Consider the following 115343-nt stretch of genomic DNA (forward strand, 5'->3'; position numbering starts at 1 on the left):
CGTGACCGCCGGGTACACCTTCACCTGCGCGACCCGCACCGACGGCACCCTGTGGTGCTTCGGCGAGAACGGGTACGGCCAGCTCGGCGTCACCGGCACGTACCAGGCGTCGCCGGTGCAGGTCGGCAGCGTGGCGACGTGGACCGGCGTCGCGGCCGGCTTCGACACGGCGTGCGCGTCCCGCGCCGACGGCAGCCTGTGGTGCTGGGGCAACAACGCGGCCGGGCAGATCGGCGACGGCACCACGACGCACCGCTACGCCCCGACCCGGGTCGGCACCGCGACCACCTGGACGGCCGCCCTCGCGGCCGGCTACCACAACTGCGGCTTCCGGACCGACGGCAGCCTGTGGTGCTGGGGCAGCAACGCCAACGGGGAGCTCGGCGACGGCACCACCACCGCGCGCCCGGCCCCGCAGCAGGTGAGCCTGCCGGCCTGAGCCGCCGCGCCGCTACGCCACCGGGCCGTGACCTCGCACGAGGTCACGGCCCGGTGGCGTAGGCCGGTCAGGCCGTCACGCAGGACCGGCCGTTGAGCGTGTACGCCGCCGGCGGCGCGTCGCTGGTCCGCCAGGAGCCCAGCACCCCGACCGTGGCGCTCGCTCCGGCGCCGAGCCGGCGGTTCCATGCCGCCCCGGTCACCGTGACGTCCGCGCCGGACTGGGTGACGTCGCCGTTCCACGACGCGCTCACCCGCTGATCGCCGCCGTAGGCGAAGGTGAGCGTCCAGCCGTCGATCGGTTCCGTCCCGATGTTGGTGACGGTCACCTCGGCCACGAAGCCCCCGGCCCACGTCGAGGTGGCGCGGTAGCCGACCCGGCAGACCGGCTCGGGCGGCGGGGGAGTGCTCGGCGACGGGGTGGTGATCACCGTGCTGACCGTGTCCGAGGCGATCGACACGTTGCCCGCCGCGTCGCGGGCCCGTACGTAGTACACGTTCCGGCCGCCGCCGGTCGGCACGGCGTACGTCGTGGCGGTGGTGGTGGTGAGCAGGGTGGAGGTGTACCACCCGTCGAACCGGTAGACGTCGTAGCCGGTGACGCCGACGTCGTCGGTGGACGGCGCCCAGGTCAGTACCGCGCGGGACGCGGTGACCTCGGTGGCGGCCAGGCCGGTGGGCGCGCTCGGCGGGCTGGTGTCCGGCGCGGTGTCGGACACCGGGGTGACCACGGTGACCACGGTGGACGGCGCCGACCGGTGGTTGACGCCGTCGACCGCGGTGACCTGGAACGAGTACTGCCGGGCGGGCGCCAGGCCGGTGATCGTGGTGGAGGTGACGTTGCCGGCGTCGACCAGCGCGACGACGTCGTTGAACGCCAGGCGGTACTGGACCTCGTAGTGGTCCACGACGCAGCAGCCCGGCCGCGACGCGGTCCAGGTCAGCGTCACCGAGGTGGCGTGCACCGCGGCGGCGGTCAGGCCGGCCGGCGCGGTCGGCGGGAACGGCGACGGGTTCGGTGGTGTCGGGGTGGAGGTGGCCGGTCGGTCGCCGGCGTGCGCGACCGGGCCGGTGACGGCTCCGGCCACGGCGAGCGCGGCGGTGAGGACGAGAGCGGTGACGATCCTGCGCGGGCGGTGCGGCATGCCTTGACACCTCTCGGGCTATCGATGTACATCCATGTCCATTGGGCCATCCCGGCCGCATCCGTTCAAGACGGTCCCAGGCCGGCCGGCGACCGCGCCGCCGAGCCCCGTGGCGGCCGTGCCGGCGGGGGCGGGAAGGGCCGGCGGCGGGGCGCGCCCCGGGTCCGCGTGTGCCTGGTCACGCTCGGTGCCGCGGCCTGGCCGGCGCCCCTCGGTGACGGGGCCCGGGGCGGACCCGGCGGACGCCCGACCCGCCCGGCCGGGGCCGGTCCCGGGCCCCGGTGCCGTCCGGCCCGAGTGGGCGCTGGGTGAAGCGCGAGGGTTTTCCCTATTTCGCAAATAGACCGTCATATATAGCGTGCATTCATGTTTCGCCGCCGGCGGCCACCCCGCCGCCGACGGAGACCGAGCCCGCCCACCACCCCCGTGGGCGGGAAAGGAGTACGCACGATGGTTCGAACCCCCCTGGCCGTCGCCCTGGCGGCCGGCACCGTGGCCGCCTCGGCCCTGGTCGCGGTGTCCGGTCCGGCAGCCGCGCAGGCGCCCGCCCCGTCCGTCGACGCGGTCGCGCAGGCCGACGCCGTGGTCGCCGCCCGCCCGGCCGTACTGCAGGCCGGCAAGCACGACGACTTCCACCGGCGGCAGGTCTACAAGTCGCAGGGCCTGACCTACGCGTCCTACGACCGTACCTACAAGGGCTTCCCGGTCAAGGGCGGCGACTTCGTCGTGGTCACCGACAACGCCGGTCAGACCCGGTACACGTCGGTCGCGCAGAGCAGCCCGATCGGTGAGCTCTCGACCGAGCCGACGGTCTCCGAGAGCGCGGCGATCGCCACCGCCAAGAAGCAGCTCAAGAGCGTCACCAGCGTCGAGGCCACCCGGCTGGTGGTCGTCGCGGCCGAGGGCCGCGCGGCGAAGCTGGCGTACGAGACCACGGTCAACGGCACCGGCGCGGAGGGCGTCAGCCGCCTCACCGTCGACGTGGACGCGACCACCGGCGCGGTGCTGGCCACCGAGGAGCACGTCACCGAGGCCACCGGCACGGGCACCGGCTGGATCGTCGGCTCGGTGTCGCTGAACACCACGCAGTCCGGCTCGACGTACTCCCTCAAGGACCCGACGGTCACCAACCTGAGCTGCCAGGACGCCTCCACCCGGACCACGTTCAGCGGCTCGGACAACGTGTGGGGCAACGGCACCGGCACCAGCAAGGAGACCGGCTGCGTCGACGCGCTGTACGCGGCGCAGAAGCAGACCGCGATGCTGTCGGCGTGGCTGGGCCGCAACGGGCAGAACGGCTCCGGCGGCGCGTGGCCGATCCGGGTCGGGCTGAACCAGCAGAACGCGTACTACGACGGCACCCAGATCCAGATCGGCAAGAACACCGCCGGCAAGTGGATCTCGTCGCTCGACGTGGTCGGCCACGAGCTGGGTCACGGCATCGACGACAAGACCCCGGGCGGCATCTCGAAGGGCGGCACCCAGGAGTTCGTCGCCGACACCATCGGCGCGGCCACCGAGGCGTACGCCGCGAACCCCAACGACCCGTTCGACTACCAGGTCGGCGAGGAGGTCAACCTGGTCGGCAGCGGCCCGATCCGGTACATGTACAACCCGTCGCTGGCCGGTGACGACAACTGCTACTCCAGCAGCACCCCGACCGACGAGGTGCACGCCGCCGCCGGCCCCGGCAACCACTGGTTCTACCTGCTGGCCCAGGGCAGCGGCGGCAACGGCCAGCCGGCCAGCTCCACCTGCAACGGCTCCACGGTGACCGGTGTCGGCATCCAGACCGCCATCAAGATCATGTACAACGCGATGCTGCTGAAGACCTCCAGCTCCTCCTACGCCAAGTACCGCGTGTGGACGCTGCAGGCCGCGAAGAACCTGTACCCGGGCAGCTGCACCCAGTTCAACGCGGTCAAGGCCGCGTGGAACGCGGTCAGCCTGCCGGCCCAGTCCGGCGAGCCCACCTGCTGAATCCGGCCGTCCGGCGAACCGGGCCGGCGCGTCCTCGCGGACGTGCCGGCCCGTTCCGCGTTCCGGCCCCGCCTCGACCGCCCGAGCGGTCGCTGGCGCGACCGGGCCGGCTTCCCGCCCGCCTCAGCTGGTGCGTCAGGCCGGCTTCCCGCCCGCCTCGGTCGAGGTGACCTCCGGTCCGACGAGCAGGAAACGGGCCTCGCCGGCCGCCTCCGGGCGGTGCTCCACCCCGCGCGGGATGACCAGCAGGTCACCCGGGGTCAGCTCGACCGAGCCGTCCCGCAGGTGCACGGTCAGCGTTCCGGCCAGCATCAGGAACGTCTCGTCCTGATCGTCATGCGCGTGCCATCGCGTGGAACCGAGGCCCTTGGCCACCTTGAACAGGTTGCCGTTCGCGGCCGTCAGGACCCGCTGGGACCAGTACTCGTCGAGCGACGCCGCTTCGGCCGCCGGGGTGATCTTCGTCAGCATGCCGACGATTCTCACCGGCCGCACGTCGCGGCCGGCAGTGCGAGGAATCGCAACTGTCGCAAGGATCCTGGCGCGGGCTCACCGCGCGCCGTCGGCGGCGAAGCGCCGGCGGTACTCCGACGGGCTCAGGCCCACGTGCTTACGCAGCAGGGCGCGCAGGTTGGCGGCGGTGCCCAGACCGGACTGCCGGGCCACGGCGTCCACGCCCGCGGCGCCCTGCTCGATCAGGCGGCACGCCAGCGCGACGCGCTGCGCGGTCAGCCACGCCAGCGGGGTGCTGCCCACCTCGTTGCGGAAGCGCCGGTGCAGCGTGGCGGTGCTCATCCGGCCGTGCCGGGCCAGGTCGTCGACCGACAGCCGCAGGTGCAGGCGCTCCTGCGCCCACTGCAGGACCGGCGCGAGCGGGCTCGTCGCCGGCGCCGGCAGCGGGCGTTCGACGAACTGCCGCTGGCCGCCGTCGCGGAACGCGGCGAACACCAGCTGCCGGCCGACCCGGTTGGCCACCTCGGTGCCGTGGTCGCGGCGGACGATGTGCAGGCCGAGGTCGAGCGCCGCCGCGCTGCCCGCCGAGGTCAGGATGTCGCCGTCATCGACGAACAGCACGTCCGGCTCCAGCCGTACGGCCGGGAAGCGCCGGTGGAAGTCCGGAGCCAGCTGCCAGTGCACCGCCGCGCGGCGGCCGTCGAGCACCCCCGCCTCGGCGAGCGTGAAGGCGCCGGTGCAGAGGCCGACCAGGCGGGCGCCCCGCGCGTGGGCCCGCCGGATCGCCGCCAGGACCGCGCCGCGGGACGGGACGTCGACATCCGGCCGGTTCGGCACGATGATCATGTCGGCCCGGTCCAGGTCGCTCAGCCGCCCGGGCGCGCTGACGCGGAACAGCCGGTCCCGCATCGGTACCGATCTGGTCGGGCTGACGACGGTGAGTTCGTACAGCTCGTAGCCGATCTGTGGGCGCCGGCGGCCGCCGAAGATCTCGCAGGCACAGCCCACCTCGAACGGGTTGGAATGTTCGTCGACTATCAGCGCGACCCGCCGCGGCACCATCCGTCCTTCCTACCACCGCCCCGGCGGCCCTCTGAGCTGGCGGCTCACCGGTCCGGTGCCCGGCACCGTCCCTCCTCCCTGCCGCCGGATCCCGGCGGCCCCGTGATCTGGCGGCTCACGGGTCCGGCGGCCCGGCACCGTCCGTCCTTCCCCGCACCGGACGCGGCGGCTCATGGGTCCGGCGCCCCGGCGCCCGGGCCCGGAGCGGGTCTCATCCGCCCCCGCTGGCCCGCCACCGGGGGCGGCGCGGTGCCGTGCCGATGACCGCGCCGGTGACCTCGGATCGCCGGGCCGGGCCGGCGGTCACTCCGGCTGGTCGATGCGCTCCAGCCACCGGTCGAGCAGCACGGTCTCGGCCGGTTCCAGCCGGTCGGTGCCGCTGAGCGAGAGCTGCGAGCGCAGCTGGCGGGCGGCGTCGCGGAGCGGGTCCGGCCCGCTCGGCGTGGCGGGGTGGGTGAGCACGGTGGCGAAGGCGGCGTCGCGGGCGCGGTGCGACAGCGCCGGGTCGTCGAAGAGCTCCGGCGCGGCGATGCGGCCGAGAGCGACGCCGATGTTGGCGCTCAGGATCAGCTGGGCGGCTGCCCGGGGCGTCGTGGTGAGCGCGCCGGCGGCGGCGCAGCGCAGGAGGGTGGCCTCGAGCAGTGTCAGGATGCGGCGGTAGGTGGTCGCGCCCGAACGCGGCCGGGGCGCGAACATCAGCTGGTAGAGGGCCGGGTTCTCGGTGGCGAACGCCATGTGGTCGTCCCATCCCGCGTACAGGTCGCCGACCGGGTTGTCGGTGACCTCCAGTTCGCTCTTGCGCCGGGCGTAGCGGTCGAATCCGGCGTCGGCGACGGCGTCCAGCAGGCCGCGTTTGTCACCGAACAGCCGGTACAGCACCGGCTGGGTGACGCCGGCCTCCTCGCTGACGGCGCGGGTGGCGATGTCGCCGTCCGGGGAGGCGGTCAGCTGCCGCTCGGCGGCCTGGATCAGGGCGGCGCGGACGGTGGCGTCGTCGACGGGCCCCGCACCGCCACGCCGCCGGGAGGACGTGCCGGGCTCCTGCGTAGCACTCATGAATCAATGCTACGCGGCACCGCTAGCAGTGATTCGAGGACCGTGCTACGGTTCTGATATCAGCGATAGCCTCAGCTGCTATCGCCACTATCGAACTGGGGAGTGAGACTCATGGGTGATCACCGAGTCGCCGTCGTCACCGGGGCTTCGCGTGGCATCGGCCGTGCCGTCGCCACCGCGCTGGCCGGCGCCGGGCACGCCGTCGTCGTCGGCTACGCCGGCAATGAGGCGGCCGCGAAGGAGGTCGTCGACCGGATCGCCGCCACCGGTGGCCGGGCCGTCGCCGCCCGGGCCGACGTCGCCGACGAGAACGCGGTCGCCGCTCTGTTCGACACCGCCACCGAGGCCTTCGGCGGGGTCGACGTCGTGGTCAACTCGGCCGGCCGGATGGCCCTGTCCCCGATCGCCGACCTCGATCTGGCCGACCTGGACGCCCTGCACCGCACCAACATCCGCGGCACGTTCGTCGTCGCCCGCGAGGCCGCCCGCCGGGTCCGCCCGGGCGGCGCGATCGTGCTGGTGTCCACCTCGATCCTCGGCCTGCAGTTCCCCGGCTACGGCGCGTACGCCGCCAGCAAGGGGGCCGTCGAGGCGATGACGCTGATCCTGGCGCGGGAGATGCGCGGCCGGGACATCACGGTCAACACCGTCGCGCCCGGCCCCACCGCCACCGAGCTGTTCCTGGAGGGCAAGGACGAGGCGACCGTCGAGCACCTGGCCAAGCAGCCGCCGCTGGAGCGGCTCGGCACCCCGGCCGACATCGCCGGGGTCGTCGCCTTCCTCGCCGGGCCGGGCGGGCGCTGGGTCAACGGCCAGGTGCTCCGGGCCAACGGCGGCATCGTCTGACCGTGGCCCGATCCCGGGCGCGGTCGAGGTGGCCGCCGACCCGGGCGGCGCGGTCTTCCTCGACCGGCGCATCCGGCATGCCCGCTCGAACAACTACTCACAGATCGCCGCGGAAGTGCACCCACCGGTGGGTGTACACCGCGACACCGCGCCCGCGGACCTGATGGTCTCGTGCCGGTGCAGCGGCGGCTCCTGGTCCTCCCGGACGGCGCCGGCGACCACGCCTGGGGCCACTGCGCGAGCGAGGCTCCGCCGCGCGGCCTGCCGAGGGAGCACGATCTGCTCGGCCCGGCCCACCGGCCGCTGAAGCCCTAACCGGCTGACCCAGCCTCGGCGTTGCTGCCTTCAGGTAACGTTCCTGCTGGTGCTGACCGACACTCGTCGTCGGCTGGGCAGGCGCGCGCCGCCACCCGCGCCCGCGACCGGCGCTGTCCCTCGATCTCTCGGACCCGGCGTCCCCGGTGCCGTCCACATATCGTCGGCATATGCAAAAATTGATACGTGGTGGCAACATCACACTTCTTTGACTGAGGGCGTGAGACACAGCGGACCCGTCCCCGTCACCCTTCAGCTCCTCAGTGTCCTGCCGCTCACCCTTAGCCCGGCCGGGTCGCTGTCGCCGCGTTTCGGCGGTCCGGCCGCCGTTCGGGCATGATCCCGCTCAGCCTCGAGGCGATCGCCGCTGTTGTCGGGGGGACGGTCGAGGGAGACCACACGGTGACGGTCACCGCGCCGGCCGTGCTCGACGGTCGGCAGGCCGAGCCGGGCGGCCTCTTCGTCGCCTTCGCCGGCGAGCACGTCGACGGCCACGACTACGCCGGCCAGGCCGGCCAGGCGGGCGCGGTCGCCGTGCTCGGCTCGCGGCCCACGGCGCTTCCCACCGTCGTCGTCGAAGACGCCCGGACCGCGCTGCAGGCCCTCGCCGCCGACGTCGTGGCGCGGCTGCGTGAACGGTTGACGCTCGTCGGGGTGACCGGCTCCCAGGGCAAGACGAGCACCAAGGACCTGCTGGCCGCCGTGCTGTCGAGCGCCGCGCCGACGATCGCCACCAAGGGCAACCTCAACAACGAGCTCGGCGTGCCCCTCACCATGCTGCGCGCCGGTGCGGCCACCCGGTTCCTCGTCGTCGAGATGGGCGCCCGCCGCATCGGTGACCTCGCCAAGCTCACCGACCTGGTTCCGCTCGACGTCGCCGTCGTCCTCAACGTCGGCGAGGCCCACCTCGGCGTGTTCGGATCGCGTGCGGCCATCGCCGAGGGCAAGGGGGAGCTGGTACGAGGGCTGGTGCCCGGGGGTACCGCGATCCTCAACGCGGACGACCCCAGGGTGGTCGCGATGCGCTCGCTCACCGATGGCCCGGTGTTGACGTTCGGGCACGCGGAAGACGCGGATGTGCGGGTGCGCGACCTGACCCTGGACCGGCTCGGCCGACCGTCCTTCACGCTGCGCACCGCGGACGCCACGGCCCGGGTCAAGTTGCCGATCGTGGGCGCCCACCAGGCACTCAACGCCGCAGCCGCGGTGGCGGCGGCGCTTTCCGCCGGCCTGACGCTCGACGCGGCCGCGGCGCCACTGGCCACCGCCTCACTGACGAGGTGGCGCTTGGAGCTACGTGACATCGCCGGCGGCGTGACACTGCTCAACGACTCCTACAACGCCAGCCCCGGGTCGACGCGAGCCGCGCTGGACGCCCTGGCCGCGATCGAGGGTGGCCGCCGCGTCGCCGTCCTCGGCCAGATGCTGGAGCTGGGGGACGAGAGCGAGGCCGAGCACCGCGCCGTCGGGGAGTACGCCGCCGCCCGGGCCGACGTGGTGGTCACCGTCGGCGAGGCGGTTCGTCCGCTTGCCGTCGGCGCGGGGGAGCGGGCGGTGGCAGTGGCGGACAACGGCGCGGCCGTCGATTGGCTTCGTGGCCACCTCGCCCCCGGCGATGTGGTGCTCGTCAAGGCATCCCGTGGGGCGCGCCTCGATGAAGTCGCCGCCGCGCTGTCCTAGCCGTGGCCGCCGCGGCGATTCATGTGGCGCCGGGGCAGCGCGGACGCCATCCGTCCCGTAACGTGGATTTCCACTACGCGTGGTGCGGGCTTCCTTGACAATCAGTTGACATATCGCGCCGCGGGCCCCTCCGACGTATCGTCGGCATATCCAAAACCGCATACGTGCTCGCAACACCACCTTCCCTTGACTGGGCGCATGGGTTACAGCGAACCAGTACGAGCAGCGGCCCCCCGCACCCGATCGCTGGCCTCGTCGTCCTCCCCGGTCGTTCCGGCAACGGGGATCACGATCTATGGATGCGGCCCGGATGAGGCCGCCCTGTTCCGTGAGCTGGCGCCTCGCTTCGGCGTACTGCCGATCATCACGGAAGCGGCGGTATCCGAGGCCAATGTGAATCTGGCATCCGGAAATCGATGCATCAGCGTCGGGCATAAGACTCAGATCACGAATGGCACGCTTCTCGCGCTGAGCCGATCCGGTGTGAAATACATCTCTACGCGGAGCATAGGCTACAACCACATCGATGTGGCGTATGCGCAGAGCGTGGGTATCTCCGTCGGCAACGTCGCCTACTCGCCGGACAGCGTGGCCGATTACACGCTGATGCTGATGCTGATGGCCGTACGCCATATGAAAGCCATGATCCGCCGCGCGGACGTTCACGATTATCGATTGAACGACGTGCGCGGGAAGGAACTGCGCGATCTGACCGTCGGGGTGGTCGGGACGGGGCGTATCGGTTCGGCCGTCATGGACCGGCTGTGGGGTTTCGGCTGCCGTGTGCTCGCCTACGACAATCGACGTTCGGATTCCGCTCATTATGTTCCGCTCGATGATTTGGTGCGGCAGAGCGACATCGTCACACTTCACACCCCGCTCACCGCGGCCACGCACCATCTTCTCAACCAGGACCGTATCGCGCAGATGAGGAACGGTGCGTTCGTCATCAACACCGGGCGCGGTTCGCTTATCGACACCGAGGCCCTCGTCGCAGCGCTGGAAAGCGACAAACTGGGTGGCGCGGCGCTCGATGTCCTGGAAGGGGAGGAGGGGGTATTCTATGCCGACTGCCGTAACAAGCTCATTGAGAGCAAGGCGCTGTTACGGCTACAGGAAATGCCCAATGTGATCATCAGCCCGCACATGGCCTACTACACGGACCATGCGCTCAGCGACACTGTCGAGAACAGTCTCGTCAACTGCATGAACTTCGAGAGGGAACAACAGCATGGGTAAGTTGAAGATCGGCATCATCTTCGGCGGCGTCTCCGAAGAGCACCCCGTCTCGATCAAGTCCGCGCAGGAGGTCGCCAAGAGCCTGGACGCCGAGAAGTACGAGCCGTACTGGATCGGCATCACGAAGGACGGCGCCTGGCGGCTGTGCGACGGCCCGGGCGCGGACTGGGAGATCAGCAGCGCCCGGCCGGCCATGCTGTCGCCGGACCGCAACGTCCACGGGCTGCTGGTCCAGGAGGACGGCCGGTACCGGGAGATCCGCCTGGACGTCGTGCTGCCGGTTCTGCACGGCAAGCTGGGCGAGGACGGCGCGATGCAGGGCCTGTTCGAGCTGTCCGGCATCCCCTACGTCGGCTGTGACGTGCAGAGCTCCGCGGTCTGCATGGACAAGTCGCTGACCTACGCCGTGGTCAGCAGCGCGGGCATCGCGACGCCGCGGTTCTGGGTCGTCACGCCGGACGAGGCGCCGGACCCCGCGCAGCTCACCTACCCGGTCTTCGTGAAGCCGGCCCGCTCGGGCTCCTCCTTCGGCGTCACCAAGGTGTCGACCGAGCAGGAGCTGAAGGCCGCGCTGGAGACCGCGCGGGAGTTCGACTCGAAGGTGCTGATCGAAGAGGCCGTGGTCGGCAGCGAGATCGGTTGCGCCATCATGGGCAACGACCCGGACCTGGTCGCCGGCGAGGTGGACCGGGTCGCCCTGTCCCACGGCTTCTTCCGGATCCACCAGGAGAGCGAGCCGGAGCGCGGTTCCGAGAACTCGACCTTCATCTGTCCCGCCGACATCCCGGCCGAGGCGCGCTCGCTGGTCCAGGAGACGGCGAAGGCCATCTACCGTGCTCTGGGATGCCGCGGGATCGCCCGGGTGGACATGTTCCTCAAGGAGGACGGAACAGTTGTCCTCAACGAGGTCAACACCCTGCCCGGCCTGACCTCGTACAGCCGTTACCCGCGCATGATGGCGGCTGCCGGGATTCCGCTCTCCGCGGTGATCGACCAGATCGTGTCGCTGGCCCTGCCGGGGGACATCTGATGAAAGACGACTTCGCGTTCGTGGACGAGCTCGTGCCAGGCATACGCTGGGATGCCAAGTACGCCACCTGGGACAATTTCACCGGCAAGCCGGTGGACGGTTACGTTGCGAATCGGATCGTCGGAACGAAGGCGTTGTGCGCTGCCCTGGCGCGCGCCCAGGAAGAGGCCGAGACGCTTGGCTTCGGTCTGCTTCTCTGGGATGGGTATCGGCCGCAACGCGCCGTGGACTGCTTCATGCGCTGGGCGGAGCAGCCGGAGGACGGCCGCAAGAAGCTGCGGCACTACCCGAACATCGGCAGGCCCGAGATGTTCGAGAAGGGGTATGTCGCCACCAAGTCCGGTCACAGCCGCGGCAGCACCGTCGACTTGACGCTCTACAACCTTGCCACCGGCGAACTGGCGTCGATGGGCGGCGACCACGACCTGATGGATCCGATCTCCCACCACGGGGCCAGCGGAATCACGCCGATCGAAGCGAAGAACCGTGAATACCTCTGCTCGATCATGGAGGGCTGCGGATTCGCCAGGTACGACTACGAGTGGTGGCACTACACCCTGAAGAACGAACCCTATCCCGACACATATTTTGATTTTCCGATCGTGTAGTTGATGCCCGGGCAGGAAGGGGAGTCGCGCCGGAGATCCGTCTTCGTCCGGCGTCCGCGGTGTGGGGAAAGACCATCGTGACCCGGGGCGTGACGCTCCTTTCCGCCGGCGGCGGCTGCTGCCGGATCTTCTCCCGTCCCGGCCGCTGCCGTGCACACCGACCCGGGACCTGCTGCGAACGCCCGGCCGGCGTGACTCGGTGCGGGCGGGCCGGGGTCCTCGGCCGCGGTCCGCGGCAGCCGGGCGATTCCTGGCCGGTGTCGCTGTTGTGACGCTGGTCATGAGGGTGGGCGGGATCTGACGGTGCCCGGCACCGGCGGCTTGTCCCTGGCAGCGGCGCGCTCGCCGGAGGTGACCGGCTCGACACCGCGCCGGTCACCGGCCGGGTGGCAGAGCCCGTGCGTGTGCGGCGGCTACCTGACCAGGAGGGCAGGCAACCGCTGAGGCTCACCAGGGGAGGGACCGGCTCGGCGATCCGGATGTGTCGGACGATGCTCGTGCTCGGCCCGGCCGGCGGGAACCCTGCCTCACCCGGTGAGGCCTGCCCGAACTCGCTGCCGCTCTCCGCGCACACGGGCATCAAGACCCGGGGCCTGGACGGCCTGGAACAACGACGCGAACGCGCCCGGATGCGCTCCGAACTCCAACACCGATGGGGTCAGACCCCGGCACGGGCGGCGGCCCGACCAACACCGTCGAGGTTTCCGGTCAGAGCACCAGACGTCAGGGTGTCCGCTGCGCGCCGGCGCGGAGGGCTGCGCCTACTTTCGCACGCGGAAGCGCAGCATCGTGACGGCGCCGGACCGGGTGTTGCTGAGAGGTTCCAGGTCGATCCTGTCGAGGCTTGGGGGCGAGAAGCGGACACCGTCGCCGAGCAGCACCGGTACGACATACACCAGGATCTCGTCGACGAGCCCGCGCCGCAGGCACTGGGCGGCCACGTCAGCACCGAGGATTTCCAAGTTCTTGCCGCCCGCGGCGCTGCGTGCCGTGGCAACGGCTTCCTCGATGTCACAGCTGAGGAACGTGACGGCAGGGTCCGGCTCGTGGGGAGGCTCGTGCGTGAGGACGAACTGTGCTCCCCCGTCGTAGGGGGTGCCCTGGCCGGCCATACGCTTGGCGACCTCGTACGTGCCTCGGCCGATGAGCATGGCGCCCGTGGACGCCATAACCTCCGGGAACATGTCCCCAGTCAGGTATTCGAAGATCCAGTCCATCGCGTGGCCGGGACCGGCGATGAACCCGTCCAGCGACATCGCCCTGTTCACGACCACTTTGCCGGCGCCGCTCACATCGCTCATGCGTCTTCTCCAAGGATTTGGGAGCCGAGGGCCGGATGACAGTGCGGTTGCTGGGGAACGGATGCCGCCCGGCCCGGGACTCGGAACCCGACCGGGAGCCGCGGTGGGCGGTTCAGTTTCTCGGAGGCGTTGTCGCGGCTGGCAGCTGCACCGTGACGTGCAGGCCGCCTCCAGCGCGCGGGGCGGTGGTGAGTGTTCCGTCGTGCGCGTGGGCGATGCTCTTGACGATCGCCAGGCCGAGGCCGACACCTGCATGATCGTGGTGTATGCGCTCGGTGCCGCGCTGGAACGGTTCGGTGAGTGTCGAGACCAGCTGTGCGGAGAGCTGCTCGCCGGTGTTTTCCACGGTGAGGGTCACACTCTTGGGATGGACGCTGGTCGTGACCCACACGATGCGCTCTTCCGCCACGTTATGCACGATCGCGTTGTGCAAGAGGTTGATCGTCATTTGTAACAGCAGGGCACGTGAGCCGACGGTCGGGGTGATGTCGCCGGAGGCTTCGATGGTGACGCCGTGCTTCTCCGCCAGCGGTAGGAGCGTCTCGATGGCTTCTTCGACGTTCAGCGACAGGTCGACATACTCGCGCTTGAACGATCGCCGGTCGGCGCGGCTCAGCAGAAGCAGTGCCTCGGTGAGGTCGATTGCCCGGGTGTTGACGGTGTGAAGGCGACCGATGAGCTCGTGGGTGCTTCGTGCCGGGTCGGTGCGGGCGACGTCGAGAAGCGTTTTCGTGATCGCCAGCGGCGTACGCAGCTCGTGAGAGGCGTTGGCTGCGAATCTCTGGTGCTCGGCGATGTGTGCTTCGAGTCGCGTCAGCATGATGTCGAAGGCGTCGGCGAGCTCGCGGAACTCATCCTTGCGGCCATCCAACTCGATGCGGTGCGAGAGCGAACCGTTCGCGGCCATGCGGGTGGCCTCTGTGATGCGGGTCAGAGGAGCGAGCATCCGACCGGCCAGAAGCCACCCGCCGAGCAGGCCGAACACCAGTAGGAACAGCAGGACTCCGGCCGTCGCCGGGGCGAAGGCGTGCAAGACGATGGTCTTGATGGGCACGAGACCACGACTGCTCATCGCGGTGTCCGGTAGGCCGCGCAGGAGGTACACCCACACGGTGGCGAGCAACGAGGCGCCGGCGAGCATGAGGAAGCCGGCGTAGCTCAACGTGAGTTTGAGGCGCACGCTCAAGCCGGGGGCTCGGTCCACGGTCTCTTCACGCACGCCCGCTGCCTGGTTGCGTGGTTATGCGATACCCGACGCCGGGCACGGTGGCGATGATCTGGGGCTCGCCGAGCCGTTTGCGCAGGGCCGAAACGGTGATGCGGACGGCGTTGGTGAACGGGTCCGCGTTCTCGTCCCAAGCCCGTTCCAGCAGTTCCTCGGCGCTGACGACGCCGCCTTCGGCGGCTACGAGGACGGCGAGCACGGCGAACTGCTTCCGGGTCAGCGCGACGTAGCGGTCGTCGCGGTAGACCTCGCGGCGGAACGGGTCCAGTCGCAGGCCCGCGATCTCCCGTACAGGTGGCCTGCTGTAGGCGCGCCTGCGGTCGAGTGCCCTGAGCCTGAGCACGAGCTCCCGCAGTTCGAACGGCTTGGTGAGGTAGTCGTCGGCGCCGAGCTCGAACCCGGATGCTTTGTCGTCGAGCCGATCGGCAGCGGTGAGCATGAGGATGGGCATACCGCTCCGGGAGGCGACGATGCGTTCGGCGATCTGATCACCCGAGGTGCCGGGGATGTCGCGGTCGAGGATGACGATGTCGTAGGCGTTCACGCTCAGCATTTCCAGAGCGGTGTCACCGTCACCGGCGATGTCTGCCGCGATCGCTTCCAAACGGAGGCCATCCCGGATAGCCTCCGCCATGTAGGGTTCGTCCTCGACGATCAATACGCGCATGCGCTGATGTTACGAGCCGGCGCGTATTGTCGGCATACCGAAAATCGCATGCCTTGTAACGAGTCACGCTGCTGTGACTGAGGACGTGGGCGACACTGGACCAGCACGGGCGACCAGTCTACCGCATCCGGGCCCCGCCCCCGCCGCGGGCCCCGCCGGTCCGCCGGCCGTCATCATCCGATCCACCGGGGCCCCGAGCTGTCCGGGTGCCGCCGTCACCCCGGCGCGGGCGCCCGCCGATGGCGTCGCCCACGCTTCCTCCGCCCGAACGTGCTGCGGCACACCCCGATGCCGGTGGGGCGCCGGGTGAGACAGCGGCGGGCCGGGATCGCCGCCACGCCGACCCGTGAGCAGGGCTCCGGGACGATGCGGCCACGGCGCTGGTCACCACGGCCCGCCGTCGGCTCGTCCAACCGCCCGATCGAGCGGCTGGACATCACCGCACACCGCGATCTCACCGGCGCATGTATTTCCGAGGTGGCTCGGCGCCGCCTGGCCTGCGTCCGCGAGGCGACCATCCCCTCGCCGCGGCCACCGACCGTCAGCGGACGGCCATGACGAGCATTCGCCTGCTGGTTCCCCGGCGGCGCCGGCGATACCGATCAACCGCGTCCACCGTCGAAGGTGGCGGCGTTCTGTACGCCTTGCCTGATTGTGGGTAAGAATGGCGGCGGCCGCTGAAGCCCGCGACGCGACGCCGTGTTTGACGACCGGTCGGGCGATGGAGGATGCCGACTTCCCGCGTATTTCAGATGCGAATTCCTCGCCGCAGTACCCGCTTCGTTCAAAAGTTCGGCGGAGCCGTGTCGGCCGATACCTAGCAGGGAGCTGAAAGGCTCCGTGGAAAAGGATGTGAAAATGCGCGTGCTGTTTTCGTCCTACGGGACACGCGGAGATGTCGAGCCCCTGGTGGCATTGGCCGTGCGACTGCGGGAACTCGGTGCGGAGGTCCGGATGTGCGCGTCGCCGGACTACGTGGAGCGGCTGGCCGAGGTCGAAGTGCCGATGGTGCCGATCGGCCAGCCGGTGCGCGCGGGGGCCCGCAAGGGTGCAGCGCCTCCGGGGGCGCCCGAGGCCGTGGCCGAGGTGATCGCCGAGCAGTTCGACAGGGTCCCGCCGTTCGCCGAAGGGTGTGACGCGGTGGTGGCCAGCGGTCTGGTGTCCACCGCCGTCGCCGTGCGGTCGGTCGCCGAGAAGCTGGGCATCCACCACTACGCCTACGCCGTGCTCTCGCCGTCCTTTCTGCGCGCGCCCGGCGTGACCGACAGCCGGGACCTGCGGGCCCGGGCCAACCAGGGCGCCTATCGACAGTTCGGTGGCCCGCTCAACAGCCATCGGGCCGCGGTCGGCCTGCCGCCGGTGGAGAAGGTCATCGACTACGCCTTCACCGAGCGCCCCTGGTTGGCGGCGGACCCGGTCCTGGACCCGCTGCGGCCGACGGACCCGGACGTGGTGCAGACCGGCGCGTGGATCCTGCCCGACCAGCGGCCGTTGTCGGCGGAGTTGGAGGGGTTCTTGAGGGCTGGCTCGCCTCCGGTGTACGTGGGTTTCGGCAGTGGGCCGGCGCCTGCCGAGGCCGCGCGGGTGGCCATCGAGGCGGTTCGGGCTCAGGGCCGCCGGGTGGTGCTGTCCAGTGGTTGGGCCGGGTTGGGCCGGATCGACGAGGGGGATGACTGTCTGGTGGTGGGCGAGGTGAACCATCAGGTGCTGTTCGGCCGGGTGGCCGCCGTCGTCCACCACGGCGGGGCGGGCACGACGACCGCGGTGACCCGGGCGGGCGCTCCGCAGGTCGTGGTGCCCCAGAAGGCGGATCAGCCCTACTATGCCGGTCGGGTGGCTGACCTGGGTGTCGGCGTGGCGCATGACGGTCCGACCCCGACCGTCGAGTCCCTGTCCGCGGCGCTGGCCACGGCGTTGACCCCGGGGATCCGGGCGCGAGCGGCGGCGGTGGCCGGCACGATCCGCACCGACGGGACGACGGTGGCCGCGAAACTGCTCCTCGAGGCGATCAGCCGGCAGAGATCGTCGGTTCCCGCGTGAATCGCGCCGGGCCCGCCGAGCCGGCGTGTCGCTTGCCGGGCAGATCTCGCCAGGACCGGTCACCGCATAGGCGCTGACGGATGCGTCCGTCCAAGTGTCGACAACGTTCGCTTGGACGTCCTCGTGGACATCGGCTCTGTTCAGCATGATTGGGACCGCCGACCTCATGTGTCGGGTGAGAGGGGATGCCCCGTGGTCGTGATGCCGTCCGTCCGGAGGGTGACAAGGGTCGGCGTCGACCCCGATTCCGGGTCGTTCAGCATCCATCCCGGGACGTCACGCGGAGTGTTTTTCTTTCTCCGCCGGTACATCGGAAAGGTGGCGCTGTTTCCTTTTGTCGCCTTCCCGATATTGCTGATCGCGGTCGGAGCTGAATTGGTGCCGAAACAGGTCATCGACGGCGGCGTCCGCAGGACCGGTCGCGGCGGTGACGGGACCGCTCCGGGTCCGGACCGCCGGCCGGTGCGCCGGGTGGCTCTTGAAGGGGGACGATGAATTCCGCAGCGCAGGCCACATCGACGGTGCCGGAGCTGCTCGCCCGGCAGGTGACCCGGGCCCCCGATGCGGTGGCCGTGGTGGACCGGGACCGGGTTCTGACGTACCGGGAACTCGATGAGCTCGCGGGCCGGTTGTCCGGACGTCTGATCGGCCGGGGCGTCCGCCGCGGGGACCGCGTGGCGGTCCTGCTGGACCGTTCGGCGGACCTGGTGGTGACGCTGCTCGCGATCTGGAAGGCCGGGGCGGCGTATGTGCCGGTCGATGCCGGCTATCCCGCGCCGCGTGTGGCGTTCATGGTGGCGGACTCGGGAGCCTCCCGCATGGTGTGCTCGGCCGCGACGCGTGACGGCGTACCGGAGGGGATCGAGGCGATCGTCGTCACGGATGAGGAGGCGTTCGAGGCCTCGGCGGCCGGGGCGCGACCGGGAGATCTGGCGTACGTGATGTACACCTCCGGCTCGACCGGCATCCCGAAGGGCGTGGCGGTTCCGCATCGCAGCGTCGCGGAGCTGGCCGGGAATCCCGGCTGGGCGGTGGAGCCGGGCGACGCGGTCCTGATGCACGCGCCGTACGCCTTCGACGCGTCGCTGTTCGAGATCTGGGTGCCGCTGGTTTCCGGGGGCCGGGTGGTGATCGCCGAGCCGGGGCCGGTGGACGCCCGGCGCCTGCGGGAGGCGATCAGCTCCGGGGTGACCAGGGCGCATCTGACCGCCGGCAGCTTCCGCGCGGTGGCGGAGGAGTCGCCGGAGTCCTTCGCCGGGCTGCGCGAGGTGCTGACCGGCGGTGACGTGGTGCCGGCACACGCCGTGGCGCGGGTCCGCTCGGCCTGTCCCCGGGTGCGGATCCGGCACCTGTACGGCCCGACGGAGACGACGCTGTGCGCCACATGGCATCTTCTGGAGCCGGGGGACGAGATCGGCCCGGTGTTGCCGATCGGCCGTCCGCTCCCGGGCCGGCGCGCTCAGGTGCTCGACGCGTCGCTGCGGGCCGTGGCGCCGGGCGTGATCGGTGACCTGTACCTGTCCGGCGCCGGTCTGGCTGACGGCTACCTGCGCCGGGCAGGGCTGACAGCGGAGCGATTCGTGGCCGACCCGTCCGCGCCCGGGGCGAGGATGTACCGCACCGGCGACCTCGCGCAGTGGACCGCCGACGGTGCGTTGCTGTTCGCGGGCCGGGCCGACGACCAGGTGAAGGTTCGCGGCTTCCGGATCGAGCCGGCCGAGGTCGAGGCCGCGTTGACCGCGCAGCCGGGCGTCCACGAGGCCGTGGTCCGAGCGGTCGACGGGCGCCTGGTCGGCTATGTGGTGGCGGAGGGGGACGCGGAACCGGCTGTCCTGCGCGAGCGTGTCGGTGCGGTGCTGCCGGAGTACATGGTCCCGGCCGCGGTGATCACACTGGACGCGCTGCCGCTGACCGGCAACGGCAAGGTGGACCGGGCGGCTCTGCCGGCTCCGGTCTTCGCGGCGGACGCTCCGGGGCGCGAACCCGGCACCGAGGCGGAGCGCGTGCTGTGCGGGCTGCTGTCCGAGGTGCTCGGCCTGAACCGGGTCGGAGTCGACGAGAGCTTCTTCGAGCTGGGCGGAGACTCCATCGCGGCGATCCGGCTGGCGGCGCGTGCGTCCCGGGCGGGCCTGCTCGTGACGCCCGCCCAGATCTTCAAGGAGAGGACTGTCGCACGGCTGGCGGCCGTGGCGGGCGCTGTACCGGCCGGGCCACCCGTCGACCGCCCCCTCATCGCGCTGACCGCGGAGGAGGAGGTCGAGCTGGCGGCCGCCGTCCCGGGCGCGGTGGAGGTCTGGCCGCTGGCACCGCTGCAGGAGGGGTTGCTCTTCCAGTCGACCATCGACACCGAGGGCCTCGACATCTACCAGGCGCAGTGGATTCTCCAGCTGAACGCGCCGCTGGACGTGCGCCGGCTACGGGTCGCGTGGGAAGCGGTCTTCGCGCGGCACGCCGAGCTTCGAGTGAGCTTCGTCCGGCTGGCGTCCGGGAAGACGGTGCAGGCCGCCGCCGGGCACGTCGTCCTGCCGTGGCGGGAGGTGGATCTGACCGATGCGGGCGATGTCGACGCGGCCCTGCAGGAGCTGGCCGGGCGGGAGCAGGAACAGCGCTTCGACCTTGCCCGCGCGCCGTTGTTCCGGTTGGTGCTGGTCCGGTACGGCGAGGACCGGCACCGGCTGCTGGTCGTCCATCACCACATCCTGACCGACGGTTGGTCGGTGGCGGTCATCCTCAACGAGGTGGCCGAGGCCTATGCGGCCGGTGGGCGGCTGCCCGACCGGACGGGTCCGGTGTCCTATCGGAACTACCTGGCCTGGCTGGACCGGCAGGACAGGGAGGCGGCGCGCGCGGCCTGGCGGGCCGAGCTGTCCGGCCTCGACGAGCCCGTGCCGATCGCCAGGGCGGCCGCCGGGACCGGGTACGAATACCGTGTCGCGTTCCTGCCGGCGGATGTCTGCACGAGGCTGACGGCGTCGGTCCGTGACCACGGGCTGACGCTGAACACGGTGGTGCAGGGCGCGTGGGCGATGGTGCTGTCGCGACTTGTCCGGCGTACCGATGTGGTATTCGGCACCACGGTGGCCGTCCGTCCCGCGGAGCTCCCGGGCGTGGAGTCGATACCGGGCCTGATGATGAACACGGTGCCGGTCCGGGTGACGCTGGACGGTGGGCAATCGCTCCTCGACCTGCTCACCGGCCTGCAGCGGCGGCAGGCGGCCCTGATGCCGCACCAGCATCTGGGGCTGCCGGAGATCCAGAGGACGGCCGGGCCGGGCGCGACGTTCGACACGCTGCTGGTGTTCGAGAACTACCCGCGGGATTTCGCCGGCCAGTTCACCTACCTGGGCACGATCGAGGGGACGCACTATCCGCTCACCCTCGGCATCATCCCGGGAGAGCGTCTCAGGATCCAGCTCGCCTACCGGCACGGGCAGATCGAGGAGACCCTCGCCGCGTCGGTCCTGGACGGGTTCGTCGCAGCTCTCCGCGCGGTGGCCGCCGACCCGTCCGGGTTGGTGGGCCGGACCGGTGTGGGCCGCGGCCCGGTGCACGGCTTAGCCCCGGCACTGGTGGCGGCGGAGTCGCTGCCCGTGCTGGTGGGGCGGGTGGTGGAGCAGCGGTCGCACGAGGTGGCCGTGGTGGACGGCGACGGCGAACTGTCCTTCGGGCAGTTGTGGGACCAGGCGGTGGGCTTGGCGGACCTGCTGACGGCACGTGGAGTGGGACCCGAGTGCCGGGTGGGTGTGCTGGTGGGGCGGTCGGCGTGGTGGGTGGTCGGGATGCTGGGCGTCTCGCTGGCGGGTGGCGCCTTCGTCCCGGTGGATCCGGCGTACCCGGCCGAACGCATCCGGCTGATCCTGGCCGACGCCGATCCCGCGCTCGTGGTGTGTGCGGGGAAGACCCGCGAGGCGGTGCCCGCGGCGTTCGCGGATCGGCTGCTGGTGGTCGACGAGATGGATCTGACCGGGGGATCGGCGGCTCGATTGCCGCGGGTACGTCCGGGTGACGCGGCATATGTGATCTATACGTCGGGGTCGACGGGCAGGCCGAAGGGGGTCGTCGTCCCGCACGCGGGACTGGGGAACCTGGCGCTGGCGCAGATCGACCGGTTCGGTGTGTCGCCGTCGTCCCGGGTCCTGCAGTTCGCGGCGCTGGGCTTCGACGCGATGGTGTCGGAAGTGTTGATGGCGTTGCTGTCCGGGGCGCGGCTGGTGATGGCGCCGGAACACCAGCTGCCGCCGCGCGTGTCGCTGGCCGAGGCGCTGCAGCGGTGGGATGTCACGCACGTGACCGTTCCGCCGTCGGTGCTGGCCACGGCGGAGGCGTTGCCGGCCCGGCTGGAGACCGTGGTGGTGGCCGGGGAGGCATGTCCGCCAAGCCTGGCGGACCGCTGGTCGGCGGGTCTGCGGCTGGTCAATGCGTACGGGCCCACCGAGGCCACGGTGTGCGCGGCGATGAGCATGCCGCTGGTGGCGAGCCGGCCCGTGGTCCCGATCGGGACGCCGATCGCCGGGGGACGCTGCTATGTGCTGGACGCGTTCCTGCGGCCGCTGCCGCCGGGCCTCACCGGTGAGCTGTACGTGGCCGGGATCGGGCTGGCTCGCGGGTATCTGGGACGGGCCGCGTTGACGGCCGAGCGGTTCGTCGCCGACCCGTTCGTCCCGGGTGAGCGGATGTACCGGACCGGAGATCTGGCGTACCGGACCGGCGAGGGTGAGCTGGTGTTCGCCGGGCGTGCCGACGACCAGGTGAAGGTTCGTGGATTCCGGATCGAGCCCGGTGAGGTCGAGTCGGCCCTGTCCGGTCACCCCGGGGTTGCCCAAGCCGCGGTGATCGTGCGCGGTGACCGCCTACTGGCCTATGTGTCGCCGGCTGGCGTCGATCCGCAGGCGGTGCGCGAAGACCTCGCATCGCGGTTGCCGCCGTACATGGTGCCCGCGGTGGTGGTGCCGCTGGAGGCGTTGCCCACCACCCCGAACGGGAAGATCGACCGGGGCGCGCTGCCTGATCCCGACTTCGCGGCCGGGGCAGATGTCCGGGAGCCGCGCACCGAGGTCGAGCGGGCGTTGTGCGATCTCTTCGCCGAGGTGCTCGGTCTGGACCGGGTCGGCGTCACCGACAGCTTCTTCGAGGTGGGCGGCGACTCCATCACCTCGATGCAGTTGGTGGCACGGGCCCGGCGTGCGGGTCTGACGTTCGCCGCGCACGACGTGTTCGAGGAGCGGACCCCGGAGCGGCTCGCGCAGGTGGCGGCGCAGGCGCCGCGGCCGGAACGCGGCCACATGATCGGCGACGGTGTGGGCGAGGTGGCGCGGACGCCGGTCATGCGGTTGCTGGGCGATGCGGTGGTGGCCGCGGGATTCGCGCAGTGGGTCGTGGTCGCCGTGCCCGCAGGGCTCGGGGAGCGCGCGTTGGTGGCGGCGTTGACGGCGGTGGTGGACGCGCACGACATGCTGCGGGTGCGGGTGGACTCGGGGCGGTTGGTGGTGCGCGCCCGTGGGTCGGTCGATGTGGCCGGTGCGGTGGAGCGGGTCGAGGCCGACACCGGCGAGATCGACGAGGTGGCGCGTCGCTGTGCGGTGGCGGTGGCCGCACGGCTGGACCCCGCTGCCGGTGTGGTGGTGCGGGCGGCGTGGGTGGACGCCGGCCCGGATCGCTCCGGCCGCTTGGTGCTGGCCGCGCATCACCTGGCCGTCGACGGAGTGTCGTGGCGTGTTCTGGTACCGGACCTGCAGGCGGCGTGTGAGGCGGTGGCCGCCGGGCGGCAGCCGGCCCTGGAACCGGTGGGAGTGTCGTTCCGGCGGTGGGCGGACCTGTTGGGGCAGTGGGCGGTTTCGCCGGAGCGGGTGGGGGAGTTGGCGCGATGGCGGGCGGTGGTGGGTTCCGGGGACCGGCGGATCGGTGAGCCCGGCCCGTCCGCCGGGGCCGTGCGTTCCCGCTCGTGGGTGGTGTCGGGGTCACGGGCTCAGGTGCTGGTGGGACGCGCGCCGGTGGTGTTCTTCTGCGGGGTCCATGAGGTCGTGCTGGCCGGACTGGCGGGCGCGGTGGCACGGTGGCACGGCGGGGATGTGGTCCTGGTCGATGTCGAGGGTCACGGCCGTCACCCGGTGGGCGGACTGGACCTGTCCCGGACGGTGGGTTGGTTCACCAGCGTCCACCCGGTGCGGCTGGATGTCGCCGGCATCGACTGGGCGGGCGTGCTGGCCGGTGGACCGGCGGCCGGGGAGCTGTTGAAAAGGGTCAAGGAGCAGTCGCGGGCGGTGCCCGGCGACGGGCTCGGTTACGGGTTGCTGCGTTTTCTCAACGACGAGACGGGCCCGGTACTGGCGGCGTTGCCATCGCCGCAGATCGGATTCAACTTCATGGGACGGCATGTGGCCGGTGTGCGGGAGTGGCAGCCGGTCGGGGATGTGGGCGGCGCGCTGGGCCCGGGCGTCGGGTTGCCGCATGTCCTCGACGCCGACGCGGTGGTCGAGGACGGCCCCCGGGGCCCGCTGCTGAGGTTGGTGCTGAGCTGGCCGGACGGTGTGCTGCGGGAGGACGAGGTCGAGCGGCTGGGCCGCGGTTGGTCGGACATGTTGTCCGGACTGGCCGGCCAGGCAGATGATCCGTCGGCGGGGGGACACACCGCGTCCGATTTCGACCTCCTCGACCTGGACCAGGACGAGATCGAGAACTTCGAAGCAATAGCGGCCGAATTCGGTGGAGGTCAGGAATCGTGACAACTCCGACTACGTCCCCAGGATCGGCGCTCGCGGAGGTCTGGCCGCTGTCACCGATGCAGGAGGGGATGCTCTACCATGCCTCGTTCGACGACGCGGCCCCCGACATCTACGTCATCCAGCAATCGCAGATCATCGACGGCCCTCTGGACACCGAGCGATTCCGGAGGTCCTGGGAGGTCCTTCTCCACCGGCACGCGGCGCTGCGAGCGAGTTTCCACCGCCGGAAGTCCGGTGAGACCGTCCAGCTGATCCCCCGTGAGGTCCGGCTTCCCTGGGCCGAACGTGACCTGTCCGGCCTGCCCGAGAAGGCGGCGCTGGCCGAGGTGGGCGAGATCGCGGCGAAGGAGCGCGCCGAAAGGTTCGACCTCACGAAGCCTCCCCTGCTGCGGTTGATGCTGATCCGCCTCGGCCCGCAGCGGCACTGTCTGGTGACCACGAGCCATCACCTGCTCATGGACGGGTGGTCGCGGGCCATCCTGGAATCGGAGCTGCTCCATGTCTACGCGTCCGGTGGCACCGTCTCGGGGCTGCCGCCCGCCGGCTCGTACCGTCACTATCTGTCATGGTTGGGTCGGCAGGACCGGGAGGCCGCCCGATCGGCATGGCGCGCGGAGCTGTCCGGCGCCGACGGATCCGCGCTCGGAATCGCGGAGCGGCCAGGGAAGGCTCCGGAGCTGCCGGCACGCGAGGTGCTCCGCCATTCACCGGAGTTCACGTCCGCTCTCGTGGACTTCGCCCGCCGCCACGGGTTGACGCTCAACACGCTGGTGCAGGGCGCCTGGGCGGTGGTGCTGGCCCGATTGGCGCGCCGCACGGACGTGGTGTTCGGCGCGACGGTGTCGGGACGCCCCGCGGAGCTGCCCGGCGTGGAACAGCTTGTGGGCCTGTTCATCAACACCGTGCCGGTGCGAGTCCGGCTGGACGCCGGGCAGCCGGTCCTGGAGATGTTGACGGAGCTGCAGAAACGGCAGTCCGCGCTGATCTCGCATCAGCATCTCGGATTGCCGGAGATCCAGAAGCTCGGCGGGGCGAGTTTCGACACGATCGTCGTCTTCGAAAACTATGTCGATCCGGCCGCGGCGCCGGATTCTCCGCGCGGCCTGCGCCTGACCCTGCGAGAGTTCCACCAGGCGTCGCCGTATGCGATCACGCTGGGAGTGATGCCGGGCGAGAGCCTCGAGACCGACGTGCAGTATCCCCCGGAGACGCTCGATGCCCGGATCGCCGAGGAAGCCCTGTACGGGCTGGCCCGCGTCCTGGAACAGATCATCGCCGAGCCGGGAGCGGCGGTGGGCCGCCTCGACGTGGTGAGTGCGGCCGGCCGGCAGCTGACCGTCGAGCGGTGGAACGAGACCGGCGACGCGGTGGACGCGCCGTCCCCGGTCGATCTCTTCCGCCGGCAGGTGCGGCGGGCACCCGACGCGACGGCCGTGACGGCCGGGGACCGGGCCTGGTCGTTCAAGGAGCTCGACGAATGGTCCGGCCGGCTGGCGCGGGCCCTGACGGATCGGGGTGTCCGGCGCGGCGACCGGGTCGGGGTGATGCTGGAGCGGTCGGCCGAGGTGCTGGCGGCATGGCTCGGGGTGTGGAAGGCGGGAGCCGCGTTCGTGCCGGTCGATCCGGGCTACCCGGCGGACCGGGTGGAGTTCATGCTGGCCGACTCCGCGGTCGCGGCGGTGCTGTGCCGGGAGTCGACCGCGGGTGCGGTGCCGGCGGGTCACGAGCTGATCGACATGGACCGGGTCGGCGAGGGCGTGGCCGCGCCGGTCGCGATCGGAGCCGACGATCTGGCGTACGTCATGTACACGTCCGGATCCACCGGCAAGCCCAAGGGCGTGGCCGTCGCGCACGGGGGTGTGGCGGCATTGGCCGGTGATCCGGTCTGGGAGGTGGGGGCCGGCGACGCGGTGCTGATGCACGCTCCGCACACCTTCGACGCGTCGCTCTACGACGTGTGGGTGCCGCTGGTCTCCGGCGCGCGGGTGATGCTCGCCGAGCCGGGCGTGGTCGACGCGCAGCGGCTCGCCGCACACGTGGCGGATGGTCTCACCGCGGTGAACTTCACCGCCGGTCAGTTCCGGGCGCTGGCACAGGAGTCGCCGGAATCCTTCGCCGGACTGCGCGACGTGCTCGCGGGTGGAGACGTGGTGCCGCTCGGCGCGGTGGAGCGGGTCCGGCAGGCGTGCCCCGGGCTACGGGTCTGGCACACGTACGGCCCGACGGAGACCACGCTGTGCGCGACGTGGAAGAAGATCGAGCCGGGTGACCGGCTGGGCTCGACGCTGCCGATCGGCCGGCCGCTGCCGGGCCGTCGGCTGTACGTGCTGGACGTCTTCCTGCGTCCGCTGCCGCCGGGCGTCGCGGGTGATCTCTACATCGCGGGCGCCGGCGTGGCCCAGGGCTACCTCGGGCGTCCGGCGCTGACCGCCGAGCGGTTCGTCGCCGACCCGTTCGCCGCGGGCGAGCGGATGTACCGGACCGGGGACGTGGCGTACTGGACCGGTGACGGCGAGCTGGTGTTCGCCGGGCGCGCCGACAACCAGGTCAAGATCCGTGGCTATCGGGTGGAACCGGGCGAGATCGAGACGGTGCTGGCCGAGCAGCCGGGCGTCGACCAGGCGGTGGTGCTGGCCCGCGACGGCCGTTTGATCGGCTACGTGGTGCCCGGCGGCGAGGTGGATCCGGTACGGCTGCGCGAGCGGGTCGCCCGGGTGTTGCCGGAGTACATGGTCCCGGCGGCGGTGATGGTCCTGGACGCCCTGCCGGTGACTCCGAACGGGAAGCTGGACCGGGAGGCTCTGCCGGATCCGGACTTCAGCCGACGCGTCTCCGGCCGGGAGCCGCGTACCGGGGTCGAGCGGGCGCTGTGCGGTCTCTTCGCCGAGGTGCTGGGTCTGGAACGGGTCGGGGTCGACGACAGCTTCTTCGAACTCGGCGGAGATTCGATCACCTCGATGCAGCTCGCCGCACGCGCCCGCCGCGACGGGATGGCCTTCGGCGCGCGAGAGGTGTTCCAGCACCGGACGCCGGCCGGGATCGCGGCGATCGTCGATTCCGGGAACGAGCCGGCGGCCGGTGGCGACGGCGAGGCGACGTGGACGCCGGTGCGGCGGTTCGGCCTCGTCGACCTGGACCAGCAGGAGGTCGAAGAACTCGAGTCCGAGTTCGGCGACCGTTGAGCCCCTCTCTCTCAAGCCTTTCTCTGAAAAAGAGGAGATATCCGTGACCCAGGCGCGCATCGAGGACATCTGGCCGCTGTCGCCGCTGCAGGAGGGACTGCTCTTCCACACCGTCTACGACGACGAGGGGCCGGACGTCTACGTGGGCCACTGGATCCTCGATCTCGACGGCCCGGTGGACGCGGCCCGGCTGCGCGCGGCGTGGGAGGCGCTGCTGGCCCGGCACGCCGCGCTGCGGGCCTGCTTCCGGCAGCGCCGGACCGGCGAGACCGTGCAGGTCGTCGCCGGCCGGGTGGAGCTGCCGTGGCGGGTGGTCGACCTGGCCCACCTCGACGATCCCGAGCACGCCGTGCGGGAACTGGCCGACGAGGACCGGCTGAGGCCCTTCGACGTCGCGAAGCCGCCGCTGCTGCGGCTGACCCTGATCCGGCTCGCCGACGACCGGCACCGCCTGGTGGTGACCTGCCATCACGCGGTCATGGACGGCTGGTCGTTGCCGATCGTCTTCGACGAGCTGACCGCGTTGTACGCGGCCGGCGACGGCCCGGCACAGCTGCCGGCGGTGACGCCCTACCGGGAGTACCTCGCCTGGCTGAGCCGGCAGGACAAGCCGAGCGCGCTGGCGGCGTGGGCCGCGGAGCTGCGTGGCGCGCAGGAGCCGACGTTGGTGGCCCCCGCCGATCCGGGACGGGCGCCGGGCATGCCGGAGAGCGTCGAGGTGCAGCTGTCGCCGGAGCTCACCCGCTCGCTGGCGGAGCTGGCCCGTGGCCGGGGGCTGACGCTGAACACGGTGATCCAGGGCGCCTGGGCGCTGGTGCTGGCGCGGCTGACCGGCCGGACGGACGTGGTGTTCGGGGCGACGGTGTCGGCGCGTCCGGCGCACCTGCCCGGCGTGGAGGCAATGGTCGGCCTGTTCCTCAACACCGTGCCGGTGCGGGTACGGCTGCGGGGTTCGGCGCCGGTCGTCGAGATGCTGGCGGAGCTGCAGAAGCGGCAGTCCGCTCTCATCCCCGAACAGTTCGTCGGACTGGCGGACATCCAGAAGGCGGCCGGGCCCGGCGCGGTCTTCGACACCCTGCTGGTCTTCGAGAACTTCCCCCGCGAGCTCGACGATTCGCGCTCGGCCGACGCGTTCGGCATCCGGGTGCACCAGGGCCGCGAAGCCGCGCACTATCCACTGACGCTGGTCGCGGTCCCCGGCGAGTCGATGCTGTTCAAGCTCGACTACCTGACGGAGCTGTTCGACGCGGCCACCGCGGCGTCCATCCTGGAACGGTTCACCCGGGTCCTGCGCCGGCTGACGGACGCGGGCGAGCTCACGGTGGCCGCGATCGACGTGACCAGCGCGGCGGAGCGCGACCGGGTGGCGCGATGGGGCGCGGCCGTCGGTGCGCGGCCGGACCGGCTGGCGCTGGACCTGTTCGCACGCCAGGTCGCGCAGCGCCCCGACGAGGTGGCGGTCGCCGATGGGGACCGGGTGATGTCGTTCGGGGAGCTGGCCGAGCGCGCGGACCGGCTCGCCGGTCACCTCAGCGCGCGCGGGGTCCGGCGCGGGGACCGGGTGGCCGTGGTGATGGAGCGGTCCGGCGAGCTGATCGCGACGTTGCTCGCGGTGTGGCGGGCCGGGGCGGCGTTCGTACCGGTGGATCCGGCCTATCCCGCGGAGCGGGTGAAGTTCCTGCTGACCGACGCGGAGCCGGTGGCGGCGGTGTGCACGGCCGCGTTCCGGGCCGCCGTGCTGGACGGCGGGCTCGAGGCGATCGTGGTGGACGATCCGGGGACGTGGCCGGCGGTGGCGCCGTGCCCGCCGGTCCCCACCGGACCCGACGACCTCGCCTACGTGATGTACACCTCGGGCTCGACCGGGACGCCCAAGGGCGTCGCGGTGTCGCACGGCGACGTCGCGGCGCTGGTCGGCGACCCGGGATGGCGGACCGGTCCCGGCGACACCGTGCTGATGCACGCCTCGCACGCGTTCGACATCTCGCTGTTCGAGATCTGGGTGCCGCTGCTGTCCGGCGCCCGGGTGATGATCGCCGGACCGGGCGCGGTGGACGGCGCGGCGCTGGCCGCTCAGGTGGCCGCCGGGGTGACGGCCGCGCACCTGACCGCGGGCGCCTTCCGGGTGCTGGCCGAGGAGTCGCCGGAGTCGGTCGCCGGGCTGCGCGAGGTGCTGACCGGCGGTGACGCGGTGCCGCTGGCGGCGGTCGAACGGGTGCGGCGGGCGTGTCCGGACGTCCGGGTGCGGCACCTGTACGGCCCGACCGAGACCACCCTGTGCGCCACCTGGTGGCTGCTCGAACCGGGCGACGAGACCGGCCCGGTGCTGCCGATCGGTCGCCCGCTCGCGGGCCGGCGCGTCTACGTCCTCGACGCGTTCCTGCGGCCCCTGCCGCCCGGGACGACCGGCGAGCTGTACGTCGCCGGGGCCGGTGTGGCGCAGGGCTACCTGGGCCGCCCGGCGCTGACCGCCGAGCGGTTCGTCGCCGACCCCTTCGCTCCCGGTGGCCGGATGTACCGCACCGGCGACCTGGCGTACTGGACCGAGCAGGGCACGCTGGCGTTCGCCGGACGGGCCGACGACCAGGTCAAGATCCGTGGCTACCGGGTGGAGCCCGGCGAGGTCGAAGCGGTCCTGGGCGGCCTGCCGGGTGTCGCCCAGGCCGTGGTGTGCGTCCGCGGCGAGCACCTGATCGGTTATGTGGTGGCCGAGGCCGGCCGGGACCTCGACCCGGAACGCCTGCGCGCCCGGCTCGCCGCGACCCTGCCCGAGTTCATGGTCCCGGCCGCGGTGCTGGTGCTGGCGGACCTGCCGCTGACGGTCAACGGCAAGGTGGACCGGCCGGCCCTGCCCGAGCCGGACTTCGCCGCCAAGTCGACCGGCCGGGCCCCGGCCACCGCGGCCGAGCGGATCCTCTGCGACGTGTTCGCCGGCGTCCTGGGCCTGGACCGGGTCGGCGTCGAGGACAGCTTCTTCGCGCTGGGCGGCGACTCGATCTCGTCGATGCAGGTGGCCGCCCGCGCCCGGCGCGAGGGCATCGCCCTGACCCCGCGGCAGGTGTTCGAGCACCGGACCCCGGAACGGCTGGCCGCGCTGGCGCCGGCGGCCGGATCGGCACGACCGGACCGGTCCGCGGCGGATGCCGGCCTCGGCGAGATCCCGTGGACGCCGGTGATGCGCGCCCTCGGCGACGACGCGGTGCGCCCCGGCTTCGCGCAGGCCCGAGTCGTCGTCGCGCCGGCCGGCCTCGACCCGGACGCGCTCACCGGCGCCCTGCGGGCGGTGCTGGACACCCATGACGTGCTGCGCGCGCGGGTGGAGCCGGACCGGCGGCTGATCGTGCCCGAGCGCGGCGCGGTGGCCGCGGCGGACCTGCTGACGCGGGTGGCGGTCGACAGTGACGGCATCGACGCCCGCGCCGAGCGCGAGGCGGCGACGGCGGCGGGCACGCTGGATCCGTCGGCCGGGATCATGCTGCGGGCGGTGTGGCTCGACGCCGGCGACGCCGAGCCGGGCCGGCTGGCGCTCGTGGCGCATCACCTGGTGGTCGACGCGGTGTCGTGGAGCATCCTGCTGCCGGACCTGCAAGCGGCGTACCAGGAGGTGCTCGCCGGCGCGACCCCGGCTCTGGAACCCGCGGCGACGTCGTACCGGCAGTGGGCGCGGCGGCTGACCGAGCAGGCGTCCAGCCCGAGCACCCTGGCCGAGCTCGACCACTGGGTCACCGTGCTGGACGCGGCGGAACCACCGCTGGCGGAGCACCACGGGCAGGCGCACTCGTGGTCGGCGACCCTGTCCGGCGCCGTGGCGGGCCACCTGGTCAGCCGGATGCCGGGCGCGTTCCACTGCGGGATCCAGGAGGTGCTGCTCGCCGGCCTGGCCGCGGCGGTGGCCCGCTGGCGCGGCGACGACGCCGGGGTGCTGGTGGACGTGGAGGGCCACGGCCGGCACGCCGCCGACGGCGAGGACCTGTTGCGTACGGTGGGGTGGTTCACCAGCGTGCACCCGGTCCGCCTGGACGTCTCCGGCGTCGACCTGGCGGCCGCGGCGGCCGGCGACGCGGCCGCGGGTGAGCTGCTGAAATCGGTGAAGGACCAGGTCCGCGCGGCGCCCGGCGACGGGTTCGGGTTCGGGCTGCTGCGCCACCTCAACCCGGACACCGCCGAGCGGCTCGCCGCGTTGCCCGCCCCGCAGATCGGGTTCAACTACCTCGGCCGGTCCGGGGTGGCCGCCGAGGCCGTCCCGTGGCAGGTGCGCGGCGGATCGCTCGGCGCCGGGGAAGCCGGACCGGACCTGGTCCTGGCACACCCGCTGGAGGCCGGCGCGGACGTGCGGGACACCCCGGACGGCCCGCTGCTGCGGCTCACCCTGGACGGCCGGGATCTCGCCCCGGTCACGGTGGAGCTGCTCGGCGAGGCCTGGCTGGAGTTGCTGACCGGTCTGGCCACCCACGCCGGCGACCCGCGGGCCGGCGGGCACACCCCGGCCGACTTCGACCTGGTCGAGGTGACGCAGCGGGACGTGACGGCGCTGGAGGCCGCGGCGCCGGGCCTGACCGACATCTGGCCGCTGTCGCCGCTGCAGCGGGGCATGCTCTTCGAGCGGGCGCTGGACGAGGACGGCGTCGACGTCTACCAGAGCCAGCGCATCCTGGACCTCGACGGGCCGCTCGACGCGGACCGGCTGCGCGCGGCCTGGCGGACGCTGGTCGCCCGGCACGAGTCGCTGCGCACCAGCTTCCATCAGCTGGAGTCCGGCGAGACGGTGCAGGTCGTCGTGGACCAGGCGGACATCGGCTGGCGGGTGGCCGACGTGTCACACCGGGCTGAGGCGGACGCGGCCGCGGAGGTCGGACGACTGCTCGCCGAGGACCAGGCGCAGCGGTTCGACGTCACCCGGGCGCCGCTGCTGCGGCTGTTGCTGGTCCGGCTCGGCGCGGACCGGCACCGGCTCGTGGTGACGTCGCACCACATCGTCCTGGACGGCTGGTCGACGCCGATCATCCTGGGCGAGATGTCGGCGGCGTACGCGGGTGCGCCGAGCACGGCGACGGCGCCCTCGCCGCGGGACTACCTGGCGTGGCTGAACCGCCAGGACGACGCGGCGACCCGCGCGGCGTGGCGCTCCGAGCTCGCCGGCTGCGACGAACCGACCCTGGTGGACGCCGACGCGGACAAGACCATGGTGATGCCGGGGGAGCACTGCGAAGGACTGTCGGAGCAGGCCACCCGCCGTCTCACCGAGTTCGCACGGGGTCATGCGGTGACGCTGAGCACGATCCTGCAGGGCGCCTGGGCGCTGGTGCTGGCGCGGCTGGCGGGCCGGACCGACGTGGTGTTCGGGACGGTGGTGTCCGGACGCCCCGCCGAGGTGCCGGACGTCGACCGGATGGTGGGGATGTTCATCAACACCGTCCCGGTCCGGGTGCGCCTCGACGGCGGCCGGCCGGTGCTGGACCTGCTGCACGACCTGCAGGCACGCCAGTCCGCGCTGACCGAGCACCAGCACCTGGGGCTGCCGGACATCCAGCGGGCGGCGGGTCCCGGCGCGCTGTTCGACACCATCATGATGGTCGAGAACTACCCGATGGACGCCGCCGGCCTGGGCGGCGAGGGTGGTGTCAGGATCGGCTCGGTCCTCACCCGGACCGGCACCAGCTATCCGCTGACGATGAGCGCGAGCCCCGGCGAGCGCCTGCAGATCCGGGTGTCCTACCGGCCCGACCGCATCGAGCGGGAGACCGCCGCCGAGGCGGCCGGGCAGGTCGTACGGGTCATCGAACGCATCGTGGCGGAGCCGTCGCTCGCGGTGGGCCGCCTGGGTGTGACCGGCGAATCGGTGCGCGAGCGCGTGGTGGAGCGCTGGAACGCGACCGGCGTGGCGGCCGGCGGGTCGTCGGTGCTGACCGGGTTCCGGCGGCGTGCGCGCAGCTCACCGGACGCGGTGGCGGTCAGCGGCGGCGGGCGGACCCTGTCCTACGCCGCCCTGGACCGGGAATCCGACCGGCTCGCGGGGCATCTGGCCGGCCGGGGTGTGCGGCGTGGCGACCGCGTCGGCGTGGTGATGGAACGCGGCACCGATCTGTTCGTCGCCCTCCTCGCGATCGGCAAGGCGGGCGCGGCGTACGTCCCGGTGAACCTGGACTACCCCCGGGACCGGATCGAGCGGATGCTGACCGACGCCGGCGTATCGGTGGCGGTCTGCGTGCAGGCGACCAGCGGCGCGGTGCCGGACGGCCTCGCGCCGGTGGTCATGGACTCACCGGCGATCGCCGCGGCGCCGTCCGAGGCCCCGCCGATCACGGTGGGCGCGCACGACCTGGCGTACGTGATGTACACCTCCGGGTCCACCGGGGTGCCGAAAGGCGTCGCGGTGCCGCACGGCAGCGTGGCGGCGCTGGCCGGTGACCCGGGCTGGTCGGTCGGCCCCGGCGACGGCGTGCTGATGCACGCCCCGCACGCGTTCGACGCGTCGTTGCTGGAGATCTGGGTGCCGCTGCTGAGCGGGGCCCACGTGGTGGTCGCGGACCCGGGCGCGGTGGACGCGCAGCGGCTGCGCGAGGCGATCGACCGCGGGGTGACCACCGTCCATCTGACGGCCGGGTCGTTCCGGGTGCTGGCGGAGGAGTCGCCGGACGCCTTCCGCGGACTGCGGGAGGTTCTGACCGGCGGCGACGCGGTGCCGCTCGCCTCCGTCGTACGGTTGCGCGAGACCTGCCCCGAGATCCGGGTCCGGCACCTCTACGGCCCCACCGAGACCACCCTGTGCGCCACCTGGCACCTGATCGAGCCGGGGGTCGCCACCGGCGACACCCTGCCGATCGGCCGGCCGCTGGCCGGGCGGCGAGCGTACGTGCTCGACGCGTTCCTGCAACCGGTGGCCCCGAACGTGACCGGCGAGCTCTATCTGGCCGGCGCCGGGCTGGCGCGCGGCTATCTGGGCGCCGCCGCCGCGACCGCGGAGCGGTTCGTCGCCGACCCGTTCGCCGCCGGTGAGCGGATGTACCGCACCGGGGACCTGGCGCGCTGGACGGAACAGGGCGAGCTGCTGTTCGCCGGCCGCGCCGACGCCCAGGTGAAGATCCGCGGCTACCGGGTCGAGCCGGCGGAGATCGAGGCGGCGCTGACCGCGATCCCCGAGGTCGCGCAGGCGGTCGTGGTGGCCCGCGAGGACGGCCCGGGCGAGAAACGGCTGATCGCCTACGTCACCGCGGCCGGGCAGCCGGGACCGGACCCCGCCGCGGTACGCGAACACCTGGGCGAGCGGCTGCCGGAGTTCATGGTGCCGGCCGCGGTGGTGGTGCTGGACGGCTTCCCGCTGACGATCAACGGCAAGATCGACCGAGCGGCCCTGCCCGCCCCCGAACGCAGCGGGAAGCCGGCCGGCCGCGAGCCGCGTACCGAGGTCGAGCGGGTGTTGTGCGACCTGTTCGCCGACCTCCTCGGGCTGGACCGGGTCGGGGCCGACGACAGCTTCTTCGAACTGGGCGGCGACTCGATCGTGTCGATGCAGCTGGCCGCCCGCGCACGTCGCGAGGGCGTCGTCTTCGGCGCGAAGGACGTCTTCGAGCAGAAGACGCCGGCGGCCATCGCCGCGGTCGCGGTGCGCGGCGGTCAGCGGCCGGCCGGTCCCGACGACGGGGTCGGCGAGGTCGCCTGGACGCCGGTGATGCGGGGCCTGCTCGACCGTGACCCCGGCACGATGAACCGCAGCGCCATGGCGCAGTGGGTGACCGTGGGCGCGCCCGACACCCTGTCGCGCGACGTGCTGGCGGCCGGGCTGGGAGCCGTGCTCGACGCCCATGACATGCTGCGCAGCCGCGTCGTCGCGGCCGGGACGGAAGAGCCGCGGCTGGTGGTGGCGCCGCGGGGCGCGGTGCACGCGGCCGGGCTGGTGGACCGGGTCGAGGCGGGCGCCGGCGAGGTCGACGACCTCACCGAGCGCAGCGCCGCCGAGGCGGCCACGCGGTTGGATCCGGGCGCCGGCGTGATGGTCCGGGCGGTGTGGGTCGACGCGGGCCCCGGCCGCGTCGGACGGCTCGTGGTGGTGGCGCACCACCTGGTGGTCGACGCGGTGTCGTGGCGGATCCTGCTGCCGGACCTGCGCGCGGCGTGCGAGGCGGTGGCCGCGGGCCGGGAGCCGGCGCTCGATCCGGTGGACGTCTCGTTCCGGCGCTGGGCGCGGACGCTGACCGATCAGGCGGCCACCCGGACCGCGGAGCTGGCCACGTGGACGCGGATCCTGGGCGGGGCGCAGCCGCGGTTCGGCGCGCTCGACCCCGGACGCGACACCATCTCGACCGCCGGCCGCCGGACGTGGACGGTGCCGCAGGACCGGGCCGGCGTGCTGGTGGAGAGGGTCACCTCGGCCTTCCACTGTGGTGTGCACGAGGTGCTGCTGGCCACCCTGGCGGGCGCGGTGGCCCGATGGCGCGGCGGCGCCGCCGTCGTGGTGGACGTCGAAGGTCACGGCCGCCGGCCGCTCGGCGAGATGGACCTGTCGCGCACGGTCGGCTGGTTCACCGACGTGCACCCGCTCCGGCTGGACGTGACCGGGATCGACACGGCCGAGGTGATCGCCGGTGGCGGCGCGGCCGGCCGCCTGCTGAAGACCGTCAAGGAGAACGTGCGTGCCGTGCCCGACGGCGGGCTCGGCTACGGGATGCTGCGCCACCTCAACGCCGAGACCGGGCGGGTGCTGGCGGCACAGCCGGCAGCCGAGATCGGGTTCAACTACCTGGGCCGCTTCTCCGAGGGGCCCGGCGGTGACGTGCAGCCCTGGCAGCAGCTGGGGACGATCGGCGGTACGGCGGAGCCGGACATGCCGTTGCGGCACGCCGTGGAGATCGACGCGGCCGTGCTCGACGCGGCCGACGGGCCCCGGCTGGAGCTGACCGTCACCTGGGCCGGGCGGCTTGTCGGCGCGGCCGAGGCCGAGTCGCTCGGCAGGGCTTGGCAAGACGTGCTGGCCGGTCTGGCGGTACACGCCGGCGACGTCCGCGCCGGCGGGCACACCCCGTCCGACTTCCCGCTGACCGCGCTGAGCGGGCAGGAGGTGGCGCAGATCGAGGCCGCCGTGCCGGACCTGCTCGACATCTGGCCGCTCTCCCCGCTGCAGGAGGGCCTGCTGTTCCATGCCGTCGACGAGCGCGGCCCGGACGTCTACGCCAGCATGCGGACCCTGGCCGTCGACGGCCCGCTGGACGTGGCCCGGTTCCGCGCGTCCTGGCAGGCCGTGCTGGACCGGCACGCCGCCCTGCGGGCGAGTTTCCATCAGCTCGAGTCCGGCGCGGCCGTGCAGGCGATCGCCCGCGAGGTGACGCTGCCCTGGCAGGAGACCGACCTGTCGGATCTGCCCGAGGACGTGGCGCTGGCGGAGTTCGACCGGCTCGCGGCGCAGTTGCGCGACGAGCGGTTCGACCTGACCCGGGCGCCGCTGCTGCGCCTGCACCTGGTGCGTCTCGGCGAGCGCCGGCACCGGCTGGCCTTCGCGTCGCACCACATCTCGTGCGACGGGTGGTCACTCCCGATCGTCTCCACCGAGGTGATGGCGGCGTACGAGGGTCGCGGCCTGCCGGCGCCGACGTCGTACCGTGACTACCTGGTCTGGCTGGCCCGCCAGGACAAGGAGGCCGCCCGGCAGGCGTGGCGCGGCGAACTGGCCGGGCTCGACGAGGCCACCCACGTCGTGCCGCCGGACACGATCACCGCGCCGATCGCGCCGCAGCGGGTACGGTTCGGGCTCGACGACGAGCTGAGCCGGCGCCTGGTGCGGTTCACCCGCCGCCACGGCGTCACGATGAACACCCTCTTCCAGGGGATCTGGTCGTTGCTGCTGGCCCGGCTGACCGGCCGCGACGACGTGGTCTTCGGTTCCGCCGTGGCCGGGCGGCCCGCGGAGATCCCCGGCGTCGGGTCCGTGGTCGGGCTGTTCATGAACACGCTGCCGGTCCGGGTGCGCCTCGACGGCGCCGAACCGTTCCTGGACATGCTGACCGACCTGCAGCGGCGGCAGGTCGCGATGATGGCCCACCAGCACCTCGGGCTGAGCGAGATCAAACAGGTCGCCGGTCCGGGGGCGGCGTTCGACACGCTGGTGGTGTTCGAGAACTACCCGCGCCCGCCGCGCCCGTCCGACGACCCGGACGCGGTGGTCATGCGCCCGGCGGAGATCCCGGAGGACAGCGGGCACTACCCGGTGTCGATGCGCGCCTCCGAGGACGGCGGCGTCCACGGCGAGTTCATCTTCCGTCCGGACGCGTTCGACCGGGCCGAGGCCGAGGGGATGCTCGCCGCGATCATCGAGGCCCTGCGGCAGGTGGTGGCCGAACCGGGGATTGCGGTGGGGCGCATCGGTCTGGTCGGCGCGGCCGAGCGCCGGCAGGTGGTGCGGGAGTGGAACGAGACCGATGCGCCGCTGACCGCGCAGCCGCTGCCGATGCTGTTCCGCCGGCAGGCGCAGCGCTCCCCGGACGCGGTGGCGGTGCGCGACGCGGCGCGCAGCCTGTCGTTCGGCGCGCTGCTGGGCGAGGCCGAGGGGCTCGCCCGGCGGCTGGTGGCCTCCGGCGTACGGCGCGAGACCCGGGTGGCCGTGCTCGTGGAACGCTCGGCGGAGCTGGTGGTGGCCCTGCTCGGGGTGTCGCTGGCCGGCGGGGTGTTCGTGCCCGTCGACCCGGACTACCCCGGCGACCGGATCGCGCTGATGCTGGCGGATGCGGCGCCGCAGGTGCTGGTGTGCACGGCGCGGACCCGCTCGGTCGTGCCGGGCGACTTCGCCGGCGCGGTGCTGGCGCTGGACGAGCCGTCCGCGGCCGGCCCGCAGGTGTCGCTGCCGCGGGTGGCGGCGCGGGACGGGGCGTACGTGATCTACACGTCCGGGTCGACGGGTGTGCCCAAGGGCGTGCTGGTCACCCACGCCGGGCTCGGCAACCTGGCGAGCGCGCAGATCGAGCGGTTCGGCGTGACGTCGTCCTCGCGGGTCCTGCAGTTCGCCGCGCTCGGGTTCGACGCCGCCATCTCCGAGGTGTGCATGGCCCTGCTCTCGGGCGGGAGCATCGTGCTGGCCGACGCCGAGCACATGCCGCCGCGGGTGTCGCTGGGCGACGCGGTACGCCGGTGGGACATCACCCACGTCACCGTGCCGCCGAGCGTGCTGGCCGTCGAGGACGACCTGCCGGACGACCTCACCCTGATCGTGGCCGGCGAGGCCTGCCCGCCCGCGCTGGTGGACCGCTGGTCGCCGGGCCGCCGGATGATCAACGGCTACGGGCCCACCGAGACGACCGTGTGCGCGACGATGAGCTCCCCGCTGTCCCCGGGACGCGGCGCGGTGCCCATCGGCGGCCCGATCGCCAACATGCGGACCTACGTGCTCGACGCCTTCCTGCAGCCGGTGCCGCCGGGCATGACCGGCGAGCTCTACGTCACCGGGGTCGGGCTCGCCCGCGGATATCTCGGGCGTCCGGGGCTGACCGCGGAACGGTTCGTGGCCGACCCGTTCTCGCCGGGTGGCCGGATGTACCGCACCGGCGACCGGGCCCGCTGGACCGGCGACGGCGAGCTGGTCTTCGCCGGCCGGGTCGACGCGCAGGTCAAGGTGCGCGGATACCGGATCGAGCCGGGGGAGATCGAGGCCGTGCTGGCCGAGCACCCGGGGGTCGCCCAGGTGGTCGTCGTGGCCCGCCAGGACGGGCCGGGCGAGAAGCAGCTGGTGGCCTATGTCGTCCCGGCGGCCGGCCCGACCGCCGAGGCGAGCACCCTGATCTCCGCGCTGCGCGAGGCGGCGGCCGCCCGCCTGCCGGAGCACATGGTGCCGGCGGCGTTCGTGCCGCTGGACGCGATGCCGCTGACGCCCAACGGCAAGGTCGACCACCGGGCGCTGCAGGCTCCCGACTTCGCCGGGATGTCGGCCGGGCGGGACCCGCGTACGGCCTTGGAGGCCAAGCTGTGCGAGCTGTTCGCCGAGGTGCTCGGCCTGGAGCAGGTGGGCGCCGACGACAGCTTCTTCGAGCTCGGCGGCGACTCGATCACCTCGATGCAGCTGTCCACCCGGGCCCGCCGGGAGGGGCTGGAGCTGACCCCGTGGCAGGTGTTCGACGAGAAGACGCCGGAACGGCTGGCGGCGCTCGTCAAAGAGATCCCGGCCGACGGCGGGGCCACCGGGGCGCCGGAGCCCGCGGCGGGCACGCTCGTCGCGCTCTCGCCTGAACAGATGGACCAACTCGAGGCCGGACCGGCCGGCGAATGACCTCCATAAGGAGCAGATCGTGACCGTTGACGACACTCGTGCAAAGCCCCGCTCCAGCGTGGAAGACGTCTGGCCGCTGTCGCCGCTGCAGGAGGGCATGCTTTACCACACCGCCCTGGACGGGGACGGGCCGGACACCTACACCGTGCAGACCGTCTACGGCATCGACGGCCCGCTGGACGCCGGGCGGCTGAGAGCGTCGTGGCAGGCCCTGGTGGACCGGCATGCCGCCCTGCGGGCCTGCTTCCGCTACGTCAGCGGCGCGCAGATGGTGCAGGTCATTCAGCGGGACGTCGAGCTCCCGTGGCGGGAGACCGACCTGTCCGGGCTGCCGGAGGACCTCGCCGACGGTGAGGTGGCCCGCCTGGCGGAGCAGGAGATGGCCGAGCGCCTGCGCCTGGAGGCCGCGCCGCTGATGAAACTGCACCTGATCCGGCTCGGCCCGCAGCGCCACCGGCTCGTGCACACCCTGCACCACGTGCTGGTGGACGGCTGGTCGATGCCGATCCTGCACCGTGAGCTCGCGGCGATCTACGCGGCGGGCGGGGACGCGTCCGGGCTGCCGCCCGCGGTGTCGTACCGCGACTATCTGGCCTGGCTGGGCCGGCAGGACAAGGAGTCGGCGCGGGCGGCGTGGCGGGACGCGCTCGCCGGGCTGGACACCCCGACCACGGTCGCGCCGGCCGATCCGGCCCGCGTGCCGGACATCGACACGGCGATGGTGGAGCTGTCCCCCGAGCTGACCGACGACCTGCTCCGGCTGGCGCGTGGCCACGACCTCACGCTCAACACCGTCGTGCAGGGCGTGTGGGCGGTCGTGCTGGCGCAGCTGGCCGGCCGTACCGACGTGGTGTTCGGCGCGACCGCCTCGGGGCGGCCGGCCGAGCTGGCCGGGGTGGAGGCGATGGTCGGGCTGCTGCTGGCCACCCTGCCGGTGCGGGTCCGGCTCGACGGGCGCCAGCGGGTCGTCGACATGCTCGCCGACCTGCAGCGCGACCAGTCGGCGCTGCGCGCGCACCAGCATCTCGGGCTGCAGGAGGTGCAGGCCGTCGTCGGGCCCGGAGCGGTCTTCGACACGCTGGTCATCTACGAGAACTTCCCGCGTACGGGCCTCGGCGGATCGGCCGACGACGGCCTGGTCATGCGGCCGGTGCAGAAGGGGCGCGACTCCTCGCACTACCCGTTCACACTGGTCACCGGTCCGGGCGAGCGGATGCCGGTGATCCTCTACTACGACCGGGGGCTGTTCGACCAGGCGGCCGCCACATCGGTGCTCGGCGCGATCGTCCGCGTGCTGGAGCGGCTGGTCGCCGAGCCCGGTGTGCTCGTCGGCCGGCTGACGCTGCTGGGCGAGGCCGAGCGCGCCGTGGTGGTCGACGACTGGAACGCGACCGCGGGCCCGGTCCCCGGCGACTCCATGGTCGAGCTGTTCGACCGGCGGGTGGCCGCCGCGCCGGACACGGTGGCGATCACCGACGCCGACGGCGCCGACCTCACCTATGCCGAGGTCGATCAGGCGTCGAACCGGTTGGCGGCCCACCTCGCCGATCGGGGCGTCCGCCGCGGCGACCGCGTCGGGGTGGCCGTGGAGCGGTCCGCGGACCTGCCGATCGTGTTCCTGGCGATCTGGAAGGCCGGCGCCGCGTACGTCCCGGTGGACGTCGGGTACCCGGCCGAGCGGATCGCGCTGATCCTCGCCGGCTCCGCGGTCTCGACGGTGATCTGTACGCAGGCCACCGAGGCGGCGGTGCCGCAGAACGTGCCGCAGCGCGCCACGATCGTCCTCGATGCGCCGCCGACGCGGGCGGCCGTGGACGCCTGTGCCGGCACCGCGCCGACGTTCCGGCCGAGCGCCGCCGACCTGGCGTACGTCATGTACACCTCGGGCTCCACCGGCGTCCCGAAGGGCGTGGCCGTCCCGCACGGCGCGGTCGCCGGCCTGGCCGGCGACGCGGGCTGGCGGATCGGCCCCGGCGACGGCGTGCTGATGCACGCGACGCACGTGTTCGACCCCTCGCTCTACGAGATGTGGGTGCCGCTGGCCACGGGTGGCCGGGTCCTGGTGGCCGCTCCCGGAGTGGTCGACGCGGGCGGGATCCGGCAGGCCGTGGCACGCGGCGCGACCGCCGTCCACCTCACCGCCGGCACCTTCCGCGCGCTGGCGGAGGCGTCCCCGGACTGTTTCGCCGGCCTGCGCGAGGTCGGCACCGGCGGCGACGTGGTGCCCGCGCACACCGTGGCCCACCTGCGGCGGGCCCAGCCACAGCTGCGGGTGCGCAACACGTACGGGCCGACCGAGACCACCCTGTGCGCCACCTGGAAGCCGATCGAGCCGGGCGCGCAGCTCGGGCCGGAGCTGCCGATCGGCCGTCCGATGACCAACCGCAGGATCTACATCCTGGACGCCTTCCTGCGCCCGGTCGCCCCCGGGGTGGCCGGCGAGCTGTACATCGCCGGCACCGGACTGGCCCGCGGATATCTCTCCCGGCCGGACCTGACCGCCGAGCGGTTCGTGGCGTGTCCGTTCCTCGCCGGCGAGCGCATGTACCGGACCGGGGACCTGGCGCGCTGGAACCGCGACGGCGAGGTGGTCTTCCTCGGGCGCGCCGACGACCAGGTGAAGATCCGCGGCTACCGGGTGGAGCTGGCCGAGGTGGAGGCGGTGCTGGCGGCCCAGCCGGGAGTCCGCGAGGCGGTCGTCGTGGCCCGCGAGGACCGGCCGGGCGAACGGCGTCTGGTCGGCTACGTCGTCTCCGACGCCGGTGAGCTGGACACCGAACAGATCCGCCAGCAGATGGCCCGGGTGCTGCCCGGCTACATGGTTCCGGTGGCGGTCATCGGGCTGGTCAGCCTGCCGATCACCGCCAACAGCAAGGTGGACCGCCGGGCCCTGCCCGCCCCGGACCTCGCCGGCCACGCGTCGGCGAAGGCGCCGGAGAGCGCGACCGAGAAGGTGCTGTGCGCGCTCTACGCCGAGATCCTCGGCGTCGAGCGGGTGGGCGTCGACGACGCCTTCCACGACCTGGGCGGCAGTTCGGCGCTGGCCATGCGGCTGATCGCGCGGATCCGCGAGGAGCTGGGCGTGGACCTGCCGATCCGCCAGCTGTTCTCCTCGCCCACACCCGCGGGGGTGGCCCGGGCGCTGGCCGCGAAGTCGCGCCCCGCGCTGGAGGCGGTCACCCGGCCGGAGCGGGTGCCGCTCACCGCCCGGCAGCTGCGCGCCTGGCTGCTGGCCCGCCCGTCGGAGGAGACCCGGGGCCGGCACCTCTCGGTCGCGCTGCGCCTGCGCGGCCGGCTGGACGTGGCCGCCCTGGAGGCGGCGCTGCGCGACGTCGCGGCCCGGCACGAGATCCTGCGGACCACCTTCCCGGGCGACGCGCAGACCGTCCACCAGCACATCCACGACGCCGCGCCGGTCCGGCTGACGCCGGTCCCGGCCACCGAGGAGGACCTCCCCGCACGGCTGGCCGAGCGGGGCGAGCAGCTGTTCGACCTCACCCGGGACATGCCGTGGCGGTGCGAGCTCTTCGCGCTGTCGGAGAAGGAGCACGTGCTGTCGGTGACGGTGCACCGCATCGCCGCCGACGACGACTCGATGGACGTGTTCTTCCGGGACCTCGCGGCCGCGTACGGCGCGCGGCGGGCCGGCCGGGCCCCGGAGCGCGCGCCGCTGGCCCTGCAGTTCGCCGACTACGCGATCTGGGAGCAGCGGCTGCTCGACGGCGAGCGCGAGCAGGACAGCCTGATCAACGACCAGATCACCTTCTGGCGCAACCACCTGGCCGGCATCGACCAGGAGACCGTGCTGCCGTTCGACCGAGCGCGGCCGGCCATCCCGTCGCGCCGGGCCGGCACGGTCGCGCTGCGGCTGGACGCCGGTCCGCACGCCCGGCTGGCCGAGGCGGTGGAATCGGCCGGCGCGGACATGCCGCAGCTCGTGCAGGCCGCGCTGGCCATGCTGCTGACCCGGTACGGCGCGGGCACCGACCTGGTGATCGGCACGACGCTGCCGCGCGACGAGGACCTGATCGACCTGGAGCCGATGATCGGGCCGTTCGCCCGGCCGTTCCCGGTGCGTACCGACCTGTCGGCGGATCCGACCTTCCTGGAGGTCGTCGCCCGGGTGCAGGAGGCGGTCCGCGAGGCGCGCCAGCACCTGGACGTGCCCTTCGAGAAGATTCCCGAGCTGCTGGCCCTGCCCGGCTCGCTGTCGCGCCACCCGGTGTACCAGGTCGGGCTGCAGGTGCGCGAGGAGGACAACGGCGCGTGGGACGCCGCGGAACTGCCCGCCCTGCGCACCAGCGTCGAACCCACCGGGGTCGAGGCCATCGAGCTGGACCTGGCGTTCGCGCTCACCGAGCGCCGCAACGACGATGACGACGAGGACGGCATCGAGGGCGCCCTGCACTATGCCGCCGACCTGTTCGACCACGACACGGCCGCGTCGCTGGCCCGGCGGCTGGTCCGCGTCCTGGAACAGGTGGCCGAGGATCCCGGGCGGCGGATCAGCGACCTGGACATCCTCCTCGACGACGCCGAGCGCGGCGCTCCGGCGATCGCGCCGGCGCGCTGGGCCGGGGCGGTGCCGGCGGCGGTCGCCGACCTGGTCGCGGCCGGCCCGCTCGGTGCGCTGGTGCTCGACGAGGCACAGCGCCCGGTGGCGCCCGGGACCGTCGGCGACCTGTGGGTGACCGGTCCCGCGGTGGACGCGGACACCGGCGGCCGGCCGAGCGTGCCGTGTCCGTTCGGGACCCCGGGGCACCGGATGCTGCACACCGGTCTGCTCGCCCGTAAGTCGCCGGCCAGGACGCTGGTCGTCGTGGGGGAGCGGCGCGGGGCGAGCGCCTCGGCGAAGACCGGTGACTACGAGGTGCTGCTGCCGCTGCGCGCCGCGGGTGACCGGGCGCCGCTGTTCTGCATCCACGCCAGCGGCGGCCTGAGCTGGAACTACGGTCCGCTGCTGCGGCACCTGCCGCCGAACCAGCCGGTCTACGGGGTGCAGGCGCGTGGCCTGGCCCGTACCGAGCCGCTGCCCGGCAGCGTGGAGGAGATGGCCGCCGATTACGTCGAGCAGATCCGCACCGTGCAGCCGACCGGGCCGTACCACCTGCTCGGCTGGTCTCTGGGCGGGCGGATCGCGCAGGCGATGGCCGTGCTGCTGGAGGCGGACGGGGAGAAGGTCGGCCTGCTCGCCCTGCTCGACGCCTATCCCGTCTACATGGGAAGGAAGGCCACCGGCACGGTCACCGAGGAGGCCGCCCGCGACGAAGACGCCCTGGAACGGCGCAAGCAGCAGGAACTGGAGCTCGCCGGTCAGCTGGTCCAGGGGGCCGGCGCCCGGTCCCGCTTGGAGGCGGTCATGCGCAACCTCTGGGAGGTCGGGCCGGCCCACACCGCCTCGCCGTTCGCCAGTGATGTCCTCCTCTTCGTCGCCTCCGTGGACCGTCCCGCGCATCTGCCGGTGTCCGAGGCGATAGCCAGCTGGAAAGACTTCACCGGGGGGACGATCGAGCCCCACGAGATCGCGACCAACCACTACGAGATGGTGCAGCCCGCGGCGTTGGCCCAGATCGGGGCCATCGTCGCCGAGAAACTCCGGTCCCGGCCGGATGCGTGAGAGGACACGATGATGACCAATCCGTTCGACAACGAGGACGGTTCCTTCCTCGTGCTCGTCAACGGCGAGGGCCAGCATTCGCTGTGGCCGGCTTTCGCCGAGGTCCCGGACGGCTGGACGGGGGTCCACGGTCCGGCCTCCCGGCAGGATTGTCTCGGCTACGTCGAGCAGAACTGGACGGACCTGCGGCCCAAGAGTCTGATCTCGCAGATCAGCGACTGAGCGTCCAGCTGCTCAATGCGGCCGGTTGGACGAGCGTTGACGCTCGTCCGACCGGCCGGCAACGTCTTCCGGCTCGCGCGCCTGCACGACGACGGGTCGGCGGGCGGGACCGGGCGCCGCTGCCGATGCCCGCGTCTCGGCGACGCGCCACCGCGCACGGACCCGGTCGTCTGCGGCGCGCACCGGCGCCGCCGAAGCGGGCGCGTTCCCGGTGCCGGCTGCCGGACCGGGCGGCGAGGATGTGGCGCGACCTGTCCAACCGTCACCGGTTGTAGGCCGGCAATGGTGTCACCAAACTGATCCCCATGCCTCACGACCCCGGTGCAACCCGGCTCCTGGCAATTTCCCCTCATCTGGACGACGCGGTTCTGTCTTTCGGGGCCGGTCTGGCCCAGGCGGCACAGGACGGCGCGAATGTGCTCGTCTATACGGTATTTGCCGGCGCCGCACAGCCTCCTTATTCCCCGGCGGCGCAGCGAATGCACACGATCTGGGGCCTCGCGCCGGACGACGACGCGGTGCTCTACCGCCGGAAAGAAGACATCGCCGCTCTTGATCACCTGAGGGTGGCTCATCGGCACGGCCGGTTCCTCGACTCCATCTACCGTAAGTTGCCGGACGGTCGTTGGCTGACCGCCCATGTGGAGGGCAGGCAGAAGCTGGCCGTCAACGATCACTCGCCGGACAGCGACCATGACCTGGTTGGCGAGGTGGCGGACGACATCAGGTCGATCATCGACGAGTTCGACCCGACGCTTGTCGTCACCTGTGCGGCCATCGGCGAACACCCCGACCATGAGGCGACGCGAGATGCCGCGCTGTTCGCCACGCACGAGAAGAACGTTCCGGTACGGCTGTGGGAGGACCTGCCGTATGCGGTCTTCAAATCAGGTGCGGTCGAATTGCCGCAGGGTTTTCGTCTCGGCTCTGCGGATGTCAGCTCGGTGAAGCCGGAGATGCGGTCGCAGAAATTCCAAGCTGTGGAGCGGTATTCGTCTCAAATGGTGCTGCTCAACGGAAGTGAAAACAATCTGTTCGACCGGCTGGACGAGCATGCTCGGCAGAATGCACCACACGGCGGATACGGCGAGACGACCTGGCCGGTCGTCCGCAGCGACGACAGCTGACTTCTGACCTCCCGCCATCGACGCCGTATCACGCCTGGAGGTTACGTGGTGTCCGAAACACTCACTCATCCGCCGTCCCAGGATTCCGCGCCCGAGAGCCGGCCTCACCGCTGGGCGGTATGGCGCTCACCGGCCGGTCAGCCGGCGTGGGCCCGGCCCGCGCTGCTGGGCATCGCGCTCGTCGCGGCGGTGCTGTATGCCTGGAACCTGCGGCTGGTCGACTACGCGCCGCGGTACGCGGACGCCGTCAAGAGCATGTCCGGGAGCTGGCGCGCGTTCCTGTACGGCGCCGTCGACCCGGAGGCGACGTACACGCTCGACAAGCTGGCCGGCTCCTTCGTGCCCCAGGTCGTCTCGGCCAAGATCTTCGGTTATCACGCGTGGTCCCTGGCGTTGCCGCAGGTGATCGAGGGCGTGATCGCGGTGCTGGTGATGTACCGGGTCGTACGGCGGTGGGTGGGCGTGGTGCCCGGCCTGCTCGCCGCCGGCATCTTCACCCTGACCCCGGTCGCCGCGTCCATGTTCGGGCACAGCATGGAGGACGGCGCACTGGTCATGTGCCTGGTGCTCGCCGTCGACGCGTATCAGCGCGCGGTCCTGGAAGGGCGGCTCCGGTCACTGATCGGGGCCGGTGTCTGGGTCGGGCTGGGCTTCCAGGCCAAGATGGTGCAGGCGTGGATGATTCTGCCCGCCCTGGCGGTCGGCTACCTGCTGACCGCGCCGATCGAGCTGCGCCGCCGGGTGCGGCATCTCGGGGCCGCCGGGGCGGTGATGCTGGCGGTGTCGCTGTCGTGGGTCATGCTCTACACCCTCACGCCGGCCAGCGATCGGCCCTACATCAGTGGCACCACGAACAACAACGCCTTCGCCATGGTGTTCGGATACAACGGTCTCGGCCGTGTGGGCATCAACCTGCCCGGCGCCGAGGAGGTCAACGGTCGTAACGGCGTGCCGGCGCCCGGTCCGCTGGGCGGCCCGGAGGGCGAGGGCCAGAGGGGAACGGTCGGCACGAAGGCCCAGGACCAGAGGGGAACGGTCGGCACGAAGGCCCAGGACCAGAGGGGAACGGTCGGCACGAAGGCCCAGGACCAGAGGGGAACGGTCGGCACGAAGGCCCAGGACCAGAAGGGAATGGTCGGGCCGAAGGCCCATGGAGGACCGCCGATGGGACCGGGCGCGCTCCCCGAGGGATACGAGTCCAAGATGGAGAGCAGGGCCGATCCGATGGGTTGGACCAAGCTGTTCGACGGTCACCTCGGCGTCGCGATCGGCTGGCTCTTTCCGCTGACTCTGCTCGCCCTGCTGTGCGGGTTGTGGTGGCGCCGCCGGGCCGAGCGCACCGATCCGGTGCGCGGCGGGCTGGTGATGTGGGGGGTGTGGCTGGTGACCTTCGGCTTTGTCTTCAGTGCGAGCGCTGTCGCGCACACCGCCTACGTGGCCTCGCTGGCGCCGGCGATCGCGGCCGTCTCCGCCCTCGGCATCGTGATGTTCGGGCGGGCGTATCGGCGCGGCGGCAGGCAGGGCTGGATACTGCCGCTCGCGGTCGCGGTCCAACTGGCCTGGGCCGCCTGGCTGTGGTCGCACTACCCGAACTTCCTCCCCTGGGCGAGATGGGGCACGCTCCTGCTCGGCGTGGCCGCCCTTGTCGGGCTGGTCCTGGCGCGCGTGACCAGGACCGCCTCCTCCGCGCTGGTCGCGGCCGCGCTCGCCGTCGGCGTCGGCGTCATGCTGGCCGCGCCCGCCACGTATGCCGTCTCGGTGCTCGATCCCGATTACTCCGGCAACTCCTTCGATGCCAACGCGGGACCGGCCTCGGGCACCGCGTAAGGCGAGCCGGTGGATCCGTCACCGCCCCGCGGGCTGCGTTTCCGCGCCCGGCTCGGCCGGCCTTTGACATCGGCGCGGGTCTTCGGCTGCCACCCGTGGTCGCTGACCCTTCCGCTTCGGACGGCGCCCGCCGGCGCCGGCATCGCCCGCTCGGTGCCTTCCCCGCCGCCTCGTCGGCGGTGCCGGCGCTCGTCGCGGGTCAGGAATGTTCGCCCGGTCCTACTCGTGGACATCGGGTCCGATCCCCAGGATGGGATCGATGACTTAGCGAGTCGTGTGAGAGAGGTGCTTCTGTGGACGTGGTGTTGCGCTTCGGGGGGGTGTCGAAGAACGATGACGACCCCGATCCCTGGCAGACCCTGATCGGGCCGGGGACGCTGCGCAGAGTGCTCGCCTACTTCCGCCCGCACATCGGCAAGGTGGCGCTCTTCGTTCTCGTCGCCGCGCTGGAGTCGCTTGTCGTCGTCGTAGTTCCGTTGTTGCTGATGGAACTGGTCAACGGCGGCATCCTCAAGGACGACGCCGGGGTCGTGGCATCGATGGCCGGCCTGGCCGCCGGCCTCGCCCTGGTGGGCGCGCTGTTGCAGCTGGTGTCAGCCTATATTTCCGGGCAGATCGGGCAGGGGGTCAGCTACGACCTCCGGGTTCAGGCGCTGCGTCACGTTCAGCAGCTGCCGATCGCGTTCTTCACCCGTACCCAGACCGGGGTGCTGGTGGGCCGGCTGCACACGGAACTGATCATGGCGCAGCAGGCGTTCAGCCAGCTCCTGATGGCAGCCACCAGCGCCGTCACGGTGATCCTGGTGATGGCCGAGCTGTTCTACCTGTCATGGCTTGTCGCCGTGGTCACCCTGGTGCTGATTCCGCTGTTCCTCGTGCCCTGGATCTACGTGGGCCGGGTGATCCGGCGGCGCACCGGACGGCTGATGGACGCGAATACCGGCCTTGGTGGACTCCTCCAGGAGCGGTTCAACGTTCAGGGGGCGATGCTCTCCAAACTCTTCGGCCGTCCCCGCGAGGAGATGGCCGAGTACGCCGATCGTGCCGAGCGCATCCGCCGCATCGGCGTGAGTCTCTCGGTGTACGGGCGGCTCGCCTTCGTCATGATGGCGCTGATGGCCTCGCTCGCCACGGCGCTCGTCTACGGCATCGGTGGCGGGCTCGTGCTCGCCGGGGCGTTCCAGCTCGGCACGCTCGTCGCCCTCGCCACTCTGCTCGGGCGGTTGTTCGGGCCGATCACGCAGCTGTCCGGGATGCAGGAAACCGCGCAGACCGTCGTGGTGAGCTTCTCCCGGATCTTCGAGGTGCTCGATCTGAAGGGGCTGATCGAGGAGCGTCCCGGTGCGGTCGCGCTCGCCAAGGACACGGCGCCGGAGATCGAGTTCGACGACGTGGCGTTCCGCTATCCGACCGCCGACGAGGTCTCGCTGCGCTCGCTGGAGTACGTACGCGCCGAACGGGAGCGCGGGGAGACGACGCCGGAGGTGCTGCGCGGTGTCAGCCTGCACGTGCCGGCCGGCACCCTCACCGCGCTCGTCGGCCCGTCCGGCGCCGGCAAGAGCACGCTCACCCACCTGGTGTCACGGCTGTACGACCCGACCGGCGGGGTCATTCGCGTCGGTGGGCACGATCTGCGCGACCTCACCTTCGACTCGCTGCGCGAAGCGGTGGGCGTGGTCAGCCAGGACGCCTACTTCTTCCACGACACGATCCGGCAGAACCTGCTCTACGCCCGCCCCACCGCCACCGAGGACGAACTGATCGAGGCATGTCGAGGGGCCCAGATCTGGGACCTGATCGCCTCGCTCCCGGGCGGGTTCGACACCGTCACCGGCGATCGTGGCTACCGCCTGTCGGGCGGCGAGAAGCAACGCCTGGCCATCGCCCGGCTGCTGCTGAAGGCGCCGACGATCGTCGTGCTCGACGAAGCCACCGCTCACCTGGACTCCGAGTCCGAGGCCGCCGTGCAGCGGGCACTCAAGACCGCCCTGCACAACCGCACCTCGTTGGTGATCGCCCACCGGTTGTCCACGATTCGCGAGGCCGACCAGATCCTCGTGATCGACGACGGACGGGTCCGGGAGCGCGGAACGCACGACGAGCTGCTGGCCGAGGGGGGTCTGTACGCGGAGCTTTACCACACGCAGTTCGCCAAGGCCGGAAGCGACGCAGCCGAACCGGCGAGCGACGCAGCCGAGCTGCACCACAGGGAGCCCGAGCCGGTGCACGGCGGAGGATGACGATGGATCAGGCGACGCCGGCCCGGATCGCCGGCCGTCGTCGCCCAGAACGCCGGCTCCGGCCGGATGCGTGAGAGGACACGATGATGACCAATCCGTTCGACAACGAGGACGGTTCCTTCCTCGTGCTCGTCAACGGCGAGGGCCAGCATTCGCTGTGGCCGGCTTTCGCCGAGGTCCCGGACGGCTGGACGGGGGTCCACGGTCCGGCCTCCCGGCAGGATTGTCTCGGCTACGTCGAGCAGAACTGGACGGACCTGCGGCCCAGGAGCCTGGTCGAGCAGGCCGACGCGTGAGTGAGCCGTCCACCCGCCCGATCCGGACGGTTGGACGAGCTCGACGGTCGTACGAGCGGCCGGAAGCATCCATGTCGAGCGCCGCTTGGTCGACCGAAAGGATCTGTGGCATGTTCGAGGAGATCAACGTTGTCCGGGCCGCGGAGCTGCACCGGAGGGACCGATTCGATCCGGTGCCACAGCTGCGCTCGCTGATGGCCGAGGGCCCGTTGACCACGCTGGGCACCGAGGAGTCTCCCGGAGGCCGGACGGCGTGGCTCGCCACCGGGTACGACGAGATCCGGCAGGTTCTCAGCTCCGACGACTTCAGCGCACGGCTGCTCTACGGGGGAACCGCTGCCGGCATCACCTGGCCCGGTTTCCTCACCCAGTACGACCCGCCCGAGCACACCCGACTGCGCCGCATGGTGGCGCCCGCCTTCGCCGTCCGACGGATGCAGAAGTTCCAGCCGCAGGTCGAGCGGGTCGTCCAGGACAGTTTGGACGCCATCGAGGCGCTCGGCGGACCGGTCGACTTCGTCCCCCGTTTCGGGTGGTCGGTGGCGACGACGGCGACCTGCGACTTCCTCGGCATTCCGCGCGACGATCAGGCGGATCTGGCGCGCAGCCTCCATGCCAGCCGAACCGAACGGTCAGGCAAGCGGCGTACCGCGGCAGGCAACAAGTTCATGACGTACATGAACAAGATGACGGCTCGCACCCGCCGCGATCCCGGTGACGACATGTTCGGTGTCGTGGTACGCGAGTACGGCGACGAGATCACCGACGCGGAGCTGACCGGCGTCGCCGCGTTCGTCATGGGCGCGGGCGCCGACCAGGTGGCCCGTTTCCTCGCGGCCGGCGCGTGGCTGATGGCCGACGATCCCGAGCAGTTCGCACTGCTGCGGGAGAAGCCGGACACCGTCCCGGATTGGCTGGACGAGGTGATTCGGTATCTGACCACCGATGAGAAGACCCATCCGCGCGTCGCGACGGACGACGTGCGCATCGGCGATCACCTCATCAAGGCCGGCGATACCGTCACGTGCTCCCTGCTGGCTGCCAACCGCCGCAACTTCCCGCGCCCGGAGGATCGATTCGACATCACCCGGGTCCGGCCGGAGCACCTGGCGTTCGGGCACGGCATCCATCACTGCCTGGGCAGGTCTCTGGCCGAGCTGGTGTTCCGGACGGCGATTCCGGCCCTGGCACACCGCTTCCCCACGCTGAGGCTGGCCGAGCCGCACCGAGAGATCAGATTGGGGCCGCCGCCGTTCGACGTGGAAGCCCTGCTGCTCGACTGGTAGCGCCGGAAGCATAGGAGATCCGATGGCACTTCCTCTGCCGCATCAGCGGCTCCGGCTCGATCCGGTGCCGGAGTTCGAAGAGCTGCAAAAAGCTGGGCCCCTGCACGAATACGACACCGAGCCGGGCATGGACGGCCGTAAGCAGTGGCTGGTCACCGGACATGACGAGGTCCGCGCGATCCTCGCCGACCACGAGCGGTTCAGTTCCATGCGGCCGGTCGACGACGAGGCGGATCGCGCCCTGTTGCCGGGAATCCTGCAGGCGTACGACCCGCCGGATCACACCCGGCTGCGCAGGACGGTGGCCCCGGCGTATTCCGCCCGACGGATGGAGCGGCTGCGACCCCGCATCGAGGAGATCGTCGAAGAGTGCTTGGACGACTTCGAGAGCGTGGGCGCGCCGGTCGACTTCGTCCGACATGCCGCCTGGCCCATCCCCGCGTACATCGCCTGCGAATTCCTCGGCGTCCCGCGTGACGACCAGGCGGAGTTGTCGCGGATGATCAGGGAGAGCCGGGAGAGTCGGCTTCCCCGGCAGCGGACCCTGTCGGGTCTGGGCATCGTCAATTACACCAAGCGGTTGACCTCCGGCAAACGCCGTGATCCTGGCGACGGGATGATCGGCGTGATCGTGCGCGAACACGGCGCTGAGATCAGCGACGAGGAATTGGCGGGGCTCGCCGAGGGGAACCTGATCATGGCGGCGGAGCAGATGGCCGCGCAGCTGGCGGTCGCGGTGCTCCTGCTGGTGACCCACCCCGACCAGATGGCGCTGCTGCGCGAGAAACCGGAGCTCATCGACAGCGCCACCGAGGAAGTGCTGCGCCACGCGTCCATCGTCGAGGCCCCGGCTCCCCGGGTGGCGCTCGCTGACGTGCGCATGGCCGGACGCGACATCCATGCCGGCGATGTCCTGACGTGTTCCATGCTGGCGACCAATCGCGCCCCGGGAGATCGGTTCGACATCACCCGGGAGAAAGCCACCCACATGGCATTCGGACACGGCATCCACCACTGTATCGGGGCGCCGCTGGCCCGGCTCCAGCTGCGGGTGGCGCTGCCGGCGGTGGTCGGCCGGTTCCCGTCTTTGCGGCTGGCGGTCCCGGAGGAGGACCTGCGGTTCAAACCGGGCAGGCCGGCACCCTTCGCGGTAGAGGAGCTTCCCCTTGAGTGGTGACGGCTCGCCTCCGATCCACACCCGCCGGCAGGGTTTCGATCCGGCCGACGAACTGCGCGCCGCCGGAACGCTGACGAAGATTTCCATCGGCTCCGGAGCGGACGCCGAGACCACCTGGCTGGCGGCCGGGCACGCCGTCGTGCGCCAGGTTCTGGGCGATCACAAGCGATTCAGCACCCGGCGCCGCTTCGACCGACGTGACGAGATCGGCGGGACGGGCGTCTTCCGCCCGCGTGAGCTGGTCGGCAACCTGATGGACTACGACCCACCGGAGCACACCCGGCTCCGGCACCTGCTGACCCCGGGATTCACCCAGCGCCGGATGCGTCGTCTGGCGCCGCGCATCGAAGAGATCGTGACCGACCGCCTCGACGCCATGGAGCAGGCGGGGCCGCCGGCGGACCTGATCGAGCTGTTCGCCGACGAGGTGCCCGGAGCCGTGCTGTGCGAGCTGATCGGAGTACCCCGCGACGATCAGGCCATGTTCCTGCAGCTGTGTCACCGGCATCTCGACGCCTCGCTGAGTGCCAGGAAACGGGCGGCCGCCGGGGAGGCGTTCGCCCGCTACCTGGTGGCCATGATGGCCAGGGAACGCAAGGACCCCGGCGACGGGTTCATCGGCTCGATCGTCGCCGAACACGGCGACACGATCACGGATGAGGAGCTGAGAGGCGTCTGTGTGCAGCTGATGCTGGCCGGTGACGACAACGTCTCCGGCATGATCGGGCTGGGGGTGCTGGCGTTGCTGCGACATCCCGAGCAGATCGCCGCGTTGCGCGGGGACGATCAGTCGGCGGATCGAGCTGTCGACGAGCTGATCCGGTACCTGACGGTCCCATACGCCCCGACACCGCGGACCGCCGTGGAGGACGTCATGGTTGCCGACCAGGTGATCAAGGAGGGCGAGACGGTTCTCTGCTCTCTCCCGATGGCCAACCGTGACCGCGCCCTGCTGCCGGATGCCGACCGCCTCGACGTGACCCGTACGCCCGTTCCGCATGTCGCGTTCGGACACGGTATCCATCACTGTCTGGGCGCCGCTCTGACGCGCCTGCAACTGCGAATCGCCTATACCGCCCTGTGGCGGCGCTTTCCCGCTTTGCAACTGGCGGACCCCGCCCAGGAAATAATGTTCCGGACGAGTACCCCGGCGTATGGATTAACCAGTCTGCTGGTTGCCTGGTAGTGCTCTGCCCTCTCCATTGGACACCTTGAGCCGCGGAAGAACTTGCCGGACGATGGCATGACCGGCGTGCGGCTCACACGGAACCTGCGCCGGCGAGCTGCTACGAACCATCGGCTCGGTGCAGACGCTGTGCCCGGAATCGGCCATTGATTTCCGACGTCCGACCCGGCGAAATCGCCGCCACGCATCTGCTGGCATCGAGATGCCGACCGGATGGACGGGACAACAGCGGATATCGCGTAGCGATTCATGACCTCACTCAGTTCCGACGATTCGATCGATGGATGGTGGAAAATGCCGGTGGAAGAGTTCGACGTGGTGGTGGCCGGTGGCGGGCCGGCCGGTTCGACCGTGGCCACGCTGGTGGCCATGCAGGGCCATCGGGTGCTGCTGCTGGAGAAGGAGACCTTCCCCCGGTACCAGATCGGCGAGTCGTTGCTGCCCTCCACCGTCCACGGGGTGTGCCGGATGCTCGGCGTCTCGGACGAGCTGGCGGCAGCCGGCTTCCCCGTCAAGCGCGGCGGCACCTTCCGCTGGGGCGCCCGCCCGGAGCCGTGGACGTTCTCCTTCGCCGTCTCGCCCCTGATGAACGGCCCGACGTCGTTCGCGTACCAGGTCGAACGGGCGCGCTTCGACGAGATCCTGCTGCGTAACGCGCAGCGCAAGGGCGTCGACGTGCGCGAGGGATGCTCGGTCACCGGGGTGATCGAAGGCGACGAGCGGATCACCGGGGTGCGTTACACCGACCCCGACGGCGGCGAGCACGAGGTGTCGGCGCGGTTCGTGGTCGACGCGTCGGGCAACAAGAGCCGGCTGTACTCCCAGGTCGGCGGCGTCCGCAACTATTCGGAGTTCTTCCGCAGCCTGGCGCTGTTCGGTTACTTCGAGAACGGCAAGCGGCTGCCGGAGCCGTACTCGGGCAACATCCTGAGCGTCGCGTTCGACAGCGGCTGGTTCTGGTACATCCCGCTGAGCGACACGATGACCAGCGTCGGCGCGGTGGTGCGCCGGGAGATGGCGGAGAAGATCCAGGGCGACCGGGAGAAGGCGCTCCAGGCCCTGATCGCCGAATGCCCGCTGATCTCCGACTACCTCGCCGACGCGCGCCGGATCACCACCGGCCGGTACGGAGAACTGCGGGTCCGCAAGGACTACTCGTATCACCAGACCAGCTACTGGCGGCCCGGGATGATCCTGGTCGGGGACGCCGCGTGCTTCGTGGACCCGGTGTTCTCCTCGGGCGTGCACCTGGCGACCTACAGCGCGCTGCTGGCGGCGCGGTCGATCAACAGCGTGCTCGCCGAGGACCTGGACGAGAAGACCGCGCTGAGTGAGTTCGAGGCCCGCTACCGCCGCGAGTACGGGGTGTTCTACGAGTTCCTGGTGTCCTTCTACCAGATGAACGTCAACGAGGAGTCGTACTTCTGGCAGGCCAAGAAGGTCACCAACAACAAGCACACCGAGATCGAGTCGTTCGTGGAGCTGATCGGCGGGGTGTCGTCGGGTGAGGCGGCGCTGGCCACGGCCGGCCGGATCGCCGAGCGCAGCGCCGAGTTCGCCGCGGCCGTGGACCAGATGGCCGCCAGCGCCGACGGCAACATGGTGCCGATGTACAAGTCGGAAGTGGTCAAGCAGGTGATGCAGGAGGGCGGCCAGGTGCAGATGAAGGCGGTGCTCGGCGCGGACGCCGAGCCCGAGCTGCCGCTGTTCCCCGGCGGGCTGGTGGTCTCGCCCGACGGGATGAAGTGGCTGCCCTACCGTCCCGCCTGAACCTTTCCGGAAGCGCCGGGGCGCCGGACGAGCGCCTCGCCGGCGCGTGGCGTTGCGGCGGGCTCGGCGATGGCGAACGGCACAGGCGAGAAGGAGTGTTCACCGGTATGGATCACGACATCGATGAGGTCGCGCCGGTCGTGGAGCCGACGGCGAACTACATGAGGAGAACGGTCTGCGACCCGCACGAGGACATGTTCGCTCTGCGGGCGCACGGTCCGCTGATCCGGATCGGCGGGGATGCCGCGGTCCAGATGGGCGCGGATTATCTCTGGCAGGCGATGGGCTACGACGTCGTGCGGCAGATCCTCGGTGATCATGAGAACTTCACGACGCGGCTGCGGCTGACCGCGTCCGAACCGATCAGCGGGGAAGGCGCGACCAAACCGCAGGAGCTGGTCGGACAGATCTCGACCTACGATCCGCCCGAGCACACCCGCCTGCGCCGGATGCTCACGCCGGAGTTCACGGTCCGGCGCGTCCGCCGGCTGGAGCCCGCGATCCAGGAGCTCATCGACGACCGCATCGATGCGATGGAGGCCGCGGGACCGCCCGTGGACGTGCAGACGGTCTTCGCCGATCCGGTCGGCGGCGGCGCGCTGTGCGAACTGCTCGGCATCCCACGCGATGATCGGAACCAGTTCATGCGCCGGGTCCGGCAGAACGTCGATCTCAGCCGCGGATACAAGGCCCGGGCGGCCGACAGCGCGGCGTTCAACCGGTACCTGCAGAGCCTCATCACCCGGCAGCGCAAGGACCCCGACGAGGGGTTCCTCGGCATGCTGGTGCGCGACCACGGCGACGACATCACGGACGAGGAGCTCAAGGGCGTGTGCACGGCGCTGCTCCTCGGCGGTGTCGAGACCGTCGCGGGGATGCTGGGCTTCGGGGTCCTCGCGCTGCTGGACCATCCCGACCAGAGGCGGCTGCTCTTCGCCGGCCGCGAGGAGGCCGACCGCCTGGTCAACGAACTGTTGCGGTATCTGTCGGCGGTGCAGCAGCCGACTCCGCGGATGGCCGTCAAGGACGTGGTCGTCGATGGGCAACAGATCAGGGCGGGGGAGTACGTGCTGTGCTCGATCCTCATGGCCAACCGGGACGAAGCGCTGACACCCCATCCCAACGTTCTGGACGCGGAGCGTGAGCCGGCGCCACACATCGGATTCGGGCACGGCATCCATCACTGCATCGGGGCGGCGGTGGCGAGAACCGTGCTGCGGATGGCCTACCAGACCCTGTGGCGACGACTTCCCGGGCTGCGCCTCGCGATACCCGCCGGGCAGGTGAAGCTCAGGAACGCGTTCATCGACAGTCCGGATCAGTTGCCGGTCACCTGGTAGCCGTCAACCGCACCGGGAAGCGGGATGGCACCTGCCAGAGGCGCCGCCGCCACCATACCCGCGTCATGCCGCACGATCGCCGGCCGACGCCGGAGCCTACCGAATGGGGATGCGAGATGCGTGTGTTGTTGTCGACGACCGGAGGGCGCGGCGACGTCGAACCGCTGGTCGCGCTGGCGGTGCGGTTCCGCGAACTGGGTGTGGACGCGCGGGTCTGCGCACCGCCGGACTGCGCGGACCGGCTGGCCGGCGTCGGTGTGCCACTGGTGGAGGTCGGCGAGTCGGTGCGCGCGATGATGCACGGAGGGAAGCGGCCGTCGCCCGAGGACGCGCCCCGGCTCGACGCCGAGGCCATCGCTACGCAGTTCGACAAGGTCCCGGCGGCCGCCGAGGGCTGCGCCGCGGTGGTGACGACCGGCCTGTTGTCCGCCGCGGTCGCGGTGCGGTCCGTGGCCGAGAAGCTGCGCATCCCCTACGTCTACGCCGCCTACTGCCCGATCTATCTGCCGTCGCCGTACTACCCGCCGCCGCCGGCCCTGGGCGGCCCGCCCGTACCGGAACTGACCGACAACCGGGCGCAGTGGAACAGGCACAGCCAGGGTGCCTACCGGCGGTTCGGCGCCGCGCTCAACAGCCACCGGGCGGCGATCGGCCTGCCGCCGGTGGAGAACATCTACGACTACGCCTTCAGCGATCACCCGTGGCTGGCGGCCGATCCGGTCCTGGCCCCGCTGCAGCCGACCGATCTCGACGTGGTGCAGACCGGCGCGTGGATCCTGCCCGACCAGCGGCCGTTGTCGGCGGAGTTGGAGGGGTTCTTGAGGGCTGGCTCGCCTCCGGTGTACGTGGGTTTCGGCAGTGGGCCGGCGCCTGCCGAGGCCGCGCGGGTGGCCATCGAGGCGGTTCGGGCTCAGGGCCGCCGGGTGGTGCTGTCCAGTGGTTGGGCCGGGTTGGGCCGGATCGACGAGGGGGATGACTGTCTGGTGGTGGGCGAGGTGAACCATCAGGTGCTGTTCGGCCGGGTGGCCGCCGTCGTCCACGCCGGCAGTGCGGGCACGACGACCGCGGTGACCCGGGCGGGCGCTCCGCAGGTCGTGGTGCCCCAGATGACGGATCAGCCCTACTATGCCGGTCGGGTGGCTGACCTGGGTGTCGGCGTGGCGCATGACGGTCCGACCCCGACCGTCGAGTCCCTGTCCGCGGCGCTGGCCACGGCATTGACCCCGGGGATCCGGGCGCGAGCGGCGGCGGTGGCCGGCACGATCCGCACCGACGGGACGACGGTGGCCGCGAAACTGCTCCTCGAGGCGATCAGCCGGCAGAGATCGTCGGTCTCCGCGTGAACCGCACCGGCTGTCGGCCCGCACCGGTGGGCGGCGAGGCCGGAGCCGGCCCGGGCACCTGCCGCGGCCATGACGTTCGTCGAAGCGATGGCGGGGCGTCCCCGCGGGTTTCGCTGGAGGTGCAGGAGAGCGTGAAGGAGTGATGATGGATCCCGAGACCGTACGCATCGCGCTGGGGTTGGAGGAACGGACCGCGGCGTGGCTCACCGAGCTCGATGAGCTCGGTCCGCCCGCCGAGCCGGTACGGCTGCCGCGCGGCGAGGAGGCACGTGATCTGCTACGGCGTCTGGAGGTGCCGGAGCTCGACGCCGAGGAGATCGTGGCGGCCGCTCCCGATCCGGATCGTGACCCGGCCCTGTGGTGGCTGCTCGAACGCACCCACCACGCGATCGTCCGGCACATGGGCGACCACCGGGCGAAGCCACGCGGCGGTCCGCCCCTGCCGTACGAGGGCGGCGCCGCCGCACGCTACTTCCACGTGTACGTCTTCCTCGCGACGGTGCCGGCGGTGCGCCGCTTCCACGCGGAACGGGGTATCCCCGACGAGGTCGGCTGGGAGACCCTGACGCAGTTGGGGGAGCTGGTGGCCATTCATCGCCGCAAGTACGGCCAGGGCGGCATGAACATGCAGTGGTGGACCACCTACCACCTGCGCGGCATCCTCTACCGGCTCGGCCGCCTGCAATTCAGTCTGGCCACCGGAAAGGACGGCACGCCGCACCTCGGCCTGCACGTTCCCGAGTGGGGCGGACCGCTGTTGCCCAAGGCCTATGACGAATCGTTGCATCGTGCCCGCCCGTTCTTCGACCGGCATTTTCCCGAGCACGGCGCCCGGGTGGCCTGGGGAAGCTCGTGGATGCTCGATCCGCAACTGGAGGAGTATCTCACCGAGGACTCCAACATCATTCAGCTTGCGCGGTTCTGGACGCTCACCGACTCCGCGCCGGAGCCCGGTAACGCGGACGGGGACTCCTCGATCCTGGAGTTCGTGTTCCGCTACAACGGCCAGCCGCTGGATGAACTTCCGCAGCGTTCCTCGCTGGAGCGCGCGGTGATCGCCCATCTGAAGGCCGGACGTCACTGGCACATGCGGACCGGCTTCGTGAAGCTGCCGTAAGCGGCGGCGGAGCCGCTGCCGGCGAGCCCGGCCACGACCCTCCGGAGGCGCTGGCCGTCCGGCTGCTTGTCGCGGACGCTGGACACATTTGTGGAATCACTGCGAAGGTAATTCCTTCAGTCATTCGATCGTGAGGAGCGGAAGTGAATGAGGAGCGCCTCTTTCTCCGGCCCAACACCATTATCGAGCCTCTGGTAGACAGATTTTATGCCTCGATGTACGCGACGGCTCCGGTCACGGCCACCATGAGTCTCGCGTTCCGGTGGATTCCGATGCTGGAGTCCTACCTGCAGGCCCCGGAATGGCATTACAAGGGCAGCCGGGACCCGAAGTTCCGCGGCGGGTTCTTCGTCAACATCGAGGACTCCCGGGCGGACGAGGTGCGGGCGCTGCTCGCCGCGATCCGGCGCGACCGCGCCGACATGATCCGCTTCGCCGAGGCGATCGCGGAGGCCGAGAAGATCGTCCGGGAGGAGGCGACCGGGTACGACCTCCGGCCGCTCTACCCGAAGCTGCCCGCCGAGCTGGCGGGCCTGGTGGAGATCGCCTACGACACCAGCAACGCCGCCTCGCTGCACTTCCAGGAGCCGCTGGTCTACCACAGCAAGGCCTACACCGAGCAGCGGCAGTCGGTGCAGCTGTCCGTGGAGACCGGCATCGAGCGGCCGTTCGTGATGAGCACGCCGCGGCTGCCCTCGCCGGACGTGCTGGAGCTGCCCATCCCGTTCCGGCACCCGGGCCTGGAGCAGCTGTTCCTGTCCCGGATCCGGCCCACCACCCTGACCGCGCTGCGGGAGGCGCTGGAACTCGGCGATTCGCAAGCGGCCCAGCTCGCCGGCCTGCTGGTCCCGGAGCCCGCGCTCGCCGCGGACCGGCACATCGCGGCCGGCGCCCGGATCCGCTACTGGGGGCACGCCTGCCTGCTCATGCAGACCCCGGACGTGGCCATCATGACCGACCCGTTCATCAGCGCGGACACCGACGCGACCGGCCGGTACACCTACAACGACCTGCCCGACCGCATCGACTACGTGCTGATCACCCACGGGCACTCCGACCACCTCGTCCCGGAGACGCTGCTGCAGCTGCGCGGCCGGGTGGGCACGTTCGTGGTGCCGAGGACCTCCCGCGGCAATCTGTGCGACCCGTCGCTGGCGCTCTACCTCAAGAGCTTCGGGTTCTCCGCCGTCGAGGTGGACGACTTCGACGAGATCTCCTTCCCGGGTGGCAAGATCGCGGCCACGCCGTTCTTCGGCGAGCACGCCGACCTGGACATCCGCGCCAAGGCGACGTACTGGATCAACCTCGGCGGGAAGTCGATCTATGTGGGGGCGGACTCCTCCGGCCTCGACCCGGCGCTCTACCGCTACGTCCGCCGGCACCTCGGGCGGGTCGACATCGCCTTCCTCGGCATGGAGTGCGACGGCGCCCCGCTGAACTGGCAGTACCAGGCGTTCCTCACCAAGCCGATCCCGAACAAGATGAGCGACAGCCGCAAGATGTCCGGCTCCAACGCGGAACAGGCCAGCGCGATCGTCACCGAGCTCGGCGCCGACGAGGTGTACATCTACGCGATGGGCGAGGAGAGCTGGCTCGGCCACGTCATGGCCACCAGCTACAACGAGGACTCCTTCCAGCTGCGGCAGATCGCCGAGTTCGAGACCTGGTGCGCGAACAACGGGGTGAAGTCGGGCCACCTGCTCGACCGGCACGAATGGCACTGGTCGCACCCCTGAGCCCGGTCCGGTGGCGCGACCAGGGCGCGACGGGTTCCGGCAGTCGTTGACCGACGAGGTCTCCGGTGGATCGTGCAACGGTGCAGCTGCCGCACGGAGACCTCGCGGCCTTCGTCGCTGTGCGACATACCGATGGCGCGCGACGCGGCCGGCAACCGGACGCCCCGGCATCGCGGCGGCCGGCTCTGCAACCGATGAGCAGGGAGGGAATCCCCGATGGGCTACGACATGGCCACCGCACCCGATCTCGTAACTCTGATCCGTCAGCATGTCGCCGGGCGGCCGGACGCCGACGCCGTCGGCTTTCTCACCGACCCGGACGACATCCGCGGCGGGGTCGTGTCGTGGACCTACGGGCAGCTCGACCGGGAGGCTCGCGGGTACGCGGCCTGGTTGCAGCAGCGCCTGCCCGCCGGCTCGCGGGTGCTGCTGCTGTATCCCAACGGGCTCGACTTCGTCGCGGCGTTCTTCGGCTGCCTGTATGCCGGCATGATCGCGGTACCGGCGCCGCTGCCCGGCCGTTATCGCCATCACCAACATCGGGTCGCGACCATCAGCGCCGATGCCCGGGTCAGCGCGGTCCTGACCACGGCGGCGCATCTGGGGGAGGTCCGCGACTGGGCTCGGGCGTGCGGACTGGACCACCTGCTGATCGCGGTCGGCGACGAACCGGAGTTCGGCGATCCGGCGGGCTGGACGCCGGCGTCACCGGAACGTGCGACCATCGCGCTGTTGCAGTACACGTCCGGGTCGACCGGCGACCCGAAGGGAGTCGTGGTCACCCACGACAACATCCTGTACAACTTGGATGCCTGCGTCCGGGGCCTGCGCTGGCCGGACGACTGGCGGGTGGGCGGGTGGCTTCCGCTCTACCACGACCTGGCGATGCAGGGGCTGCTCAACATGGCCGTCGTGCGCGGCGGCTATGCCTTGCTGATGGAGCCGGTCTCGTTCGTGCGCGATCCGGTGCGCTGGCTGCGGACGATAGCCGAACACGACATCCAGGTGACGTTCGCGCCCACCTTCGCGTACCAACTGTGCCTCGACCGGGTCACCGACGAGCAGCTGGCCGCTCTCGATCTGTCCGGCTGGAAGATCGCCGGGAACGCCGCGGAGCCGGTGAACCCGGCGATCCTGGCCGCGTTCGCTGAGAAGTTCGCGCCGGCCGGGTTCCGCCCCGAGTCCTTCGCGCCCATCTACGGGATGGCGGAGGCCACCGGCTACATCAGCGGGGAGGTGGGGCGTGCGCCGCTGGTGCGTACCGTCGGCCTCGACGCGCTCGCCCATGGCCGGCTCGCCGACCCGGCGCCGGACGAGCCGGTACGCGAAATCGTCAGCTGCGGCACTCCGAACGAGGCGTGCGACATCCGTGTGGTGGACCCGGAGACGTCGCGCGTGCGGCCCGACGGGTGGTTGGGCGAGATCTGGATACGCGGGCGCAGCGTGTCCCCGGGCTACTGGAGCGATGCCGGGCCGGCCTTCGCCGCGGTGACGGCCGAGGGGGAGGACGGCTTCCTGCGTACCGGCGACCTCGGCGTGCTGCAGGACGGTGAGCTGTACGTGCACGGCCGGCTCAAGGAGACGTTCACCGTGCACGGTCGCCACCTCTACCCGCACGACGTCGAGCAGGAACTGCGCGCACGGCACCCGGAACTCGGCAAGTGCGGCGCGGTCTTCCCGGGACGGGCTCCCGGCGCCGGCGGCGCGCGGGGCGTGGTCGTGACCCATGAGGTGACCAACGCGGCGCGGGATCGGCTGCCGGAGCTGGCCGCCGGGTTACGGCATACCGTGGGGCGGGCATTCGGCGTCGAGGTCTCCGCGGTGCTGCTGCTACGTCCGGGTGCCGTGCTGCGTACCACCAGCGGGAAGATCCGCCGCTCGGCCATGCGTGAGCTGTTCCACGAGGGAAAGCTGACCGCTCTCTACCAGCATCCTCCGGCGCCGCGGGAGCCGCTGCCCTACGTGGGGGATCCGTCGCCGGCGACCAGGGTGACCAGCCTTTCGCGTCCGTGACGGGTGTCGCCGGGATCCGGACCGACGCGGTTGCCGCTGTGGCGGCGGCGCGCGGGTGACTCCCACGCGATGGCGCGGGGCGTCCGGCCGGGCATGACACGCACCCTTCGGTCTCGGCGGCGTGGCCCGACGGTGCGCCGGCCCGTGGCGCGGAGATCGTCGAGGAACCCGGGGCAGCGGGGGTACGCACCCGTCTGACCGGCACGCTGGGACCGACTCGCCGCGGCAGCGACGCCGCGGCGAGTCGCTGTCCGGGCACCGGTACCGCGGCCGATCTCCGTACCCGGGTCTGTCCTGGGCACGTCCATCGCGGCCGGCTCGGCCGGTTCCGGGCCCGCCGCGTCATCTGATGCGAGAGAAGGAGACTGTCATGGTCGTTGTGATGGCGCCGGAGGCCACTTCGGCGGATGTGGACGCGGTCGTCCGGCTGGTCGAGTCGGTGGGCGGGCAGGCGTTCGTCAGCCGCGGGCTGTCCCGGACCATCGTCGGCCTGGTCGGCGACGTGGCCGACTTCGAGGCGCTCAACCTGGGCAGCCTGGCGGGCGTGCTGCGGGTGATCCGGGTGTCGGTGCCGTACAAGCTGGTCAGCCGGGAGCACCACCCGGCGCGCTCGGTGATCCGGGCCGGCGGCGTGCCGATCGGTCCCGGCACGCTGACCGTGATCGCCGGGCCGTGCGCGGTGGAGTCCCCGGAGCAGACGCTGGAGGCGGCCCGGATGGCGCGCTCGGCCGGGGCCTCGATGCTGCGCGGCGGGGCGTTCAAGCCGCGGACCTCACCGTACTCCTACCAGGGGTTGGGGGAGCGGGGCCTGCGCATCCTGGCCGACGTGCGGGCCGAGACGGGGCTCGCCGTGGTCACCGAGGTGATCGATCCCGGCAGTGTGGACATGGTCGCGTCGTACGCCGACATGCTCCAGATCGGCGCCCGGAACATGCAGAATTTCGCGCTGCTGCAGGCGGTCGGGTCGGCCGGCAAACCGGTGCTGCTCAAGCGCGGGTTCAGCGCCACGATCGAGGAATGGCTCAGCGCCGCCGAGTACATCGCGCAGCGCGGCAATCTGAACATCGTGTTGTGTGAGCGCGGGATCCGGACGTTCGAGACCGCTACCCGTAACACGCTGGACATCAGCGCGGTGCCGGTCGCCCAGCGGCTCTCCCACCTGCCGGTGATCGTGGATCCGTCGCACTCCGGCGGCCGCCGCGATCTGGTGGTGCCGCTGACCCGCGCGGCGATCGCGGTGGGCGCGGACGGGTTGCTCATCGACGTCCACCCGGAGCCGAAGACCGCTCTGTGCGACGGTGACCAGGCGCTGCCGGAAGCCGACATCCGGGAGATCGCCGACATCGTGGCGAGCCTGCCCGCGTTCCTGGGGCGGGAGCCGGCCGTGCCCTCGGGTGAATTCCGACACGTTCCCGCCGCGGTGTGAGCTGTGGCGGCCGGCCCGTCCACCGCATGATCGCCCGGCGTGTCAGCGGGCCGTTCGGCCCCGCGCGGACCGGCCTGTATGCCCTGCTCAGAGGAGTGGATGAAGGACTTCCGGCGATGACTGCATGATCGCACCCGGTGGGTTCATTGGGCACAAAGGGTAGTGAGATTGGCATTCCGGGCTAGGGGTTAGGGGCCGGTGTCGCTGCGTGAGACAGGGGTTACAGAGCGCTGAAAAGCGATGTTAATTTCGTGCCGCTGGAAGACGATCTACCCACCATGCCGCGCTCTCGAACCGCGCAGCATGTTCGCGTCGAGCACGGGGAGAAGAGTCATGGTCACTGGCTGATTCCGGATGGGCTGTCCGCCTGAAGACGACGCGACCCGCATCACCGCCGTGGTCGCTGTGGACCGGCTACCGGTTCGCGCTCGCATACGGAACGCCATAACAGCCGAGCGTTCAATTTCCTGTTCGCCCACCAGGCTCATGTGCGCCGCTGCCTGCGGTGCCGGCAGGCCGGACCGACGGTCTCGGCCATGCCGCGTACCGCGCTGCGCGGACCCGCCCAAGCCGGTCGCCGGTCCCGGGCCTCGAATCGCACGCACCGTCGTTCCCCGGAGCGGCGGTAGCCCGGCGTCGAGGCCCGCAAGGCGTACCGCATGAGCCGGCTGGGCTCCCTGTCGTGCCCGCCCTCATCGGGGCCGCCCGCACGCACGTGCGTGTCGGCGGTGCCTCCAGCGCGCGCGTCACCAGCTTAGGAGCTGCATTGACACCTGACGAAGAGGCCCTCAACCGGCAGCCCATCATGGAGATGGAGATCAGTTCACTCAGCCTCGGCGGATCGCCCCGGCTCGCCGGGGGCGATCCGGTGCACCTGGAGGCCATGGTCGCGGCGCAGGGGGAACTGCCGCCGATCGTGGTGCACCGCCCGACCATGCGGGTCATCGACGGCTCGCACCGGATCCAGGCGGCCCTCCGGCGTGGGGAGACGACGATCGCCGGTCGTTTCTTCGACGGCTCCGACGACGAGGCGTTCGTGATGTCGGTGTGGCTCAACGTCTCGCACGGCCTGCCGCTGGCCCTGGCCGACCGCAAACGCGCGGCCGAACGCATCGCCGTCTCGCATCCGCAGTGGTCGGACCGCCGCGTCGCCGCGGTGACCGGTATCTCGCCGAGCACGGTGGCCGACATCCGCCGGCGGGTGGCCGGCACCTCGGCGCCCGAGGCCAGCCGGATCGGTCAGGACGGCCGGGTCCGCCCGCTGGACTGCAGCGCGGGCCGGCTGCTTGCCGGGCGGCTGATGGCCGAGAATCCCGCCCTGTCGCTGCGGCAGGTGGCCAAAGCCGCGGCGATCTCTCCGGAGACGGCCCGCGACGTCCGCAATCGGCTGCTCAGCGGCGCTGAGCTGGTGCCCAACCGGCGCCCGCGAGACGCCGCGCCGGTGGGGGTGAAGGGCGGCCGGGACCGGCGCCCGCTGAACCTGATCCGCTCCGGAGACCGGCCGGAACCCGTCCCCGACCACGCCGTCGTCATCAACCGGCTGATGAGCGACCCGGCGCTTCGGTACACCGATACCGGCCGTAACCTGCTCCGCCTTCTGAGCCTGCACACCCGCTGGGCGAAGGAGTGGGAGGCCATCGTCGACAACCTGCCGCCGCACTGCGCCGACGCGGTGGCCGACCTGGCTCGCCAGTTCGCGGACCTGTGGGCCGACTTCGCCAGCCGGGTCGGCCCGGAGGAGCGGATGGCGAGCTGACCGCGCGCCGCGCCCGGACAGTACGGGCGCCGGCCCCGGCTGCGGCATCCCCAGCGTGCCGCCCGGTGCCGGGGCCGCGGCGTCCACCGTCTCGCTTCTGCCACCGTGCCGCGCCGGGTCGCTTCTGCGGCCGTGCCGGACCGCGCCGCTTCTGCCGTTCCGGCGAACCGGCCCGCTTCTGCGGCCGTGCCGGATCGGGCCGCTTCTGCCGCCTGTCCGACCGCGTGGCTTCTGTCGCCCCGCCCGGCCGCCTGGGTTCTGCCGTCCTGTCCGGCCGCCTGGGTTCTGCCGCCTGTCCGACCGCGTGGCTTCTGTCGCCCCGCCCGGCCGCCTGGGTTCTGCCGTCCTGTCCGACCGCCTGCTTCCGCCGCCGTGTCCAACCGGCCGGAACCGGCGGTTGGACACGGCGGCAAGCCTCGGCCGGCGCCGGGTGTCCCACCAATAGGCCATCGACAAGGGGCTATATCACAGTCGTAAAGTTTTTGAAGTCGTGGGCTGAACTATGTCACAGGCAACTTTGAGCTCGCTCCGTCCCCCGGGGGAGGGGTTCTGAGCTGCGGAAAATCGTCGGTTGTCCGATAGTGATCGGCCTTTCCTTCGTTCGGGGCGCTTCGGTAGGGTTCGATCTCGTGTGGTAGCGGGATTGCTCGGCCGGGGGGGCCCGTGACACTGCGTAAACATCAGTTGGAATTGCTCCTGTTCGACGAGGTTCACCGGGCATCAGCGCGTGGCGAAGGTGCGGTGCTGCTCGTCAGCGGCGCGGTGGGCACCGGGAAGACCGCGCTGCTGCAGGCGATGGCCGCGCGTGCCGGCCGCCGGGGCGGCTGGTCGTTCGTGGTCACCGGTTCGGCCCGCGAGCGCGGGCACCCGTTCGGCGTGCTGGACCGCCTGATCCGGTCGATGTGCGCGGCCGGGATGGCCGAGCCGTTCCCGGGCGGCATGGACTGCGGCGAGAACTTCTTCGTGATGATGGACCGGGTGGGCGCCGCGATCCGGGAGTTCGCCGGCGACCGGCCGGTGCTCGTCGGTATCGACGACGTTCACTTCGTCGACGAGCAGTCGCTGCGGGCCGTCAGCTACCTCATCCGGCGGATCGAGTCGAGCGGTGTGGTGCTGGTGCTCAACGAGAGCACCTCGTACGAGCGTGACATGGCCGGTCTGCGCGCCGAGATGCTGCACCTGCCGTTCTGCTACCGGATCCGGCTCACCCCGCTGACCTCCACCGAGGTCGCCGAGCGGCTGAGCGAGCGGTTCGGCGGCGTGCCCGACCGGGCGTCCGTGCAATTCGGCGTGCAGGTCAGCGGGGGGATCCCGCTCATCCTGCAGGCCCTGATCGACGATCTCGCCGACTCCGGCCCGGGCGTGTGCGAGCCGGGCGCCAACTTCCGCCAGGCCGTGTTGCGCAGCCTGCACCGGTGCGCGCCGTCGACCACCGCGGTGGCCCAGGCCATCGCGGTCCTCGGCGACTACGCGGCGCCGGAGCTGGTCGCCGAGCTCGGCGGTGTGGACGCCGCCCTGATCGAGGAGAGCATCCGCGACCTGCGGGAGATGGGCCTGCTGGAGCACGACTGGTTCCGGCACCCGCACACCCGGGCCGCGGTGCTGGCCGGCATCCCGGTGCCGCAGCTGCCCGAGATGCACCGGCGCGCCGCGGAGCTGCTGCATCAGAGCGGGGCGCCGGCCGGCGCCGTGGCGGAGCACCTGATCGCCGCGCAGGACGGCGGCCGGGCGCCGTGGCGGGTGGTCATCCTGTCGGAGGCGGCCCGCGAGGCGCTGGCCGCCGGCGACGTGGACAGCGCGGTGCTGAGCCTGCGACATGCCGTCGCGGCCAGCTCCGACGAGACGCAGCGGGCGCACGCGGGCGTGCTGCTCGCCGAGGCGCAGTGGCACACCGACCCCAGCCGGGCGGCGCGCCGCCTGGGCGAGCTGAGCCAGGACGCGCGGGCCGGCCGGTTCACCGGCCCCGACACCCTGATCGCGGTCAACCAGCTGCTCTGGTGGGGCGAGTTCGCCGAGGCCGACGAGCTGCTGCGGCTGGCCGGGGACGAGGAGTGCGGCGACTCCAGCCTCGCTCACCTGTGGGCGATCTTCAGCCGGGCCGCCGGGGGGACGGAGATCTGCGACGAGCACACCCCGTCCGGCGGCTCGCCGCTGGCGCGATCCGGTCCGATGGCCGTGGTCACCTACCTGAGCTCGGCGGCGAGCCTGGCCTCCGAGAGCGTGGCGGCCGATCGCACCGAGATGCTGCTCGGCATCCGGGCCGGCGCCCCGCTCACTCCCGCCCTGTACGCCCTGGTCGTCCTGGTGCAGTCCGGCCGGCTGGAGGAGGCGATCACCTGGTGCGGTCGCCTGCTGAAGGAGGAGTGGATCCACCGGACGCCGATGCGGCGGGTGATGATCCAGACGATCGAGTCGGTGGCCATGCTCCGGGCCGGCGACAGCGCGGGCGCCCTGCGGGGCATCCGGGAGGTGTTCGACGCCGTTCCGCCACCGGCGTGGGGCGTGGTGGCGGGCCTGCCGCTGTCGGTCGCGGTGCGGGCCAGCACCGAACTGGGCGACACCCATGCCGCCCGGTCGTACCTGGCGGTCCCGGTGCCACCGGCGATGTTCGACACGCCGTTCGCGCTGCCGTACCTGCTGGCGCTCGGCTGGTACCACCTGGCCATGGGCCACCCGGAGAGCTCGCTGAGGCACACCCGGTCGTGTCTGGACCTGACCGCGCGCTGGGGCGTCGACGCGGGGCGGATCACCGCCGGGCCGGCCGGGCTGGACGTGTCCCGGCCGTCGCCGCCACCGGCCGCGGACCGGGTGGACGCGGGCCACCGGACCCCGGCCGCGGTCCGGGAACCGGCGCCGGATCAGCGGGAGGCCACGCCGGTGCCGCCGCACGCCGGCCCGGACCCGGCGGAGCCCGCGGCGGCGCACCGCGGAGCCGAGGACGGCGCCAGGCTCACCGACGCGGAACAGCGGGTGGCCGCGCTGGCCGCCGCCGGCAACACCAACCGGCAGATCGCCGAGCGCCTGTTCATCACCGTGAGCACCGTCGAGCAGCATCTCACGAAAATCTATCGGAAGCTGAATCTGCGCAGCCGTTCCGGGTTGCGGCGATACAGCCACTGATCATCCCGCGGCGGGCGTGTCGCCGATTCCGCAGCCGATCCCGGGACGGGCGGTTGGACGCGGTTTGACGTCCATGAATTGGCGTCCATACCGTCGCGGTGTCGGTTCTTCGAAAGATTCTCGGAGGTCAGCGATGTCCGCGGAAAAGGTCAAGGAACTGGTACGCAGTAAGCGCCGGATGTGGGGGTGGATGTACCGATGACGGCCACCCTCGAACGCGCTTCCGCCTCGCCCGTCGGCATCCCGCCGGCCATCTCCCGGATGGTCGGGGTGGGCACCGCCGTCGCCGGGACGACGGTCTCCCAGCCGGCATTGCTGGATCTTCTCGGCATCGAGGACCCGAAGATCCGCTCGATCTACCTGAACAGCGCCATCGGCACCCGCCGCCTCACCCTGCCGGAGCCCGACGCGTCCGGCGTGCGCCGCCCCGAGCCGCAGGGCGCGCTGCTGGCCAAGCACAAGCGCCTCGCCGTCGAGATGGGCGGGCAGGCGCTGCAGGCCTGCCTCAAGAACATCGGCGCCTCCCTCTCCGACCTGCGGCACCTGTGCTGCGTGACGTCGACCGGCTTCCTCACCCCGGGCCTGAGCGCCCTGATGATCAAGGAACTCGGCATCGACCCGCACTGCAGCCGCTCCGACATCGTGGGGATGGGCTGCAACGCCGGCCTCAACGCGCTCAACGTCGTCGCCGGCTGGTCCGCCGCCCACCCCGGCGAGCTCGGCGTGGTCCTGTGCACCGAGGCGTGCTCGGCCGCGTACGCCCTGGACGGCACCATGCGCACCGCGGTGGTCAACAGCCTCTTCGGCGACGGCGCCGCCGCCCTGGCGCTGATCAGTGACGCTCCCGGGCAGTCGAGGCCCGGACCGCGGATCCTCAAGTTCGCCAGCTTCCTGATCACCGACGCGATCGACGCCATGCGCTACGACTGGGACAGCGACCTGGGCCGGTTCAGCTTCTTCCTGGACCCGCAGATCCCGTACGTCGTCGGCGCCAACGCGGAGACCGTGGTGGACCGCCTGCTCGCCGGCACCGGCCTGCGCCGCCGTGACATCGCGCAGTGGCTGGTGCACTCCGGCGGCAAGAAGGTGATCGACGCGGTCGTGGTCAATCTCGGACTGACCCGCCACGACGTCCGGCACACCACCCGGATCCTGCGCGACTACGGCAACGTCTCCAGCGGCTCGTTCCTCTTCTCCTACGAGCGGCTGGTCGAGGAGGGCGTCACCCGCCCCGGAGACTACGGAGTGCTGATGACCATGGGCCCCGGCTCGACCATCGAAACGGCGCTGGTCCAGTGGTGACCGCGGCCGGCGTCGACGACCTGGTGCTGCGGATCGACGGGAGCGAGCCGGTCACGCCGGCCACCGTCGAGGCGGTGCTGGGCATCTGTGATCGGGCCGAGGACGGGTACGCCGCCGGGCTGCTGACCGTCCACGTCTCGGGCGTCCCGGCTCCCGGCTGGACGAGCGACCTCAGCGTCGGCCTGACGACCAAGTGGGAGCGCGCCGTCCGCCGGCTGGAGCGCCTCGGCCTGCTCACCGCCGGGGTGGCCACCGGCGACTGCGGCGGCGCGGCGCTGGACCTGCTGCTGGCCACCGACGTGCGGATCGCCGTCGCCGGCGCCCGGCTGGTCGTCCCGGTGAGCGGCGACGCGACCTGGCCGGGCATGGCGCTGTACCGGCTCGCCCGGCAGGGCGCCACCGCCGGGCTGCGCCGGGCCGCCCTGCTCGGCACCCCGCTCGACGCCGCTCGGGCGGTGGCGGCCGGGGTGATCGACGTGGTGGTGGACCGGCCCGAGCCGGCGCTCGCCGAGATCGCCGCCGCGGCGGCCGGCATCACCGGCACCGAGCTGGCCATCCGGCGGCAGCTGATGCTCGACGCCGCGGAGCACAGCTTCGAGGAGGCGGTCGGCTCGCACCTGGCCGCGTGCGACCGGACCCTGCGCCGGGCGGCGGCGTCATGACGGTGACCGCCGTGCCGCGCGACCTCGGCGCCGACCGCAAGCGCCTGGCCGAGGCCGCGGCCCGCGCCGACCGGCTGATCGCGGCGCTGCCCCCGCCCAGCCGGCGGACGGCGCAGCAGCGGGCCGAGGCGGCGGCCGCCCACGACGCGGCGCGCCGCCTGCGGGCCGGGTTCCTGAACGCGTACGCCGACCGCGTCTACGACGAGCTCACCGAGGACCGCACCCGGTTCCTGCGCATCGACGAGCTGGCCGAGGCCGCGGCGTACGCGTTCCCGGGCCTGGCGCCCACCGCGCAGCAGCTGGCCCGGGAACGCTCCCGCCCCCAGGCCGACCAGGAGGGGCTGGAGATCGACCAGGGCATCCTGCTGCGGGCGGTGCTGCGGTCGCCGCGCTCGGGCCGGCACCTGATGGAGGCGATGCTGCGCCCCACCCCGCGGGCGTTGCGGCTGCTCGCGGAGTTCCGGCGCACCGGCGTGCTGCAGACCGAGGCGGTCCGGCTGGAGCGGCACGAGCAGGTGGCCGAGCTCACCCTGTGCCGCGACGACTGTCTCAACGCCGAGGACGAGCAGCAGGTCGACGACATGGAGACCGCCGTGGACCTGGCCCTGCTCGACCCGGCCGTACGGATCGGCCTGGTCCGCGGCGGCGTGATGAGCCACCCGCGGTACCGGGGCCGCCGGGTGTTCAGCGCCGGGATCAACCTCAAGGCGATCAGCGCCGGCCGGATCTCGCTGACCGGCTTCCTGCTCCGCCGCGAACTGGGCTACCTGCACAAACTGGTGCGCGGGTTGTCCGACGACGACCCGCAGCGGTGGACGCCGCCGGTGGAGAAGCCGTGGGTGGCCGCTGTCGACACGTTCGCCATCGGTGGCGGCTGCCAGCTGCTGCTGGTCTTCGACCACGTGCTGGCCGCCTCGGACGCGTACCTGAGCCTGCCGGCGGCCCGGGAGGGGATCGTCCCGGGCGCCGGCAACCTGCGTCTGGGCCGGATCGCCGGGGCCCGGCTGTCGCGCCAGGTCATCCTGGCCGGCCGCCGGATCGCCGCCGCCGAGCCGGATGCGCGCCTGCTGGTGGACGAGGTGGTGCCGCCGGAGGAGATGGACGAGGCGGTGCGGCGCTGCCTGGCCCGGCTGTCCGGCGACGCCGTGGTGGCCAACCGGCGGATGATCAACGTGGCCGAGGAGCCGCTCGACGCGCTGCGCGTGTACCTGGCCGAGTTCGCGCTCGAACAGGCGCTGCGCATCCACGCCGGCGACGTGATCGACAAGGTGGGCCGGTTCGCGGAGCGGTCGGCGTGACCGCCGGGCGGCATCCGGCCGCGACCGGGTGTCCAGCGTGACCGCGGCCCGGGTGCGGTACCACAGGACCGGCCACGTCGCCCGGGTCACGCTCGACCGTCCCGACGTGCTCAACGCCATGGATCTGCGGATGCACGAGGAACTGGCGCGGATCTGGGACGACATCGAGGCCGACGACCGGATCCGGGTCGTGGTGCTGACCGGCGCCGGGGACCGCGCGTTCTCGGTGGGCCAGGACCTCAAGGAGCGTGCCCGCCGCGACGCGGCGGGCACCCCGGGGTCCAGTTTCGGCAGCCGCGGCCAGCCCGGCTGGCCGCGGCTCACCGAGCGGTTCGGGTTCAGCAAGCCGGTGGTCGCGCGCGTCGACGGGTACGCCCTCGGCGGCGGCTTCGAGCTCGCGCTGGCCTGCGATCTGATCATCGCATCGGACCGCTCGGTGTTCGGGCTGCCGGAGGTGCGGCTCGGGCTCGTGCCGGGGGCCGGCGGCGTGTTCCGGCTGGTCCGGCAGCTGCCGCAGAAGACGGCGATGGGCTACCTGCTGACCGGCCGTCGCTTCGACGCGGCGACCGCGCTCCGGTTCGGGCTGGTCAACGAGGTGGTGCCGGCGCAGCGGTTGGACGCTTGCGTGGACGGCTGGGTCGATGATCTCGTCACAAGCGCGCCACTGTCGGTCCGGGCGATCAAGGAAGCCGCGCTGCGCTCGGTCGACCTGCCGCTGCCGGACGCCTTCACCGCCACGTACCGCTGGGAGCAGCGGCGCCGCGCCAGCGCGGACGCCGTCGAGGGGCCCCGGGCGTTCGCCGAGCGCCGGGCGCCGCGCTGGTCCGGCACCTGACGTGCACCGGCCCGTTCGATCGTGAGGAGCGCCGTCCGATGTCCTTCGAAGCGCCGCCGTCGTCACTGGGCGGCCATGCCCTGCTCGCTTTCCTGATCGCGGTGGCGACGCTGCTGCTGGTCGCCCACCTGCTGGCCCGCCTGGCGGAACGGGTGCGGATGCCGGCCGTCGTGGGTGAGCTGGCCACCGGCGTCATCCTGGGCCCGTCCCTGCTGGGCCACCTGCTGCCCGGACTGACCGACTGGGTCTTCCCGCCCGGCACCGACCAGATGCACCTGCTCGACGCGGTAGGTCAGATCGGCATCCTGCTCCTGGTCGGACTCACCGGCACCCACCTGGACGTCGCCATGGTGCGGCGGCGCAAGGCCACCGCCGCGCGGATCAGCCTGGGCGGCCTGCTGCTGCCGCTGGCTCTCGGGGTCGGCGTCGGCTACCAGCTGGCCGGCTGGCTCAGCGGCGCCGTGGTCGGTGACCGGCTGGTCTTCGCCGGATTCATGGGCGTCGCGATGTGCGTGACAGCCATCCCGGTGATCGCCAAAACCCTCTCCGACATGCGGCTGCTGCACCGCGACGTGGGCCAGATGACGCTGGCGGCGGGCACCATCGACGACGCGGTCGGCTGGTTCCTGCTGTCCGTGGTGTCGATGGCCGCGACCGCCGGGCTCACCACCGGACACGTCGTCCAGGCGGTCGCCTACCTGCTCGGCTTCGTCGTCCTCGCGGTTCTGCTCGGCCGGCCGCTGGTCCGCCGCGTCATGCGGCTGGCCGACCGCGGCGAGGGATCCGGCTCCAGCATCGTCACCGCGGTCGTCGTCGTCCTGACCGGCGCGGCGATCACCCAGGCGCTGGGCATGGAGCCGGTCTTCGGCGCCTTCGTGGCGGGCATCCTGGTCGGGCTGCCCGCGGCGGCGAACCAGGCGAAGCTGGCGGCGCTGCGCACGGTCGTGCTCAGCGTGCTGGCGCCGCTCTTCCTCGCCACGGCCGGCTTCCGGATGGACCTGACCGCGCTGGCCGACCCGCAGGTCGCGATCGCCGCGGTGCTCGTGCTGGCCATCGCCATCGTCGGCAAGTTCGCCGGGGCGTACGCCGGGGCCCGCCTCAGCCGGCTGTCCCGCTGGGAGGGCCTGGCGATCGGCGCCGGGATGAACTCGCGCGGCGTGGTCGAGGTGGTGGTGGCGCTCACCGGCCTGCGACTGGGCGTGCTGAACACCGCCACCTACACGATCGTCGTCCTGGTCGCCATCGTCACCTCGGTGATGGCCCCGCCGCTGCTGCGCTACGCCTGTGCCCGCATCGCCCAGAACGAGGACGAGCGGCTGCGCAAGCTGCACCACGACACCTGGAACGGCGTCCCGGCCGGCGCCGGCCAGTCCCCCTCACCCGCAGGAGAGCAGGCATGACCGTCACGGCGAAGCACGTCGGGAACACCCGGCCGGCGCCCGACCTGGCGACCGCGACCGCGGCCGCGGCGACCTTCCTCGACGCGCTCGGCGTCGACCTGAGCCCGGAGAGCCTGCAGGAGACCCCGGCCCGGATGGCCCGGGCGTACGCCGACCTGCTCACCGCCCGCGAGTTCAAGCTCACCACGTTCGACAACGACGAGGGCTACGACGAGCTGGTGATGGCCCGCAACATCCCGATCCGCTCGGTGTGCGAGCACCACCTGCTGCCCTTCATCGGCGTCGCGCACGTCGGCTACCTGCCCGCCGCCCGCATCCTCGGACTGTCCAAGCTGGCCCGGGTCGTCGAGATGTTCGCGCACGGCACCCAGGTGCAGGAACGGCTGACCAAGCAGATCGCCGACTGGCTGATCAAGGAGCTGGAGCCGAACGGGGTGGGCGTGGTGATCGAGGCCGAGCACCTGTGCATGACGTTGCGCGGGGTGCAGGCGGTCGGCGCGAACACCATCACCTCGTCCATGCTCGGCGTGCTGCGCGACGACGCGCGGTCGCGCGGCGAGTTCCTGGCCGCCGCCGGGCTGGGCGGGCGCTGAGCCGGCCGGTCGCCGGTGTGCTTTCCGGGCGCGCCGCCGGCCGGGCGCAGTCGACAGTCAGTTGGACAGATTGTTTCGCCGGCTCCGCGCGTGTGATCGTGGCCGCACCGGGAGCTCCGTTGGCAGGAGGAAACGCCGTGGAATCGTCTGCGCTGCGCAAGTCGGAATTGCATCCGAGCATTTCGGACCCGGTTCTGGACACGATGAATTTCCTCAACGAGGTGACCCTGCGCTATCCCGAGGCGATCTCGTTCGCGCCGGGCCGCCCGTACGACGGCTTCTTCCAGACCGAGGAGGTCCTCGCCCACCTGCGCCGCTTTCTCGACCACCTGGCCGACCAGGGCGCCTCGCCCGCGCAGGTGCGCACGGCGGTCTACCAGTACGGCCCGACCGCCGGCCAGATCCGCGAGATCATCGCCGACTCGCTGCGCCGGGACGAGGGGATCGACGTGCCGGCCGAGTCCATCGTGGTCACCGTCGGCGCGCAGGAGGCGATGATGCTGGTCGTCCGCGCGCTGATCCGTGACCCGCGGGACGTGCTGCTGGTGCCCAGCCCCTGCTACGTGGGCATCACCGGGGTGGCCCGGCTGCTCGACGTGACGCTCGGCCCGGTGCCCGAGTCGCCGGACGGCTTCTCCCTGGAGAACGTGGCGGCGGCGATCCGGGCGCAGCGGGCCGCCGGGCGCCGGCCGCGAGCCTTCTACCTGGTGCCCGACCACGCCAACCCGTCCGGCACCACGCTGTCCGAGTCGGACCGGGCCGGGTTGCTGCACCTGGCCGCGAAGGAGGATCTGCTGATCCTGGAGGACACCCCGTACCGGCTGGTCAGCCCCGGCGAGCCGGTGCGCACGCTGAAGGCGCTGGACCGCCGCCGCTCGGTGGTGCACCTGGGGTCGTACTCAAAAACGATCTTTCCGGGCGCGCGGGTGGGCTTCGCCGTGGCCGACCAGACGGTGGTCGGCGACGACGGCCGGACCGGCCTGCTCGCCGACGAGCTCTCGAAGATCAAGAGCATGGTGACGGTCAACACCTCGTCGCTGAGCCAGGCGGTGGTGGCCGGCGCGCTGCTCGCGGCCGGCGGCCGGGTCTCCGAGCTGAACGCCAAGGCGGCCGGGCACTACGGCGACGCCATGCGCCGGGTGCTCGACCGGCTCGCCGACCGGTTGCCCGCGGCGCGGCGCGCGGAGCTGGGCGTGCGGTGGAACGAACCCAGCGGCGGCTTCTTCCTGAGCCTGACCGTCGGGTTCGAGGCCGACGACGCGGCGCTCACCCGGTCCGCCGAGCAGTTCGGCGTCATCTGGACCCCCATGCGGTACTTCCACCCGGACGGCGGTGGCCGCCGGGCGATCCGGCTGTCGGTCAGCTATCTGTCGCCGGAGGAGATCGACGAGGGGATCACCCGGCTGGTCGCGTTCATCGAGGCCGAGACCCGCCGGCACCGGGCCCGTCCCGGCACCCTCCCGGCGGGGCACGGCGCGGTGTGACCGCGGCCGGGCGACGGTAGCTGGAGGCGGTCGACGTGCGCACTCTTCTCGTGATCGGAACCGGACTGATCGGTACGTCGGTGGCGCTGGCCGCGCGTCGCGCCGGGGTGGCGGTGTTCCTCGCCGACCGCGACGTCGCCGCGGCCCGGGTCGCCGAGGCGCTCGGCGCGGGCCTGGCCGAGCCGCCCCGCCGGCCGGTGGATCTCGCGCTCGTCGCGGTGCCGCCCGCCCAGGTCGGCCCGGTGCTGCGGGACGCGCAGGCCAATCGCGCGGCGCACAGCTACACCGACGTGGCCGGGGTCAAGGGGCAGCCGGAACGCGACGTCCTGCGGCTGGCCAGCGACCCGGCGTCGTACGTCGGCGGGCACCCGATGGCCGGGCGGGAACGTTCCGGCCCGCTGGCCGCCACGGCCGACCTGTTCGCCGGCAAGACCTGGGTGCTCACCCCGAACGAGCGCACCGGCGCCGCGGCGCTGGAGCGCGCCACCACGCTCGCCGAGATCTGCGGTGCGGCGCCGGTGCGGCTGGACAGCCGGGCGCACGACACCGTGGTGGCGCTGACCTCGCACGTCCCGCATCTGATGGCCAGCCTCACCGCGGCCCGCCTGCTGCACGGGCCGGCCGCCACCGAGGCGCTGGTGGGCCAGGGGGTCCGTGACGTCACCCGGATCGCGGCCGGCGACCCGGCGCTGTGGACCGACATCGTCCGGTCGAACGCGCCGGCGGTCGCCGCCGTGCTGCGCGGCGTCCGCGACGACCTCACCCGGCTCCTCGCCGCCACCGACATCCTGGCCGGCCACCACCCGGGCGGGCGGGCCCAGGCCGAGCACACCGTCACCGACCTGCTGGAGCGAGGCGTCGCCGGGGCGGCCCGGACCCGGCCGCCCGCCGGGGCGCCGGAGGGCTTCGCCGTGCTCCGGGTGGTCCTCGACGGCCGCCCCGGCAGCCTGGCCCGCCTGCTGGAGGCGGTCGCGGCGCACGGCGGCAGCGCGCGCCGGGCCGGCGCGGCGCCCGGACCGGATGCCGCCCTGGCCGTCGATGTGGAGCTACCGGCGGCCGGGGCCGACGCGGCGGCGGCCGCGCTCGCCGCGGCCGGCTGGGCGGTCAGCCGCCCCGGCCTCGCCTCCGCGGCGCGCCGAGGGCCGCACCGCTGAGCCGTCCCGGACCCGTCCGACTGCTGATCGCCACCGGTTGGACACCGGCGCCCTCCGCGGCGCCGGGACCGCGCCGTCCCGGTACGCCGCGCCGGCCACCGGGCGGGCGGGCCGGGGCGCGGTGGCGCCCGGCGGTCCCGGTACGCCGCGCCGGCCACCGGGCGGGCCCCGGCGCGGTGGCGCCCGGCGGTCCCGGTACGCCGCGCCGGCCACCGGGCGGGCCCCGGCGCGGCGGCGCCCGGCGGTCCCGGTACGCCTACCAGCGCCACTCGCGTCGGTGCAGCAGGCGCTCGGCGGTGATGCCGCGCTCCCGGCACCAGCCGAGGAACTCGTCGATCTGCGTCCGGCGGCCCGGGTCCCGGTGGCCGGCGGCCGCCATGACGTGACGCTGCCAGGGCTGTTCCCCCATGACGTAGACGTAGCCCTCGTCCGCGCCGAGCTCCTGCATGATCGCGGCGGCCTGCCGTGCGTCGCAGCCGGAACGCCCGCGCGTCTGGCCCGCCGGCCGGGCCGGTGGCGCGTTGTCCCGTCGCATACCGAGGAACGCGAGGTCCACCCGGCCGAGCTGCCGGCGCATCAAGCGGTACGCCACCGGATCGACGCCCGAGGAGTCGGCGCCGACGAAGACGCTCGCCCCGGCCAGCTGCACCAGGTACGTCGACTTGGCGCGGACGTCCGGCTCGCCGTGCTCGTCCAGGAACGGCGCGGCGACCACCCGGCCACCGGGGAACGGCACCTCGTCGAAGTCGTCCACCTCGATCACCGGGAAGCCCAGCGCCCTGAGACACCGGCCGATCGACGGATCGTGCAGGTTGCCGCGCGAGGACCGGGGAACCACCATCGCGCCGATCCGGGAGCGTAGTTGCAGCAGCGTCTCCAGCACCACGTGGTCCGGGCGGCCTTGCGTGATGACCGCCAGGTCGATGTGGTCCGGCAGGTCGTCGAAGGTGTACCGGTCACCGTGCCGGTTGTCGGCGCTGATGAACGGATCGGTGATCACCGCGGCCTCCGGCGTCTGGAACAGCAGGCAGGCGTGCCCGAAGAAGCGGATCCGGCCACCCGCGTCGAGGTGCCGCTCCGGTGCGGTGCCGGGCTCGGTGGTCAGCAGCGCCCGCAGCCGGCCGGCCCGGGTGTCGTCGAGCTCCAGCGCCTCGCGCAGCCGCGACAACGTGGTGGGCCGCAGCCGGGCCGCGAAGAGTTCGTCCAGGCCGGCGTGCCGGAACGGGACCGCCAGGTCGAGCGCCCCGGGCCGGGGCAGCCGTGGCGTGCCGAGGATGCCGGGCCGCTCGGCGCCGTCGTCGAGCGACAGCCGTACCGACTGCCGGCGCTCGTCGTAGTACCGGCTGTCGTATGCCAGCGATTCGAGGACGCGGATCGCCGGCTGCCGGCCCGGGCCGGACACCGGCTGGACCAGGCCGTGCAGCGCGGCGGGCAGCCCCGGGTGCGGCGGCGTGCGGCCGTACCGCTGCAGCAGGTCCTCGGCCTCGGTCACGGCGGCCGCGAGCCCGAGCATGTCGGCCCGGTCGCGCTTGATGCCGTCCAGCAGCGCGGCGATCTCCATGCCGCCTGTCTCGTCGAGCTCGGCGAGGTGTCCGCCGGTCGGCGCCGGGCCGGCCCCGGCCGCCGCGCGCGCCCGCGGATCGCGCAGGTACGACTCCAGCAGCGGGACCTGGAAATCGGCGAGGTGCAGGGCCGCCGGGACCGGGGCCACGGTGTGCAACCAGGCGTAGAACCGGTCGACCAGTGGCTCGATGATCGCGTTGGAGCGGAGCCGGACCGGCTCGTTGACGCCCATGTGGTCCTTCCCTCGGGTGGTCGGCCGTCCGGCGGTTCCCGGCCCGGGCGGCCCGCGGCGGCGCCGTCGTGGTCTCAGAGCCGGCCCCGCCCGGCGCGCAGCACGAGCAGGCCCAGCTGCGTTCCGTCGCTGCCGCCGATGCCGGCCCGGAACCGTCGCAGGATCTCGGTCTCCCGGGACAGGACCAGGCGTGTCCCGCCCTCGGCGAGGCGGACCGCGCCGACCTGGCGGGACAGCTCGGCGCGCTCGCGCCACAGCGCGATGATCGCCGCGTCGATCTCGTCGATGCGGGCGCGCATCCGCGCGATGGACTCGGCAGGAGGCGTCTGCCGGGGTTCGGTGATCGTCTCTTCCGGGGCCATCGTGATCTCCCATGACGTGGCGGTGCGGCCTTCGATGGCGATGGATCGGTCGGAGATTAGCAGCGGAATGCGCCGTCCGGCGATTGTCCATCAGAATTGAATCCATTGCCGGATGCCTGTCGCAAAGGGCGCGGAAATCGGTTGTCCAACTGTCATGACCGGCGCCGTCGGCGGTTCACTTACGATTGCCGGACTTCCGTACCCCGCCGGGGAGTCGCACGCATGTCCGGACACGTATTGGCCGCGCACCGTCCGATCGTCGCATTGTCGGCCCGGCGGCTCACCAGGATCGCGCCGAGAATGACCAGGCTGGTCGCGGATGGGCCGGGGGTCCGCCGATTCGTGCCGGACGGCTGCACCGACGCCTTCGTCCGCGTCGTCTTCCCCCGGCCCGGCGTGCGCTACCCGCCCGGCCTGGACCCGCGCCGGATCCGCGCCGAGCTGCCCCGCGCGGACTGGCCCCGCACCCGCACCTACACCGTGCGGCGCCTCGACCCGGTGGCCGCCGAACTGACCATCGACTTCGTCGACCACGGCCCGGCCGGGCTCGCCCCGCCGTGGCTGGCCGCGCTGCGGCCCGGCGACCCGGTCCTGGTCCAGGACGCCGGCGGCCGGTACCGGCCGGACCCGCGGGCCGGCTGGCACCTGCTGGCCGGCGACGAGACGGCGCTGCCGGCCATCGCCGTGACGCTGGCCGCCCTGGCGCCGCGGGCCCGGGCGGTGGCCCTGGTGGAGGTGGACACCGCCGCCGACGAGCTGCCGCTGTGCAGCGCCGCCGATGTCGACCTGCGCTGGGTGCACCGGTGCCGGGGCGGCGATCTGGTCGAGGCGGTGCGCGATCTGCGGTTCGCGCCCGGCGCGGTCCAGGCGTTCGTGCACGGCGAGGGCGGGGCCGTCCAGCACCTGCGCCGCCACCTGCTGCGGGACCGCGCGGTGGCGCCGCGGCTGCTGTCGGCCTCCGGGTACTGGCGCCGCGGGTTGGACGACGAGCAGTGGCGCGCGCGCAAGGCCGCGATGGCGTCGCCGGTCCCCGCCGCGGGCGGCCGGTGAGCGCGCCGTCGTGGCCGGTTCTCGGTTGGACGCCCGTTGTCGGGGATCGACGCCCGTGCCACCCTGATCGGCAGCGAATGCCGTACGGAATTGTCGTCGCCGCCGCCGCGGAATCGATGCCGACCGGGCGCGCGACATCGCGGCCGTGCCGGGGAATTCCGGCGTACCGACGAGGCGGGGACGACGGGCGCGTAATCGAAAAGAAAGGGCCGCGCTGGCCGCGGGTCTCGTCGAGTTCCAGGAGGAGAAGACCGATGAGTAATCGAGCGGGGGAGTGACGATGACCGGCCACTTCCAGGACCTGACCGTCGACCACGTACGGATCTACTGCGCGGACCTCGACCCGTTGATCGCCCAATTCGGCAGCTACGGCCTCGACGTGCGGGCCGAGGGCGTCGGGCCGGGCGCGGAGCACTCGGTCGTTCTCGGGCACGGCGACATCCGGCTGGTGCTGACCCGGCCCGGCACCGGCGACCACCCCGGCGGGATGTACACCGCGCAGCACGGCTACGGCGTGTCCGACATCGCGCTCGGTACGGCCGACGCGGCCGGCGCCTTCCACGAGGCGGTCCGGCGCGGGGCACGGCCGATCGCCGCCCCCGAGCGGACCGCCGGCGTGGTCACCGCCTCGGTCGCCGGCTTCGGCGACGTCATCCACACCTTCGTCCAGCGCGAGCCGGGAGGACCGTGGTCGCTGCCGGGGCTGAACCCGGTGCACCGGCCCGGCACGCCCGGCATCGGCCTGCGGCTGGTCGACCACTTCGCGGTGTGCGTCGAGGCCGGCCGGCTCACCGAGGTCGTCGAGCACTACGAGCGGGTGTTCGGCTTCTCGGCCATCTTCACCGAGCGGATCGTGGTCGGCGAGCAGGCGATGGACTCCCAGGTCGTGCAGAGCGCCGGCGGGGCCGTGACGCTCACCGTGATCGCGCCGGACACCACCCGCCGGCCGGGGCAGATCGACACCTTCCTCAAGGACCACGGCGGCCCGGGGGTCCAGCACATCGCGTTCGAGACCGACGACGTGACCCGCTCGGTCGGCGCCATGAGCGACGCCGGCATCGAGTTCCTCACCACACCGGCCGCCTACTACGAGAGGCTGCGGGACCGGCTGCAGCTCACCCGGCACTCGGTCACCGAGCTGAGCCGGCTCAACGTGCTCGCCGACGAGGACCACGACGGCCAGCTCTACCAGATCTTCACCAAGTCCACGCACCCGCGGGGAACGCTGTTCTTCGAGATCATCGAGCGGGTCGGGGCCCGGACCTTCGGCTCCGGCAACATCAAGGCCCTGTACGAGGCCGTGGAGCTGGACCAGGCCGCGGCAGACGGCCGATGACCACCGCTGTGCTGCGGCTGGACACGGTCGACGATTTCCGGCTGCGCGCCGAGGCGACGCTGACCGCCGCGGTCCGTGACTTCGTGGCCGGCGGCAGCGACTCGGAGACCACCCTGGCGGCCAACCGGGCGGCGCTGGACCGGGTGACGATCGTCCCGCGGGTGCTGACCGGCGGGCCCGACCCGGAACCGGGCGCCACGCTGGCCGGGGCCCGCAGCGCGCTGCCGCTGGCCGTGGCGCCGATGGCGTACCAGCGGCTGTTGCACCCGGAGGGGGAGCTGGCGACGGCGCGCGCCGCGGCGGCCGCCGGTGTCCCCTTCGTGGTCAGCACGCTCAGCAGCGTCCCGGTCGGCGAGCTGGCCGCGGCCGGCGGCGAACAGTGGTTCCAGTTGTACTGGCTCAACGACGACCGCGACACGATGAACCTGGTCCACCGGGCCGAGGACGCCGGCTGCCGGGTGCTGATGGTGACCGTGGACGTTCCGGTGATGGGCCGGCGCCTGCGGGACATCCGCAACGAGTTCGTGCTGCCCGCCGAGGTGCGGGCGGCGAACGTCGCGTCCGGGGCGATGAGCGCGGCGCACGATCGCGCCGACGCCGGCTCCGCCTTGATCGCGCACACCAACCGCGCGTTCCATCCGGCGCTCACCTGGGCGCACCTGGAGGCGCTGCGCTCGCGGACCACCCTGCCGATCGTGGTGAAGGGCATCCTGGACCCCGCGGACGCCCGCCGCGCGGCCGAGATCGGCGCGACCGGCGTGGTGATCTCCAACCACGGCGGCCGCCAGCTCGACGGCGCGCCGGCCAGCGTCACCATGCTGCCCGCCGCCGTCGCGGCCGTCCCGGACACCTGCCAGGTGTTCGTGGACAGCGGCATCCGCAGCGGCACCGACATCCTGCGGGCGCTGGCGCTCGGCGCGCACGGTGTGCTGATCGGGCGGCCGATGCTGTGGGGGCTGGCGGCGGGTGGCGAGACCGGCGCCGCCGGGGTGCTGGCCGTGCTGGACGCCGAGTTGCGCGCGGCGATGCGGCTGGCCGGTTGCGCCGACGTCGCGGCGGCCCGGCGGCTGACCGCCACCACCGGGTGCTGATCGGCCGCGACGAGACGCCGACCGGCCGCGTTGGACGCTGACCGGCCGCGACGAGACGCTGACCGCCTGGTCGCGGCCGGGTGCCCGGCTGCCGGCGGGTCCGTCGGCCGTCCGGAGCGGCGGAGGGGGAGAGGAATGCCCGTACCTTGGTTCAGCGCGCCGCGCCCGCTCGCGGCCCCACGGTTGCGGCTGGTCTGTTTCCCGTACGCCGGGGGCAACGCCGCCACCTACCGCTCCTGGGCCGGACTCCTGCCGCCCGGGGTGGAGCTGGTCGCCGCGCTGCTGCCCGGCCGCGCCGAGCGCCTCGACGAGCCGCCCCTGGTGGATCTGGACGTGCTGCTGTCCGAGCTGGTGGCGGCGGCCGGCCCGCTGCTCGGCCCGGTCCCGCTGATCCTGTTCGGACACAGCCTCGGCGCGACCGTCGCGTACGAGTTCGGCCGCGCCCTGGCCACCGAGCACGGTTGCGTGCCCGCGGCCCTGCTGGTCTCCGGCGCCCCGGCGCCCCCGGTGCGCCGGCGCCGCACCGGCCGCGGCCTCTCCGACGACGACCTCGAACGGATCCTGGGCAAACGCACCGATCTCCCGGCCGGGTGGCTGACCGCCGAGCTCAAGCCGTTCGTGTTCCCGGCCCTGCGGGCCGACCTGCAGCTGCTCGACGGCTACCGCTGGCGGCCCGGCCCGCTTCCCGGCGTGCCGGTGGTCGCCTTCGGCGGGGATGCCGATCCGGACGTGTCCGCCGCCGATCTGCGGGCGTGGCAGCGGTGCACGACCGGCCCGGCCCGCACCCACGTGCTGGCCGGCGACCATTTCTTCATCGCGCACCAACCGTTCCGCGAGCTTCTCGCCGCCACGGTGGGCGAGTTCGCCGCCAGCCCGATCGCCCGGTGAGCCGGCAGCGGGCCGGCTGGCGCGTCCCCGGTCACCTCCGCCGCCGGCCCCGTGCGACGAGGCGGCAGCCGTCCCGCGGATCCCGGGACGGCTGCCGGCCGGCGGCTGCTAGAGGCAGTTCGTCACGGTGTAGCGGTTCGTCGGCGTCGACGGGAACCAGTCCGGAGTGATCGCCCAGGCGCCGGCGGTGCCGGGGGTGATGGTCGCGCACCAGCCGACATAGGTGAAGGTGCCGCTGTTGTTGACGGCGGACGAGGCCGGCGTCACCTTCGCGTTCGTCGTGCCGCAGTTGTTGTAGGTCACGTAGATGGTCGTGCCCGTGCCGTTGGGCTGCTCGACGGAGGTCCAGCAGGGCACCGCCGCGGTCGCGGCGCGGAGCTCGACGTGCGAACCGGCATCCGGCTTCTCCGTCGACGGACTGGCGGTCGCCGCTCCGCCGGTGACGAGTGTGGCGGCGAGTCCCAGCGTGGCCACTGCGGCGCCGACAACCTTGAGGTTCCTCATCTTGGACATGACAATCACCATCGTCGATGCTTCGATCGCACGGAAGGCACTCCAGCGGTCCTTGGGAGGCACATTCGGGTGTTCGGTGAGCATGTGCGGACCCACCGGCAGCGACTCGGTCTCACCCAGGACGACCTGGCCGAGCGGGCCGGGCTGGGAGTGCGCAGCATTCGCAACATCGAGGCGGGCCGGGTTCGTGTGCCCCGGCCGTCCACGGTACGGCTGCTCGCCGACGCCTTCGCGCTGACCGGCCCTGCCCGGGACCTGTTCTGCTCGATCGCCGCTGCGCCCCGGGCCGTGCCGGTGGCCCCGAGCGACCCGCCGGTCGTGCCGCGGCAGCTGCCCGCCGCCAGCCCGGCGCATGTCGGGCGCCGAGCCGCGCTGGCCGCCCTCGACCAGCTGCTGGTCACCCCGTGTCGGCTCGCGGTCGTGCAGGGCCCCGCCGGGATCGGGAAGAGCACGCTGGCGCTGCACTGGGCGCACCGCGTCGCGTCCCGGTTCCCCGACGGCCAGCTCTATCTGGACCTGCAGGGCTACGGCCCGGCCCCGGCCCCGCTCGGCGTGGCGGATGCGCTGTGCCGCCTGCTGGACGGGTTCGGTGTGCCGGCGGCGCGCATCCCCGCCGACACCGACGCCCGCGCCGCACTGTTGCGCAGCGTGACGGCCGACCGGAGCTTCCTGCTCGTGCTCGACAACGCGCGCGACGCCGACCAGGTCCGGCCGCTGTTGCCGGGCGCGCCGGGCGCCGTCACCGTCGTCACCAGCCGGGCCGACCACGCCGGCCTGGTCACGACAGCGGCCGCGCGCCTGGTGCCCCTCGGCCTGTTCCACGAGCGGGACGCCATCGACCTGCTCACCCACCACCTCGGCGCGGAGCGGGTGGCGGCCGAGCCGGCGGCCGTCTCCGCCATCATCGGGCGCTGCGCGCGGCTGCCGCTCGCCCTCGCGATCATCGCCGGCCGCGGCGCGGCCCGCGCCGACTTTCCGCTCAGCGAGCTGACCGGCGGCCCCTCGGTGCTCGACGAGCTCACCGGCGACGACGTCGGCGCCGACTTCCGGACCGTCATCTCCTGGTCGTACCGGCTGCTCAGCACGTCCGCCGCGCGGCTGTTCCGGCTGCTCGGCGCGGCTCCCGGCCGGGACATCGGCCCCGCCGCGGCGGCCAGCCTGGCCGGCACACCAGTGCGGGCGACCCGCCGCGACCTGCGCGAGCTCACCGCCGCGCATCTGGCGCACGAGCACCGGTCCGGGCGGTACCAGGTGCACGCGCTGCTCCGGTCCTACGCCGTCGAGCTGTGCTCCGGTCACGACCCGGCGTCCGAGCGGGACACCGCCCGGCGCCGGCTCGTCGACCACTACCTGCATGCGGCGTACGCCGCCGCGCCGCTGCTCGCGCCACGGCTGGCGCGGGGGCCGCTGCCGGCCCGGTGCGACGGCGTCACCGCCGAGCGGCCCGCCGACAGCCGAGCGGCGTTCGACTGGTTCACCGACGAGTACCCGAATCTGGTCGAGGTCCTGGCCCTGGCCCGCGACCTGGGCCTGCACGCCCATGCCTGGCAGCTGGCCGGCGCGGTGGGCGCGTTCCGGCACCGCCGCGGCCGATGGCACGACGTGATCGGACCGCACCGGGACGCGCCGGCCGTGGCCCCCGGCGACCCCATCGCCAGCGGCACTCCGGGCACGGGCTCGGCCTGATGTGCGACCGACATGCCAGGTGTACCCGCCAGGCGGGACGGCGCCAGGAGGCGGCTCTGACGCTCACCCGCCTCCCGCGCGACCGGGGTGGCGGGCCGGACGTACTGATGGACCTGTCGATCGACACCGGACGGCGAGCGCGGCAGCCCGGGATGTTCGCCACCCCGCCGTCTCCAGCCGTTCGGGACGCAGGCTTGACTTCGATCTCGGTTGAAGTTCTAGCGTCGGTCGCGTACCCGGCAGTGAGGAGCACACCATGGACAGGAGTACGCGACGGATCGCACTGGACGATCCAGCGGCCCGCGCGACCGCCGAGAAGGTCGCCGCGGCGTTGGCGGCGCAGCTGCAGCGAGCTCTGGACGGCTCGGACGCGGACGCGTACGACGAATGGTTCGCCGAGGACATCCGCTGGGGCAGCCCGTTCGGGCTGACCGTGACCGGATTCCGGGAGCTGAACACGATCCACCGCCGACTGATGAGCCGGCCGGCGGAGATGGCGGCGGCGCCGGCCTCACGGTTCGAGGTCGTCTCCGTCCTGGCCCCCGCGCCCGGAGTCGTGGTGACGCACCTTCGCCGGCAGGCGCTGGAGGCCGACGCCTTCTCCGAGATGGCGCTCTACGTGCTGGTCGAACGCGACGGCCGGTGGTGGCTGGCCGCCGCGCAGAACACGCCGATCGACCCGGGCGGCGCCGAGGCGTCCGGCGCCGGCCGGCGGCGTACCGGAGCGGCTAGGCCGCGTTTCGTAAAGGTCATCAGAGCCATTGGTTGATGACGGCGATGGTGACGGTGGCTTCGAAGCGGACGGCAAGCTTGTCGTACCGGGTGGCCATCGCCCGGTTCTGTTTGAGCTGGTTGATGCCGCATTCCACGGCGTGACGCTGCCGGTACACGACCGGGTCGAACGCCGGAGGACGCCCGCCCTTGGAGCCTTTGGCCTTGCGGTAGGCGTCCTGGTCGGCCTTGCTCGGGATGCACACCCTGATCCTGCGGCGGCGGGCGTACCCGCGATTGCCCCGGCTGGTGTACGCCTTGTCCGCCAGGACCAGATCCGGCCGGGTACGGGGCCGGCCACCACCGACCCGATAGACCTTGATGCGTTCCAGGACCTTGATGAACTGCGGGCTGTCACCCCGCTGACCAGCGGTGATCACCGTCGACAGCGTCTTACGACCCTGCTCACAGGCCAGATGGGTCTTGGTGGTGAACCCGCCCCGGGACCTGCCCAGAGCATGATCGCCGGGTTCGGCGAACACCCCACCCGGCGGTTCCTTCTGCAGGTCACCATCACGACGGGCACCCGCGGCATGCTGATGGGCACGGCTGATCGTGGAATCGACGCTCACCGCCCACTCGATGTCACCGGCGGCGTCGGCCCGGGTCTGGAGCCGGGCCAGGATCTTCGCCCACGTCCCGTCGCGCTGCCAGCGCCGGAACCAGCGATACAACGTCTGCCAGGGTGCGTACACCTCGGGCACGTCCCGCCACGGTGTTCCCGCCCGGACCCGCCACCGGATCCCATCGATGATCTGCCGTTTCGTCCATCGCGGCGGACGGCCTCGCCGTGGCTCCGCAGGCAGCGCAGGTTCCAGCACCGCCCACTGAACGTCGGTGAGATCGTGTCGCCTCGCTGCCGCTACCCTGGGCACGAGGTCTCCGGTGGTTCAGGTTTGCTTGGTCGCTAACCCGTTTACCGGAGACCTCACTTCGTATCGACAACCGCCACGCCGGGACACGTCACACCTCGCCCGCACTTACGAAACGCGGCCTAGTGGCAGAGGGTCAGCAGCTTGACGGCGGCGCAGCAGGACGCGGTCAAGGCGATCATGACGGCGAGGAGGGCGCGGACGACGATCGGACCGGCCCGACGGCCGTTCCAGGTGACCGGGACCAACTGCTCCACCACGACCGCGAGCAGCCAGCCGAGCAGGATCAGCGGGTAATACAGGTCCCAGATCTCGTCGGGGAAGGCGCTGGCGTTGCCGTTGCCGCCGTAGTTCGGGCAGTCGCGCACGTCGGTCGCCGGCCGCAGCGCCACCGTCAGCACGGTGACCAGGACGCCGCCCACCAGCAGCGCCCAGAAGCCGGCCAGCGGGGACCGGCGCTTGGCCAGCCCGGCCCGCTCACCCTCGAAGAAGAAGATCGTCGGCTCCCGGGGTCGCGGTGTCGGAGCCGCCGATGAAAGCACGTCCGCCCACAATGATCAAGGCGGCGACGGCCGGCACCGGCCGTCGGCGGGATGCCCGGCTCTGCTCGGACGCCGGGGTCCGGCCGGCGGCGGTGTCGCCCGGCCTCGCGCGCGAGGCCGGGCCGTGGACGCCTCGGCATCGGTCAGCCCTGACGTGTCGGTCTTCGTCGACGACGTCCACGCGGCCCTCTCCCGGGTGGGGGCGGCGGGGTGGGAGATCGTGCATCCGCTCGGCGTCTGCCGCGTGCCGGTCGTATGACGCGAGTCGGCCGGGCAGGCGGCGGCGCTGCTCACTTGGATTCGAGCCGGCCGAGCCGGTGGGAGTCACCGGCCAGGAGGGCCTGGGCGGTTCGCCAGCCGGTGTGGTCGACGCCGGTGACGTGGCGCAGGTAGGCGAGGGTGACCTGCTGGATGAGCGCGACCCGGTCCGGGTGCTCGTCGGTGGTCTCCGCCGCGTCGTAACCGGAGATGCCGCCGAGCGAGTGCTGGCCGCCGAAAACGGTCAGCAGGCTCCTGGCGCCGCGGGCCAGGGTGTACGGGTCGGTCATCCAGGACGCTCCGCGGGTGGACAGCGGGAGTTCGTCCTGGTCGCCGGCGACGACGAGCCCGGGTGCGGTGATGTGCGAGAAGTCCTGGTCGCGCAGCCAGGGTGCGACCTGGAGGGCGAACGGGGTCAGATCGTCGCCGCCGCGGCCGGCGGTGGCCAGCTGAATGCTCGCGATGACCCGGGAATCGGACAGGTCCCGCGCGATGCCGGTCATCGGATCGGCGACGCGCAGACCCACCAGGATGCCGGCGGTCTGGCCGCCGAAGGAGTGCCCGGCCGCGACGATACGACGATGGTCGGCCCGGCCGGTCAGCCCGGGCACCGAGGCCTCCAGAACGTCGAGTCCGTCGAGGATCCGTTTCATGTCCCGCACCCGGTAGAGCCAGAGGTGCGGCCTGCGGGACCGGTCCGCTGCGACGTCGAGGCGCCGGGAGTCCAGGTGGGTGGCCTGGACCACCACGAAGCCGTGGGCCGCCCAGTGATCGACCAGCGGTCCGTAGCCGTCGAGGTTCGATCCGTATCCGTGCGCGAACACCACCACCGGCAGGTTGGTGCCGGTGACCGGTGCGGAGACCCGCACCTGCAGGTCCCCGCCGCGCCGCGCCGCGGGCAGCACGATCGGCTTGACCGATACGGTCGCCGTGGGCGCGGGACCGGGGAGACCGGTGGTCCGATACGTGATCATGGGAGCTCCTTCCCGGCGGTGGGTCAGGCCGACCTACCGGCCGCAACTACGCTAGAACCTGACGTTGACGTCAGATTCAAGTCGCGTGCGCCACGTCGGAGGGAGTCCAGATGCGTATCGGCGAGCTGGCCGCCCGCACCGGTGTCAGTGTCCGGGCACTGCGCTACTACGAGCAGCAGGATCTGCTCAGCGCCGAGCGCGGTTCGAGCAGCCATCGCCGGTACCCCGAGAGCGCGGTCGACCGGGTCCAGCTGATCCAGCGGTTGTACCAGGCCGGGCTGACCAGCAAGACCATCGTCGAGCTGCTGCCGTGCGTCGTCGGTGACCGCGCCACCCCGGCGATGCTCGAGCGGCTGGCAGCCGAACGCGAGCAGATCGATCAGCGCATCACCGATCTCGTCCGAACCCGGGACCGGCTCGACGCCGTGATCAGCAACGCGACCGACAGCATGCTTACCGGCGCCTCCTGCCGTGACGGTGACGTATCCGGCCGGCGGCCGGGCACGAAGCCGCGGCGATCGGCGGGAGGGACCGTGCGGGAGGAACACGGCGGGGGCGAGGTGTGAACGCATCGTCACTTTGCCATTAGACGATAATTTTTGAAAACGATTACCGTTTTGCTCCTCAGTGACAGGAGTGAACGTCAGCATGGACAGGCAGCGCATCTTCCGGGCCGCGGCGACCGCGGCGGCCCTCACCGTGATCGCCGGGTGTGGTTCCGGCACGCCGGACGAGGGCGGGGCGGCCGCCGGCGGCGCCGCCCTCGCCGTCGTCGCCACGACGCCCGAGGTGGCGGACTTCGTCCGGAACGTCGGTGGCGCGGACGTCGCGGTGACGCAGATCATCAAACCCAACGTCGATCCGCACGACTACGAGCCGACCCCCGCCGACCTGCAGGCCATCGCCTCGGCGAAGGTGGTCGTCAAGAGCGGTGTCGGCCTGGAGGAGTGGCTCGACCGCACCATCGAGTCGGCCGGCTTCCGCGGCGCGGTCGTCGACTCCAGCCGGGGCGTGACGCTGCGCGAGGGGCACGAGGACGAGGGCGCGGCGGGGGGCCACGAGGGCGAGGACCACGACCCGCACATCTGGCACGACCCGCGCAACGCCAAGATCATGGTGGCCAACATCGAGGCGGGCCTGGCCGCCGCCGAGCCGGGGAAGGCGGCCGCGTTCCAGGCGAACCTGGCGCGGTACACCGCGGAGCTGGACCGGCTCGACGCGGACAACGAGGCCGCCTTCGCCAGGCTGCCGAAGGACGCCCGCAAGCTGGTCACCAACCACGACGCGTTCGGCTACTACGTGCAGCGTTACGGACTGGAGTTCGTCGGCTCGGTGATCCCCAGCCTGGACACGTCGGCCGAGCTGTCCGGCAAGCAGCTCACCGACCTGGTGGCGAAGATCAAGGCGACCGGCGCGAAGGCCGTCTTCGCCGAGAGCTCGCTGCCGCCGAAGACCGCCGAGGCGCTCGCCCGGCAGGCCGGCGTCGAGGTGGTCGCCGGCGAGGACGCGCTGTTCGGCGACAGCCTCGGCGAACCCGGCACGCCGGAGGGTACCTACCTCGGCGCGGAACGGCACAACACGCAGGTCATCGTCACCGCGCTGGCCGGCTGACGTGGCGGCCGCGGCGCTGAGCTACACCGGTGTCGGTGTCGGCTACCAGGGCACGCCCGTGCTCACCGGCGTCGACCTGGAACTCGCGGCCGGGCAGCGGCTGGCGCTGGTCGGCCCGAACGGGGCGGGCAAGTCCACGCTGATCAAGTCGATGCTCGGGCTGACCCGGATCCTGTCCGGTACGGCCACCGTGCTCGGCCGCGCCCCGGCCCGGGCCCGCGGGCTGGCCGGGTACGTCCCGCAGACCGACACCCTGGACGCCGACTTCCCGGTCAGCGTCCGGCAGGTGGTGATGATGGGCCGCTACCGGCAGCTCGGCTGGTGGCGGCCGGTCCGGGCGGCCGACCGCCGAGCGGTGGACGAGGCGCTGGAGCGGGTCGGGTTGGCCGACCGGGCCCGGCACCGGTTCGGCGCGCTCTCCGGCGGCCAGCGGCAGCGGGTGCTGCTGGCCCGCTCGATCGTGGCGCAGCCGCGGCTGCTGCTGCTCGACGAGCCGTTCAACGGCGTCGACGCGGTCAGCCAGGAGGCGATCGTCCGGGTGCTGCGCGAGCTGAGCGCGGCCGGGACCGCGCTGGTGCTCAGCACGCACGACCTGGCCGTGGCGCGGGATCTGGCCGACCTCGTCTGCCTGATCAACGGTCGGCAGTGGGCGGTCGGCCCGGTCGCGGAGACGCTCACCGCGGAGACGTTGCGCCGGGCGTACGGCAGCGCCGCGGTCGAGGTGGCCGGGGGCCGGCTGGTGGTGGTGGAGCCGTGATCGAGCCGTTCACCGTGCCGTTCATGGGCCGGGCCCTGGCCGAGATCGCGCTGCTGGCGGTGATCTGCGGCCCGGTCAGCGTGTTCGTGTTCGCGCGCGGCCTGTCGTTCGTCTCGGACGCGCTGACCCACACCGTCTTTCCCGGCGTGGTCGTCGGGTTCGTCGCCGGTGGAATGACCGGCCTGGTCGCCGGGGCGCTGGTGGCGGGCGTGCTGACCGCGGTGGTGCTGACCGTGCTGACCCGCGGCGCGCGACTGACCGACGACGCGGCCACCGCGGTGGTGCTCACCGTGATGTTCTCGATCGGCGTGGTGCTGGTGTCGCGCCGCTCGTCGTACACCGCCGACCTGACCTCGTTCCTGTTCGGGCGGTTGCTGACGGTGACGCCGCGCCAGCTGGCCGAGACCGCGGTGCTGGTGGTGGTGATCCTGGTGGCGCTGGCGATCGGGGCGCGGGCGCTGCTGTTCCGCGCGTTCGACCCGGCCGGCGCGGCGGCGGCCGGGTTCCGGACCGGCTGGCTGGACCTGTGGTTGAACGTGCTGCTGGCGCTGGTGGTGGTCGCCGCCGTCCGGGCGGTCGGCACGATCCTGGTGGTGGCGCTGCTGATCGTGCCGGCGGCCGCGGCGCGGATGGTGACCGACCGGCTGGCGGTGATGGCGGTGCTGGGCACGGTGCTGGTCGTCGCCGCCGGATACGCCGGGCTGCTGCTGAGCTGGACGGCGTCGGTGCGCCACGGGGTGGCGCTCACCTCGGCCTCGTCGGTGGTGCTGCTGCTGGTGCTGGCCTACCTGCTGCTGCTGCCGGTGCGACTGTGGCGTGGCCGGCGGGCCGCGACGCCGCCCGATACCGGAAGGGTGTCGCCGCATGAGCTGGTGGGATGACGTGATGCACCGCGCCGTGGCCGAGGTGGTCCTGGTCGGGGCGCTGGCCGGGCTGATCGGTGTGCAGGTGGTGCTGCGCCGGTTGTCGTTCTTCACGATGGCGCTGACGCACGCCACCTTCCCCGGGGTGGTGGCCGCGTCGATCATCGGGGTGAACATCCTGGTCGGCGGAGTGGTCGCCGGGGCGGTGGTGGCGCTGGGCGTGGCGGCGCTGAGCCGTCGCCGGGGGCAGGACGCGGCGGCGGCGACCGGGGTGCTGCTCTCCGGCGGCTTCGCGCTGGGCGCGGCGCTGGTCGCCACGCAGCACGGGTTCAGCCGGGATCTGTCGTCGTTCCTGGTCGGTTCGATCCTCACGGTGGGTGTGCCGGATCTGGTCGCCACCGCGGTGGTACTGGCCGGGGTGGCGGTGCTGCTGGCCGGGTGCGCGCGGCCGCTGCTGATGACCGGTTTCGACCGGGCCGGGGCGCGGGCGGCGGGTCTGCCGACCGGGCTGTGGGACGTGGTGCTGCTGCTGACGGTGGAGGTGGTGGTGGTGACCGTGGTCCCGGCGGTGGGCACGATCCTGGCGCTGTCGTTGCTCGTCGCTCCGGCGGCCGCGGCGCGGCTGTGGTCCGACCGGTTACCGGTGGTCACCGGGTTGGCGGTGGGGTTCGCGGTGGCGGGTGGGCTGACCGGCCTGTACGCCTCGTCCCGTTTCGACGTCGCGGCCGGGGCGGCGATCTCGCTGGCGGCCACGGCTGTGCTGGGGCTGTCCTGGCTGCTGGTGCGGGCCCGGGCGGCCCTGTCCGGCCGATCGGCGCCGGCATGACGGCCGGGCCGGTGGCCGACGAGGCGGTGCTGCGCCGGGCGGTGCAGGTGCTGCGGGCGATGGCGTACGAGCATCGGCTGCACATCCTCGTGGAGCTGCGTCGTGCCGGGGCCACCCCGTCGGCGCTGGCGGACGCGCTGGCGGTGCATCCCACGGTGGTGTCGCATCACCTGCGCGACCTGACCCACGCCGGGCTGGTGCGCCGCCGCCGCGACGGCCGTCACGTGTACTACCACGTGGCCGGTGAGTTCGTCGGCGTGCTCGTCGACGAGGTGCTGCGGCACGCGGGGGGATGAGCGGTGCTCGGGGTGATCATCCGGTTCGGATGACCACCCCGAGCCACCGGACGTACCCAAATATGGTAGTCCGGGAAGTATGTCGGATACTGTGCGCTCGGCGAGCTATGTCTTCGAGTCGTCACTGCCCGAGGAGGGCGAGCGGCTCGCCCTGGGCGAGCGTCTCTGGGACGGCGGCACGATCGAGCTTCTCGCCGCGCTCGGGGTGGGATCCGGCTGGTCCTGCCTGGAGCTGGGGGCGGGAGGCGGCTCGATCGCGCGCTGGCTCGCCGGGCGGGTCGGCCCGCGCGGTACGGTCGTGGCCACCGATCTTCGTGTGGAGCCGCTGGCCGAGGCGCTGCACGGCACCGCCGTCGAGGTGCGCCGGCACGTGCTCGGCACGGATCCGCTGCCCCGCGACGCCTTCGATCTGATCCACGCCCGTCTGGTCCTGCAGCATCTGCCCGAGCGCGCCCGGATCGTGGCGACCCTGGCGGGCGCGCTGCGGCCCGGCGGGGTGCTGCTGCTGGAGGACACCGATGTGGCCGGCCTCTTCAGCAACCCCGCCGAGCCCGCCTTCAACCAGCGGGTCAAGCAGGCGGCGTACCGGGTGATGCAGGACGCCGGGTACGACCCGGTCTGCGGCCTGCGCAACGTGCGGCTCGCCGCCGAGGCGGGTCTGGTCGACGTGCAGGCGCGGGGCCGCGCCCATGCCGTCCGGGGCGGCACGCCAGCCGCGCGCTGGTACGAGCTGTGGTTGTGCCGCCTGCGTCCGCAGATGGTCGGGCGCGGCTACGTCACCGGCGCCGAGGTCGAGGCCGCCCTCGCGGCGATCGCGGATCCGTCCCAGATCTGGCTCTCGCAGGTCATGCTCGCCGTCACCGCGCGGCGTCCGGGCTGATCGGCGCCGGAGGCGGTCCGGTACGCCTCTGCCGACCACCACGCGCAGCTGATCGTCGACGACGGCCGCCGATGCCGGGCTCGCCGTCTGCGTCGAGAAGCCGCTGGCGGTGCGGCTGGCCGCTCCCTGGCCGCCCTGGCGCGTGCCTGTGGTTGCAGGGCTGGGGTCAGACCGAGACCGGGGCGTTGACCCTGCGGGTGTTCACCCGGCGGTCCCTGGCCCGGGTACGTCACGACCGGCCGGCCACCCGGCAGCTGGGCTGGCCGGTGCCGTTGCGGACCAGCCTCAAGGTCGTCGACCCGGACACCATGACCGAGCTGCCACCCGGCCGCCCGGGCCTGATCCTGGCCCGCACCCGCGCCCGCTGTCTCGGCTACGTGGCCGAACCCGAGCGCTGGCGGCGCAAGACGGACGGGCCCTGGATCGTCACCGGCGACCTCGGCGCCCGCGACCGGCTGGGCCGGGTGACCCTGCTCGACCGCGAGGTCGACACGGTGCCGGGCGCCAGCTGCATGGCCATCGAGGACCTGATCGACGACCGGCTGCCCGGCGTGACCGAGTGCGTGGTGCTCGGCGTGCCCGGATCCCCGCCGGTGCCGTTGCTGGTGACCGGGACCGGCCGCCTGGACGAGGCGGCATGGGCGCGCGCGGTCGCCGACCTGCCCCCGATGAGCCGGCCGGTCCTGCTCACCGAGGAGCAGATTCCCCGTACGGCCACGGGCAAGGTCCGCCGCGGCGAGTTGCGGGCCCGGTTCACCGGCTCGCCCGCCGGGTACGGCAGTGGCCGGTGGACGTAGCCGGAGCGGCGCCGCAACGGAGGATCCCTCCCGCGGCGGCCGGCTCGATCCCGGCCGGGTCGCCCGGTGGGCCGACCGCGAACAGCGGCGCCTCGACCGGCTCGCCGGGCGCGGCCGGCCGCGCCCGCCGGGCTGATCACCCGGCCGCGACGAGGAAGTCCAGCCGCCGGTCGGCCATGCCGGGGGTGATCTCGAGGATCTCGGCGTCGACGACCCGGTGCGCGACGAACGGGTCCTCGGCCACCCGCTGCCGCAGCTGCGCCAGGGTGGTGCCGTGCGCGAGCACCGCGCCACCGAGTCCCGGCTGGATGCCGCCGGCCAGCAAGAACACCTGGTCGGCGAGACCCTGCTCGATCCACTGCCGGTGGGCCGGCATGTGCTGGGCGGCGGCTGCCCTGTTCTCGGCGAACCGGAGCAGAACGATGAACATGCGACTCCTCTCTACGGGGTGGCGCCGGTCCGGCGGGCGGGGCTGTCGGCCAGCCATCGCTCGAGGCGGGCGACCTCACGGTGGACGAAATCCTCCTCGCCGAAGGCATTGGCGAGAGCGGCGACGCCCTGGCTGAAGGCCAGCACGTGCAGGGCCTTCGCGTCGGCGGCGCCGGGCTCGTGACCGAGCGCGGCGAACTGGTCGGCCAGCCAGGCGCGGAAGAGGGTGAACACGGCGACGGCCTCCGGCCGTGCCGGGTGGCGCAGCTTCGCCAACTCGGCGGTCAGCGTGCCGACCGGGCATCCGAAAGCGCGGATGTCGGCGCCGTTGGTCAGGACGATGTGGATGAAGAGGCGGATCCGCTGTGCCGGGTCGGGAGTCTCGGCCGCCCACCGCCGCAGCATGGCGCGGGTGGCCGCGACGCGCGAGTCGATCACGGCGGCCAGGATCTCGTCCTTGGTCCGGAAGTGGTAGTAGAAGTTGCCCCGGGAGATGCCCACCGCCTCGGCGATCGCGGTGAACGACGTGTGCTCGAAGCCCTGCTCGTAGAAAAGCCGGTCGGCCGCCTCGACGATCTGCGCCCGGGTGGTCGCGCTCGCTGCCATCACTGATCCCGTTCCCTGCCGGCGATTAGGACGGTCGTCCTATCGACCAGATCTTAGGACGACCGTCCTAGGGGTGTCCATGCGGGTGCGGCGTCCGGCTCACCGGCGGCGCGCTTGGCCGCTCGGGCGCGACGACGAGGCCCGATCCGGCGGCTCGCCCGGTGCCGGGCCGGGAAGGCGGCTCGGCCGCGACCGCGCGTCGTCACCGCCCCGCCGGCCCGTGCGCCGGCGCCCATCCCGGATCCACCGCCGCCCGCAACTCCGGCCGGGCGAACCGGTATCCGGGCCCGGCGGTGGTGAGGATGCCGGCCCGCGCCATGGCGGCGAGGAAGGCGGGCCATCGCAGCGGCAGCTCTCCCCGTACCGCGAAATGAACCAGGACCAGCAGGAACTGTCCTGGGCGAGTCGTCCAGACGACACCCAGCGCGGCCACGGCCGCCACCGCCGTGTCGGCGGCCCGGCCGGTCGCCCCGAATGCCAGGAAGCCGCATCCCGCGCTGAACAGCGATGTCTGCCAGGCGGCCCGGGCGACGGCGCGCACGAGCGGCTCGTGTGAGCCCCGGAGGAAAGGCGCCTCCCGCAGCGCCCGCGCCGCCAGCGCGGCGAGGCCGCACAGCGTCGCGACCGCGGCGGCGACCGCGGGCCACCCCGGACGGGCCGCGCCGACAACGGTGAGCACCATCGCGACGACCAGGCCCATGCCCGCCAGGAGCGGACGGCGTCGCCGTGACGCCGGGACCGTCGCCGCCAGGCTCCACCACCCGAACGTGTCCGAGTCGCGCATCATGTGGCGAGACAGTGTCCGCAACCACCGGACACCGTGGTCCGGCTGACAACCACCCGCGGCGAGTCCCGAGGAGAGCCGCTCCGGGAAGAAGCCGCCCGTCGTGCCGGGAAGCGCCTGCGCGTGGTCGTACACCGTCCGCAGCAGCTCGGCCGGGCGGCGGCCGGTCCGCAGATACGGCGCAAGGGCCAGGACGGCGGTCGACGGGGTGGTCAGGATGTCGGCGAACGGCCCGCAGGAGCCGAGGGCCAGCTCCCGGAACACCGGTTGCCAGGCGTGGAGCTCGTCAGCGGGTACGGTCGTCTCGACGTAGGCCATCAGATCGGCCGCCCGGACCGGCTGCATCCGCGCGACGGCCGACCAGCGCAGCAGCTTCGCGCCGGAGAGTTGGTCGAAGACGTCCGTACGGCAGGTCGCCACCACCGTGGCGCCCAGCAGCGCCGTGCCCTCGATCTGTTCCGCGGCGGCATCCTGCCACGCCGGTTGCACCTCGTCCAGCGCGTCCAGGATCAGCAGGAGGCGATGGTCGCGCAGCAACTGGGAGACCAGCGAGCGGCGTACCCGGTAGGTGTCGCAGACCGCGTCGGTGACCCAGTCGGCGAACACCTCGCCGTTGGCGTCCCACCTGCTCAGCGACAGCAGTACCGGGATCGGGTCCGACGCGTCGCGGCGGTCGAGCAGTTCCCGGGCCGCCCGGACGACCGCCAGGGTCTTGCCCGAGCCCGGCCCGCCCACCAGGAGAACCGGGCGCCCGGGGCTGGATGGCGGAATGCGCCGCAGGTCCAGCGGCTGCGCCCGGGCAGGCTCCCCGCCGGCGGTGGGGCCGGCCCACGCCACGTGAGTCGCCATGGCTGCGGAGCCGACGGCGGTCCGCCACTCGTCGTCCAGATGGCGCCGGGCCTGCCCGGCGAGGTCCTGCGCCCGGCCCCGCAAGGCGCGCAGCGGCCTGGTCAGCTCGCGCAGCAGCTGCCACATCGACCCCTGCGAGGTTTCCGGCTCGCCGACATCCCACGCGAGCGCGACCATCGCGCAGCCGATGAAGTAGCCGCCGAACACGGTCGAGCCCACCCGTGCGCCGCCGTGCCGCGCGGCGAGGAGGGTCAGCGAGGCGGGACCGAGCGCGGCGAGCAGGAGGCCGGCCACCCGGGCGAACCGGCCCCGGCGCACGGCCGATCTGGCCGCCGCGGCGACGGCCTGCCGGCCGGTGGGGTCGCCTCGGCTGACGAGCTGCGCGGCCAGCAGGCGCCGCTGGTCGTCGGCGAGGTCGGTGGCCGTCGCCAGGCGGCGTGCCACCTCCAGCGCCCCCGGGGCGTCGTGGGTCAGCAGCAGCAGAGCGGCCGACACGCGGACGTCCGCGGGGACCCGCACCGCGCCGGCCTCCGTCCCGGCCAGGTCCCGCAGCGCGTCGAGCCCGTGCGGGTCAGCCGCGGCGAGCAGCCACTGGGCCGCCTCCAGGCAGGTGTCCGCTCCGGCGTCGCGTCGCCGCGCGAGTTCGCGCAGCACGGCCGTCCCCGCCGGGACGCCGTCCAGGTGCAGCTTGAGGGCGGCGCGCAGACGCACGTCCGAGGGCTGGCGAGCGTCGGTCGCCGTCCGTCGGTACGCCTGCCGGCCGATCTCGCCCAGCGGCTCCGGGTGCAGCCGGCCCGGCGGCTCCGGCGGGGATCCGGGATCCGCCGGTTCCCGCGGCGCGGCCGGTTGCCCGGCCCGGGCCGCCAGCCGGTGCCGGGCCCACCAGAGCGCATCCGAGGCCGTGCCGGCCGGGGACGCGGCCAGTTCCCGCAGCAGGGTGAGGCCCGCGTCGGCGTCGACGTCCGCGAAGGCGTCGGCGAGCGCCACCCGGGTCCACAGCCGTTGGCCACCGTCGGCGATCATCGCACGCAGCCGTGCCGCCACATCCGGCGCGACCGCCAGAGCGGTGAACACCGCGATGCAGTCGGCGACCTCCGGGTGATCGTCGGCGATGCGCCCCAGCAGCCGCTCGATCACCTCCTGACGCAACGTGCTGTCCACGGCGATGCCGTCGGCGATGACGTGGCCCGCGCTGACCGGGTCGTCGTCGTCCAGCAGCGCGGCGATGACCCCGTCCGGGTCGACGTGACCGCGGGCGAGGGCGAACAACGCCAGACCGCGCGTGCTGCCGTCGGTTATGAGCCGCCGGAACGCGGCGTACGAGAACGTGAACCGGCGAGGGTCGGCGGCCAGATACTCGGCGATGGTCGCATGGACGAAGGTGATGTCGTTGCCCGTCCAGGCGAGCGCCCGGGCCTCCGGGTGTTCCGCGGGCGTCTCCTCGTCCCCGCCGAACGAGGGTGCGATCCGGCACAGGCCACGATCGATGAGCGTGCCACGCAGGTCCGTGATCCACTCCACCGCGGAGCCGTCCGGCACCTCGGCCGGCGCGTGCGCGACGACCCAGTTGATCGCCAGGGGCAGCAGCCGGGGCGGTCGTTGCCAGACGTACGCGGCGGCCAGCTCGCCGAGCAGGTCGTCGAGATGTCCGGACAGCCACCGCTCGAACGGCGTATCGCGCCGCGGCTCGCGTGAGGACCGCAGCAGCATGTCGAACTCGTGGTAGAGCGCGCACCGCCCGGCGGGCGCCGCCCGGTCGCGGTTGCTCTCCCAGACGAGCATCGCCATCGTGGCGAGCAGCGGCACCCGGACGATCGAGGTCAGCTGTGCCGTCCGCAGGTAGGCGAGGAACCGCGCCGCCTCGACGCCGGCCCGGACCGGGCTGTCCAGCCGGTGGGTCAGCCACTTGACGGCGAACGCGCGCAGGTCGTCGGCGTCGAACAGCCGCAGCTCGAACTGCTCGGCTCCGCGGCGGGTCAGATCCGCCAGCTCACCGGCGCTCAGCGCCCGCGTGGTGACGAGCAGCCGGGTGCCGGGGTGCCGGGCGAGGAAGGCGCCGATCCGCTGCAGCACCCGGGCGCGCACGTCGCCGGCGGAGATCTCGTCGAGCCCGTCCACGATCACCAGCCAGCGGGTCCCCCGGAGGGGTTGGCGCGTGAACACCTCCGGCTCGACGCCGGCCTGGCTCCACTGCGTGGCCAGCGCGACCGGCACGTCAGCGTCGGCCAGCGCCCGTGCCGGCACCAGCACGGGCATCACGGCGCCGAAGGGAGCCGAACGCCTCCGGGAGGCGACGCGTGCGCCCAGCCACCAGTCGGCGGCGGCGCGTGTCACGTGGACGGCGAGTGTGGACTTGCCCGCCCCGGGGACACCGGTCACGACGGCCCGGGGCGCGTCCCGTACCAGTTCCTCCGCGTCGAGAACCCGGGCCGGCTCGGCGTCGGGATCACGCGCGTCGTGCACATGTTGCTCGACGCGGATCGCAGTGATGCCGGGCACCGGCAGCCTGCCGAAGCGGTAGCGGTGGAATTCGGTCTCGCTCAGCTGCGCCGTCAAGAGCCGCCGGACCGCCGGATCCAGCTGTTTGGGGGACCGGAGCCAGGACACCCAGCCCACAATGAGGACCGCGAGCCCGGCCGCCCCCGCGACCGCCGCGGTCAACACCGCGGCCGGCCGGTGCCGCTCCGGAAGCCCCCACACCGACAGCAGTGCCGCTCCCACCGCTACCACGGCGCAGAGCAGCGCGATCCGTGGCCGCCACCGCCGCCAGAGGCTCGGCGGCACCTCGCCGGCCGCCGCGGCGCGCCGTGCCTGGTGAACCGCATAGGCCAGCGAGAGCAGGCCGAAAACCGCACCGGCGATGGAAGCGATCTTGTCAGCGTTGTCCAGCCAGCCGTCCTCCTGCGCGAGCTGCATGGGGGCACAGTACTGCTGAGCGTCACACGTCGATCCCCGCCGCGCGGGCGGCGCACACCGGGTGCGGGCCGGGTGGCCGGATGACCACCCGGCCGTTCGCTCAGTGCGGCCGCTCCACGCGGGGCGTCGTCTCCCGCCGCCACAGCAGCTCGCACACCCGCTGCTGGGCCCGCTCCAGGTGCCGCCGGTACGTGCTGAACGGCAGCCCGAGCCGCTGGGCGGCGGTCGCCTGGGTGGGGACCCGATGGAAGTACGTGGTGGCCAGCACCGCGTGCAGCTTGGCCTCGCGCGGGTCGTCGCGCAGCGCCTCGGCCGCTTCCGATCTCGACGACCACGTCCACCGGACGCGGCCCGCCGCCGGCGGTGGACGTCGGCGGCTGACCGTCCCGGCGTGGCTCACGCGCCGACGTGGATGCCTGGGCGGCGGTCCGGGTCGGGCTCGTGCTCGCGGATGATCTCGCGGGTGACCGGGGCGGTGTCCCCGCGGCCGAGCAGGAAGTACCGGACCATGTGCACCAGCGGGCTGCCCTCGGCCCAGGCGAAGTAGCAGTGCGGGCGTACCCCGGTGCTGTCGCGCAGGGCGAGCAGGATCGCGGCGATGGCGTTCGGGGCGGCGGGGGCCTGCGCGCGCAGCACCCGATGCCCGTCGATCTCGACACCGTGGACGGCCAGGGTGTCGCTGAACGCCGACGGGTCCACCACGTCGATCTCCAGGAAGAGGACGTCGGCGCCGCCCGGGACCGGGTTGTCGCCGCGCTGCTCACGCTCCTTCTCGGCGTACTCGGCGGCGTCGCCGGCCTGCCGGCGGTTGGCGATCAGGTTGATCCGCCCGTCGTGGGCGAGGGTGTCGGTGACGAACCGGCGGGCGTTCTCGTCGAACTCGATGTGGTCGGCCCGCAACTCGGTGGTGCGCGACACGCGCGAGATGAGCGAGACGACGATGATGCCGGCGATGAACATCGCCGAGATCGCGATGCCGTCCGGCTTGTCGATGACGTTGTCCATCAGCGCGTAGCCGAGCACGGCGGTGAGCAGGGCGAACCCGGTGCCGGCCAGCCGCTGCCCGGCCCGCAGGGCGGAGACGGTGACCGCGAACGCGCCGGAGACCATCATCGCCAGGATGCCGGTGGCGTAGGCGCCGGCCTGCGCGTCCACGTCGGCGTCGAAGGCGATCGTGAGGACCACGCTGATCAGGGTGTAGACCAGCACCACCGGCCGCACCGCGCGGCCCCATTCCGGGGCCATGCCGTAGCCGGGCAGATAGCGGGGAACGATGTTGATCAGGCCGGCCATCGCCGACGCCCCGGCGAACCAGAGGATCAGCACGGTGCTCAGGTCGTAGACGGTGCCGAACGCCTCGCCGAGGTGCTCGTGCGCCAGCCAGGCCAGGGCGCGCCCGTTGGCCGAGCCGCCGTCGGCGAACTCGGCCGCCGGGATCAGCACCGTGGTGACGAAACTGCTCGCCAGCAGGTACACGCTCATGATCGCGGCGGCGGCGGTGAGCAGCTTGCGGGTGTTGTGGATCCGCGAGCGCAGCCGCTGCCGCGGATCGGCGCCGTCGGCGGCGATCAGCGGCATCATGCTCACGCCGGTCTCGAACCCGGACAGCCCCAGCACCAGCAGTGGGAACGCCGTCAACGCCGGCAGGATCAGGTCTGCGGCCCCGTCGCCACCGGCGGTCAGCGCGCCGGTCCACGCCGACCAGGCGCCCGGTGTGGTGACCACCTCGGCGACGCCGACCGCGATGATCACCGCGTTCAGCGCGAGGAAGATGGCCACCAGCGGGATCGCGACGCTGACCGCCTCGCTGAAGCCGAGCAGGAAGACCCCGCCCAACAGCAGCAGCAGGACCACGGTGAGCGCCACCGCGTGGCCGTCCAGCAGGTGCGGGACGTGCGGGTTCTCCAGCACGTGCAGACTCGCGTCCGCCGCGGACAGCGTGATCGTGACGATCCACGAGGTGGCGACGAAGCCGAGCAGGACCAGCACGAAGATCTTGCCGCGCCAGAACGGCAGGAGCCGCTCCAGCATGGCCACCGAACCGGCGCCGTGCGGGCTCTCCCGGGCGACCCGCCGGTACATCGGCAGCATCCCCAGCAGGGTCAGCGCCACGATGAGCAGCGTGGCCAGCGGTGAGACGGCGCCGGCCGCGGCGGCGGCGATCGCCGGCACGTAGGCGAGGCTGGAGAAGTAGTCCACGCCGGTCAGGCACATCACCTTCCACCAGGCGTGGTGCTCCCCGTGCGCGGCGTCGGCGGCCGGCCCGACCGGTTGCACCCGGTGCTCGAGCAGCCACGCCGTCAGCGCGCCGCCGCCCGGCTCGGTCCTGGCCGGGGTGTCCAGGACGGCGGGAATCGCGTACTCCCGCGGCGTGGGGTCCGTGCCGGACGTCCCCACCCGTTCCGTGCTCTCCATCAGCTCACTTCCCGTACCGACCGGGACGGTGTCACCCCGGCCCGCTCACGCTACGACTGCCTGTCCAAGAGCGGACTTTCCCCCCGGACGGCGTCGCCAAGCGCCCGGCTACCAGGAGAGGGCGAGCGTGTCGAGGTAGGTGCGCAAGCGGGCGGCGATGACCTCGTGGTCGTGTGCGGACGGATGCCAGTGGCAGCCGGCGTAGTCCAGGCCGGCGCTGTCGTAGTACCAGTAGTGCACCCGGTCGGCGCGCTCGCCGACGACCCGCTGGGCGAGGTCGGCGAGCTGGGTGGTGCCGGACACGGCGGTGGCGCTCACCACGATGTCGGTCCGCGGCCCGTACCGGGCCCGCAGCTTGTCGAGGAAACCGTGGTAGGCGGCGCGGTAGGCGGCGGCCAGGCTCTCCGCGGTCCACGGCTCGCCCGGGTTGATCGGGGTGGAGAAGTCGTTGATGCCCAGCCCGACCACCACCACCTGCGGGCGCCAGCGGGGGTCGTGCCAGCGGTCGCCGTCCACGCCGAGCAGCGCCCGGTCGTAGTACGTGCGGTAGTCGACGCCCGGGTCGATGCCGTTGTAGTTGCGCACCATCCCGCGACCGGAGAAGGCGTTGATCTGGTAGTCGGCGCCCAGCCGGCGGGCGGTCAGCGCGCCGAAGCTCAGGTCCGCGTCGGTGGTGCGGTTGACCTGGTCGCCGGTGCAGTCGCGGCTGGTGGACAGGTTGCCGTAGCCGGCGGTGTACGAGTCACCGATGAACTCGATCTGCCGGCGGCGCGGCGGCGCGGCGGGCAGCACGGCCCCGCCCGGCGCGGCGACGAAGCCGCCGAACCCGCTGACCGCCCACGGGCTCTCCGAGCGTTTCACCACCCGTACGGTGTGGACGCCGGGGGTCAGGCCGCGCACCTGGTAGGTGGTACGGCCCGGGGTGACCAGGGTGGCCACCGTCGTACCGTCGATCTGGACGTCGTAGTCGGCGGCCGCGTCGTCGAGCGCGATCCCGACGCCGGCGCCGCGGAAGCGGCCCTCGAAGTAGACGCCCGGCCAGCTGTACCGCAGCGTGCCCGCGGCCGGCTGGACGCGCCCGGCGGTGTGCACGGTGAGCGCCCGGTGGCCCCCGGGGGTGGCCGCGGCGGGCAGCGGGGTGACGGTGAGCAGGACGGCGGCGGCCAGTACGGCCGGCAAGCGCAAGGACGGCACGCCGACACCCTATCCATTCGATAGAGGACAGTCTATATGTCGGGGATCGTGGCGCTCTCCTCCCGTGGCACGTACGGGTGTCCGCCGCGGGCGAGCTGGTTTCACCGTAGGCGTGCGAACCGGGGCGGTCCACGAGCTTCCCGGCGGCGCCCGGCCGCCTGCCGCCCCGCCGCCGGGACCGGTGACGGCCGCGGCGTTGCTCTCCCACCCGTCCGGTGCTGCGCGCGAATGTCACAGGAAGCACGCTTGGTGTGGATGCCGCGGCAGGGGTTGCTGGTCGTCGCCCTGCTGCGCAGCAGGCCGAAGCCATTCGGCTACGTCCCGTGATCCACAGTCCCATGACACCACTCGGGTGGCCTAGATCCATCGACGGATGTCGTCGGTAACGGTGTTTGGAAGGTATTGAACGCGCTCGACGACCTCGGCCTGTCGCCCGGCCGGGTCGGGCTGACGTTCACCGTCTACAGCGGCGCGGCGGTGGTCGCGGTGTTCACGAGCCAGGCGGTGATCAAGCGCTTGGGGGCGGCGAAGTCGGTGGCCCTGTTCGCGCCGATGGCGTCCATCGCCTTGCTGCTGATTCCGGCCGGGAAGTACTTCCTCCCGCTGGTGACACCGGTGGCCTACGAGGCGGCCTTCGGAGGGCGATCGCCTGGACCGCGGAGCAACCCCCGCACCTGGACATGGAAGCGCTGACGCTGCGGGCGGTCGGCGATCCCGGCTCGCACTGAGCCGTCCCGCGGGGTTCACCGTGCCGGAGTGACCGGCGGCCGGGCGATGCGAGTGCCGGGTCGTCGATCTCCCGGAACCGGTCACGTCCATCATCGGCACGTGCCGGACGAGATGCCCTCCAGGCGCCGGTTGCGCATCCGCCGGTGGCCCGGATCGGTCAGCGCCTCGCCGCCCGAGCCCACCGGACGGAACCCTCATGCGCCGCGCCGATCTCCCGAGCTGACCGCCCGTGGTGACCGCCCGGACGCGAGGAGGCATGGGCGTGGGCTCCGTACCCTGACCGTATGCCGGGCGGCGGCCGACCCGGTGTGCCGGGCCGCGCTGCTGGCCGGCGCGGGTTGGCTGGTCGGCTTCGCGGTGCTGCTCGGGCTGACCGCCGGCTCGGCGAGCGCCGCCCGGTTCGTCGGCGACATCGTCTATGCCGTCCCGGTCGTGGCCAGCGTGCTGACGCCGCGCTCGCGGTGCGCCGCTCGACCGGCGCGCAACGGCGGCTGTGCTGCTCACCGGCGCCTAGCTGATGGCCGCCGCCGACCGCGCGCTGTACCGCGCGAAGCGGGACGGCCGTGACCGGGTCGTCGGCCTGCCCGGCCCGGCGGCCACCCCGGCCGTGCGTGCTCAGCCGGCCGGTCCCGGTGCCGAAGAGGGGGAGGAGTCGCTGTCGTCGTTCGCGAGGAGACGCTGATGCCACCGCGGAGCGAGCGGGCGGAGCAGGTGGCCGACCTGCTGCGTACCGCCCGGCAGTCGCTCGGCCTGGGCCTGGCGTTCCTCAGCCGGATGGAGGGGCCGGTGCAGCACCTCGAGGTGATCGACTCGGTGCTGCCGCTGGAGGACGGGACGACCCAGCCGCGGGCCACCTCGTACTGCCAAGCGATCATGGATGGCGTCCTGCCGCCGGTCATCCCGGACGTCACCCGGTTTCCCGCGGCGATGCGGCTGCCGGCCACCGGACAGGGCGTCCGCAGCTACATCTCGGTGCCGGTGCAGCTGAGCGACGGCACCGTCTACGGCACGTTCTGCGGCGCCGGCTTCGAGCCCGACCCGCGGCTGGCCGACCGCGATCTGGCGCTGATGCGGGTGCTGGCGCACGCCGCCGCGCTGATCATCGAGCCGGACGTGCGGCAGCGGCGCCGTACCGCCGCGATCGAGGCCCGGCTGCGCCCGCTGCTGGCGCAGGACGGCCCGGTGGTGCTGCTGCAGCCGATCGTCGACCTGGCGACCGGCCGGCGGGTCGGGGCCGAGGCGCTCAGCCGGTTCCCGCACGAGTGGCACCAACCGCCGGACCAGGTGTTCGCCGACGCCGAGCTGATCGGCGAGCGGGAGAACCTGGAGCTGGCCGCCCTGCGGCGCGCCGCGGACCACCTGCCGGACGTCTCCGGCTACCTCGCCATGAACATCTCCCCGGCCACCCTGTTCGCCCCGGCCGGTGCGCGGCTGCTGTCCGGTATGCCGCTCGACCGGGTCGTGCTGGAGCTGTCCGAGCACGACCCGGTCCACGACTACGAGCGCCTGCGCGCGGTGCTGGCCCCGCTGCGGGCCGCCGGGATGCGCCTGGCCGTCGACGACGTCGGCGCCGGCTTCTCCTCGCTGCGGCACATCGTCGCCACCTCGCCGGACGTGATCAAACTGGATCGCAGCATCGTCGACGGGGTGTCCGGCGACGCGGTGCTCCCGGTGGTGGTGCACGCCCTGGTGGAGCTGGCCGGCGCGGTCGGCGCCACGGTCGTCGCCGAGGGTGTGGAGACCGCGGCGGACGCGGCGGCGCTGGCCGGTCTGGGCGTCGGGCTCGGCCAGGGCTGGCATTTCGACCGGGCGGTCCCGGCCGCGGACCTGCGCGACGGGTACGTCCTGGCCCCGGAGGCGGGTCCGGCGCCGCACGCTCCGCGGGGCGGCCGGGGCGCCTGACGCGGCCGGGTCCGCCGACGGCCGACCCGCGACCTTCGCCAGAAACATCTGACCGAGGCCGGCGCAATCGTGTGAAAGGCGGCCATTCGGGTACCCCTCTGCTTCGTCAGCCTGACCGGCTTCTGGAGGGAGCAGGGCGATGACGCCACCATCCACGCAGCTGCCAACCGGCACCCGAGAGCCGTTGGCCGAAGCACTCGTCACCCTTGCCGAGACTCCGGACGACGTACCCGGTATCGCGCCGCACCTGCGCGGGATCGCCCAGCTGACCGTCGATCGGATCGCCGCGGTCGACTACGCGGCGGTCACCACCGCGCCGGACGGCAGCTGCGCCGTCGCGGCCAGCGGTGAGCTGGTGACCGCGGTCGAGGACGCCTCCGGCGCCGGCGACCCGGTCCCGCCGCCCCGCGCCGCCGGCAGCGGCGACGCGCCGCCGACGATGACCTGGCCCGGTTTCCCGCAGGACGCGGCGGGCATGGGGTTGCGGTCGGTCTCGATGCCCCTGTACGCCGGGAGCGGCGCCCGGATCGCCACGCTCCAGCTGTACGGCCGGGACGCGGCGGAGATGTCCGTCCTGAGCGCCGCGATCCAAGCCGCCGAGAACCCGGACCTGCCCTGGCCCCCCGAAGGCGACGACCGGCAGCCGCTGGACGCGGGCGTCGAGGAACTCGCCGTCGGCTACGCGGAGGCGCTGTCCGTACGCGCCACGATCCAGTTGGCCCTGACGCTGCTCGAACGCTCCGGCGGGCCGGGCGCCTACCCGCGGCTGCGCCTGCGCGCCGCCGAGGACGGCGTCCTGCTGCTGACCGCCGCGACCACCATCGTCAGCCGTGGCCTCGGCGGCTGACCGCCGGATCCGCAGCAGCTCGCACCTGGCCACCGCAGGCCCATCCCCGCGCCGGGGTTGAGCGGGCCGGCCGGTGGGTACAGAGGCGGTCATCGTGATCGAGAACGGGGGCCGCCATGCGCGCTTTGATTTACACCGTCGGCGTCGCCGCGCTCGTGCTGATCGTCCTCGGGCTGGTGATCAAGGCGGTGAAGTGGCTGCTGATCATCGGGCTGATCGCCCTCGTCGCGGCCGTGGCGCTGGGTGTGATCAAGGGCCGGCGCGCGCTGCGCTGAGCGCCGTCTCCGGCGAGGCCCGCACCGGACCGGTCGCGGCCGGACTTCCCGGCACGGCCCCCGGGCCGGTCCACTGAACGGATGCCGCCTGCCGCCCGCCCGATCGAGATGGACGACGGCGCGCGGCTGCGCACCTGGACCACCGGCGCGCACACCGGCCGCGGCCTTCCACTGGTGCTGCTGCACGGCGGCCCCGGGCTCGCCGACCATCTCGCCCCGGTCGCCGCGCTCGTCGACGACCTGTGCCCGGCCCACCGCTACGACCAGCGCGGCACCGGTGGATCGGGCTGGGCGGGCACCCACACCATCGCCCGTCACGTGCGGGACCTGGCGTCGCTGCTGGACGCGTGGGGCCACCGGCGGGTGATCCTGGCCGGACACTCGTACGGATCCCAGCTGGCCGGCTACTTCCTGCTGGCGCACCCGGAGCGGGTGGCCGGGCTGATCGGCATCGCGCCGTTCCTGGAGCCGTGGCGGGCAGCCGACCGGGCGGCGCAGCGCGCCCGGCGCACCGCCGCGCAGCAGGCCAGGCTGGTGGAGCTGGAGAAACGGGCGGCGCGCGGCGAGGCCGAGGAGATCGAGTACCTCACCCTGTCGTGGTTCACCGACCACGCCGACCCGGACCGGGCGTGGGAGTGGGCGCTCGCGTCGGCCCGCGCCCTGCGGCCGGTCAACTCCCCGATGAACAGCCAGCTCAACGCCGCGACCAGGGCCGACCCGCTGGACGCGCACGTGGACGAGCTCGCGGCGCGGCTACCGCCCGGCTCGATGATCGTCGGCGGGTCCGGCGACAGCCGCCCGGCCGACGCCCTGCGGCGCACCGGCGCGCGCCTGGGCTGCGCGGTGGTCATCGTGCGAGCGACGCGTTTTCGCCCGGCCGGCCGCCCGGTCGGTGTCCCGGCTGCGCGAGCACGTGCTGGCCAGACGCCGCCGTACCGGTGGCGGCGGGCGGCCACCCTCAGCAGGGCGCCGGGAGGGCGTGCCGCTGCTGCTTGTCGCGGTACATGGCCTCGTCGGCGCGGTGGATCAGGTCGCCGATGTCGGTGGCCGGGTCGGTGACCGCGGCGACGCCCAGGCTGGCGGTGACCCGGATGTCGCCGAGCAGGACGTCGGTGATGCCGCGGACCCGGCTGGCCCAGCCGTGCCGGTCGGCGGCGGCCGGCAGCACCGCGGCGATGACGAACTCGTCGCCGCCGAGCCGTCCGCGCAGGTCCTCGGCACGGCCGACGGCCTGCAACCGCTCGCCGAACAGGCGCAGCACCTCGTCGCCGACCGCGTGGCCGTAGGTGTCGTTGACCGGCTTGAACCCGTCCAGGTCCAGGAAGGCCACCATCAGCGTGCGGTCGTCGCCGCGCAGGCGGGGCAGCGCCGCGGTCATCCAGCGGGTGATCCCGGCCCGGTTGGCCAGCCCGGTCAGCGGGTCACGCTCCGCGCTGTCGCGCAGGATCTCGACGCGCTGTTGCAGGTCCCTCGCCCGGCTGGTGGCGGCCAGGTGCGCGGCCTCGCGCGCCAGCTGCTCGGCGATCAGCCCGGCCACGCCGCGTACCACCGACTCCGCGCGGCCGTCGAGCGGCACGTCGGCGCGGCTGCCCCCGCACAGCGTGCCGATCAACCGGCCCTCGTGGTCGCGGACGGGCACGCTGACCCAGGTGTTGACGCCGGCCTGGCGGGCCACCGCACAGTCGGCCCAGCGCTCCTGGACGTCCGTGACACACGCGCCGCCGCCGCCGATCGTGCGCCGGCACAGCGACGCCGGCCAGGACACCGAGGTGCCCTCGGCGAAACCCAGGTCGGCGGTCTCGTCGGCGTACGTCACGACCAGCTCGTCGGTGGCCTCGTCGTGCAGGGTGAGATAGGTGGCCTCCAGGCCGGTGGCCTGCTGCATCAGCCGCAGCAGCGGGCGCGTCACGGCCTCCAGGTCCGCGGTGGCCAGGGACCGGGCGCCCGGCGGTGCGGCCGGATCGCCCGGTTCCGTGTCACGCACGTCGCCGAGCAGGTCGGCGACGTGCCCGGCGACCGCGCGCAGGATGTTCTCGTCGCGGGCGCCCAGCCCCGGCGCCGGCGCGGTGGAGGCGACGCACACCGCTCCGGCCACCCGGCCGCCGAGGCGCAGCGGGACGCTCGCGTAGCCGCGGATGCCGAACGCCCCGGTGTGCGGGTGCGAGGCGATCAGCGGGTGCCGCCGTGCGTCGGCGACCAGCGGTTCCAACCGCCCGGTGGCGACCAGGTGGCACAGCGTCTCGGCGACCGGATGGGCGGTCCCGGCCGGCAGCACCGGCCCGTGCGGCACCGACCGCGAGTGGGTCACGACCCGGTCGTCGCCGCGGAACACGCTGACGTAGGAGACCTGCATGCCGAGCTGTTCGAGCAGCAGTGCCAGCGCCCGGTCGACGCGCTCCGCGACGGAGCCGCCACCGGCACGCAGCACCTCGGTCAGCGCCTGCGGCGCCGCTGCAGCACTCGTCATGTCCGGTGCTTCGGCAGCCACACCGGGAACCTGACCCGCACGCGCGGCAAACCACCGTTCTGCACCCCGCCGGACGATTCCCCTCCCGGTACGACCTCCCGGCCCCCGCGGCCGACCCGCCGGGAGGCGCCGCTGCCACCGGGTGTCACGGCGGGCGCCGCGCGGCGGACGCACGGGGCTGGGCGGGTCGCCTGCGGGCGGGGCCACGAGGTCGTATCTTCTCGGGGTTTGCGCCGGGACCAGGCGTCACGTGGCCGAACCCGGTGGCGGGGCGGCCCACCGGCGTTCGATGGTGACCAGGGTGCCGGTGGCGGTCGTGACCAGCCGGACGTCGCCGTAGGCGTTCATCAGGATCGCGCCGCGCCCGCGGTCGCGGGCCGGTGGCCGGGCCCGCCAGCCGCCGAAGTCCTGCACCTCGATGCGGACGAGCCCGCCGGTGACCAGCAGCCGGACCCGGATCTCCGGGCGGCTGGGCCGCTGCGCGTGCTCGACCGCGTTGTTGATCGCCTCGGTGGCGGCGACCTGCAGGTCGTAGAGCAGATCCGGGTCCATCGCGTCGCCGCGCAGCGCGGCCTTCAGGTCGCGGCGTGCCGCGCCGGCGGCCCCCGGGTCCACCGGGTAGGTCCATGTCACGTCGAGTTCCGGCAGGTCGCCCGCGGCGGCGGCCGGCTCCGGCCGCCGCCGGATCGCGGCGACCGCGACGTCGCCGGCGTCCGGGGCGGGCTCGTCGGCCAGGACCGCGTCGACCAGGCTGCTGACCGGGGCCGACGCGGCGAGCTGGGCGTCGCAGTGGCGCGCGAGCCGCGGCCCGGCGCCCGCCGCCGCGGTGCAGAACAGCAGCTGCCCGCCGGGCGCGAGGAGGATCTCGCCGGTGCGGTACGGGCCCGGCGCCGGCCCCGCCGTGGGCAGGGTCCGGGCCGGCTCACCCGGCGCCGCGTGCACCGGTCCGGGATGGCCGGCGCCGCACCAGGTGAACCGGCCGGTCGCCGGGTCGGCGACGCCCACCAGCAGCGCCACGCGTCCGTCCGGCCGGTCCAGGACGGTGGCCAGCCGGTCGGCGATCCGCGCCGGGTCCAGGCCCGCCGCGGCGTACGCCCGGACCGCCCCGCGGATCTGTCCCGCCGCCAGCACCGGGTCCAAGCCGTGCCCGGGCACCGTGCCGAGGCTGATCAGCAGCCGGCCATCGGCGGTCCGGGCAATGTCGTACCAGCCGCCGGCCGCCCCGGACCGCGCCGGCCGGTACCCGGCGTGCACGTCCCACCCGTCCAGCGTGGGCAGCTCCTCCGGCAGCAGGCCGCGGTGCAGGCCGAGCGCCAGCTGCCGGTCGTGGTCGGGCCGCCACACGCCGTGCGCCAGCGAGCCGAGCAGCTCGGCGGTCGACGCCAGGACCGCCCGCGAGGGCCCGGCCGCCCCGGCCACCACGGAGACAGCGCCGATCCGGGCGCCGTCCCGGGTACGGATCTCCGCCTCGATCGTGGCGGCGTCGCCCGGGCTCGTGGCGGCGTCGCCCGGGCTCGTGGCGGCGTCGCCCGGGCCCGCGGTGGGGTCGGGCGGCGCGTGGAACCGCAGCGGCGGGCGGTGGCCGGCGCCGTCCAGCACGGTCACCGCCGCGACGCCGCCCAGCAGCGCCCGCACCCGCTCGGTGGCCGCCTGGAAGGCGTCGCGCAGCGCCTGCCCGGAGGCGATCACGTCGGCGGTGTCGGCCGGCGGCAGCGGCTGGCGGACGTGCGCGGCCCGCACGCCGGCCAGCTTCAGCGTGGTGCGGATGCGGGCGATCAGCTGGTCGGCGCTGAACGGCTTGACGACGTAGTCGTCGGCCCCGGCGGTGAGTCCCTCCACCCCGGACTCGTGCCCGGCCCGCGCCGAGAGCATCACCACCGGCAGACTGCGGGTGGCCTCGTCCTCGCGCAGCGCCCGGACCAGGGCGAACCCGTCCAGGCGGGGCATCATCACGTCGGTGAGCAGCAGGTCCGGCCGGTGCCGGCGGATCGCCTGCAGCGCGGCCTCGCCGTCGGCCGCGGTCTCCACTCGCCAGCCCTGCGCGGTGAGCAGCCGGGACAGGTACTGGCGCATGTCCCGGTTGTCGTCGGCGACCAGGATGCGGATCCCGGCCGGGTCCGCCGGCGCGTCGGCCCGCTCGTCGCCGGTGCCGGCGGTCCAGCCGGTGGTCACGCTGGCGACCGCGCGGGCGTCGGCCAGCTGCTCCGGCGCGGTCGGCAGCGCCGGCGCCCCGGTCGCCTCCACCGCCGCCCAGGGCAGCGCCACGGTGAACGTGGAGCCCTTCCCCGGCACGCTGCGGACCTCGACGTCCCCGCCCTGCAGCCGGGCCAGTTCACGGACCAGGGCCAGGCCGATCCCGGTGCCCTCGTGGCTGCGCGAGCGCGCGCCGCGCACCCGGTGGAACCGGTCGAAGAGCCGGGGAAGTTCGTCCTGGTCGATACCGATGCCGGTGTCCGACACCGACAGCCGGATGGTGCTCGCGTCGGACTCCAGGCCGACCCGGATCTCCCCGACGAAGGTGAACTTCAGCGCGTTGGACAGCAGATTCGTGACGATCTTCTCCCAGTGCCCGGGATCCACCGCCACCGGGCCCGGCAGCGGCGGGCAGTCGACCACCAGGCGCAGCCCGGTGCGCTCCACCGCGGCCCGGAACACCCCGGCCAGCTCCGCGGTGAACCCGGCCAGGTCGAGCGCGCGCGGCGCCGTCCGGGCCTGCCCGGTGCCGATGCTGGAGAACGTGAGCAGCTCGTTCACCAGGGTGAGCAGCCGGCCGGCGTTGCGCCACGCGGTGTCGACGCGCTCGCGCTGCGCCGCGCCCAGCGGCTCGGCCCGGTCGGCCAGCGCGTCGGCCAGCGGCCCCAGCATCAGGGTCAGCGGCGTACGCAGCTCGTGGCTCACGTTGGTGAAGAAGTCGGTCTTCACCCGGTCCAGCTCGGCCAGCGCCGCCGCCCGGTCACGCTCCTCCTGGTACGCCTGCGCGTTGCGGACGGCCACCGCGACCTGCTGGGCCAGCAGGTGCAGGAACGACCGGTACGTCTCGTCCAGCGCCCGAGCCGGGCTCAGCCCGGTGAGCAGCACCCCGACCGGCTGCGACAGGTCCGCCGAGGGCAGCGGCCGGGCCACCGCGGTCCGCACCGGGTCGTGCCAGGGCCCGCCCGTGATGGTCAGCCGCTCGGCCACGTCGGCCATCGCGGCGGTG

77 protein-coding genes and 1 pseudogene (2 of these 78 only partly in view) are annotated in these 115343 nt (G+C 72.8%); 57 read left to right on the forward strand and 21 right to left on the reverse strand.

Annotated elements, in window-relative coordinates; genetic code table 11:
• Positions 1–439: the 3' end of an RCC1 domain-containing protein gene (locus tag ACTEI_RS15480; RefSeq protein WP_122978312.1), read on the forward strand. It extends 761 nt beyond the left edge of the window; 439 of the gene's 1200 nt are visible here — the last part of the coding sequence; its start codon lies beyond the left edge, outside the window; its stop codon occupies positions 437–439.
• A 67-nt stretch (positions 440–506) separates the two neighbouring features.
• Here the strand turns inward: ACTEI_RS15480 and ACTEI_RS15485 are convergent, their stop codons facing one another.
• Entirely contained in the window at positions 507–1583 is a 1077-nt protein-coding gene (locus ACTEI_RS15485) for a cellulose binding domain-containing protein (RefSeq protein ID WP_122978313.1), read from the reverse strand.
• A 450-nt stretch (positions 1584–2033) separates the two neighbouring features.
• On the opposite strand from ACTEI_RS15485, the gene ACTEI_RS15490 reads away from it, so the two are divergent.
• Positions 2034–3563, forward strand: a complete 1530-nt coding sequence (locus ACTEI_RS15490) for a M4 family metallopeptidase (RefSeq protein WP_122978314.1) — start codon at positions 2034–2036, stop codon at positions 3561–3563.
• 135 nt (positions 3564–3698) lie between these two features.
• On the opposite strand, the gene ACTEI_RS15495 is transcribed toward ACTEI_RS15490, so the two are convergent.
• The 3 genes from ACTEI_RS15495 to ACTEI_RS15505 all read right to left on the reverse strand — a co-directional run bounded on the left by ACTEI_RS15495 (position 3699) and on the right by ACTEI_RS15505 (position 6134).
• Positions 3699–4034, reverse strand: a complete 336-nt coding sequence (locus tag ACTEI_RS15495) for a cupin domain-containing protein (RefSeq protein WP_122978315.1) — start codon at positions 4032–4034, stop codon at positions 3699–3701.
• 78 nt (positions 4035–4112) lie between these two features.
• Positions 4113–5078, reverse strand: a complete 966-nt coding sequence (locus ACTEI_RS15500) for a GlxA family transcriptional regulator (RefSeq protein ID WP_122978316.1) — start codon at positions 5076–5078, stop codon at positions 4113–4115.
• A gap of 303 nt (positions 5079–5381) precedes the next feature.
• Complete coding sequence (locus ACTEI_RS15505; protein WP_122978317.1) at positions 5382–6134, reverse strand: TetR/AcrR family transcriptional regulator; 753 nt, start codon at positions 6132–6134, stop codon at positions 5382–5384.
• Positions 6135–6245: 111 nt separating this feature from the next.
• Between ACTEI_RS15505 and ACTEI_RS15510 the strand changes: the two genes are divergently transcribed.
• The 5 genes from ACTEI_RS15510 to vanX all read left to right on the forward strand — a co-directional run bounded on the left by ACTEI_RS15510 (position 6246) and on the right by vanX (position 11852).
• Positions 6246–6980 (forward strand): SDR family oxidoreductase, encoded by a 735-nt coding sequence (locus ACTEI_RS15510; RefSeq protein ID WP_122978318.1) that lies wholly within the window; start codon positions 6246–6248, stop codon positions 6978–6980.
• A gap of 651 nt (positions 6981–7631) precedes the next feature.
• Positions 7632–8975: a UDP-N-acetylmuramoyl-tripeptide--D-alanyl-D-alanine ligase gene (locus ACTEI_RS15515; protein ID WP_122978319.1), complete on the forward strand. Its 1344-nt coding sequence runs from the start codon at positions 7632–7634 to the stop codon at positions 8973–8975.
• A 198-nt stretch (positions 8976–9173) separates the two neighbouring features.
• Entirely contained in the window at positions 9174–10214 is a 1041-nt protein-coding gene (gene vanH, locus ACTEI_RS15520) for a D-lactate dehydrogenase VanH (protein ID WP_122978320.1), read from the forward strand.
• The gene (gene vanA, locus ACTEI_RS15525) at positions 10207–11244 is read left to right on the forward strand and encodes a D-alanine--(R)-lactate ligase (protein ID WP_122978321.1); all 1038 of its coding nucleotides are present in this window, start codon (positions 10207–10209) and stop codon (positions 11242–11244) included. The genes vanH and vanA overlap by 8 nt, the downstream gene beginning before the upstream one ends.
• On the forward strand, positions 11244–11852 hold the full coding sequence (vanX, locus tag ACTEI_RS15530; protein WP_122978322.1) for a D-Ala-D-Ala dipeptidase VanX: 609 nt from the start codon (positions 11244–11246) through the stop codon (positions 11850–11852). The genes vanA and vanX overlap by 1 nt, the downstream gene beginning before the upstream one ends.
• A 761-nt stretch (positions 11853–12613) precedes the next feature.
• On the opposite strand, the gene ACTEI_RS15540 is transcribed toward vanX, so the two are convergent.
• The 3 genes from ACTEI_RS15540 to ACTEI_RS15550 all read right to left on the reverse strand — a co-directional run bounded on the left by ACTEI_RS15540 (position 12614) and on the right by ACTEI_RS15550 (position 15045).
• Positions 12614–13153 carry a dihydrofolate reductase family protein gene (locus ACTEI_RS15540; protein WP_122978323.1) on the reverse strand — a complete coding sequence of 180 codons (540 nt, stop codon included), beginning with the start codon at positions 13151–13153 and terminating at the stop codon, positions 12614–12616.
• 112 nt (positions 13154–13265) lie between these two features.
• Positions 13266–14372 (reverse strand): sensor histidine kinase, encoded by a 1107-nt coding sequence (locus ACTEI_RS15545; protein WP_275412296.1) that lies wholly within the window; start codon positions 14370–14372, stop codon positions 13266–13268.
• Entirely contained in the window at positions 14365–15045 is a 681-nt protein-coding gene (locus ACTEI_RS15550) for a response regulator transcription factor (RefSeq protein ID WP_122978324.1), read from the reverse strand. Before ACTEI_RS15550 ends, ACTEI_RS15545 begins: the two co-directional genes overlap by 8 nt.
• 699 nt (positions 15046–15744) lie before the next feature.
• Between ACTEI_RS15550 and ACTEI_RS15555 the strand changes: the two genes are divergently transcribed.
• The 30 genes from ACTEI_RS15555 (at position 15745) to ACTEI_RS15705 (ending at position 78563) form a co-directional block, all read left to right on the forward strand.
• On the forward strand, positions 15745–17085 hold the full coding sequence (locus tag ACTEI_RS15555) for a glycosyltransferase (RefSeq protein WP_244940682.1): 1341 nt from the start codon (positions 15745–15747) through the stop codon (positions 17083–17085).
• Between the two features lie 491 nt (positions 17086–17576).
• Positions 17577–23807, forward strand: coding sequence for a non-ribosomal peptide synthetase (locus tag ACTEI_RS15560; protein WP_122978326.1), 6231 nt, complete (start codon positions 17577–17579; stop codon positions 23805–23807).
• A gap of 68 nt (positions 23808–23875) precedes the next feature.
• A complete protein-coding gene (locus tag ACTEI_RS15565; protein WP_164465969.1) occupies positions 23876–26989 on the forward strand; it encodes a non-ribosomal peptide synthetase in 3114 nt (1037 codons plus the stop codon).
• A 43-nt stretch (positions 26990–27032) separates the two neighbouring features.
• A complete protein-coding gene (locus ACTEI_RS15570) occupies positions 27033–39236 on the forward strand; it encodes a non-ribosomal peptide synthetase (RefSeq protein WP_122978328.1) in 12204 nt (4067 codons plus the stop codon).
• A 19-nt stretch (positions 39237–39255) separates the two neighbouring features.
• Positions 39256–44853, forward strand: coding sequence for a non-ribosomal peptide synthetase (locus tag ACTEI_RS15575; protein WP_122978329.1), 5598 nt, complete (start codon positions 39256–39258; stop codon positions 44851–44853).
• 9 nt (positions 44854–44862) lie between these two features.
• Positions 44863–45075, forward strand: coding sequence for an MbtH family protein (locus ACTEI_RS15580; RefSeq protein WP_187646010.1), 213 nt, complete (start codon positions 44863–44865; stop codon positions 45073–45075).
• Between the two features lie 305 nt (positions 45076–45380).
• Entirely contained in the window at positions 45381–46202 is an 822-nt protein-coding gene (locus ACTEI_RS15585; RefSeq protein ID WP_122978330.1) for a PIG-L deacetylase family protein, read from the forward strand.
• A 48-nt stretch (positions 46203–46250) separates the two neighbouring features.
• Entirely contained in the window at positions 46251–48029 is a 1779-nt protein-coding gene (locus tag ACTEI_RS37775) for an ArnT family glycosyltransferase (RefSeq protein ID WP_211344349.1), read from the forward strand.
• A 293-nt stretch (positions 48030–48322) separates the two neighbouring features.
• Positions 48323–50269, forward strand: coding sequence for an ABC transporter ATP-binding protein (locus tag ACTEI_RS15600; RefSeq protein WP_122978331.1), 1947 nt, complete (start codon positions 48323–48325; stop codon positions 50267–50269).
• Between the two features lie 83 nt (positions 50270–50352).
• Positions 50353–50565: an MbtH family protein gene (locus tag ACTEI_RS15605; protein WP_164465970.1), complete on the forward strand. Its 213-nt coding sequence runs from the start codon at positions 50353–50355 to the stop codon at positions 50563–50565.
• Positions 50566–50675: 110 nt separating this feature from the next.
• Positions 50676–51851: a cytochrome P450 gene (locus ACTEI_RS15610; RefSeq protein ID WP_122978332.1), complete on the forward strand. Its 1176-nt coding sequence runs from the start codon at positions 50676–50678 to the stop codon at positions 51849–51851.
• A gap of 22 nt (positions 51852–51873) precedes the next feature.
• Entirely contained in the window at positions 51874–53028 is a 1155-nt protein-coding gene (locus ACTEI_RS15615; protein WP_122978333.1) for a cytochrome P450, read from the forward strand.
• Positions 53018–54214, forward strand: coding sequence for a cytochrome P450 (locus tag ACTEI_RS15620; protein ID WP_122978334.1), 1197 nt, complete (start codon positions 53018–53020; stop codon positions 54212–54214). Before ACTEI_RS15615 ends, ACTEI_RS15620 begins: the two co-directional genes overlap by 11 nt.
• Positions 54215–54508: 294 nt before the next feature.
• Positions 54509–55984: a tryptophan halogenase family protein gene (locus tag ACTEI_RS15625; protein WP_122978335.1), complete on the forward strand. Its 1476-nt coding sequence runs from the start codon at positions 54509–54511 to the stop codon at positions 55982–55984.
• Positions 55985–56091: 107 nt separating this feature from the next.
• Complete coding sequence (locus ACTEI_RS15630) at positions 56092–57324, forward strand: cytochrome P450 (protein WP_122978336.1); 1233 nt, start codon at positions 56092–56094, stop codon at positions 57322–57324.
• Positions 57325–57440: 116 nt separating this feature from the next.
• A complete protein-coding gene (locus tag ACTEI_RS15635) occupies positions 57441–58667 on the forward strand; it encodes a glycosyltransferase (RefSeq protein ID WP_122978337.1) in 1227 nt (408 codons plus the stop codon).
• Positions 58668–58812: 145 nt separating this feature from the next.
• Positions 58813–59784, forward strand: a complete 972-nt coding sequence (locus tag ACTEI_RS15640; RefSeq protein WP_145831131.1) for an acyltransferase domain-containing protein — start codon at positions 58813–58815, stop codon at positions 59782–59784.
• Between the two features lie 215 nt (positions 59785–59999).
• Positions 60000–61520 (forward strand): MBL fold metallo-hydrolase, encoded by a 1521-nt coding sequence (locus ACTEI_RS15645; RefSeq protein ID WP_239082752.1) that lies wholly within the window; start codon positions 60000–60002, stop codon positions 61518–61520.
• 216 nt (positions 61521–61736) lie between these two features.
• Positions 61737–63533, forward strand: a complete 1797-nt coding sequence (locus ACTEI_RS15650; protein ID WP_122978340.1) for a fatty acyl-AMP ligase — start codon at positions 61737–61739, stop codon at positions 63531–63533.
• Between the two features lie 370 nt (positions 63534–63903).
• Positions 63904–64959 (forward strand): 3-deoxy-7-phosphoheptulonate synthase, encoded by a 1056-nt coding sequence (gene aroF / locus ACTEI_RS15655; RefSeq protein ID WP_122978341.1) that lies wholly within the window; start codon positions 63904–63906, stop codon positions 64957–64959.
• 682 nt (positions 64960–65641) lie between these two features.
• Positions 65642–66715: a ParB/RepB/Spo0J family partition protein gene (locus ACTEI_RS15660; protein WP_203723867.1), complete on the forward strand. Its 1074-nt coding sequence runs from the start codon at positions 65642–65644 to the stop codon at positions 66713–66715.
• Between the two features lie 663 nt (positions 66716–67378).
• Entirely contained in the window at positions 67379–69835 is a 2457-nt protein-coding gene (locus tag ACTEI_RS15665) for a helix-turn-helix transcriptional regulator (protein WP_122978343.1), read from the forward strand.
• Positions 69836–70033: 198 nt separating this feature from the next.
• A complete protein-coding gene (dpgA, locus tag ACTEI_RS15670) occupies positions 70034–71137 on the forward strand; it encodes a 3,5-dihydroxyphenylacetyl-CoA synthase DpgA (RefSeq protein WP_122978344.1) in 1104 nt (367 codons plus the stop codon).
• On the forward strand, positions 71134–71799 hold the full coding sequence (dpgB, locus tag ACTEI_RS15675) for an enoyl-CoA-hydratase DpgB (protein WP_203723866.1): 666 nt from the start codon (positions 71134–71136) through the stop codon (positions 71797–71799). The genes dpgA and dpgB overlap by 4 nt, the downstream gene beginning before the upstream one ends.
• The gene (gene dpgC / locus ACTEI_RS15680; RefSeq protein WP_122978346.1) at positions 71796–73097 is read left to right on the forward strand and encodes a (3,5-dihydroxyphenyl)acetyl-CoA 1,2-dioxygenase DpgC; all 1302 of its coding nucleotides are present in this window, start codon (positions 71796–71798) and stop codon (positions 73095–73097) included. The genes dpgB and dpgC overlap by 4 nt, the downstream gene beginning before the upstream one ends.
• A 37-nt stretch (positions 73098–73134) precedes the next feature.
• Positions 73135–73932, forward strand: a complete 798-nt coding sequence (gene dpgD, locus ACTEI_RS15685) for an enoyl-CoA-hydratase DpgD (RefSeq protein WP_122982173.1) — start codon at positions 73135–73137, stop codon at positions 73930–73932.
• A gap of 38 nt (positions 73933–73970) precedes the next feature.
• Positions 73971–75332 (forward strand): cation:proton antiporter, encoded by a 1362-nt coding sequence (locus ACTEI_RS15690; protein WP_122978347.1) that lies wholly within the window; start codon positions 73971–73973, stop codon positions 75330–75332.
• On the forward strand, positions 75329–75925 hold the full coding sequence (gene folE / locus ACTEI_RS15695; protein ID WP_122978348.1) for a GTP cyclohydrolase I FolE: 597 nt from the start codon (positions 75329–75331) through the stop codon (positions 75923–75925). Before ACTEI_RS15690 ends, folE begins: the two co-directional genes overlap by 4 nt.
• A 137-nt stretch (positions 75926–76062) precedes the next feature.
• The gene (locus ACTEI_RS15700; protein ID WP_239082751.1) at positions 76063–77409 is read left to right on the forward strand and encodes an aminotransferase-like domain-containing protein; all 1347 of its coding nucleotides are present in this window, start codon (positions 76063–76065) and stop codon (positions 77407–77409) included.
• A 35-nt stretch (positions 77410–77444) separates the two neighbouring features.
• Positions 77445–78563, forward strand: coding sequence for a prephenate dehydrogenase (locus ACTEI_RS15705; protein WP_203723865.1), 1119 nt, complete (start codon positions 77445–77447; stop codon positions 78561–78563).
• Positions 78564–78819: 256 nt separating this feature from the next.
• On the opposite strand, the gene ACTEI_RS15710 is transcribed toward ACTEI_RS15705, so the two are convergent.
• Both ACTEI_RS15710 and ACTEI_RS15715 read right to left on the reverse strand, forming a co-directional pair.
• Positions 78820–80358, reverse strand: a complete 1539-nt coding sequence (locus ACTEI_RS15710; RefSeq protein WP_122978351.1) for an MBL fold metallo-hydrolase — start codon at positions 80356–80358, stop codon at positions 78820–78822.
• Positions 80359–80432: 74 nt separating this feature from the next.
• The gene (locus ACTEI_RS15715; protein WP_122978352.1) at positions 80433–80720 is read right to left on the reverse strand and encodes a chorismate mutase; all 288 of its coding nucleotides are present in this window, start codon (positions 80718–80720) and stop codon (positions 80433–80435) included.
• Between the two features lie 300 nt (positions 80721–81020).
• On the opposite strand from ACTEI_RS15715, the gene ACTEI_RS15720 reads away from it, so the two are divergent.
• The 4 genes from ACTEI_RS15720 (at position 81021) to ACTEI_RS15735 (ending at position 85085) form a co-directional block, all read left to right on the forward strand.
• Positions 81021–81770 (forward strand): siderophore-interacting protein, encoded by a 750-nt coding sequence (locus ACTEI_RS15720; protein ID WP_239082750.1) that lies wholly within the window; start codon positions 81021–81023, stop codon positions 81768–81770.
• A gap of 280 nt (positions 81771–82050) precedes the next feature.
• Positions 82051–83106: a 4-hydroxyphenylpyruvate dioxygenase gene (gene hppD, locus ACTEI_RS15725; protein WP_122982174.1), complete on the forward strand. Its 1056-nt coding sequence runs from the start codon at positions 82051–82053 to the stop codon at positions 83104–83106.
• Positions 83103–84197, forward strand: a complete 1095-nt coding sequence (locus ACTEI_RS15730; protein ID WP_122978354.1) for an alpha-hydroxy acid oxidase — start codon at positions 83103–83105, stop codon at positions 84195–84197. Before hppD ends, ACTEI_RS15730 begins: the two co-directional genes overlap by 4 nt.
• 135 nt (positions 84198–84332) lie before the next feature.
• Positions 84333–85085 (forward strand): thioesterase II family protein, encoded by a 753-nt coding sequence (locus ACTEI_RS15735; RefSeq protein ID WP_122978355.1) that lies wholly within the window; start codon positions 84333–84335, stop codon positions 85083–85085.
• A 108-nt stretch (positions 85086–85193) separates the two neighbouring features.
• Here ACTEI_RS15735 and ACTEI_RS36990 read toward each other — a convergent pair whose 3' ends face one another.
• The gene (locus tag ACTEI_RS36990; RefSeq protein WP_164465972.1) at positions 85194–85682 is read right to left on the reverse strand and encodes a hypothetical protein; all 489 of its coding nucleotides are present in this window, start codon (positions 85680–85682) and stop codon (positions 85194–85196) included.
• On the opposite strand from ACTEI_RS36990, the gene ACTEI_RS15740 reads away from it, so the two are divergent.
• Both ACTEI_RS15740 and ACTEI_RS15745 read left to right on the forward strand, forming a co-directional pair.
• Positions 85668–87284 (forward strand): helix-turn-helix domain-containing protein, encoded by a 1617-nt coding sequence (locus ACTEI_RS15740; protein ID WP_164465973.1) that lies wholly within the window; start codon positions 85668–85670, stop codon positions 87282–87284. The genes ACTEI_RS36990 and ACTEI_RS15740 overlap by 15 nt on opposite strands.
• A gap of 256 nt (positions 87285–87540) precedes the next feature.
• Positions 87541–88053: a DUF4440 domain-containing protein gene (locus ACTEI_RS15745; RefSeq protein WP_211344350.1), complete on the forward strand. Its 513-nt coding sequence runs from the start codon at positions 87541–87543 to the stop codon at positions 88051–88053.
• Here ACTEI_RS15745 and ACTEI_RS15750 read toward each other — a convergent pair.
• On the reverse strand, positions 88037–88930 hold the full coding sequence (locus ACTEI_RS15750; protein ID WP_122975831.1) for an IS5 family transposase: 894 nt from the start codon (positions 88928–88930) through the stop codon (positions 88037–88039). The two genes, ACTEI_RS15745 and ACTEI_RS15750, sit on opposite strands and share 17 nt — an antisense overlap.
• A 119-nt stretch (positions 88931–89049) precedes the next feature.
• The gene (locus ACTEI_RS15755) at positions 89050–89469 is read right to left on the reverse strand and encodes a hypothetical protein (protein ID WP_203723858.1); all 420 of its coding nucleotides are present in this window, start codon (positions 89467–89469) and stop codon (positions 89050–89052) included.
• Between the two features lie 124 nt (positions 89470–89593).
• On the opposite strand from ACTEI_RS15755, the gene ACTEI_RS38960 reads away from it, so the two are divergent.
• The gene (locus ACTEI_RS38960) at positions 89594–89728 is read left to right on the forward strand and encodes a VOC family protein (RefSeq protein WP_262384866.1); all 135 of its coding nucleotides are present in this window, start codon (positions 89594–89596) and stop codon (positions 89726–89728) included.
• 31 nt (positions 89729–89759) lie between these two features.
• Here ACTEI_RS38960 and ACTEI_RS15760 read toward each other — a convergent pair whose 3' ends face one another.
• Entirely contained in the window at positions 89760–90701 is a 942-nt protein-coding gene (locus ACTEI_RS15760) for an alpha/beta hydrolase family protein (RefSeq protein WP_122978357.1), read from the reverse strand.
• 110 nt (positions 90702–90811) lie between these two features.
• Here ACTEI_RS15760 and ACTEI_RS15765 point away from each other — a divergent pair.
• The 8 genes and pseudogenes from ACTEI_RS15765 to ACTEI_RS15800 form a co-directional block, all read left to right on the forward strand.
• A pseudogene (locus tag ACTEI_RS15765) lies at positions 90812–91135 on the forward strand (MerR family transcriptional regulator); the annotation flags it as partial.
• 214 nt (positions 91136–91349) lie between these two features.
• A complete protein-coding gene (locus ACTEI_RS15770; RefSeq protein ID WP_122982176.1) occupies positions 91350–92312 on the forward strand; it encodes a metal ABC transporter substrate-binding protein in 963 nt (320 codons plus the stop codon).
• A 1-nt stretch (position 92313) separates the two neighbouring features.
• Positions 92314–93069 carry a metal ABC transporter ATP-binding protein gene (locus tag ACTEI_RS15775; protein WP_122978359.1) on the forward strand — a complete coding sequence of 252 codons (756 nt, stop codon included), beginning with the start codon at positions 92314–92316 and terminating at the stop codon, positions 93067–93069.
• A complete protein-coding gene (locus ACTEI_RS15780; RefSeq protein WP_122978360.1) occupies positions 93066–93950 on the forward strand; it encodes a metal ABC transporter permease in 885 nt (294 codons plus the stop codon). Before ACTEI_RS15775 ends, ACTEI_RS15780 begins: the two co-directional genes overlap by 4 nt.
• Positions 93934–94758 (forward strand): metal ABC transporter permease, encoded by an 825-nt coding sequence (locus tag ACTEI_RS15785; protein ID WP_122978361.1) that lies wholly within the window; start codon positions 93934–93936, stop codon positions 94756–94758. Before ACTEI_RS15780 ends, ACTEI_RS15785 begins: the two co-directional genes overlap by 17 nt.
• A complete protein-coding gene (locus ACTEI_RS15790) occupies positions 94755–95054 on the forward strand; it encodes an ArsR/SmtB family transcription factor (protein ID WP_122978362.1) in 300 nt (99 codons plus the stop codon). Before ACTEI_RS15785 ends, ACTEI_RS15790 begins: the two co-directional genes overlap by 4 nt.
• 79 nt (positions 95055–95133) lie before the next feature.
• Positions 95134–95934: a methyltransferase domain-containing protein gene (locus ACTEI_RS15795; protein WP_122978363.1), complete on the forward strand. Its 801-nt coding sequence runs from the start codon at positions 95134–95136 to the stop codon at positions 95932–95934.
• A gap of 152 nt (positions 95935–96086) precedes the next feature.
• On the forward strand, positions 96087–96731 hold the full coding sequence (locus tag ACTEI_RS15800; protein ID WP_164465974.1) for an AMP-binding protein: 645 nt from the start codon (positions 96087–96089) through the stop codon (positions 96729–96731).
• A gap of 136 nt (positions 96732–96867) precedes the next feature.
• Here ACTEI_RS15800 and ACTEI_RS15805 read toward each other — a convergent pair whose 3' ends face one another.
• The 6 genes from ACTEI_RS15805 to ACTEI_RS15830 all read right to left on the reverse strand — a co-directional run bounded on the left by ACTEI_RS15805 (position 96868) and on the right by ACTEI_RS15830 (position 105924).
• On the reverse strand, positions 96868–97161 hold the full coding sequence (locus tag ACTEI_RS15805) for a YciI family protein (protein ID WP_122978365.1): 294 nt from the start codon (positions 97159–97161) through the stop codon (positions 96868–96870).
• Between the two features lie 11 nt (positions 97162–97172).
• Positions 97173–97766 carry a TetR/AcrR family transcriptional regulator gene (locus ACTEI_RS15810; RefSeq protein ID WP_122978366.1) on the reverse strand — a complete coding sequence of 198 codons (594 nt, stop codon included), beginning with the start codon at positions 97764–97766 and terminating at the stop codon, positions 97173–97175.
• Positions 97767–97968: 202 nt separating this feature from the next.
• Positions 97969–102315, reverse strand: coding sequence for an NACHT domain-containing protein (locus tag ACTEI_RS15815; RefSeq protein ID WP_122978367.1), 4347 nt, complete (start codon positions 102313–102315; stop codon positions 97969–97971).
• Between the two features lie 100 nt (positions 102316–102415).
• Positions 102416–102715: a hypothetical protein gene (locus ACTEI_RS15820; RefSeq protein ID WP_122978368.1), complete on the reverse strand. Its 300-nt coding sequence runs from the start codon at positions 102713–102715 to the stop codon at positions 102416–102418.
• Positions 102712–104730 (reverse strand): APC family permease, encoded by a 2019-nt coding sequence (locus ACTEI_RS15825; protein WP_122978369.1) that lies wholly within the window; start codon positions 104728–104730, stop codon positions 102712–102714. Before ACTEI_RS15825 ends, ACTEI_RS15820 begins: the two co-directional genes overlap by 4 nt.
• A gap of 108 nt (positions 104731–104838) precedes the next feature.
• Positions 104839–105924, reverse strand: coding sequence for an SGNH/GDSL hydrolase family protein (locus ACTEI_RS15830; protein WP_203723859.1), 1086 nt, complete (start codon positions 105922–105924; stop codon positions 104839–104841).
• A 402-nt stretch (positions 105925–106326) separates the two neighbouring features.
• Here ACTEI_RS15830 and ACTEI_RS15835 point away from each other — a divergent pair, with 402 nt between their 5' ends.
• The 5 genes from ACTEI_RS15835 (at position 106327) to ACTEI_RS15850 (ending at position 110736) form a co-directional block, all read left to right on the forward strand.
• Entirely contained in the window at positions 106327–106617 is a 291-nt protein-coding gene (locus tag ACTEI_RS15835) for a hypothetical protein (RefSeq protein ID WP_122978370.1), read from the forward strand.
• A gap of 717 nt (positions 106618–107334) precedes the next feature.
• A complete protein-coding gene (locus tag ACTEI_RS15840; RefSeq protein ID WP_122978371.1) occupies positions 107335–108555 on the forward strand; it encodes a sensor domain-containing phosphodiesterase in 1221 nt (406 codons plus the stop codon).
• A 139-nt stretch (positions 108556–108694) separates the two neighbouring features.
• Positions 108695–109402: a hypothetical protein gene (locus tag ACTEI_RS15845; protein WP_164465975.1), complete on the forward strand. Its 708-nt coding sequence runs from the start codon at positions 108695–108697 to the stop codon at positions 109400–109402.
• Positions 109403–109518: 116 nt separating this feature from the next.
• Positions 109519–109677: a hypothetical protein gene (locus ACTEI_RS36995; protein WP_164465976.1), complete on the forward strand. Its 159-nt coding sequence runs from the start codon at positions 109519–109521 to the stop codon at positions 109675–109677.
• A gap of 81 nt (positions 109678–109758) precedes the next feature.
• Positions 109759–110736: an alpha/beta fold hydrolase gene (locus tag ACTEI_RS15850; RefSeq protein ID WP_122978373.1), complete on the forward strand. Its 978-nt coding sequence runs from the start codon at positions 109759–109761 to the stop codon at positions 110734–110736.
• Here the strand turns inward: ACTEI_RS15850 and ACTEI_RS15855 are convergent.
• Both ACTEI_RS15855 and ACTEI_RS15860 read right to left on the reverse strand, forming a co-directional pair.
• Positions 110636–112144 carry a diguanylate cyclase gene (locus ACTEI_RS15855; RefSeq protein ID WP_122978374.1) on the reverse strand — a complete coding sequence of 503 codons (1509 nt, stop codon included), beginning with the start codon at positions 112142–112144 and terminating at the stop codon, positions 110636–110638. The genes ACTEI_RS15850 and ACTEI_RS15855 overlap by 101 nt on opposite strands.
• 246 nt (positions 112145–112390) lie before the next feature.
• Positions 112391–115343, reverse strand: the 3' portion of a protein-coding gene (locus tag ACTEI_RS15860; RefSeq protein WP_122978375.1) for an ATP-binding protein. 740 nt of this gene lie beyond the right edge of the window; only the last 2953 of its 3693 coding nucleotides appear in the window; its start codon lies off the right edge, out of view — the gene reads right to left on this strand; its stop codon occupies positions 112391–112393.

It is taken from the genome of Actinoplanes teichomyceticus ATCC 31121, from assembly GCF_003711105.1.
In the GTDB taxonomy this organism is placed as follows: domain Bacteria; phylum Actinomycetota; class Actinomycetes; order Mycobacteriales; family Micromonosporaceae; genus Actinoplanes; species Actinoplanes teichomyceticus.

Excerpts from the sequence above, each read along its gene's own strand:
- ACTEI_RS15485 (WP_122978313.1), bottom strand. The coding sequence starts at position 1,583 with ATGCCGCACCGCCCGCGCAGGATCGTCACCGCTCTCGTCCTCACCGCC.
- ACTEI_RS15490 (WP_122978314.1), top strand. The coding sequence starts at position 2,034 with ATGGTTCGAACCCCCCTGGCCGTCGCCCTGGCGGCCGGCACCGTGGCC.
- ACTEI_RS15495 (WP_122978315.1), bottom strand. The coding sequence starts at position 4,034 with ATGCTGACGAAGATCACCCCGGCGGCCGAAGCGGCGTCGCTCGACGAG.
- ACTEI_RS15500 (WP_122978316.1), bottom strand. The coding sequence starts at position 5,078 with ATGGTGCCGCGGCGGGTCGCGCTGATAGTCGACGAACATTCCAACCCG.
- ACTEI_RS15505 (WP_122978317.1), bottom strand. The coding sequence starts at position 6,134 with ATGAGTGCTACGCAGGAGCCCGGCACGTCCTCCCGGCGGCGTGGCGGT.
- ACTEI_RS15510 (WP_122978318.1), top strand. The coding sequence starts at position 6,246 with ATGGGTGATCACCGAGTCGCCGTCGTCACCGGGGCTTCGCGTGGCATC.
- ACTEI_RS15515 (WP_122978319.1), top strand. The coding sequence starts at position 7,632 with ATGATCCCGCTCAGCCTCGAGGCGATCGCCGCTGTTGTCGGGGGGACG.
- vanH (WP_122978320.1), top strand. The coding sequence starts at position 9,174 with ATGGGTTACAGCGAACCAGTACGAGCAGCGGCCCCCCGCACCCGATCG.
- vanA (WP_122978321.1), top strand. The coding sequence starts at position 10,207 with ATGGGTAAGTTGAAGATCGGCATCATCTTCGGCGGCGTCTCCGAAGAG.
- vanX (WP_122978322.1), top strand. The coding sequence starts at position 11,244 with ATGAAAGACGACTTCGCGTTCGTGGACGAGCTCGTGCCAGGCATACGC.
- ACTEI_RS15540 (WP_122978323.1), bottom strand. The coding sequence starts at position 13,153 with ATGAGCGATGTGAGCGGCGCCGGCAAAGTGGTCGTGAACAGGGCGATG.
- ACTEI_RS15550 (WP_122978324.1), bottom strand. The coding sequence starts at position 15,045 with ATGCGCGTATTGATCGTCGAGGACGAACCCTACATGGCGGAGGCTATC.
- ACTEI_RS15560 (WP_122978326.1), top strand. The coding sequence starts at position 17,577 with ATGAATTCCGCAGCGCAGGCCACATCGACGGTGCCGGAGCTGCTCGCC.
- ACTEI_RS15565 (WP_164465969.1), top strand. The coding sequence starts at position 23,876 with ATGCTCTACCATGCCTCGTTCGACGACGCGGCCCCCGACATCTACGTC.
- ACTEI_RS15580 (WP_187646010.1), top strand. The coding sequence starts at position 44,863 with ATGATGACCAATCCGTTCGACAACGAGGACGGTTCCTTCCTCGTGCTC.
- ACTEI_RS15585 (WP_122978330.1), top strand. The coding sequence starts at position 45,381 with ATGCCTCACGACCCCGGTGCAACCCGGCTCCTGGCAATTTCCCCTCAT.
- ACTEI_RS15605 (WP_164465970.1), top strand. The coding sequence starts at position 50,353 with ATGATGACCAATCCGTTCGACAACGAGGACGGTTCCTTCCTCGTGCTC.
- ACTEI_RS15610 (WP_122978332.1), top strand. The coding sequence starts at position 50,676 with ATGTTCGAGGAGATCAACGTTGTCCGGGCCGCGGAGCTGCACCGGAGG.
- ACTEI_RS15615 (WP_122978333.1), top strand. The coding sequence starts at position 51,874 with ATGGCACTTCCTCTGCCGCATCAGCGGCTCCGGCTCGATCCGGTGCCG.
- ACTEI_RS15625 (WP_122978335.1), top strand. The coding sequence starts at position 54,509 with ATGCCGGTGGAAGAGTTCGACGTGGTGGTGGCCGGTGGCGGGCCGGCC.
- ACTEI_RS15630 (WP_122978336.1), top strand. The coding sequence starts at position 56,092 with ATGGATCACGACATCGATGAGGTCGCGCCGGTCGTGGAGCCGACGGCG.
- ACTEI_RS15635 (WP_122978337.1), top strand. The coding sequence starts at position 57,441 with ATGCGTGTGTTGTTGTCGACGACCGGAGGGCGCGGCGACGTCGAACCG.
- ACTEI_RS15640 (WP_145831131.1), top strand. The coding sequence starts at position 58,813 with ATGGATCCCGAGACCGTACGCATCGCGCTGGGGTTGGAGGAACGGACC.
- ACTEI_RS15645 (WP_239082752.1), top strand. The coding sequence starts at position 60,000 with ATGTACGCGACGGCTCCGGTCACGGCCACCATGAGTCTCGCGTTCCGG.
- ACTEI_RS15650 (WP_122978340.1), top strand. The coding sequence starts at position 61,737 with ATGGGCTACGACATGGCCACCGCACCCGATCTCGTAACTCTGATCCGT.
- aroF (WP_122978341.1), top strand. The coding sequence starts at position 63,904 with ATGGTCGTTGTGATGGCGCCGGAGGCCACTTCGGCGGATGTGGACGCG.
- dpgA (WP_122978344.1), top strand. The coding sequence starts at position 70,034 with ATGACGGCCACCCTCGAACGCGCTTCCGCCTCGCCCGTCGGCATCCCG.
- dpgC (WP_122978346.1), top strand. The coding sequence starts at position 71,796 with ATGACGGTGACCGCCGTGCCGCGCGACCTCGGCGCCGACCGCAAGCGC.
- ACTEI_RS15690 (WP_122978347.1), top strand. The coding sequence starts at position 73,971 with ATGTCCTTCGAAGCGCCGCCGTCGTCACTGGGCGGCCATGCCCTGCTC.
- folE (WP_122978348.1), top strand. The coding sequence starts at position 75,329 with ATGACCGTCACGGCGAAGCACGTCGGGAACACCCGGCCGGCGCCCGAC.
- ACTEI_RS15710 (WP_122978351.1), bottom strand. The coding sequence starts at position 80,358 with ATGGGCGTCAACGAGCCGGTCCGGCTCCGCTCCAACGCGATCATCGAG.
- ACTEI_RS15715 (WP_122978352.1), bottom strand. The coding sequence starts at position 80,720 with ATGGCCCCGGAAGAGACGATCACCGAACCCCGGCAGACGCCTCCTGCC.
- ACTEI_RS15720 (WP_239082750.1), top strand. The coding sequence starts at position 81,021 with ATGACCAGGCTGGTCGCGGATGGGCCGGGGGTCCGCCGATTCGTGCCG.
- hppD (WP_122982174.1), top strand. The coding sequence starts at position 82,051 with ATGACCGGCCACTTCCAGGACCTGACCGTCGACCACGTACGGATCTAC.
- ACTEI_RS15730 (WP_122978354.1), top strand. The coding sequence starts at position 83,103 with ATGACCACCGCTGTGCTGCGGCTGGACACGGTCGACGATTTCCGGCTG.
- ACTEI_RS15735 (WP_122978355.1), top strand. The coding sequence starts at position 84,333 with ATGCCCGTACCTTGGTTCAGCGCGCCGCGCCCGCTCGCGGCCCCACGG.
- ACTEI_RS36990 (WP_164465972.1), bottom strand. The coding sequence starts at position 85,682 with ATGCTCACCGAACACCCGAATGTGCCTCCCAAGGACCGCTGGAGTGCC.
- ACTEI_RS15745 (WP_211344350.1), top strand. The coding sequence starts at position 87,541 with ATGGACAGGAGTACGCGACGGATCGCACTGGACGATCCAGCGGCCCGC.
- ACTEI_RS15760 (WP_122978357.1), bottom strand. The coding sequence starts at position 90,701 with ATGATCACGTATCGGACCACCGGTCTCCCCGGTCCCGCGCCCACGGCG.
- ACTEI_RS15770 (WP_122982176.1), top strand. The coding sequence starts at position 91,350 with ATGGACAGGCAGCGCATCTTCCGGGCCGCGGCGACCGCGGCGGCCCTC.
- ACTEI_RS15785 (WP_122978361.1), top strand. The coding sequence starts at position 93,934 with ATGAGCTGGTGGGATGACGTGATGCACCGCGCCGTGGCCGAGGTGGTC.
- ACTEI_RS15790 (WP_122978362.1), top strand. The coding sequence starts at position 94,755 with ATGACGGCCGGGCCGGTGGCCGACGAGGCGGTGCTGCGCCGGGCGGTG.
- ACTEI_RS15795 (WP_122978363.1), top strand. The coding sequence starts at position 95,134 with ATGTCGGATACTGTGCGCTCGGCGAGCTATGTCTTCGAGTCGTCACTG.
- ACTEI_RS15805 (WP_122978365.1), bottom strand. The coding sequence starts at position 97,161 with ATGTTCATCGTTCTGCTCCGGTTCGCCGAGAACAGGGCAGCCGCCGCC.
- ACTEI_RS15810 (WP_122978366.1), bottom strand. The coding sequence starts at position 97,766 with ATGGCAGCGAGCGCGACCACCCGGGCGCAGATCGTCGAGGCGGCCGAC.
- ACTEI_RS15815 (WP_122978367.1), bottom strand. The coding sequence starts at position 102,315 with ATGCAGCTCGCGCAGGAGGACGGCTGGCTGGACAACGCTGACAAGATC.
- ACTEI_RS15825 (WP_122978369.1), bottom strand. The coding sequence starts at position 104,730 with ATGGAGAGCACGGAACGGGTGGGGACGTCCGGCACGGACCCCACGCCG.
- ACTEI_RS15840 (WP_122978371.1), top strand. The coding sequence starts at position 107,335 with ATGCCACCGCGGAGCGAGCGGGCGGAGCAGGTGGCCGACCTGCTGCGT.
- ACTEI_RS15845 (WP_164465975.1), top strand. The coding sequence starts at position 108,695 with ATGACGCCACCATCCACGCAGCTGCCAACCGGCACCCGAGAGCCGTTG.
- ACTEI_RS36995 (WP_164465976.1), top strand. The coding sequence starts at position 109,519 with ATGCGCGCTTTGATTTACACCGTCGGCGTCGCCGCGCTCGTGCTGATC.
- ACTEI_RS15850 (WP_122978373.1), top strand. The coding sequence starts at position 109,759 with ATGCCGCCTGCCGCCCGCCCGATCGAGATGGACGACGGCGCGCGGCTG.
- ACTEI_RS15855 (WP_122978374.1), bottom strand. The coding sequence starts at position 112,144 with ATGACGAGTGCTGCAGCGGCGCCGCAGGCGCTGACCGAGGTGCTGCGT.